This is a genomic window from Rheinheimera soli (assembly GCF_021290985.1).
Lineage (GTDB): Bacteria > Pseudomonadota > Gammaproteobacteria > Enterobacterales > Alteromonadaceae > Pararheinheimera > Pararheinheimera soli.
In genome coordinates, this window is record NZ_JAJOYU010000011.1 from 1 (window position 1) to 115343 (window position 115343).

The 115343-nt window shown below is 46.2% G+C and carries 109 protein-coding genes, 3 tRNA genes and 1 riboswitch (1 of these 113 running past the window's edge); of the genes, 63 read left to right on the forward strand and 49 right to left on the reverse strand.

Annotated elements, in window-relative coordinates; all coding sequences use genetic code 11:
- Positions 1 to 290: 290 nt before the first annotated feature.
- From LSG37_RS09335 to LSG37_RS09355, 5 genes are all read right to left on the reverse strand, one after another.
- Positions 291 to 467: a hypothetical protein gene (locus LSG37_RS09335; RefSeq protein WP_233079621.1), complete on the reverse strand. Its 177-nt coding sequence runs from the start codon at positions 465 to 467 to the stop codon at positions 291 to 293.
- Between the two features lie 111 nt (positions 468 to 578).
- Positions 579 to 1160: a hypothetical protein gene (locus tag LSG37_RS09340; protein ID WP_233079622.1), complete on the reverse strand. Its 582-nt coding sequence runs from the start codon at positions 1158 to 1160 to the stop codon at positions 579 to 581.
- Positions 1161 to 1252: 92 nt separating this feature from the next.
- Positions 1253 to 1732: a GNAT family N-acetyltransferase gene (locus LSG37_RS09345; RefSeq protein ID WP_233079623.1), complete on the reverse strand. Its 480-nt coding sequence runs from the start codon at positions 1730 to 1732 to the stop codon at positions 1253 to 1255.
- A gap of 389 nt (positions 1733 to 2121) precedes the next feature.
- Complete coding sequence (locus tag LSG37_RS09350; RefSeq protein WP_233079624.1) at positions 2122 to 3270, reverse strand: E22 family MetX-like putative esterase; 1149 nt, start codon at positions 3268 to 3270, stop codon at positions 2122 to 2124.
- A 27-nt stretch (positions 3271 to 3297) separates the two neighbouring features.
- A complete protein-coding gene (locus LSG37_RS09355; RefSeq protein ID WP_008899874.1) occupies positions 3298 to 4599 on the reverse strand; it encodes a GntP family permease in 1302 nt (433 codons plus the stop codon).
- 211 nt (positions 4600 to 4810) lie between these two features.
- Here LSG37_RS09355 and LSG37_RS09360 point away from each other — a divergent pair, with 211 nt between their 5' ends.
- Together LSG37_RS09360 and LSG37_RS09365 are read left to right on the forward strand one after the other, a co-directional pair.
- Positions 4811 to 7114, forward strand: a complete 2304-nt coding sequence (locus LSG37_RS09360) for a TonB-dependent receptor (RefSeq protein ID WP_233079625.1) — start codon at positions 4811 to 4813, stop codon at positions 7112 to 7114.
- A gap of 84 nt (positions 7115 to 7198) precedes the next feature.
- Complete coding sequence (locus LSG37_RS09365) at positions 7199 to 7846, forward strand: response regulator (RefSeq protein ID WP_008899872.1); 648 nt, start codon at positions 7199 to 7201, stop codon at positions 7844 to 7846.
- A 125-nt stretch (positions 7847 to 7971) separates the two neighbouring features.
- Here LSG37_RS09365 and LSG37_RS09370 read toward each other — a convergent pair whose 3' ends face one another.
- Positions 7972 to 8778: a glycoside hydrolase family 19 protein gene (locus LSG37_RS09370; protein WP_233079626.1), complete on the reverse strand. Its 807-nt coding sequence runs from the start codon at positions 8776 to 8778 to the stop codon at positions 7972 to 7974.
- A gap of 140 nt (positions 8779 to 8918) precedes the next feature.
- Entirely contained in the window at positions 8919 to 9110 is a 192-nt protein-coding gene (locus LSG37_RS09375) for a hypothetical protein (RefSeq protein WP_233079627.1), read from the reverse strand.
- Positions 9111 to 9285: 175 nt separating this feature from the next.
- On the opposite strand from LSG37_RS09375, the gene LSG37_RS09380 reads away from it, so the two are divergent.
- Positions 9286 to 10179 carry a LysR family transcriptional regulator gene (locus LSG37_RS09380; RefSeq protein WP_233079628.1) on the forward strand — a complete coding sequence of 298 codons (894 nt, stop codon included), beginning with the start codon at positions 9286 to 9288 and terminating at the stop codon, positions 10177 to 10179.
- A 4-nt stretch (positions 10180 to 10183) separates the two neighbouring features.
- Here the strand turns inward: LSG37_RS09380 and LSG37_RS09385 are convergent, their stop codons facing one another.
- The 3 genes from LSG37_RS09385 to LSG37_RS09395 form a co-directional block, all read right to left on the reverse strand.
- A complete protein-coding gene (locus LSG37_RS09385; protein WP_233079629.1) occupies positions 10184 to 11896 on the reverse strand; it encodes a hybrid sensor histidine kinase/response regulator in 1713 nt (570 codons plus the stop codon).
- 15 nt (positions 11897 to 11911) lie between these two features.
- Positions 11912 to 13672 carry a sodium:solute symporter family protein gene (locus LSG37_RS09390; protein ID WP_233079630.1) on the reverse strand — a complete coding sequence of 587 codons (1761 nt, stop codon included), beginning with the start codon at positions 13670 to 13672 and terminating at the stop codon, positions 11912 to 11914.
- Positions 13673 to 13765: 93 nt separating this feature from the next.
- On the reverse strand, positions 13766 to 14515 hold the full coding sequence (locus tag LSG37_RS09395; RefSeq protein WP_233079631.1) for a 3-hydroxybutyrate dehydrogenase: 750 nt from the start codon (positions 14513 to 14515) through the stop codon (positions 13766 to 13768).
- Between the two features lie 403 nt (positions 14516 to 14918).
- Here LSG37_RS09395 and LSG37_RS09400 point away from each other — a divergent pair, with 403 nt between their 5' ends.
- On the forward strand, positions 14919 to 16169 hold the full coding sequence (locus LSG37_RS09400; RefSeq protein ID WP_233079632.1) for a DUF819 family protein: 1251 nt from the start codon (positions 14919 to 14921) through the stop codon (positions 16167 to 16169).
- 206 nt (positions 16170 to 16375) lie between these two features.
- On the opposite strand, the gene LSG37_RS09405 is transcribed toward LSG37_RS09400, so the two are convergent.
- On the reverse strand, positions 16376 to 17404 hold the full coding sequence (locus LSG37_RS09405; protein WP_233079633.1) for a LacI family DNA-binding transcriptional regulator: 1029 nt from the start codon (positions 17402 to 17404) through the stop codon (positions 16376 to 16378).
- A gap of 484 nt (positions 17405 to 17888) precedes the next feature.
- On the opposite strand from LSG37_RS09405, the gene LSG37_RS09410 reads away from it, so the two are divergent.
- The 3 genes from LSG37_RS09410 to LSG37_RS09420 all read left to right on the forward strand — a co-directional run bounded on the left by LSG37_RS09410 (position 17889) and on the right by LSG37_RS09420 (position 23105).
- Positions 17889 to 20600, forward strand: a complete 2712-nt coding sequence (locus LSG37_RS09410) for a TonB-dependent receptor (RefSeq protein ID WP_233079634.1) — start codon at positions 17889 to 17891, stop codon at positions 20598 to 20600.
- 249 nt (positions 20601 to 20849) lie between these two features.
- Positions 20850 to 21569, forward strand: a complete 720-nt coding sequence (locus LSG37_RS09415) for a SapC family protein (protein ID WP_233079635.1) — start codon at positions 20850 to 20852, stop codon at positions 21567 to 21569.
- Between the two features lie 567 nt (positions 21570 to 22136).
- Complete coding sequence (locus LSG37_RS09420; RefSeq protein WP_233079636.1) at positions 22137 to 23105, forward strand: Gfo/Idh/MocA family protein; 969 nt, start codon at positions 22137 to 22139, stop codon at positions 23103 to 23105.
- Between the two features lie 74 nt (positions 23106 to 23179).
- On the opposite strand, the gene LSG37_RS09425 is transcribed toward LSG37_RS09420, so the two are convergent.
- Complete coding sequence (locus tag LSG37_RS09425) at positions 23180 to 25747, reverse strand: beta-N-acetylhexosaminidase (RefSeq protein ID WP_233079637.1); 2568 nt, start codon at positions 25745 to 25747, stop codon at positions 23180 to 23182.
- A gap of 359 nt (positions 25748 to 26106) precedes the next feature.
- On the opposite strand from LSG37_RS09425, the gene nagK reads away from it, so the two are divergent.
- From nagK to LSG37_RS09450, 5 genes are read left to right on the forward strand one after another with little or no spacing between them, the layout of a single operon-like run.
- Entirely contained in the window at positions 26107 to 27015 is a 909-nt protein-coding gene (gene nagK / locus LSG37_RS09430; RefSeq protein ID WP_233079638.1) for an N-acetylglucosamine kinase, read from the forward strand.
- A 33-nt stretch (positions 27016 to 27048) separates the two neighbouring features.
- Entirely contained in the window at positions 27049 to 28050 is a 1002-nt protein-coding gene (nagB-II, locus tag LSG37_RS09435; RefSeq protein WP_233079639.1) for a glucosamine-6-phosphate deaminase NagB-II, read from the forward strand.
- Between the two features lie 10 nt (positions 28051 to 28060).
- The gene (nagA, locus tag LSG37_RS09440; protein WP_233079640.1) at positions 28061 to 29182 is read left to right on the forward strand and encodes an N-acetylglucosamine-6-phosphate deacetylase; all 1122 of its coding nucleotides are present in this window, start codon (positions 28061 to 28063) and stop codon (positions 29180 to 29182) included.
- 58 nt (positions 29183 to 29240) lie between these two features.
- Positions 29241 to 30545, forward strand: a complete 1305-nt coding sequence (nagP, locus tag LSG37_RS09445) for an N-acetylglucosamine MFS transporter NagP (protein ID WP_233079641.1) — start codon at positions 29241 to 29243, stop codon at positions 30543 to 30545.
- Between the two features lie 18 nt (positions 30546 to 30563).
- A complete protein-coding gene (locus LSG37_RS09450; protein ID WP_233079642.1) occupies positions 30564 to 31655 on the forward strand; it encodes an acyltransferase family protein in 1092 nt (363 codons plus the stop codon).
- 122 nt (positions 31656 to 31777) lie between these two features.
- On the opposite strand, the gene LSG37_RS09455 is transcribed toward LSG37_RS09450, so the two are convergent.
- Positions 31778 to 33193, reverse strand: coding sequence for a capsule assembly Wzi family protein (locus tag LSG37_RS09455; RefSeq protein WP_233079643.1), 1416 nt, complete (start codon positions 33191 to 33193; stop codon positions 31778 to 31780).
- A gap of 24 nt (positions 33194 to 33217) precedes the next feature.
- The gene (gene coaD, locus LSG37_RS09460) at positions 33218 to 33703 is read right to left on the reverse strand and encodes a pantetheine-phosphate adenylyltransferase (RefSeq protein ID WP_233079644.1); all 486 of its coding nucleotides are present in this window, start codon (positions 33701 to 33703) and stop codon (positions 33218 to 33220) included.
- A 105-nt stretch (positions 33704 to 33808) separates the two neighbouring features.
- Here coaD and LSG37_RS09465 point away from each other — a divergent pair, with 105 nt between their 5' ends.
- The 4 genes from LSG37_RS09465 to LSG37_RS09480 all read left to right on the forward strand — a co-directional run bounded on the left by LSG37_RS09465 (position 33809) and on the right by LSG37_RS09480 (position 38099).
- Positions 33809 to 34468 (forward strand): TetR/AcrR family transcriptional regulator, encoded by a 660-nt coding sequence (locus LSG37_RS09465; RefSeq protein ID WP_233079645.1) that lies wholly within the window; start codon positions 33809 to 33811, stop codon positions 34466 to 34468.
- A gap of 136 nt (positions 34469 to 34604) precedes the next feature.
- On the forward strand, positions 34605 to 35801 hold the full coding sequence (locus tag LSG37_RS09470) for a glycine C-acetyltransferase (protein WP_233007589.1): 1197 nt from the start codon (positions 34605 to 34607) through the stop codon (positions 35799 to 35801).
- Between the two features lie 7 nt (positions 35802 to 35808).
- The gene (gene tdh, locus LSG37_RS09475; RefSeq protein ID WP_233079646.1) at positions 35809 to 36834 is read left to right on the forward strand and encodes an L-threonine 3-dehydrogenase; all 1026 of its coding nucleotides are present in this window, start codon (positions 35809 to 35811) and stop codon (positions 36832 to 36834) included.
- 164 nt (positions 36835 to 36998) lie between these two features.
- Positions 36999 to 38099 carry a 2Fe-2S iron-sulfur cluster-binding protein gene (locus LSG37_RS09480; protein WP_233079647.1) on the forward strand — a complete coding sequence of 367 codons (1101 nt, stop codon included), beginning with the start codon at positions 36999 to 37001 and terminating at the stop codon, positions 38097 to 38099.
- Between the two features lie 20 nt (positions 38100 to 38119).
- Here the strand turns inward: LSG37_RS09480 and LSG37_RS09485 are convergent, their stop codons facing one another.
- From LSG37_RS09485 to LSG37_RS21230, 4 genes are all read right to left on the reverse strand, one after another.
- Complete coding sequence (locus LSG37_RS09485; RefSeq protein WP_233079648.1) at positions 38120 to 39079, reverse strand: tRNA-dihydrouridine synthase; 960 nt, start codon at positions 39077 to 39079, stop codon at positions 38120 to 38122.
- Positions 39080 to 39145: 66 nt separating this feature from the next.
- Positions 39146 to 40018 carry an HDOD domain-containing protein gene (locus tag LSG37_RS09490; RefSeq protein WP_233079649.1) on the reverse strand — a complete coding sequence of 291 codons (873 nt, stop codon included), beginning with the start codon at positions 40016 to 40018 and terminating at the stop codon, positions 39146 to 39148.
- 105 nt (positions 40019 to 40123) lie between these two features.
- Positions 40124 to 41098, reverse strand: coding sequence for a tetratricopeptide repeat protein (locus tag LSG37_RS09495; RefSeq protein WP_233079650.1), 975 nt, complete (start codon positions 41096 to 41098; stop codon positions 40124 to 40126).
- Positions 41099 to 41168: 70 nt separating this feature from the next.
- On the reverse strand, positions 41169 to 41303 hold the full coding sequence (locus tag LSG37_RS21230) for a DUF2256 domain-containing protein (protein WP_082335703.1): 135 nt from the start codon (positions 41301 to 41303) through the stop codon (positions 41169 to 41171).
- 302 nt (positions 41304 to 41605) lie between these two features.
- On the opposite strand from LSG37_RS21230, the gene LSG37_RS09500 reads away from it, so the two are divergent.
- Positions 41606 to 43585: a pectate lyase family protein gene (locus tag LSG37_RS09500; RefSeq protein WP_233079651.1), complete on the forward strand. Its 1980-nt coding sequence runs from the start codon at positions 41606 to 41608 to the stop codon at positions 43583 to 43585.
- An 89-nt stretch (positions 43586 to 43674) separates the two neighbouring features.
- Here the strand turns inward: LSG37_RS09500 and LSG37_RS09505 are convergent, their stop codons facing one another.
- Complete coding sequence (locus tag LSG37_RS09505) at positions 43675 to 44139, reverse strand: hypothetical protein (protein WP_008899842.1); 465 nt, start codon at positions 44137 to 44139, stop codon at positions 43675 to 43677.
- A 236-nt stretch (positions 44140 to 44375) separates the two neighbouring features.
- On the opposite strand from LSG37_RS09505, the gene glpE reads away from it, so the two are divergent.
- Positions 44376 to 44702: a thiosulfate sulfurtransferase GlpE gene (gene glpE / locus LSG37_RS09510; protein WP_008899841.1), complete on the forward strand. Its 327-nt coding sequence runs from the start codon at positions 44376 to 44378 to the stop codon at positions 44700 to 44702.
- The gene (locus tag LSG37_RS09515) at positions 44695 to 45543 is read left to right on the forward strand and encodes a rhomboid family intramembrane serine protease (protein ID WP_233079652.1); all 849 of its coding nucleotides are present in this window, start codon (positions 44695 to 44697) and stop codon (positions 45541 to 45543) included. The genes glpE and LSG37_RS09515 overlap by 8 nt, the downstream gene beginning before the upstream one ends.
- A gap of 26 nt (positions 45544 to 45569) precedes the next feature.
- Here the strand turns inward: LSG37_RS09515 and LSG37_RS09520 are convergent, their stop codons facing one another.
- Positions 45570 to 45980 (reverse strand): flagellar basal body-associated FliL family protein, encoded by a 411-nt coding sequence (locus LSG37_RS09520; protein ID WP_233079653.1) that lies wholly within the window; start codon positions 45978 to 45980, stop codon positions 45570 to 45572.
- Between the two features lie 61 nt (positions 45981 to 46041).
- Complete coding sequence (locus LSG37_RS09525; RefSeq protein WP_233079654.1) at positions 46042 to 47193, reverse strand: FAD-dependent oxidoreductase; 1152 nt, start codon at positions 47191 to 47193, stop codon at positions 46042 to 46044.
- Between the two features lie 252 nt (positions 47194 to 47445).
- Here LSG37_RS09525 and LSG37_RS09530 point away from each other — a divergent pair, with 252 nt between their 5' ends.
- Positions 47446 to 47970, forward strand: coding sequence for a chorismate--pyruvate lyase family protein (locus LSG37_RS09530; RefSeq protein WP_233079655.1), 525 nt, complete (start codon positions 47446 to 47448; stop codon positions 47968 to 47970).
- Complete coding sequence (ubiA, locus tag LSG37_RS09535; protein ID WP_233079656.1) at positions 47967 to 48833, forward strand: 4-hydroxybenzoate octaprenyltransferase; 867 nt, start codon at positions 47967 to 47969, stop codon at positions 48831 to 48833. Before LSG37_RS09530 ends, ubiA begins: the two co-directional genes overlap by 4 nt.
- 17 nt (positions 48834 to 48850) lie before the next feature.
- On the opposite strand, the gene LSG37_RS09540 is transcribed toward ubiA, so the two are convergent.
- The 5 genes from LSG37_RS09540 to LSG37_RS09560 all read right to left on the reverse strand — a co-directional run bounded on the left by LSG37_RS09540 (position 48851) and on the right by LSG37_RS09560 (position 52610).
- The gene (locus LSG37_RS09540; protein WP_233079657.1) at positions 48851 to 49477 is read right to left on the reverse strand and encodes a 2OG-Fe(II) oxygenase; all 627 of its coding nucleotides are present in this window, start codon (positions 49475 to 49477) and stop codon (positions 48851 to 48853) included.
- A 113-nt stretch (positions 49478 to 49590) separates the two neighbouring features.
- Positions 49591 to 50520: a hypothetical protein gene (locus LSG37_RS09545; RefSeq protein ID WP_233079658.1), complete on the reverse strand. Its 930-nt coding sequence runs from the start codon at positions 50518 to 50520 to the stop codon at positions 49591 to 49593.
- A gap of 20 nt (positions 50521 to 50540) precedes the next feature.
- A complete protein-coding gene (locus tag LSG37_RS09550; RefSeq protein WP_233079659.1) occupies positions 50541 to 51167 on the reverse strand; it encodes a hypothetical protein in 627 nt (208 codons plus the stop codon).
- Complete coding sequence (locus LSG37_RS09555; protein WP_233079660.1) at positions 51142 to 51705, reverse strand: RNA polymerase sigma factor; 564 nt, start codon at positions 51703 to 51705, stop codon at positions 51142 to 51144. Before LSG37_RS09555 ends, LSG37_RS09550 begins: the two co-directional genes overlap by 26 nt.
- A 158-nt stretch (positions 51706 to 51863) precedes the next feature.
- Positions 51864 to 52610 (reverse strand): DUF2306 domain-containing protein, encoded by a 747-nt coding sequence (locus tag LSG37_RS09560; RefSeq protein WP_233079661.1) that lies wholly within the window; start codon positions 52608 to 52610, stop codon positions 51864 to 51866.
- Positions 52611 to 52766: 156 nt separating this feature from the next.
- Here LSG37_RS09560 and LSG37_RS09565 point away from each other — a divergent pair, with 156 nt between their 5' ends.
- The 4 genes from LSG37_RS09565 (at position 52767) to LSG37_RS09580 (ending at position 58525) form a co-directional block, all read left to right on the forward strand.
- Positions 52767 to 53900 carry a sensor histidine kinase gene (locus LSG37_RS09565; protein ID WP_233079662.1) on the forward strand — a complete coding sequence of 378 codons (1134 nt, stop codon included), beginning with the start codon at positions 52767 to 52769 and terminating at the stop codon, positions 53898 to 53900.
- Positions 53897 to 54541 (forward strand): response regulator transcription factor, encoded by a 645-nt coding sequence (locus tag LSG37_RS09570; RefSeq protein WP_233079663.1) that lies wholly within the window; start codon positions 53897 to 53899, stop codon positions 54539 to 54541. Before LSG37_RS09565 ends, LSG37_RS09570 begins: the two co-directional genes overlap by 4 nt.
- 94 nt (positions 54542 to 54635) lie before the next feature.
- Entirely contained in the window at positions 54636 to 57896 is a 3261-nt protein-coding gene (locus LSG37_RS09575; protein ID WP_233079664.1) for a PAS domain S-box protein, read from the forward strand.
- A gap of 56 nt (positions 57897 to 57952) precedes the next feature.
- Entirely contained in the window at positions 57953 to 58525 is a 573-nt protein-coding gene (locus tag LSG37_RS09580) for a DUF3833 domain-containing protein (protein WP_233079665.1), read from the forward strand.
- On the opposite strand, the gene LSG37_RS09585 is transcribed toward LSG37_RS09580, so the two are convergent.
- A complete protein-coding gene (locus tag LSG37_RS09585) occupies positions 58522 to 58920 on the reverse strand; it encodes a DUF2721 domain-containing protein (RefSeq protein WP_233079666.1) in 399 nt (132 codons plus the stop codon). The genes LSG37_RS09580 and LSG37_RS09585 overlap by 4 nt on opposite strands.
- Before the next feature lie 162 nt (positions 58921 to 59082).
- On the opposite strand from LSG37_RS09585, the gene LSG37_RS09590 reads away from it, so the two are divergent.
- The 4 genes from LSG37_RS09590 to LSG37_RS09605 all read left to right on the forward strand — a co-directional run bounded on the left by LSG37_RS09590 (position 59083) and on the right by LSG37_RS09605 (position 63151).
- Positions 59083 to 59715: a YjaG family protein gene (locus tag LSG37_RS09590; RefSeq protein WP_233079667.1), complete on the forward strand. Its 633-nt coding sequence runs from the start codon at positions 59083 to 59085 to the stop codon at positions 59713 to 59715.
- Positions 59716 to 59822: 107 nt separating this feature from the next.
- A riboswitch (cyclic di-GMP riboswitch) is annotated at positions 59823 to 59906 on the forward strand.
- A 169-nt stretch (positions 59907 to 60075) separates the two neighbouring features.
- Entirely contained in the window at positions 60076 to 60444 is a 369-nt protein-coding gene (locus LSG37_RS09595) for a DUF3718 domain-containing protein (protein WP_233079668.1), read from the forward strand.
- Between the two features lie 410 nt (positions 60445 to 60854).
- Entirely contained in the window at positions 60855 to 61826 is a 972-nt protein-coding gene (locus LSG37_RS09600; RefSeq protein WP_233079669.1) for a reverse transcriptase domain-containing protein, read from the forward strand.
- On the forward strand, positions 61823 to 63151 hold the full coding sequence (locus LSG37_RS09605) for an AAA family ATPase (RefSeq protein WP_233079670.1): 1329 nt from the start codon (positions 61823 to 61825) through the stop codon (positions 63149 to 63151). The genes LSG37_RS09600 and LSG37_RS09605 overlap by 4 nt, the downstream gene beginning before the upstream one ends.
- A gap of 181 nt (positions 63152 to 63332) precedes the next feature.
- Here the strand turns inward: LSG37_RS09605 and rsmD are convergent, their stop codons facing one another.
- Positions 63333 to 63926 (reverse strand): 16S rRNA (guanine(966)-N(2))-methyltransferase RsmD, encoded by a 594-nt coding sequence (gene rsmD / locus LSG37_RS09610; RefSeq protein WP_233079671.1) that lies wholly within the window; start codon positions 63924 to 63926, stop codon positions 63333 to 63335.
- Between the two features lie 84 nt (positions 63927 to 64010).
- On the opposite strand from rsmD, the gene ftsY reads away from it, so the two are divergent.
- Genes ftsY through ftsX form a run of 3 tightly spaced genes read left to right on the forward strand, consistent with a single transcriptional unit; the run spans position 64011 to position 66879 of the window.
- Positions 64011 to 65216, forward strand: a complete 1206-nt coding sequence (ftsY, locus tag LSG37_RS09615) for a signal recognition particle-docking protein FtsY (RefSeq protein WP_233079672.1) — start codon at positions 64011 to 64013, stop codon at positions 65214 to 65216.
- Between the two features lie 2 nt (positions 65217 to 65218).
- Positions 65219 to 65902, forward strand: coding sequence for a cell division ATP-binding protein FtsE (gene ftsE / locus LSG37_RS09620; protein WP_008899810.1), 684 nt, complete (start codon positions 65219 to 65221; stop codon positions 65900 to 65902).
- Positions 65899 to 66879 (forward strand): permease-like cell division protein FtsX, encoded by a 981-nt coding sequence (gene ftsX, locus LSG37_RS09625; protein WP_233079673.1) that lies wholly within the window; start codon positions 65899 to 65901, stop codon positions 66877 to 66879. The genes ftsE and ftsX overlap by 4 nt, the downstream gene beginning before the upstream one ends.
- A gap of 12 nt (positions 66880 to 66891) precedes the next feature.
- Here ftsX and LSG37_RS09630 read toward each other — a convergent pair whose 3' ends face one another.
- The gene (locus tag LSG37_RS09630; protein ID WP_233079674.1) at positions 66892 to 68112 is read right to left on the reverse strand and encodes an EAL and HDOD domain-containing protein; all 1221 of its coding nucleotides are present in this window, start codon (positions 68110 to 68112) and stop codon (positions 66892 to 66894) included.
- Positions 68113 to 68325: 213 nt separating this feature from the next.
- On the opposite strand from LSG37_RS09630, the gene rpoH reads away from it, so the two are divergent.
- Positions 68326 to 69180, forward strand: coding sequence for an RNA polymerase sigma factor RpoH (gene rpoH, locus LSG37_RS09635; RefSeq protein WP_233079675.1), 855 nt, complete (start codon positions 68326 to 68328; stop codon positions 69178 to 69180).
- Positions 69181 to 69240: 60 nt separating this feature from the next.
- Here rpoH and LSG37_RS09640 read toward each other — a convergent pair whose 3' ends face one another.
- Genes LSG37_RS09640 through gpmM form a run of 3 tightly spaced genes read right to left on the reverse strand, consistent with a single transcriptional unit; the run spans position 69241 to position 72982 of the window.
- The gene (locus LSG37_RS09640; RefSeq protein ID WP_233079676.1) at positions 69241 to 70275 is read right to left on the reverse strand and encodes a divergent polysaccharide deacetylase family protein; all 1035 of its coding nucleotides are present in this window, start codon (positions 70273 to 70275) and stop codon (positions 69241 to 69243) included.
- Positions 70276 to 70277: 2 nt separating this feature from the next.
- A complete protein-coding gene (locus tag LSG37_RS09645) occupies positions 70278 to 71441 on the reverse strand; it encodes a murein hydrolase activator EnvC family protein (RefSeq protein WP_233079677.1) in 1164 nt (387 codons plus the stop codon).
- Complete coding sequence (gene gpmM, locus LSG37_RS09650; RefSeq protein ID WP_233079678.1) at positions 71441 to 72982, reverse strand: 2,3-bisphosphoglycerate-independent phosphoglycerate mutase; 1542 nt, start codon at positions 72980 to 72982, stop codon at positions 71441 to 71443. Before gpmM ends, LSG37_RS09645 begins: the two co-directional genes overlap by 1 nt.
- A gap of 177 nt (positions 72983 to 73159) precedes the next feature.
- On the opposite strand from gpmM, the gene LSG37_RS09655 reads away from it, so the two are divergent.
- Genes LSG37_RS09655 through gpsA form a run of 4 tightly spaced genes read left to right on the forward strand, consistent with a single transcriptional unit; the run spans position 73160 to position 75387 of the window.
- Positions 73160 to 73588: a rhodanese-like domain-containing protein gene (locus LSG37_RS09655; protein WP_233079679.1), complete on the forward strand. Its 429-nt coding sequence runs from the start codon at positions 73160 to 73162 to the stop codon at positions 73586 to 73588.
- An 18-nt stretch (positions 73589 to 73606) separates the two neighbouring features.
- The gene (gene grxC / locus LSG37_RS09660; protein WP_008899802.1) at positions 73607 to 73864 is read left to right on the forward strand and encodes a glutaredoxin 3; all 258 of its coding nucleotides are present in this window, start codon (positions 73607 to 73609) and stop codon (positions 73862 to 73864) included.
- A gap of 49 nt (positions 73865 to 73913) precedes the next feature.
- Positions 73914 to 74387 carry a protein-export chaperone SecB gene (gene secB / locus LSG37_RS09665; RefSeq protein WP_008899801.1) on the forward strand — a complete coding sequence of 158 codons (474 nt, stop codon included), beginning with the start codon at positions 73914 to 73916 and terminating at the stop codon, positions 74385 to 74387.
- Position 74388: 1 nt separating this feature from the next.
- Positions 74389 to 75387, forward strand: coding sequence for an NAD(P)H-dependent glycerol-3-phosphate dehydrogenase (gene gpsA, locus LSG37_RS09670; protein WP_233079680.1), 999 nt, complete (start codon positions 74389 to 74391; stop codon positions 75385 to 75387).
- 421 nt (positions 75388 to 75808) lie between these two features.
- On the opposite strand, the gene LSG37_RS09675 is transcribed toward gpsA, so the two are convergent.
- Complete coding sequence (locus LSG37_RS09675) at positions 75809 to 79606, reverse strand: EAL domain-containing protein (RefSeq protein WP_233079681.1); 3798 nt, start codon at positions 79604 to 79606, stop codon at positions 75809 to 75811.
- A gap of 179 nt (positions 79607 to 79785) precedes the next feature.
- Positions 79786 to 80253 carry a tRNA (uridine(34)/cytosine(34)/5-carboxymethylaminomethyluridine(34)-2'-O)-methyltransferase TrmL gene (gene trmL, locus LSG37_RS09680; RefSeq protein ID WP_233079682.1) on the reverse strand — a complete coding sequence of 156 codons (468 nt, stop codon included), beginning with the start codon at positions 80251 to 80253 and terminating at the stop codon, positions 79786 to 79788.
- Between the two features lie 66 nt (positions 80254 to 80319).
- Here trmL and LSG37_RS09685 point away from each other — a divergent pair, with 66 nt between their 5' ends.
- Positions 80320 to 81252, forward strand: coding sequence for a cation diffusion facilitator family transporter (locus LSG37_RS09685; protein WP_233079683.1), 933 nt, complete (start codon positions 80320 to 80322; stop codon positions 81250 to 81252).
- Positions 81253 to 81274: 22 nt separating this feature from the next.
- Here the strand turns inward: LSG37_RS09685 and LSG37_RS09690 are convergent, their stop codons facing one another.
- Genes LSG37_RS09690 through LSG37_RS09700 form a run of 3 tightly spaced genes read right to left on the reverse strand, consistent with a single transcriptional unit; the run spans position 81275 to position 84334 of the window.
- On the reverse strand, positions 81275 to 82267 hold the full coding sequence (locus LSG37_RS09690; RefSeq protein ID WP_233079684.1) for an alpha/beta fold hydrolase: 993 nt from the start codon (positions 82265 to 82267) through the stop codon (positions 81275 to 81277).
- Positions 82260 to 83639 (reverse strand): ATP-binding protein, encoded by a 1380-nt coding sequence (locus LSG37_RS09695; protein WP_233079685.1) that lies wholly within the window; start codon positions 83637 to 83639, stop codon positions 82260 to 82262. Before LSG37_RS09695 ends, LSG37_RS09690 begins: the two co-directional genes overlap by 8 nt.
- A complete protein-coding gene (locus LSG37_RS09700) occupies positions 83639 to 84334 on the reverse strand; it encodes a response regulator transcription factor (protein WP_233079686.1) in 696 nt (231 codons plus the stop codon). The genes LSG37_RS09695 and LSG37_RS09700 overlap by 1 nt, the downstream gene beginning before the upstream one ends.
- A gap of 150 nt (positions 84335 to 84484) precedes the next feature.
- Between LSG37_RS09700 and LSG37_RS09705 the strand changes: the two genes are divergently transcribed.
- On the forward strand, positions 84485 to 84952 hold the full coding sequence (locus LSG37_RS09705) for a Spy/CpxP family protein refolding chaperone (RefSeq protein WP_233079687.1): 468 nt from the start codon (positions 84485 to 84487) through the stop codon (positions 84950 to 84952).
- A gap of 154 nt (positions 84953 to 85106) precedes the next feature.
- Positions 85107 to 85622 (forward strand): hypothetical protein, encoded by a 516-nt coding sequence (locus tag LSG37_RS09710; RefSeq protein WP_233079688.1) that lies wholly within the window; start codon positions 85107 to 85109, stop codon positions 85620 to 85622.
- A 1-nt stretch (position 85623) separates the two neighbouring features.
- Here LSG37_RS09710 and LSG37_RS09715 read toward each other — a convergent pair whose 3' ends face one another.
- Together LSG37_RS09715 and LSG37_RS09720 are read right to left on the reverse strand one after the other, a co-directional pair.
- Positions 85624 to 86205, reverse strand: coding sequence for a LysR substrate-binding domain-containing protein (locus LSG37_RS09715; protein WP_233079689.1), 582 nt, complete (start codon positions 86203 to 86205; stop codon positions 85624 to 85626).
- On the reverse strand, positions 86097 to 86513 hold the full coding sequence (locus LSG37_RS09720) for a LysR family transcriptional regulator (RefSeq protein WP_233079690.1): 417 nt from the start codon (positions 86511 to 86513) through the stop codon (positions 86097 to 86099). Before LSG37_RS09720 ends, LSG37_RS09715 begins: the two co-directional genes overlap by 109 nt.
- A gap of 97 nt (positions 86514 to 86610) precedes the next feature.
- On the opposite strand from LSG37_RS09720, the gene LSG37_RS09725 reads away from it, so the two are divergent.
- Together LSG37_RS09725 and LSG37_RS09730 are read left to right on the forward strand one after the other, a co-directional pair.
- Positions 86611 to 87828, forward strand: coding sequence for a M24 family metallopeptidase (locus LSG37_RS09725; RefSeq protein WP_269836543.1), 1218 nt, complete (start codon positions 86611 to 86613; stop codon positions 87826 to 87828).
- A gap of 140 nt (positions 87829 to 87968) precedes the next feature.
- Positions 87969 to 88661: a hypothetical protein gene (locus tag LSG37_RS09730; RefSeq protein ID WP_233079692.1), complete on the forward strand. Its 693-nt coding sequence runs from the start codon at positions 87969 to 87971 to the stop codon at positions 88659 to 88661.
- An 81-nt stretch (positions 88662 to 88742) separates the two neighbouring features.
- Here LSG37_RS09730 and glnG read toward each other — a convergent pair whose 3' ends face one another.
- From glnG to glnA, 4 genes are all read right to left on the reverse strand, one after another.
- The gene (glnG, locus tag LSG37_RS09735) at positions 88743 to 90152 is read right to left on the reverse strand and encodes a nitrogen regulation protein NR(I) (RefSeq protein WP_233079693.1); all 1410 of its coding nucleotides are present in this window, start codon (positions 90150 to 90152) and stop codon (positions 88743 to 88745) included.
- Positions 90140 to 91234, reverse strand: coding sequence for a nitrogen regulation protein NR(II) (gene glnL / locus LSG37_RS09740; protein WP_233079694.1), 1095 nt, complete (start codon positions 91232 to 91234; stop codon positions 90140 to 90142). Before glnL ends, glnG begins: the two co-directional genes overlap by 13 nt.
- Before the next feature lie 70 nt (positions 91235 to 91304).
- Complete coding sequence (locus LSG37_RS09745; protein WP_233079695.1) at positions 91305 to 91832, reverse strand: DUF4124 domain-containing protein; 528 nt, start codon at positions 91830 to 91832, stop codon at positions 91305 to 91307.
- 128 nt (positions 91833 to 91960) lie between these two features.
- Positions 91961 to 93370 carry a glutamate--ammonia ligase gene (glnA, locus tag LSG37_RS09750; protein ID WP_233079696.1) on the reverse strand — a complete coding sequence of 470 codons (1410 nt, stop codon included), beginning with the start codon at positions 93368 to 93370 and terminating at the stop codon, positions 91961 to 91963.
- Between the two features lie 452 nt (positions 93371 to 93822).
- On the opposite strand from glnA, the gene typA reads away from it, so the two are divergent.
- Both typA and LSG37_RS09760 read left to right on the forward strand, forming a co-directional pair.
- Positions 93823 to 95655, forward strand: a complete 1833-nt coding sequence (gene typA / locus LSG37_RS09755) for a translational GTPase TypA (RefSeq protein WP_008899577.1) — start codon at positions 93823 to 93825, stop codon at positions 95653 to 95655.
- Between the two features lie 310 nt (positions 95656 to 95965).
- On the forward strand, positions 95966 to 96493 hold the full coding sequence (locus LSG37_RS09760; protein WP_233079697.1) for a DUF3016 domain-containing protein: 528 nt from the start codon (positions 95966 to 95968) through the stop codon (positions 96491 to 96493).
- Here the strand turns inward: LSG37_RS09760 and LSG37_RS09765 are convergent.
- Positions 96486 to 96785 (reverse strand): hypothetical protein, encoded by a 300-nt coding sequence (locus LSG37_RS09765; RefSeq protein WP_233079698.1) that lies wholly within the window; start codon positions 96783 to 96785, stop codon positions 96486 to 96488. The two genes, LSG37_RS09760 and LSG37_RS09765, sit on opposite strands and share 8 nt — an antisense overlap.
- Positions 96786 to 96868: 83 nt before the next feature.
- A complete protein-coding gene (locus LSG37_RS09770) occupies positions 96869 to 97177 on the reverse strand; it encodes a prephenate dehydrogenase (RefSeq protein WP_233079699.1) in 309 nt (102 codons plus the stop codon).
- Between the two features lie 164 nt (positions 97178 to 97341).
- On the opposite strand from LSG37_RS09770, the gene LSG37_RS09775 reads away from it, so the two are divergent.
- A complete protein-coding gene (locus LSG37_RS09775) occupies positions 97342 to 97737 on the forward strand; it encodes a MerC domain-containing protein (protein WP_233079700.1) in 396 nt (131 codons plus the stop codon).
- Positions 97738 to 97752: 15 nt separating this feature from the next.
- On the opposite strand, the gene LSG37_RS09780 is transcribed toward LSG37_RS09775, so the two are convergent.
- The 3 genes from LSG37_RS09780 to rsgA form a co-directional block, all read right to left on the reverse strand.
- The gene (locus LSG37_RS09780; RefSeq protein WP_233079701.1) at positions 97753 to 98436 is read right to left on the reverse strand and encodes a glycerophosphodiester phosphodiesterase; all 684 of its coding nucleotides are present in this window, start codon (positions 98434 to 98436) and stop codon (positions 97753 to 97755) included.
- 71 nt (positions 98437 to 98507) lie between these two features.
- Positions 98508 to 99374 carry an archaetidylserine decarboxylase gene (gene asd / locus LSG37_RS09785; RefSeq protein WP_233079702.1) on the reverse strand — a complete coding sequence of 289 codons (867 nt, stop codon included), beginning with the start codon at positions 99372 to 99374 and terminating at the stop codon, positions 98508 to 98510.
- A 14-nt stretch (positions 99375 to 99388) separates the two neighbouring features.
- A complete protein-coding gene (gene rsgA, locus LSG37_RS09790; RefSeq protein WP_233079703.1) occupies positions 99389 to 100432 on the reverse strand; it encodes a small ribosomal subunit biogenesis GTPase RsgA in 1044 nt (347 codons plus the stop codon).
- Between the two features lie 129 nt (positions 100433 to 100561).
- Here rsgA and orn point away from each other — a divergent pair, with 129 nt between their 5' ends.
- The 6 genes from orn (at position 100562) to LSG37_RS09820 (ending at position 102445) form a co-directional block, all read left to right on the forward strand.
- Positions 100562 to 101113: an oligoribonuclease gene (gene orn, locus LSG37_RS09795; protein WP_233079704.1), complete on the forward strand. Its 552-nt coding sequence runs from the start codon at positions 100562 to 100564 to the stop codon at positions 101111 to 101113.
- A gap of 128 nt (positions 101114 to 101241) precedes the next feature.
- Positions 101242 to 101317, forward strand: a tRNA-Gly gene (locus LSG37_RS09800).
- A gap of 53 nt (positions 101318 to 101370) precedes the next feature.
- Positions 101371 to 101446 (forward strand) — tRNA-Gly (locus LSG37_RS09805).
- A gap of 51 nt (positions 101447 to 101497) precedes the next feature.
- Positions 101498 to 101568 (forward strand) — tRNA-OTHER (locus tag LSG37_RS09810).
- Between the two features lie 136 nt (positions 101569 to 101704).
- Positions 101705 to 102199 (forward strand): DUF4442 domain-containing protein, encoded by a 495-nt coding sequence (locus LSG37_RS09815; RefSeq protein ID WP_233079705.1) that lies wholly within the window; start codon positions 101705 to 101707, stop codon positions 102197 to 102199.
- Positions 102200 to 102241: 42 nt separating this feature from the next.
- Complete coding sequence (locus tag LSG37_RS09820; protein ID WP_233079706.1) at positions 102242 to 102445, forward strand: DUF1289 domain-containing protein; 204 nt, start codon at positions 102242 to 102244, stop codon at positions 102443 to 102445.
- Here the strand turns inward: LSG37_RS09820 and queG are convergent.
- Entirely contained in the window at positions 102414 to 103553 is a 1140-nt protein-coding gene (queG, locus tag LSG37_RS09825; protein ID WP_233079707.1) for a tRNA epoxyqueuosine(34) reductase QueG, read from the reverse strand. The genes LSG37_RS09820 and queG overlap by 32 nt on opposite strands.
- A 203-nt stretch (positions 103554 to 103756) precedes the next feature.
- On the opposite strand from queG, the gene tsaE reads away from it, so the two are divergent.
- From tsaE to LSG37_RS09885, 12 genes are all read left to right on the forward strand, one after another.
- On the forward strand, positions 103757 to 104242 hold the full coding sequence (tsaE, locus tag LSG37_RS09830) for a tRNA (adenosine(37)-N6)-threonylcarbamoyltransferase complex ATPase subunit type 1 TsaE (RefSeq protein ID WP_233079708.1): 486 nt from the start codon (positions 103757 to 103759) through the stop codon (positions 104240 to 104242).
- Entirely contained in the window at positions 104239 to 105687 is a 1449-nt protein-coding gene (locus LSG37_RS09835; protein WP_233079709.1) for an N-acetylmuramoyl-L-alanine amidase, read from the forward strand. The genes tsaE and LSG37_RS09835 overlap by 4 nt, the downstream gene beginning before the upstream one ends.
- The gene (mutL, locus tag LSG37_RS09840; RefSeq protein WP_233079710.1) at positions 105687 to 107420 is read left to right on the forward strand and encodes a DNA mismatch repair endonuclease MutL; all 1734 of its coding nucleotides are present in this window, start codon (positions 105687 to 105689) and stop codon (positions 107418 to 107420) included. Before LSG37_RS09835 ends, mutL begins: the two co-directional genes overlap by 1 nt.
- Positions 107410 to 108330, forward strand: coding sequence for a tRNA (adenosine(37)-N6)-dimethylallyltransferase MiaA (miaA, locus tag LSG37_RS09845; RefSeq protein ID WP_233079711.1), 921 nt, complete (start codon positions 107410 to 107412; stop codon positions 108328 to 108330). Before mutL ends, miaA begins: the two co-directional genes overlap by 11 nt.
- 96 nt (positions 108331 to 108426) lie before the next feature.
- Entirely contained in the window at positions 108427 to 108684 is a 258-nt protein-coding gene (gene hfq / locus LSG37_RS09850; RefSeq protein WP_053423891.1) for an RNA chaperone Hfq, read from the forward strand.
- 16 nt (positions 108685 to 108700) lie between these two features.
- Positions 108701 to 109987 (forward strand): ribosome rescue GTPase HflX, encoded by a 1287-nt coding sequence (hflX, locus tag LSG37_RS09855; protein ID WP_233079712.1) that lies wholly within the window; start codon positions 108701 to 108703, stop codon positions 109985 to 109987.
- Between the two features lie 71 nt (positions 109988 to 110058).
- Positions 110059 to 111222 carry an FtsH protease activity modulator HflK gene (hflK, locus tag LSG37_RS09860; protein WP_233079713.1) on the forward strand — a complete coding sequence of 388 codons (1164 nt, stop codon included), beginning with the start codon at positions 110059 to 110061 and terminating at the stop codon, positions 111220 to 111222.
- 3 nt (positions 111223 to 111225) lie between these two features.
- Positions 111226 to 112110, forward strand: a complete 885-nt coding sequence (hflC, locus tag LSG37_RS09865) for a protease modulator HflC (RefSeq protein ID WP_233079714.1) — start codon at positions 111226 to 111228, stop codon at positions 112108 to 112110.
- 104 nt (positions 112111 to 112214) lie between these two features.
- The gene (locus LSG37_RS09870; protein ID WP_233079715.1) at positions 112215 to 113378 is read left to right on the forward strand and encodes an aminotransferase class V-fold PLP-dependent enzyme; all 1164 of its coding nucleotides are present in this window, start codon (positions 112215 to 112217) and stop codon (positions 113376 to 113378) included.
- On the forward strand, positions 113379 to 113567 hold the full coding sequence (locus LSG37_RS09875; protein ID WP_233079716.1) for a DUF2065 domain-containing protein: 189 nt from the start codon (positions 113379 to 113381) through the stop codon (positions 113565 to 113567).
- A gap of 133 nt (positions 113568 to 113700) precedes the next feature.
- Positions 113701 to 114999, forward strand: a complete 1299-nt coding sequence (locus tag LSG37_RS09880) for an adenylosuccinate synthase (protein ID WP_233079717.1) — start codon at positions 113701 to 113703, stop codon at positions 114997 to 114999.
- Between the two features lie 180 nt (positions 115000 to 115179).
- A protein-coding gene (locus tag LSG37_RS09885; RefSeq protein WP_233079718.1) for a tetratricopeptide repeat protein crosses the window boundary here: on the forward strand, positions 115180 to 115343 show its 5' end (the start). It continues 454 nt past the right edge of the window; 164 of the gene's 618 nt are visible here — the first part of the coding sequence; the start codon lies at positions 115180 to 115182; its stop codon lies off the right edge, out of view.

Here is a 115343-nt window from a genome sequence, read left to right on the forward strand (position 1 = left end):
ATTCGGTTTGGACATTAAAACTTCAATTAGGGGGAAGGCCAAAGTTACAACTTAAAAGCCATCCGTTTGATTGCATTGTTGGACTCTTAGTTATTACCTGAATAAACCGCTGCAGACCCGGCACTGCCAATCCCCGCCGTATGAACCGGGAATATGCAATAAGCGAATTTCCTTACTTGTGGTGTCATAGCATGTGGAGCAAAATGGCCCGTCGTGCTCGCCATTTTCGCCAACTTTGAAATATTTCCCCTCAATATATTTGAGCTCACTTTTTGTTTTTAATAATTTCTTTAATTCAGAAATTTTCTCTGCATTTTCGGCAGCTTCAATTTGGCATCCGCAAGAGCGCTTATTAGCTCTGCCATTTGAAGTTTAATATGCGCATCATCTATTGCATCGGTTGCAACTTTTAGAACTTTTGCTACATCCCATGCGGCTTTTAAACCACTTATGTATTCTGCAACCATTTCTGCGATTTCCTTTTTAGCCTAAGGCTCTTGAAAATGAGCGCGGTTCACAGCGTCTCGCAGCGAAAGCGCATTGTTGTTCTGTTTGTTATGCGCATAGATACATACAAATTATGACCAGCGTAGCCTAATGGTTTCTATGCTCTCTTCCTGATCGCCAAGTTTGTCCAGTAGCACGTATCTAAAAATGAGCTGTAACCCTTCATTTTTAGTAGAAACCAAATCCGTTATCTCCGGAAAACTAATTTCAAAATCTAGGCTATCACTAGGACTTAGATGAACAGGGAAAGTGATCGGCAACTGTGGAACATTGCTCATACTTATTTTTGGCGGTATATGTATAGAAAATATTTGTATTGAACTATGTTTGATAGCTTCTGAGCTAATTGACTCAATATAGATACCGTGAAGATATGCACTAGCTATCCTAATTCTGACGCGATGTTGCTTCTGTGCTGCGTGGTAACAACTATCTATGACTTGGCAGAACACTCTCTTTCCTTTTTTTAGTCTAACGTACAAGTCTTTTCCCACTTCATAGATCAGCTTTGCACCTCCGACCAAGGCTGCACCAGTCAACAAGCCTCCATCAGCATGGATTTGATTATGTGGTTCACCTTTTTCGTCTGTAGAAAGTTTAGCAATAACATCAACTGAAGATTTCCGAGCCTTCGTGCGATTCTTTGTGGTCATTTTCTTCGCCTCATACTAGGACGTATAACGTTTGGTTAAGGGACGGGCCTTAATCCTTCCCAGTGAACGCAGAGAACGGTTTGAACCAGTTCTTATAAGCTTGTGCAGATTTTACGCAAATATTGATAAGCCTGTTCGTCGGAGTAGGCATCTTTATCGCATTTCACAGCAGCAGAAATTAACTTAGTAGCGATTTTGTTGGAGGCTTCATTAAAGGTTGAAACAATGGCTTCAAGATAAAATTCCTTTATTGATGATCGGCTTAGACCATGGGTAAGCTCTTCTATTGCTTCTTCCAGAATTTTTTTGCCTACTCCTTTATTACGCATTTTTTCTATAACGGCATACCCAATTTGAAAGCATGGAGTCCCGCTCACTGGATCTGTTAGCACAAACAGGGCAATAGCTTGGACTTTGTTATCTTCAATTATTGCGTAGGTAAATCGTGGAGTATCATTTGGATGATCAAGCAAGACTCTGATACTTGGATGAAGCTCGCATTTCTGTAACTGGACAGTTCTGGCAATAAGTGCTTCTTGTAAGCCTATGAGCGATTCCATTGGGTCTATCATGTTTGATACTCCATCGATTGAACATAACATTTGTATATTGCACCAGCACGCTTTGCCGGGTTCTATCAGCTAACATGCCGCTGTTAATTATTTGATGCACAGAGTGTATTTCTAAAAGGCGTATCTATATTCAGGGAAAATCTTGCTGGCACGTTATTCCCATTTGGCTACCTGCTATTGACAGGCTTTGGCTTCGTAAGCCTCTAAATTAGATTGTTTTTCCTTCTTCAGCAACAAATAACTGTGCCATCCAAAGGTAAGCGTAGTTTCAGTTGATTAACGAGATTCTGGCACGCTCAGCGCGAAAAAAAACAGCCAAAGCAAAAGCTTTAGCTGAACCAGAGGAAGGCAAACCTCAACAGGGTGGATAGAAATAGTGATTGGATAATTTACTGAGCTAAAAAGGTTCTGATTTGTTCCGTTTTGCTCTGAATATTTAGTAGCCCGTCTAAATGCCCGGCCTGACCTGAAATTTCTTCATACAATGCATCAGGCATCTGAGCTTTACTTTGTTTTGCCATAGCCGGAGTCAGTAATAAATCTCCTGTGGCCGGCAACCAAAGAGTTTTGGCCTTCACGCTTTGTAGCTTTTTCTGCCAGTCGTCGCCCATACCAGCTCGCCATAATTGTGAAGCCCTGACCAGATACAACAACGAATTGGCGTCCATTTGGGCTGAACGTTGTTTAGCCGCTTTCATTAACTGATCCCATGCTGGTAATTCTGCCTGAATATCCTGATGAATGGCTTTATCCAAAGCCGGGGCAGGGTAGCTTTGGTTAAATAAATCCGGGTGCAAGGCGTCCTGAATCACGTAAGCCAAAGCCCGGGTTAAACCTTGAGGTTGCTCTGTTAAGGGGTATGCACCTTTATGCCACTTTGGGTCCTGTTTAATTGGCTGAGCCCAGCGCTCCAGCCGTATCGCACTGAAACTGTCGATATAAGCTGTGCCTATCACTGGCAATAAACGTTCTACTTTATCCGGATAACTGACGGCCCATTCAATGGCCTGAAAAGAACCCATCGAAGGGCCAATCACCGCATAGAGTTTTTTAATACCGAGTTTATCCAGTAAGGCTTTTTGCACTTCGACAAAATCACGAATGGTAACGACTGGAAAACTCAGGCCATAAGCCTTACCTGTGTCGGGGTTGATGCTGGCAGGGCCTGTGGTGATCACGTCGGGTGAAAAGGCATTCAGGTTGGCCAGACTATCAACACTCAGAACATAAAATTTATTGGTATCTATGGCTTTACCCGGGCCAATAATACTATCCCAGTAGCCAGGTGCTGCGTCTGTAGCGCGGTATTTACCTGCAGCATGGGATGTGCCGGAAAAGAAATGAGTAATTAAAATGGCATTGGATTTATCGGCATTCAGTTGGCCATAGGCTTCCCAGCCAGCTTTCACTTGTTTTAACACCACGCCACTTTGGGTGGTGAAGCGATCTAGTTCCAACTGCTGTTTTTGTACCAAAGGCAGCTCTGCTGCAGCGAAAAAACTGCTGAAGAGTAAAATAAATCCAAGCCATGACTTCATTCGTTTTGTCCTTCTAAATGCCTTTGATTAAAACCATTGGAACAGGAAAATAGCCATGATCACACCAAGCGTAGGCACCACTACTGTCACAGCAGCCACAGGCCAATAGGCATTTTGGTGGCTTTCACCACAGATAGCACGAATGGTAGTGACCACATAACCATTGTGCGGCAGTGAGTCTAAAGCGCCGGATGAGATTGCAACCACGCGGTGCAGCTGTTCGGCATCCACGCCTCGCTCTAAATACACAGGGGCTATTTCCGGCAAGGCGATGGCCTGACCACCAGAAGCTGAACCTGTTAAACCGGCAATAATACTGACGGCTACTGCAGCTCCTATCAGTTCAGAACCTGGTAAATGCGTCATGGTGTCTACCACAGCGGCAAAAGCCGGTGTTAACTTAGCGACAGAACCAAAACCCACTACTGCGGCTGTATTGCCTATGGCAATTAAAGCCCCCGTTGCGCCTTGATCTAAGGTTTGCCCCAAAGAGGTTAAGAACTTACGATTTAACAAATACAAAGTGGTGACACCACCTGTCAGCGCCACGATCAAGGCAGCTTGTTGCATGGAATCGTGCAGCAGATAAGACAATATCAACACCACCAGCAAAGGTAAAATGCCCATCATTGGATGAGGTAAAGCTTTGTCACCGACTACAGGGTCCGCTTCGCGACCTTCAAATTTTTCACCTTTGGCCATAGCGCTTTGGATCATCTTCATCAGCCAGCAGTAGCCAATAATAGCCATAAAAATAGCCACTATGATGCTGACTTCCCAGCCAGCATAAGGGCTGGTGCCCAGGTATTGAATAGGGATCCAGTTTTGAATTTCCGGTGAGCCTGCTGATGTCATAGTAAAAGTGACAGAGCCTAAACCTAAAGTAGCCGGAATAAAGCGCCGTGGCAGGTTGGCGTCTTTAAATAAACTCACCGCCATGGGGTATGCGGAAAAAGCCACTACAAAAATACTGACACCACCATAAGTCAGCACAGCACAAGCCAGCACCACAGCCAAAACAGCTCTTTGTTTGCCTATACGTTTTACAATAGCAAGTGCCACTGCGTCAGCGGCTCCTGTGTGTTCCATCAGCTTGCCAAAAAGTGCACCCAATAAAAACATTAAAAACCAGCTGGAGACAAAACCAGCAAAACCTGACATATAGCCCTGCACAAAATTGGCCGGGTTGTCGGCCAGCCAAAATGGGATGCCATTAAATAAAGCGACAAACAAAGCGCACAGCGGTGCCAGAATAAACAGATTCACGCCGCGCATTGTCAGTACTATCAATAACACCAGTCCCGCCAGTAAACCAAATAAACTCAGCATAGAAACAACCTTGTATTTTTTTTTCAGTCTGGTGGAAAGTAAAGCTGCAAACCATAGTACTAAGGTACAGTCTCTCAGATGCTGTTTTGGTTAATCCTTTTATTTTCATTGGCTTGAGTGTAGTTTGTGGCGGGTATAGTACTAAGGTACAGCTTAACATTTCAGCAGGACAGCCTAGAGTGGTACTGGACAAGTTAGCAGGAGAAGGCACATGGCCCATAACAATAAGAAGACGAAGACTGTATTCCAACCGACCTTATTAGCGCTGCTGGTAGGCTCAGCTTTATTTAATCCGGCTTTGGCAGAACAGGCCACCGACGACACGGCAGAACAAGAAGAAGCAACGCTGGAAGTCATCCAGGTAACGGCACGTAAAACCTCAGAAAATCTGCAGGATGTTCCTGTTGCTGTTACCTCATTAGGGGCAACAGATATCAGCGAACGTGGTTTATCTTCAGTGATTGAAGTTGCACAATTTTCACCTAATACCACCTTACAACAAAGCCGTGGTACCAATAGTACTCTGACAGCTTTTATCCGCGGCGTAGGTCAGGAAGACCCGCTCTGGGGTTATGAACCTGGTGTAGGTATTTATATTGATGATGTGTATGTTGCCCGGCCACAAGGCGCTGTGCTGGACATTATGAATATTGAACGTATAGAAGTATTGCGTGGTCCGCAGGGCACCTTGTATGGCAAAAACACTATAGGTGGTGCTGTTAAATACGTGACCAAAGCTATGTCTGGTGATGCGGAAATGGCAGTTGATCTTGGCATTGGCAGTTATAACCAGCGTGATGTCAAACTGACGGGGCAGTTGCCTCTGGTTGAAAACAAACTCTATTTAGGTGTGGGTTATGCCAATCTGCAGCGTGATGGTTTTGGTGAATTTTTAACTTCGGCTATTCCTGGTCAGGACACTGAAAACTACAACAAAGATTTGCAGGCCGCGCGTCTGACGTTGGAATACCGTCCTTCTGATGAGCTGTTTTTCCGTCTGAATTATGACAAAACTGATGACAAGTCGAATTCCAAAGGCGGCTATCGTTTAGTACCAAGCTTGCTGACGAATGCTCCTGTTCCTGACAGTGTTTATGACTCTTACACCAGTTTACCGACCTGGAACAAAGTGGAAACTGAAGGCCTGAGTTTAACTGCTGACTGGATGCTGAGCGACAGCTTTACCTTTAAGTCTGTTACTTCTCAGCGCGAAAGTTATTCACCCACCAACATTGATTTTGATAATACGTCCGTTGTGATTTTTGACGTGCCTGCCATTTATGATGATGAGCAGTTTACGCAGGAATTCCAGCTGAATTACACAGGAGACAAACTGACGGCTGTGTCTGGCTTGTATTACTACACAGCTGACTCCTGTGGTGTGTTTGACGCTATTTTAGGTGAGTTCGGCCGGTCTCTAGGCCTGCCCGGTTTAACCCGCGAGGTCGGCGGCTGCAGCGACAGCGATAGTTTTGCGGCTTATTCACAAGGCTCTTACCAGTTGGATGACCAATGGTCTGTTACTGCGGGCTTACGTTATACCAAAGATGATAAAGCAGCTGTGGTACGTAATGGTCTGATTACGAGTAATGTGTATCCAGAGTCGGGTTGGGTGCCTGGTTATGTACGTCCTGACGGTTTAACTACGCCTGTGGTGCTGGATGACGAAGAAAGCTGGTCGAAACTGACGCCTAAACTGGGTGTGGAATTTAAACAAACAGATGATCTGATGTGGTTTGCCAGTTTTAGCCAGGGCTTTAAATCCGGTACTTTTAACCCACGTGCCACAACAGCTGAACCAGCTGCTGACCCTGAAACTGTCAACTCTTATGAGTTGGGTATGAAAAGTGACTGGAGCCGCACCGTTCGGGTGAATGCAACTTTGTTTATGCTCGACCACAAAGACCGTCAGTATATTTCAGTGATCCCTGATCCAAGCGATGCTTCAGTACTGAACCAGCGTTTAGGTAACGTAGGTCGTTCTGAAGCGACAGGTGCAGAGCTGGAATTCACCTGGGCGGCCAGTGCAGATCTTGAAATCTACGCAAATCTGGGTTTAATTGATGCTGAGTTTGAAGAAGCTATCAGCTTTACTCCGGCTGGACAGCCTGTGGATATTTCAGATCGTTTCTCCATTACCAATACTCCTGAAACTACGGGTAATATTGGCTTCACCTACACTACGGGTATGGCGAGCGGTGATGTTATTTTGACGGGTAACTACAGCTACCGTAGTGATTATTCTCTGGTGGAACTGGATAACCTGCTAACTCAGGATAGCTATGGTTTAGTGAACTTAGGAGTAACCTGGTACAGCAATGACGGCCACTGGATTTTAGGCTTACATGGCAAAAATCTGACGGACGAAGAGTACTTAGTGGGTAACTACGCTTTTGTTACTCCTGACGAAACTCAGCCAAGTGGCTTTCAGCCGGGCTTAGGTGGAGACAATACCTTTATCGGCTACTACGGTTCACCACGGACAGTGACCTTAAACGTTGGTTATCGTTTCTAATCAATACGAAAAAACACTTGCCGGGGCGGAAGCCCCGGTTCAGTATGTTTAAAAGAGGTTTTAAAGAGTTGATACTGCGCTGTTATGATTGCAATTATTGCTGATGATCATCCGTTATTCCGTGTCGCTCTGGCACAGGCTTCCCAACAAATTCTTGGCACTGATGCTGTGCTGCTGCAAGCCAATAGCATGGCGCAGTTATGGGCTTTATTGCTGCAACACCCGGATACCGAACTGATCTTCCTGGATTTAAAATTGCCGGATGCTGAAGGTTTTGCCGGTTTAACCTCACTTCGTACTGAATACCCTGATATTGCTATTTTAATGGTGTCTGCCATTGAAGATCCTGCTGTGATTAAACAAGCGTTGCAGCTGGGGGCTTCGGCTTATATTCCAAAATCTGCGCCACTGGATTTATTATCTGAAGCAGTGGCTCAAGTGGTAGCAGGGGAAACCTGGGTGCCAGCTGAGCTGGTGAACGATGTGGAAAAAGCCAGAGATCTGATTGATCAGGATTTTGCCCGCAGGCTGGAACAACTGACACCTCAGCAATTCCGCGTGCTGAAAATGATTGCCGACGGTTTACTGAATAAACAAATTGCCTTTGAAATGCAGGTGCAGGAAACCACCATCAAACAGCATGTGTCGGCGATACTGCGAAAATTGAATGTGAACAATCGTACTTTGGCCGGCATTTTGTTTGAAAAGCTAAAGCTACCGGATGAGTTTTAATTTATCCCCCGTTATTCCTTGAGTGGTATTGAAATCGTAGGGGCGACCTTTATGGTCGCCCGCTCAACCTATCTATTAATTGCAGAGAGCTGGGCGGGTATTTCAACCTAATGGACAGGCAGTGGTTAATTTAGTCCCATCTGTTGTTTAGCTATGCCGAGCAAATGCGCTCTGTCCTCAATGCCGTTGGTGCCGCCGTTAATCAGCTTGGTTACTTTCATTAAATCATCTGCTTGCGCAGCGGCATTAATATTGCGCTTTTGCCAATACCAACAGCCCGATGCAACGGCCAGCACAGGATCTAAGGCAACCAAATCAGGTTGATTAACCACATCTGTGCCCCAGTCCTTGCTAAAAGCCTGGTAGTTCGCTTTGCCTGTCAGTTGAATAATGCCCCGGCCTCTGTATGCCCAGCCATCGCCGCTTTGTTCAGCACCATTACCCATTCGATTGGCATAAATACGGTTGGCGATTTTTTCTGGTTGCCGGGCGTACTCATTTACATCAACGCCAACAAAATATTTGGCAAACAAAGAGTTCAAGGCTGAGGCGCTGTAGTTCAGGTTCTCTCTGAGTTGAGCATAACCTGCACTTTCGTGGGCAGTTTGTGCCATAAAATGGGCGACACACAGAGGCGGAGTGATCTGGGCTTTAGGCAAATCCAGCTCCAACGCCTTGCAGAAAAGATTCAGATCGCTGGCGTTTAAAGCAGGGCACAAAGCTGACAGCAAAGCCGGACTGACTAACGTTGCTTCTGTTGAAGCCAATTCTGTTGAAGTCAACTCTGGTAATTCCAGTTGTTGACCCGGATAAATCTGATTGGCATTCGCTAAATGATTCTGGCTGGCGATCCAGTTTGCTTTACTGCTGTCACCATAATAACGGGCGGCAATGGCGCTTAATGTATCTCCGGTTTTGACCTGATAAAGCATGATGCTCTCCCTGTCGTTCAAACAGAACAGGTACAAAGTATGGTGCAGTTTTTATGGAAGAAAAGGAAAATAGTTGTCTTACTACATTTCTTTAAAAAAAAGCCCACCGCTAGGGTGGGCACAAGAGGCGGCAACGCCTTTTAGCTAGGAACTGCTGTTTGGCTGCAACTGGCAACCACTGATGACTTTGAAATTGAGGTAACAACAGCGGGTTTTATCTGACAGGCCGTTGTTGTTTTATCAGGAGAGGTTTGGGTTACAGGAGTCACTGGCACATAACCATGAAAATCAGCTAAGCCTTTAAACACCTGAATTAAGCTTTGACTGAACATACTAGCTCCCTCCTGTTGTATCAATTCCGCTGTTTGAATACTGAGCAGTGTAAACAGTACCCATGGCTTTGATTAGCTGCCCCAACAAAGACAGATAGTTTCCTAAAAGAAACAGTCAGAGTGAAAAAATCCGGTTAAAATCAAGGGCAAAACAGCATAAGAAAAAGGTGCAGGGATGTCGTTGCTACAACGTTTAAGTGACATGGCTACATTTGCCAAAGTAGTGGAAAGTCGCAGTTTTACTCAGGCTGCTGTGGCTCTGGATATGTCCAAGGGCGCTGTCAGTAAAGCCATCAGTCGCTTAGAGCAACATTTAAACGTGCGTTTATTACAGCGTTCCACCCGCCAACTGAGCTTAACTTCAGAGGGCGAGGCATTTTTTGAGTACTGTCAGCAGGTAGTTGTTCAGGCCGATCAGGCTGAACATCACTTATCCGAACTTCGTGACGAACCCTCGGGTTTAATTCGTATTAGTGTGCCCGTTACCTTTGGTACTTTGCGGATTGCCCCTTTGTTGCCAGAGTTGTTGAAACAGTACCCTAAACTCAGCGTTGAACTGGATCTAAACGACAAAGTGATAGATTTGATTGCTGACAAAATGGACTTAGGCATTCGTTTTGGCCAACTGGCGAATTCAAGTTTAATAGCCCGTTCTTTGCCGGGTTTACCTATCACACTGGCGGCTTCCCCCGGTTATTTGCAAGCCTTTGGCACACCACAAAGCCCTGCTGATTTATGTCAGCACCAATGTTTGAGTTCAGGTTCATCTATTGCCGATCGGACCTGGTATTTTCGATACCAGGATCAGCGCATTGAAGTGCTAACCACAGGCCGGGTCTTGTGTAACAGCAACAGAGCGCTGAAACACGCAGCTTTGGCCGATATGGGCTTGTTATTTGTCACCCGTTATCAGGTGGAGAAGGAGCTGCAAAACGGCAGTCTGGTGGAAGTGATGCCAGACTATATGCCGGAGCCTTTGCCGCTGCACCTGGTCTACCCCAACCGCCATCATATGAAGGCAGGGTTAAAGGTGGTGATCCAGTTTTTGCAGCAGCAGTTTGCTGCATAAGCTGTTAATTCAGCAAACGCTGCAACAGCCGCTTTAACGACACTTCTTTGAGTGGCTTGAGCATAAAATGAAAACCAGCATTCAGTGCGTGTTGACGAATGTCACCACTTTGGTCGGCTGAGTTGATCACCACTGGTGCAGTGATGCCAAAATGCTCTGCCAGTTGTATGGCAACTTCAACTCCGGTCGCACCATGATCCAGATGGTAATCAAACAACATCAAATCAGGTTTAAAGCCTTGTTGTACCGCGGCTAATGCTTCATTCGGAGCACTGACGGCCATGACATCACAGTGCCAGCTTTGCAGTAATTGCGACACGGCTTGCAGCAAGACGGCTTCGTTATCCATCAGCAGAATACGTTGTCCGGCAAAGCGGCTGGGCTGGCTGGATTTAAGCTGGGGCAATATACGCTGGCTGACTCTGGCCAGCGGAACTTTGATATAAAAACAGCTGCCTTTGCCAACAGCAGAACTAAAGCCGACTTGATGACCTAATAAGCTGCAAATACGCTGACTAATAGCCAGGCCAATACCTAAACCTTTTTGGTCGGCCTGACTGCCTTGCTGAAATTCATCAAAGATTTTTTGTTGGTCTGATTCACTGATCCCTATGCCAGTATCGCAGACACAAATTTGCAGCTGCTCTCCCTGTCGTTTTACCCCCAACAGAATTTTGCCGCTGTGGGTGTAACGTAAGGCATTGGCTAATAAATTCTGGATCACCCGTTTTAATAATTTGGCATCGCTTAAGGTGCCAAGGCGGGTCGGAATATAACTGAAACTTAAGCCTTTGTTATGGGCTAATACGGCGGCTTCACGGGCGCTTTGATCCAATAATTCAGCTAAGGCAAAAGTTTCAGGCTGAGCTTTGACCACCCCGGCATCCAGTTTGGTCAGTTCCAGAATAGCCGCCAGTAATTCTTCAGCGGAATTCAGCGAATGGCTTAAATTTTGTGCCAGTTGTTTCACTTCATCCTGTTGGCTTTGCTGGCGGATCAGGCCACAAAACAAGGCGGCGGCATTAAAAGGTTGCATCAAATCATGACTGGCGGCGGCAAAAAAACGGGTTTTGGCGGCGGTATTGGCTTCCAGTTGTTGTTTGGTCTGCTCCAGTTGGCGGTTCAGTTCTTCAAGCTCCGCAGTGCGGCTTTTAACGCGTTGTTCCAGCGTGTTATTGCTTTGTTCCAGTTCACGCTGCACTTCAATAAAGGAGCTGACATCGCTGTATGTAGTGACAAAACCACCACCGGGCAAAGGGTTGCCCTGCATTTCAAAAATACGGCCATCCTGTTGCTGGCGCTGAAATTTATAGCTGCTGCCCTGACGTAAATAATTCAGCCGTTTGTGTATTTCCTGACTGAGTTCCACTTGGGATAAAGGCTGACCCGCCAGACCACGCTGCAGGTTATAACGGATCAGTTCTTCCACTGGCCTGCCTACTTCAACTAAACCTTGAGGGTAGTCAAACAATTCGAGGTAACGCTGATTCCAGGCAATAACCCGCATATCGGCGTCCACTACACTGATGCCCATGCTGATATTGTCGATGGTGGCGTGTAACAAGGCCTGATTAAACTGAAACACCTGACTGGCTTCGTCAACAAAACGAGCCACAGATTCAATAGGCAACTGAGCATGTTTACCTGAAGCTTGCAGCAACAGTCGCATAGAAGCACCGCCTACTACAGCCGCCAGACTGCGTTCTACCGCCTGCATAAACTGCGGATTGGCTCATTGTTCAGGCTCTACCGCAGTTTTGCTGTAGCGTTGCAGCAGTTTCTTTGCTTCTTTTTCTCCGGCAAAACGCCGTACTAATAAATAACCGTCCTGCACGCTCAGAACTGGGTTTTGGCTGCTTGCGCTTGGCTGACTTGGACGACGTAAAAAACGGTAACTTTCCAGCCATTCGCCTAAGCGTGTTTGGCTGAAGTGACTGACCAGCAGCAACATCAGCGTATTAACAGTTAAGCTCAGTACTACCCCTAAACTGACTGAATCGAGATGCCCGCCAAACAGCTGAGTAGGGGCAAGCCAGCTCAGGCCTAAAGGCCCTTCAGTCAGCCAGTCGCCGCTGATAAAACCCGCTCTGGCAAGTTCGGGCAGTAATAAAATATAAGCCCAAATCGCAAGGCCGCTGCACAGGGCCGCCACTGTGCCCTGACGGTTAATGCGTTGACTGAATAAGCCTAAAATCAGCGGCGGTGCCAGCTGTGCTATTAAGGCAAAAGCCATTAAACCCAGCTGAGCTAAACCAGTACCAGTGCCTATCCAGCGATAATATAAATAGCCCAGAAACAGCACTGCCAGCATGGACCAGCGCCTTAAGGTGACTACTTTGATTTTTTGCTGGCCTGGGTTTTCGTTTTGTTGTTTGCGGTAAATCAGCGGAGTGAGTAAGTCGTTGGTGACCATAATGCCCAGCACCACAGTCGCGACTATTACCATGCTGGTCGCGGCCGAGAATCCGCCCAAATAAGCCAGCAAAGCGATGTCGGTGCGGTTGGCCGCCAGCGGCAGTTGCAGCACCACTAAATCTACATTGGCTTGTGGCCCCAGCATCATAATGCCGGCTAACGCCAAAGGCAGGGTAAAGAAGCTCATCAGCAGCAAGTAACCAGGGAAAATCCAGCGGGCCTGATGCAGGTGACTTAACTGCTGGTTTTCGACAAAACTGACATGGAACTGGCGGGGTAAACATAAAGTGGCGACAAAACCCAATAACACATGCACCCAGTACACATAAGAAGGCTGACCTTGTTGCTGTAACTCTTGCACGGCCTGATGTTCAGCCGCTTTGTTGAAAATGTCAGTGATGCCATCAAACATGCCCCAACAAACAAAAATACCTATGGCAATCAGCGCCAGTAATTTCACCAGAGATTCAAAAGCTATAGCAGCCATTAAACCCGGGTTCGGCTGATGCGCTTTGGCGCTGCGCCCGGAAAATAATAAAGCAAAAACAGCTAACCAGAGCGTGACATAAAGCCCTGTGTCCTGATACCAGGGCCTGTTGTCCTGCATCACTACCAATGCCTGAATGCTGGTGCTGATGGCCTGCAACTGCAGCGAAATGTAAGGAATAATAGCGATCAGCACTATGACTGTGGTGAGTATCGCCAATAAGCGGGAATGACCATAGCGGGTGGCAATAAAGTCGGCGACTGAGGTAATACGGTAGCGACGGCAGGCAATGGCTATCCGGCCTATTAAGCCAAAAGCAAACCAGAATAAAATTAATGAGCCGATGTAAGTGGGGGGGATCCACCAGCCATTTACCGCAGCCTGAGCGGTAACTCCATAAAAAGCCCATGAAGTGCAATAAATGGATAAAGCAAAGCTGAAAATCCAGGGCGACAGTGGATGGCGACGCTGCAGCCTGCGGCCTACAGCACCAACGCCCAATAACACCAGTAAATAGAGTAAAGACAACGCAGCAATGGTTCCCAAACCAATGGTGCTGGCAGGTAAGGTCATAATCACTTCAGCGGCCACAGCATATTTTCATTCTGCCCTGATGTTGGAATAGCTGTCTAGTATTTGCATCTTTGCGCTTTTTTACACCTTTATATTTTTGCAGAGGCGCATTTATCGTGCCGTCCAGCCACCATCCAGTACCAGGGTTTGAGCGGTAATATGTCGCGCCGCAGGTTCGCATAAAAAAGCTGCTGTGCTGGCAATTTCGTCCACACCAATAAAAGCCTTTTGTGGCATGGGTGCCAGCATGATTTGGTCGATCACCTGTTGTTCGGTCAGGTTATGTTCTTTGCTCTGAGCTGCTATTTGCTGATCAACCAAAGGCGTGCGCACATAAGCAGGGCAAATGGTATTAATAGTGAAATCAAAGTTGGCATTCTCTAACGCGACCACTTTGCTAAAGCCCAATAAGCCATGTTTGGCTGCCACATAAGCGGATTTAAAAGGCGATGCCACCAGCGCATGGATAGACCCTATATTAATCACCCGGCCAAAACCTTGCTGTTGCATACGGGGTAATACAGCTTTGGTCAGCATAGCCGGGCCTGTCAGCATCACCTGTAGCAGTTGTTGCCATTTTTCTTCAGGAAAGTCTTCCAGCCGTGCTACATGCTGCACTCCGGCATTATTGATCAGAATATCGATTTGATAAGCTTGTGCGCAGGCTTCTATGGAGCTTTGGTCTGTTAAATTCAGCAGTATGCTACTCGCTTTATAGCCTGCCGCTGTTAATTCTTGCTGGCGGATTTCTAACTGGGCTGCGTTGATATCAGCCAGAATGACATGATGGCCCATAGCACCAAAATGTTCAGCTACCGCAAACCCAATACCACCTGTGCCACCTGTGATCAGTACATTCATTGTCAACTCCGCCGCCAAAATTGTTCTGTTTGGCAGGTTAAGAGTTTTGATTTTTAACCACAACGGTACTTTAGTGCTATAGCCGGGCAATTTTGTGTGTGAGGGGATTTAGTCGTTATTTTTTGCTGAACTATGGCATAGCAAGCAACTTTGTTTTGACCGTCCCGCCTGCTGTGATAGATTTAGTCGTCACGTAAAAAATAACTACAAAGTTCTGTTGGTGGAATGGCATGGATAACTGATGTTTTTGTCTGTTATCACAAATAAATAGCGTTAAAGCTGAAAATAATAGCCATTTACTACACATCACCAGCGCTATACCCAAAGTAATTGGAATTGCAGTGCGGCAACACGCCAGCAAGACCGCAGCTTCAATTAGGACGGGGATAACCGAGGAAAAATCATGGAACAATCAACTGCATTAATTACCAATGATGCTGTGGTACTGGGATTACTGGCAGTGATCCTGGGCCTGGTATTTCATACCAGCCAAAGCAGCAATAAATATTGCCAAGGCTTTTACAAATATGTGCCTGCATTATTACTGTGTTATTTCATCCCTTCGCTGTTTAACAGTTTTGGAGTGATAGACGGTGATAAATCTGAATTATACAAAATGGCATCACGTTATTTATTGCCAGCCAGTTTAGTGTTGTTAACTTTAAGTATTGATTTTAAAGCTATTTTAGGTTTAGGGCCTAAAGCTTTGATTATGTTTTTAACAGGCACTGCCGGTATCATTATTGGCGGCCCTTTGGCTTTGGCTCTGGTCGGAAGTTTTGCTCCTGAAGCTGTAGGCGGAGAGGGCGAAAATGCGATTTGGCGTGGCATGACCACTGTTGCAGGCAGCTGGATTGGTGGTGGTGCTAATCAGGCCGCCATGAAAGAAGTATTTGAAGTGGGTGGGCCTATCTTCTCAGTAATGATCACTGTCGATGTGATAGTGGCAAATATCTGGATGGCAGTCTTATTGTGGATGGCCAGCAATTCAGCGCGTTTCGATAAAGCCAATGGCGCAGATACTTCCGGTATTGAAGCGTTAAAACTGAAAATTGAAAAGTATCAGGCTGAGAACTCCCGTAATCCAAGTTTGTCCGATTTAATGAAACTGATGGCCGTGGCTTTTGGTGTCACTGGTTTGTCACATCTGCTGGCAGACTGGATAGCTCCATGGATTGGTGCGAATGCACCAGCACTTGAAATGTACAGCTTGGACAGCGTGTTTTTCTGGCTGGTATTGCTGGCCACTACTTTTGGTTTGTTATTGTCTACCACGAAAGCCCGCAACCTGGAATCGGTAGGTGCCTCAAAATTAGGCTCTGCCTTTTTATATATTCTGGTTGCTACCATAGGCATGCATATGGATGTGACTGCTATTCTGGATTATCCGGTGATGTTTGTGGTGGGTATTATCTGGATGAGCTTCCATGCAGCTTTATTGATTTTTGTCGCCCGACTGATTAAAGCTCCGCTGTTTTATATGGCCGTCGGCAGTCAGGCGAACGTAGGTGGCGCTGCTTCAGCTCCTATAGTTGCCGCTGCTTTCCACCCGGCTTTAGCTCCTGTTGGCGTATTGCTGGCGGTATTTGGCTATGCGCTGGGTACTTATGGTGGCTACCTCACAGGTATATTACTGCAAATGGTTGCGCCTTAAACAGAAATAAAAATGGGGTCAGATTGACCCCATTTTTATTGTTTTATGTGATTATTCGCAGCCATCCATGGCGCTCTCCCTAAAAGGGCCAACGCTCCGCATTGTTAAGCATTACTCCGGGCAATGTTTTTATTCGCCGCCATCCATGGAGCTCTCCCTAAAGGGCCAACGCTCCGCATTGTTAAGCATTACTACGGGCAATGTTTTTATTCGCTGGCGACCACAGCTGTAGATTCCCGTACCAAAAGCTCGGGGATAAACACAGGCTGGTCTTCAGTCTGGCTATGGTTACCTGGTCTGGTGTGTTTAAACAATAATTCTGCTGCACTTTGCGCTATGGTGCTGTTTGGTTGGTGCGCTGTCGTCAGTGGTGGCCAGGTTTGCCGCGAGAACGGGCTATTTTCAAAACCAACTATAGAAAGCTGTTGCGGAATTTCAATATGCTGCAAACGCGCACTGAATAAAGCACCTGCTGCAATTTCATCGTTACAGGCAAAAATAGCTGTTGGCTTGTTTGGCAATGCCAGCAACTGAGTCGCACCTTTTACGCCGGATTCAAACGAATAGCTGCCAGGCACAATAAACTTCGGATTGGCGTTGATGCCTCTTTTGGTTAATGCCGCTTTAAAGCCTGCCAGACGTTCGCCACTTGAACTGTGTTCGTCATCTCCACATAAAAACGCGATCTGACTATGACCCAGCTCTAGCAGATGATTGGTGATTTTGAATGCCGCCGTGAAATCGTCGACTAATACACAGTTGGTTTGCTTGGGGGATGGCGTAGAACCGGAAATAATACGGACAAAATCAACATTGATGCTGCTTAGTGCTTCAGCTATTTCAGGCATTTCGGAAAATGGTGGCGTTAATACTAAACCTGCCAGTCTGGAATGCTGAACGAGATCAATAACTTCCTGCACTATGCCTGGTGATTTTGCATTGGTTGGATGGATCAGCAATTCATAACCGTGACGGCGGCACGCATCCAACAAGCCTCGTTGCATATCAATCACATAATAGGCATTTGGATTGTCGTAGATGTAGCCTATGCTGTACGACTTGGTACTGGCAAGATTACGGGCAGCAGCGCTTGGCTGATAATGCAGCTCTTGCATCGCCTGATTCACTTTATCGATCGTCGCTTGTTTTACCGACGGCTCGTTGTTCATCACCCGCGACACTGTCTTGATTGACACACCGGCTCTGGCGGCTACGTCATGAATGGTCACTTTCATTGCTGGATCCCAAAAAGCACAACACCAAATGGCGTTATGCTGAAAATAAATAAGCTAATTTTTGTACCGAACCAGCTAACTTTATGACAGCGCTGGTCATTTTGTAACAAATATTAAGTTAAGGGATAACTCTTTTTTGCTGAAACGGCAAACATTTATTCCAGCTTTTTTGCTCAAAAAATGTTCTTTTTTATTTGTGCTAAAATAATTTTTAAATTTATTGATATTAATCATGTAGATACGTTAGCTGTTTTCTAGGGCGCAGAGGATGGGCTGAACAGTTCGTTATAAAAAACAGTTCTAACGGGACATTTCTGACTTTTGAAATTCGTTTAAATTTTCATCTAAAGGAGTTTGCAAAGCTGATTTTTTTTGTGTATGTTAAATTTCAATGACAGCGTTGTCATGATGGAATCATGAAAACCTGTTGTTTCAGGACAATAAAATCATCGCACAAAAAAAATCAGGAATGGGAGAGAAGCTTATGCTGCACAATAAAATGAATAAGTGTGCTCAGGCCGTAAAAATGAGTTTGTTGATCGGTGTTGCAACTTGCGCACTGCCGGTTTTAGCTCAGGATCAGGCTCAGGTTGCACAAGAAGAAAAAGTAGAAGTTATTGAAATTCGCGGTATTCGTGCTTCGCAGGAAGCCAATATCAATGCCAAACGTTTTTCTGGCGCTGTAGTTGATGTTGTGACCGCCGAAGATATAGGTAAATTTCCGGATAAAAACGTTGCAGAGTCTTTGTCACGTATTACAGGTGTATCTGTGACTCGTGGCTTTGGTGAAGGCGAAAAAATTGCAGTTCGTGGCACAGATCCAGCGCAAAACCGCACTTTATTAAATGGCGCTTCAGTCGCCTCCGCTGATTGGTTTGTATTGGATAATCCATCACGTGCTTTTAACTTCACATTATTACCTTCAAACCTTGTTTCTGATTTAGAAGTTTACAAGTCACCTCAAGCTGATATCCAGGAAGGTTCTCTGGGCGGTACAGTGTACCTGAAAACCCGTAAGCCATTGGATTTAGACGCTAATACTGTTTCACTCCAAGTGCAGAATCAGTACAGCGATGTATCTGAAGAGTGGGATCCTCAGTTATCTGGTCTTTATTCCTGGAAAAATGACGATGAAAACTTCGGTATTCTGGTGTCATTAACTAAACAAGACCGTACTTTGGCCCGTGAAGGTAAAGAAGTTTTAGGTTTTGGCCGTCAGGAAGTGGATGGCGAGGACTATTGGGCTCCACGCATTATTGGCGATGCTTTTTTCCAGCAGGAGCGTGAGCGTGAAACAGGTTTAGTTTCAGTGCAATGGCGTCCGTCAGATCAAACCGACATAGTGCTGAACGTGCTGGATACCACCTTAGACGCGAACAACATCAACCACAATTTGTATACGTTTTACAATTCAGGTTTTGTGGAAGATTCAGCTGTTATCAGAGGTAGCGGTATAGTGTCAGGTACTGCAAACAATGTTGGTTCCGAGTTTGCAATCATAGACCGTATTTCTTACAGCGATGCTCAGTCTTATGATTTTGAGATCAACCATACGCTGGATAGCGGTAGCAAAATTACCGGTAAGTTAGGTACCACTGAGGCCGAAGGCGGAACTTCGCGTGACAGATATCATCAGTTTAACGGCACTTATGTGACGTCCAGTTATGATTCAGGTTTAAATCTGTCGAACTATGTGACTGCGGGTAATCTTGAAACCCAGGATGACATTCTTGGCCGTACACTGGACTGGATGCAGGAAGGCTCCCGTGTTATGACGGATAAAGAAGACTACGCTGGCCTGGATTATTCTTTTGATGTTGATCATGGTCTGTTTAACACCATCAAAACCGGTGTGTTTTATCAGGACCATACGAAAGCTCAAAAGCAGGATGGTATTCGTTTCCACTGGAGTTCAGACGCTCAACATGTTGACCCGGTCAATGGTCCATATGGAACTTTAAAACCAGGTGAAACCAACTGGGCTAATCAGGTGTTAGGTCAATACACCTTTGCAGATTTTGCCGGTGGAGACAGTTATGCCTATTACCCCCTGATGAATCGAGCCAACTCTGCCAGCATTGCTTTCCCGGCAGAGGCCTATGGTTCACCAACGGCACGTTTCCTGTTTTTACCTAACACCTGGGAAGTAAACGAGAAGATATGGGCCGGTTACATTAAGGGCGACTTCTCCGGTGATGGTGTACGTGGCGATATGGGCGTACGTTTGGTGAAAACTCAGGTTGAATCTTCTGGTTACAATTGGGATGGTGACTGGGTTGCGGCCTCTATTTCTATGCTGGATGGCTATAACTTATTAGCTGGCGCAGTTGATGCGGCTAATGAAGGCAACTGGAATGTTCGTTATGCGACAGTGGATCACGAATACACCGATATACTGCCAAACCTGAATATAGTGTTTGATGTAGCTGAAGACACGCTGTTACGTTTCTCAGCTGCCCGTGTTATGTCACGTCCTGATTATGTGAATATTGCCAACCAGCAATCCACTAACACTGTGACTTTGACAGGTAGCCGTGGTAACCCAATGCTTGACCCGGTACGCGCAAATCAGTTTGATGTCGCCTATGAGTGGTACTTCAATCCAAGCTCGCTATTAGCAGCAACCTTCTTCCATAAAGATATCAAGGGTTCGGTGCTTAATACTGTGACTATGGAAACTGTGTATGACGAGATCAATGATGTAGACGTGCAGGTTGCTATCACTGAGCCAGCTAATGGTTTAGGTGGTACAGCTCAGGGTTTAGAGTTGTCTTATCAGCAAGCCATAGGTGATTTTGGTGTTATTACCAACTATACCTACACTGATTCTGACAGTGATCAGGCTCGTGATGCAGTGAATAATCCGGGTTCTGGTTTGATTATTGGTAGCTCTAAGCACATGGCTAACTTAACTGGTTACTATGAAAATGACCTGTTCAGCGCCCGTGTTAGCTACAACTACCGTACTGAGTTCTACAACGGACTGAGCGAGTTTGGATCAGAATCCTACACCGATAGTTTTGGTCAGGTAGACGCCAGCTTAACTTACGATATGAACGAATATGTGCAGTTTGTATTTGAAGCAGTAAACCTGCTGGACGAAGAAATGTATCAGTATCATATTGATAAAGAACGTCCAACTTCTATCTACAAGAATGGCCGCAGATTTACTCTGGGTGCGAATTTAAGATTCTAATCAGTGTGTGAATGGAGAAAACGGCATAGATTGATATGCCGTTTTTTTTACCCGCTACAAAAATAAAATATCTGCTCATCACATAGTTAATCTGGCTGTAAAAGACTGGAAAAATTCTGCTTTTCCTCTGGTTTCAAAGCCCAAACTGGGGTAAGTTGAGGGCTAAATTTAGCATACATCAGTCTGCTGTAAATTAGTCGGTAACCCAGAACAGGGTTAGATTCGTTAATGATGTAAAAGGTATTATTCATGTCACTGCAAATTGCTCCGCTACAAAAAGAAAAACATGCACAAACCAAAATCAACACTGCCAAGGCGTTCACCTTTGCACAAGAGCAGCATATTCTGCCTGTAGTAGTTCAGGAATTCGTTCGTATCGGCGCGGAAATGCCGATTGTTTTTATTAAAGATCCTGCATCAGAGCGTTTCGACGTTGTGGCTATGCTTGGACTGAAAACAGGTGAGAACCTGATGGTGACAGAGGGCCGGTGGCAGGGTTTTTATGTGCCAAGAGTGCTGTGGAACCACCCGTTAATTCTGGCCGATGATCCAAGCAAAGAAGGCCAGCTGGTTGTTGCTCTGGTTGAATCCAGCCATATGGTTAACACTGAAACAGGTCATGCTCTGTTTAACGAAGACGGCACTGAATCTGACTTCCTTAAATCCCGTGTTGAGTCGATGCGTGAGTTTTTTATGCAATCTCAAAGCACCAGAGCGTTTAACAAAGTGTTAGCGGATATGGACCTGCTTATCCCTCAGACTTTAACCATCACGCGTGAAGGCCAGCCTCGGGAAATATCCGGCATCTATATTGTCGACGAGAAAAAATTAAATTCATTGTCTGACGAGCAGTTACTGGATTTAAACAAACGTGGTCTGATGCCTGCAATTTATGCGCATTTAATGTCATTGCAGCAAGTGCAGCGTTTGGGTGAACGTGCTAGCAAAGTTGCCACTACCGCAGCCTGATCCCTATAGTATTAACAAGGCAGCACAGCAAGTGCTGCCTTGTTTTAGCCTGGTATACCTCTAACTTCTGCTTTCTTTATACCCTTTGAGTATTTTCGTTTTTACCTGCACTTCAGCTTTTTTATATTCATGCTGTTTTAGTACGAAAAACACTTGATTTGGCGAAAAAAAACACTAATATGGTTATGACAGCGTTGTCATTGTGGTGGATTGTTACTTTTATGTAGCCTTTGTCTGGCGGCAACAAGTTGTAAGTAACGAAGCAATCAGAAGTTAGCTGGGGTCTGATTGTTGTTTTCTCCCTCGTCAGAGTCCTGTTGATTGGTAGTTGGTCAGCAGGGTTCACCAGCAGACATGGAGGTTGTGTTTTATTTGCCAATCCTTATCCAAGGGATCTTTGAGGATACTGCCTGCAGTATCCTCTTTTTTTTGGGCATCTGGATCGTGGCAGTTAAGCTGTAGTTCTGCGGCCTTATTTCTATTAAGTCTCGGGCCGGGCTCAGTAATACTGGAAATAGGTCAATGGCTTCTTTAAAGTGCCTTAAACGCAGTAAAGGACAGGCAAAGATGAAACAAATCCGTTGGGGTATTATTGGTTGTGGCAATGTCACTGAATTAAAAAGTGGTCCGGCTTTTAATAAAGCAGGGCATTCCAGTCTGGTTGCTGTGATGCGTCGCGATGCGGCCAAGGCTGAAGATTATGCCAAGCGTCATCAGGTAGCCCGCTGGTATAGCGATGCACAGCAGTTGATTAACGACCCAGAAGTGGATGCCGTGTATATTGCCACTCCACCAGATAGCCACAAAGACTATGCTTTGCTGGTGGCAGCTGCAGGGAAAATTTGTTGTGTTGAAAAACCTATGGCTCTAAATACTGCAGAATGTATTGAAATGACTCAGGTTTTTGAACAAAAAAAATTGCCTTTGTATGTGGCTTATTACCGTCGTTCTTTGCCTCGTTTTTTACAAATCAAAGAATGGCTGGAGCAGGGCCTGATTGGGACTCCCCGTCAGGTGCAATGGAGTTTCAGCCGCACTCCTAATACGGCTGATTTGACCGGGCAATATAACTGGCGCACCGATCCGGCAAAAGCTGGTGGTGGTTATTTTATTGATTTAGCTAGTCATGGCCTGGATTTATTACTCTATCTGCTGGGTGATGTATCCACTGTGCATGGGATCAATACCAATCAGCAAAAGCTTTATGCTGCAGAAGATGCAGTGGCTGCGGTCTGGCAATTTCAGTCGGGTTGTTTAGGTACTGGTTTTTGGAACTTTGCCGCATCTGAGCGCAACGATAAAGTAGTCATTTATGGCAGCAAAGGCCGGATTGAGTTTTCGGTATTTGAGCATGAGCCTGTGCAGTTGTTTAGCACAGAGCAGCAGTTAAGTCTGGACATACCGCATCCGGAAAATATCCAGTTTTACCATATTCAGGCTATGGTGCAGGATTTGCTGCATGGCACCGGTCACCCTTCTACAGGAAAAACGGCGCTAAAAACCAGCTGGATGATGGAGCAGGTGTTAAAAAACTAAAATTGTGGTCAGATCATACTGTTAACTGTTAACTGTTAACAATGTGATCTGACCCCCCCCCTTTTTTCAGACGGCTAATCCAGCTTCGTCACTCTGCTGGTAGCACCATTTTTGGCTTTGGTTCGCAGCAGTAAGTTAGGGCTGACTTTTACAGCTTCAGTGTAAGGTAACCAGTTTTGGCCCTGATCTTCACTGTATTCAACCACTAAGCCTGGCCATGCACTATTGGCCAGTAATAAGCCATCCTGCAGCACTGCACCTGGTGGCGGCAGATACAAAGCTACACCAGCTTCTGCTAAACGCGGCAATTCCTTTTGAGTTAAAGTCCAGCCAAAACGTTGCCAGTCTTGTTGTCTGGCTTTTGTGTCCGGCTTTTCAGCTTCCCACTCTGCTTTGTGCCAGGCTCGTTCAGCCAATGCTAGCAAGCGTGGATAGAGCATTTGTTCTAGTTGCTCTGCAGTCCTTATCGTTTCAGTCCAGATCTGGCCCTGAATACCAAGAATATTTTCTGGTTTTTCTAAGGCTGGCAGTTCCTGACCTAACAAAACTTCCAAATTCTCAATCACCTGGCCTTCACGCGTTTTATCGGCATTGGCGTATAAGTGATCCGGCATATAACCAAAGACCTTAGCCACATCAGTAAAACGGGCCGCCCAGTAGTAACCGCGTTCTTCTGGATGCGCTTCATAAGGGTGGTCAAAATACAAATGGGTACCGTGGGACAACACCACCTGATAACCAGCATTGGCTAAACGGTGGGCGCGATCACCTACACCCCATTCCCAGATATTATCCCAGACATTGGCATACACATTTTCGTTGGCAAATTGCTGACGGTTAAAGGGATTTTTAGCGTCATACATTAAACCATCTTCCCAGCCACCTAAGGTTAGCTGTCTGTTGGCTGCCAGCTGCGCTACTTTAGCCACAAAATAAGGTTTTAAATCGGCAACACCTGCTACGCCATTGTCTGGTGTGGCTATCAGTTGGGCGCAGGCGGGAGAAGCTGTCCATGAACCTGCACCAGTTTCATCCCCGCCCATATGAAAGGTGCTGAGTTTTAAACCGGCCTGACGATACATTTGCTGCAGCTCATAAATGACTTTGTCTACAAAAGCATAAGTGGAAGGCAGGCAGACATTAATAGAGTTATCTGTATAGTTTTGCACCGTCATGTATTTCGACTGATCCAGCGGATCTGACAACAAATACTGTGTCGCTTCAGCTTCTTTACCTTGCTCTTTCAGCGTCAGATAGCGGACCTGCATAGCTTTTACCGCAGCTCTGGCATGGCCTGGCATATCAATTTCCGGAATGATTTCGATATGACGCTCTGCTGCGTATTTTAAGATCTCAATAAAGTCTGCCGTGCTGTAATAACCATTACCGTTGCCTGATGTAAAAGGGCCTGTACCCAACTGAGTCAGCAGGCAGTTACGTTCGGATAAATCAAAACAGCGATTTGCTCCGATTTGAGTCAGTTCAGGCAAGCCAGGAATTTCGATGCGCCAGCCTTCATCTTCGGTTAAATGCAGGTGCAGTTTATTCAGCTTATAACGCGCTAACTGATCGATCATGCGTAAAGTCACTTCTTTACCATGGAAATTACGCGCCATATCGTAATGCAAACCACGCCAGCCAAAACGTGGCCAGTCGCTGATAGTCAGATTAGGCAAAACAGCGCGTTCACCTTCTACCGGCAGCAAGGCCAGCAAGCTTTGCACTGCATAAAAAGCTCCAGCGTTGTCATTGCCAGTTAAGCTAATTTGTTTATCGTCGATCACCAACTGATAACCTTCAGCTTTGTCTTTCGCCGCCTGAACAGTTAAGGCTATATGAGGCTGATTTTTGGCTGGCGCCTTGGTGGTTAAACTTAGTGATAAGCCAGAGATTTTCTGCAGTTGTTGCTGCAAATAAGTTGCTTCAGAAGTTAAACGGCCACTGTGATAAATCAGCCAATCGGCGTTTAGCCTGGTTTGACCGCGCTGATAGCTGATTTGTTGTGGGCTGGGGACCACAGACAGCTGTTCTGGTTTTTTAAAAGCTGATAGTTGCTGTTGATTCGCCACAAAACGACTTTGGCTGGTGGCTACAGGGTATAAATCTGGCGATGGGTTATTAAAACGCTGCAACTGTTCTGGTCTGGTATAAGGTTCAACAAAACGGCTGAAATCTTCAGTGTCTGTATTGGCAAATATTTGCGGTTTTAAGCCCTTGGCGGTAATAAATGCACGAGGCATCCAGTCGCTGTAACTGACCATAAAAGAAGATGGAGAAAACCTAAGGCGTAACTGTTCACCCGGCTTTAAACCTTTAAAGTCTTTACCAGGGCTCAGGCTATGTAAGTCACCTTGCACATGCTGCAGTATCAAACCCTGCAGCTCTGAGCCTTCCTGTTTTCGGATGGCATGAAAATACAGTACCCAGTTACCCGTTCCTGCACTCAGAGCCTGAGATGACTTATTAGTCAGAACCAGTTCGACCTGACTTTTTGGCTCAGTAGCTGAAGTAAAATTGCTTTTGACCGCAAATTTTAATTCAGTATTTTTGGCAAATTCTGCCAGCTGAGCCTGAGTATAAGCCTGAACTTGTCCGCTAAAAAGGTAACTAATACAAAGCCATAGTAGTAAAAAATACTTCATCGTGCGCTCCCCTAAACAGCGGTACACTGTACCGCGGGTTATTCCCTGATGGGTTTTATGTAAATGACTCTGGCATCCGGCGTCTTTTCGACGCGCAAAGTGACAGAACAATGACAAGATGGACCTCTTCTAATTTATTGATCTTAAAAGTAATAATATTATTTTTTCTGTTTCTTTTGAAAAATTAAGCTCGATTTTTAAACAAGGGTCTTGTTATTTGTCAAAATTATTATATGCTGAATTGAAAAAATGACAACGCTGTCAATTCGATTTTTGATGAAATAATGGGCAGCAACAGGTGAAAGCTTAATCGGACCGGATTAAAGCTGACCAGCAGACAATGCAACGAGGTTGGTAGGATGACTACAGCAGTAGGCTATGATGGCCCGTTTTATTTAGGTGTAGATGGTGGAGGCAGCAAATGTCGGGTCATCATAGTCACAGAAGACAATCAGGTAATAGGTGAGGGCTTATCAGGCCCTGCCAATCCGTTACGTGGCATGAAAGTCGCAACCGACTCTATTCTGGCCGCTACCCAACAAGCTTTGACTTGTGCTGGCATGGCTTTTAAAGATATGTCGAAACTTGTTGTGGGTGCCGGTTTGGCCGGCGTCAATATGCCTGAATACTATCGTATTTTTTCAGAATGGCAGCATCCGTTTGCGCAATTGCATTTGACCAGCGATTTGCATGTGGCTTGTATTGGTGCTCATCAGGGCGGTGATGGTGCTGTGATTATTGCCGGCACCGGCTCTTGCGGTTTGGCTGATGTTAAAGGCCAACTGATTGAAGTGGGCGGCCACGGTTTTCCTTATGGCGATAACGGCAGCGGGGCCTGGATAGGCTTACAAATGGTACACCATGTGCTGTTAGCCAAAGATTTATTAGGTCCGCAAACGCTGCTGACTGATTTGTTATGCCATGAATTAAAGCTCAGTCAGACCCTGGCTCTGGTTGATTTCTTTATGCACGCTACTCCCACTACTTATGCCAAATATGCGCCTCTGGTATTTACTGCCGCAGAACAGGGCGATGTTTTGGCGCAGCAAATAGTGCAGCAAGCTGCGGCTCATATCAGCGCTATAGCCCAACGTTTATTAGTTATTCATCCACCCCGTTTGTCGTTAATTGGTGGTTTGGCGCACAAGTTACAACCTTATCTGGCTGGCGAAGTACAACAAAAAGTCACGCCTGCGATAGAAGCGCCAGAATTTGGTGCAGTCTGGTTTGCTAAACAGCGCCAGCAAAAAGCTCAACGTATTTCGTAATAAATCTCTTAACTTTAAGCAGTGAGTAACCCAATGATGACCCGAACTATTATGGCGCAGGAAGCTGCGGAAGCACCAAGCCGGATCCGTGAACAATTAGCTGCCAATGCCAGTCGTATTGCCGACATAGTGACGTTGATCAAACAAAAACAGCCACGTTATGTCTATATGGTAGGTCGTGGTTCATCCGATCATGCCGGCGTGTTTGCCAAGTATCTGATTGAGATTGAAATAGGTTTACCTGTTGCTGCTGCTGCTCCTTCTATTGCCAGCGTCTACAACAAACAGCTGGATTTAACAGGTGCTTTGGTACTGGTGATTTCGCAATCAGGCAGAAGCCCGGATATTCTGGCTCAGGTCGCTATGGCCAAAGCTGCTGGTGCCCTGGTCATTGCATTGGTAAATGATGAGAGCTCACCTTTAGCTGCACAAGCCGATCAGGTGATCCCTCTGAATGTGGGTGCTGAAAAAGCCGTTGCAGCGACAAAAAGTTATTTAGCCACTTTAAGTGCTTTATTGCAGCTGGTTGCCGCATGGTCTGGCAACAGTCAGTTACAGGATGCCGTAATTAGCCTGCCAGAATTACTGGAACGGGCTATCGAATTACCTGCTCAACTGACAGCTCAATCCTTAGAAGGGGTGAAGCATCTGGTGGTGTTGGGTCGTGGTCCTGGTTATGCCATCAGCCGCGAAATTGCACTAAAACTCAAAGAAGTCTGTGGCATTCATGCTGAAGCTTTTTCCAGCGCCGAATTCCTGCATGGCCCTGTGACTTTAGTCAAAGATCAGTTCGCTATTGTTGATGTCAGCATAGCAGATGAAGCTAATGCGGCTCATCAGGCACAAATTGCCGAAGTACGTAGCCGTGGTGCTCGTATTGTGCATTTGCATCATGCTGATTTGTTATCTAATCCACGGGTATTACCACTGGCTTTATTGCAGCGTTTTTATCTGGATGTTGAAGCTGTAGCACGCAGTCGGGGTGTGAATCCGGACGCACCTCCAGGCCTGAACAAAGTGACTAAAACGGTCTGATGAGGTGGTGATGCAACAGATTTCAGTAGCCCGACTGTTTGATGGTCAGAACTGGCAGCAGAATGTAACTTTAACTATCGACGCTGGCCGTATTCATTCGATTCAACCTGCTGATGGCGCCGTACTGCAAGGTACGCTGGTGCCAGGTTTTATCGACGTGCAGGTGAATGGCGGCGGTGGCGCTTTATTTAATACCGATACCAGTCTTGAAGCATTGCGCACTATGGTCAAAGCCCATGCCCAGTTTGGCAGCACAGCACTCTTGCCTACAGTGATCACTGATTCAGTTGCCGTAATGCAACAAGCTGCGGATGTGATAGCTCAGGCTATTGCCAGCAAAGAGTCTGGTATTTTGGGTGTACATTTTGAAGGCCCGCATTTGTCTGTGCCGAAAAAAGGTGTTCACCCTGAACCTCATATCCGGCCTTTATCAGCAGCTGAGCTGGCGATTTATCGCCGTACTGATCTGGGCATCAAACTGGTGACAGTGGCACCTGAGAACATTAGTCCTGAACAAATTAAAGATTTAGTGAAAGCTGATGTCATTGTTTGTTTAGGCCACAGCAACGCAGATGCAGCCACAGTGCAAGCTGCTTTGGCCGCAGGCGCTACAGGATTTACACACTTATACAATGCGATGTCGCCTTTAACCTCGCGTGAACCTGGTGTGGTGGGTGCTGCGCTTGCCGATCCACACAGCTGGTGTGGCATTATTTTGGATGGCTTTCATGTGCACCCGCTGGCGGTGAAAGTGGCCTTAGCGGCTAAGCCAAAAGGCAAACTGCTGATAGTGACAGATGCAATGTCGCCTGTGGGCACCAGTCAAACCGAGTTTGATTTTTTTGACGGCAAAGTCATACGTGACGGCAATAAATTAACCAATTTAAACGGCAACTTAGCGGGTTCAGTGCTGGATATGGCCAGTGCTGTGTCTTATGCAGTCAAGGTGCTTGGCCTTGAACTGTCTGAAGCTGTGCGTATGGCATCTTTATACCCAGCCGAGTTTTTAGGCATCAGCCTCGAGCGTGGACAAATCAAAGCAGGGGCAGCAGCTGATCTGGTTCTGCTGAATGATGAAGGACTGGTACAGCAGTGCTGGCTGGAAGGCCAGACTTTTATCGAAACCAGATAACTAATAAATTTATCCAATAAATTCAACATAATAACTATTAAAGCAACAGGAAGGAATTATGGAAATGACAGTCGATACCCCCAAGGCGCGTAGTGGCGTTTTGCCTATGGTCATAGTGGCCATGCTGTTTTTTGTACTGGGTTTTGCCACCTGGCTTAATGGCTCTTTGATGCCGTATTTGAAACAAATGCTGCAACTAACTCCATTGCAGGCATCTCTGGTGCTGTTTTCCTTTTATATTTCCGTTACTTTTACTGCTTTGCCATCAGCCTGGCTGATCCGCAAGGTAGGTTATAAAAATGGCATGGCATTGGGTATGGCTGTGATGATGCTGGCAGGTCTTTTGTATATTCCTGCTGCACAAACTCAAACCTTCGCTTTGTTTTTGCTGGCTCAGCTGGTGATAGGTGCAGGTCAAACCTTATTACAAACTGCGGTGAATCCCTATGTGGTGAAAATTGGCCCTGAAGAAACTGCTGCTGTGCGTATCAGTATTATGGGTATTCTGAATAAAACTGCGGGTGTGGTTGCTCCCTTGGTGTTTACGGCCTTGATTGTCAGTGGCTTTACCGCTCCTGTAGATACTGCGCTAACCCCGGAACAAATTGACGCTATGGCTGCTAGTCTGGTGTTTCCTTATTTAGGATTGGCTGCATTTTTAGGTCTGTTGGGTTTAGCTGTTAAATACTCACCTTTGCCTGAACTGGAAAAAGAGTCTGGCACAGGTACAGGTGTTGAACAGCTAAAAGCTGTCTTGGCGAAACCAGCGCTGGTACTGGGTGTACTGTCGTTATTTGTTTATGTCGCAGTTGAAGTGATAGCAGGCGATACCATAGGTTTGTTTGCGTTGTCGCTTGGTGTTGAACGCTACACAGTGATGACGTCTTACACTATGGCTTGTATGGTGGTGGGCTATATCCTAGGTATTCTTCTCATCCCTCGTGTTTTATCCCAGCAAAAAGCTTTGGCTGTCTCTGCAGTCTTAGGTTTAGTTTTAACTCTGGCTATAGTCTTTGGCGATACCAACTCTTACCTGATAGCGAATGCGCTGCTGGTGCCTTTTGGCGGCACAGCTTTGCCAGACGCCTTGTTATTTATCGCTATTCTGGGCTTAGCCAATGCCATTGTCTGGCCTGCGGTCTGGCCTCTGGCTTTATCAGGTCTTGGCACTTTAACCAGTATTGGTTCGGCTTTACTCATTATGGGTATTGCGGGCGGCGCTTTTGGTCCTTTGTTTTGGGGTCTTGCCAGCGGCACAGCCTTAGGGCAGCAGGGCGCGTATCTGGTGATGTTGCCTTGTTATGCCTTTATCCTGTTTTATGCGTTGAAGGGGCATAAGCTCACCAGTTGGAAAAGCTCTTAATTTATTAAAGGCGCCTTTATGTTTTCACCACGTTTTTATGCGCTGGATGCGTTAAGAGGCTTAGCCATAGCTCTGATGATCCTGGTCAATACACCGGGATCCTGGCAGCATGTCTATACACCGCTTTTGCATGCTCCCTGGGATGGATTTACTTTTGCCGATATCGTCTTCCCCACCTTTTTGTTTGTGGTGGGGGCCGCGATGTTTTATTCGCTGAAAACTGCCGTCTTATCCAGACAAAGCTTGTGGCGGGTTAGCAGTAGGGCTTTAAAGTTAATTGGCATTGGTGTGTTGCTAAACTACGTGCCTTTTACTGTGGATCTGACCGAATTACGTTTGCCCGGAGTATTACAACGTATAGGTTTGGCCTACTGGCTGGCCGCCTTGTTGATTTTGACGGTAAAACGCAGTTACTTGCCTTTTGTTGCTGTGGCTTTGGTGTTGTTGTATTGGTTAGCGCTGGTGCTGGGTGGTGGCGAGCAGCCTTATAGCCTGGATCACAATCTGGTGCGGCACTTCGATTTAGCCATTTTTGGCGCTGCTCATTTGTATCAGGGTTTTGGTGTGGCTTTTGATCCTGAAGGCTTATTAAGCACTCTGCCTTGTGTGGTGGCTGTCTTAATTGGTTTTGGTACAGCTGCGTTTTTACAGGGCAAACAGCAGCACCAAGCCTTGCGTCTTTTATTACTGGCTGGTGTGGCTCTGGTGGTTCTGGCTTTGCTTTGGCAGGTGCTTTGGTCTATTAATAAAGCCTTATGGTCCGGTAGTTATCTGGCGCTGAGCAGTGGTTTAATTTTGTTGCTGTTAGCAGCTTTGGTCTGGTGTATTGATATCAAAGGCTGGACTGGTCTGGCAGAGCCTCTGAAAGTCTATGGCACTAACCCACTCTTTATTTATATTTTGTCCTGGCTTTGGGCAGTATTGATAGGGCAGCTGATTTTTATTCCAACAGACGCAGGTTCAGTCTCTTTGTATCAGTGGGGTTTTGAACAATTAGCTTTGGTGTTCCCAGCCAAGCTGGCGTCTTTTGTATTTGCGCTGCTGCATGTGGTTGGATTCTGGTATCTGTCATTGCTGCTGTATAAACGCAATATATTCATTAAGCTTTAAAAAAAACATTGTAAGGAACAATGTTTAACAATGCGAAGCATTGGCCCGTGAGGGGAGCGTCAGGGATGGTCGCGAATAAAAATGGGGTCGTATGACCCCATTTTACTCTGACCCGAATTAACTTAGAACCTGTATTCCCAGGTGGTAGCTGCGGCTACTTCGTCAGCACCTTCAGGCAATAATGGCGATTGATCCAGATAACGTAACTGCAGACTCAGCAAACCATTAAAAAATGGTCGTCTGTGTTCTGCTTTGGCTTGCCAGCTTTGTTCACTTTCACCGGTATTGTCATAATAATTAGCCAGATACAGATGGCCTGACCAACTGATACCGTCATACGTCTGGTAATGATAGCCAGCACTTAATACCCGAGCGTCTTTGCCATAACCGCTGCCAATCACACGGCCGTATCTGCTGTAGCCCTGAGGGTACAACTCGCCCTGATAAGCGCAATCGCCTTTAATCACTGAGTCAGGACAATCAATATAAGTATCTGAATACTCCATATTTACCGTATGAATGCCTGAGCTATTGCCCCAGTAACTGCGCACGCCAGCCAGTAACAAAGGGTTGTCTGGCAGTCCTTCTGCGTTATCGTCATCAGCCAGTTCAACATAAGCCGTCAGCGGCTGGTTCAGCAGATTGAAGTGATAACTTAAATCTATGGCCGCTCTTTGATCGGAATTAGCAGTGGCTTCGTCTTTATTGATAACCATATCCCACCAGTCACCAAAACCATTATTTTTACCCCGGCCACCCCATTGACTGACGCGGGATATACCCAGCTCAACGGTAGCTGTAGGTCTGAAATTGAAACGCCCGCCCCAATAACGGGTTTGGCTGACTGGACTTTGATGTTCACCTAAGCCTATAAAGGTAGTGAAACTCCATGGTCCTAACCAGTTCAGCACTGGCAAATCTATGGCATCCCACCCATGGCGACTTAAACGTACAGAAGGTAATGGCCTGGCGTTGTTACTTTGCAGCAAGGCGCTTTGTTGGCCTGGACCCCACCAGGTACTGACCTGATCGACCGACAATACCCAGTTGCCCAGCAGTGCCGCCAGATAACTATTGTCGTAGGTTAAATCCTGTTCTGTGCTGCCATCATGGCGTTTGCGGTAATGCACTTCTGAACGGCCGGCAAACATATCATTCTGAAACTCACTGAATACTGTGATGCTAGCTTGATCCTGATAGGTTTCACCAAAACTCTGAATACCCATTTGTTCTGAATTGGCCTTGAGTTTAATCCCTGAGGTTTTATCACTTTCGTTGACATTCAAAGCTTTACGCACATGAGCCAGAGCAAAAGTCACTTCCTCACTGTAACGGCGATTCGGAGCCTTAGCTAAATCTTTGGCGATGTTTTTCCACATCAATGGATAGGTATTGACAGGACCACTGATTAAACCTGCGTGAGACAAGGTTTGCAGCGACTGGCGCAGGTAATTGTCCTGCGTATCCATCCAGGGTGTTGCTTGTGCTGACAACGCCAGAAAAGCCAGAGTAAAAGTGCTGTACTTGAGTTTTTTCATTACGACCAAAATCCGTATTTCAAATTAAACCGCTGTAAACTTTTGCTTTAATGCCTGTTCTACATGAGAGGCGACAAAACGGCTGACATCGCCACCATGGCGGGCTACTTCTTTCACTAAAGTGGAAGAGATAAAGGTATTTTTTTCTGAAGGTGTCATAAACAAACTATCTAAATCCGGATTTAACTGGCGGTTCATGCTGGCCAGCTGAAATTCATATTCAAAGTCGGCTACGGCGCGTACACCACGCAACAACACTTGCGCCTGATTCTGTTTAGCAAAATCGGCCAGCAAACCAGAAAAACCTACGACGGCCACATTCGGCAAATCGGCAAAACATTGCTCTGCCAACTGCACCCGCTCTGCGAGCGTAAACAGCGGTTGTTTGCTGGGGTTAGAGGCTACTGCCACTATCACCTGATCAAACAAACGTGCAGCCCTTTGCACTAAGTCACTGTGGCCATTGGTTAAAGGGTCAAAAGTGCCGGGATAAATTGCTTTGGTTTTCATTGTTTGGTGCTGATCCCTGTGCTGTAGAACTCGAGACTAGAGTTTTTAATCGAATTGGCGTTACTATAGCAAATTAATAAAAAATAAATAAAAAGAAATACGCGGATGGATAAGAAGCTACGAACTAAGGACAAGATACTGCAGGCGAGTATCGAGTTATTTAATCAGCAGGGTGAACGTTGTATCACCACCAATCATATAGCGGCGCATTTGGGCATCAGCCCCGGTAATCTGTATTACCACTTTCGTAACAAAGAAGACATAGTGAGGAATATTTTTCGCGAGTACGCTAAGTTACTGGATAGCAGATTGCAACCTCCCAGTCAGCCATCAGAGGCTCTGGATTCGTTGGCCCAGTATCTGGATGTGGTATTTGAGCTGATGTGGCGTTTTCATTTTTTTTACGCCAACCTGCCAGATATTTTGTCGCGTGATCAAGCCTTGCAGCAGGATTACCTGACAGTGCAAAAGGCTGTATTAGCAAAAGTGATTTCTGTATTGAGTGCATTAAAAAAGGCGGATGTGATTGCCATAGATGACGCAGATATAGCGAACTTCGCTCACACCATCAAGCTCGTGGTTACTTTCTGGATCAGTTACTTAAAAACCCAGGAACCACAAACCACTATGAGTAAAGAGCAGGCCTACCTTGGGGTATTAAAAGTGCTGCTGTTATTTAAGCCTTATGCCACAGCTCAAGCTCTGCCTCGCATCGAAAAACTGCAGCAGCATTATCAGGCCTTGTCTGGTGATCAGACGATTTAAAGGTTCGCTGGCAACTATTTGCTACGCAACTAATCCGATCTGCAGCCTTTTCTGACAGAAAAGCGCTGCATCCCTTGCGCTTAGTGATTACAATACGGCGGATTTTACCAAGCCCTCAGCCTTTCTGGAGAAAGTTATGCGAACGACTCCTTTCCTTGCACACTTACAACAACAAATAGAAGACGTAAAAGTGCAAGGCCTGTACAAAGCCGAACGAGTGATCAGCTCGCAGCAACAAGCCACCGTGACCGTAGGTCATGAACAAGTATTAAATTTCTGTGCCAATAACTACTTAGGTTTAGCCAACAACCCGGAGTTGATTAAAGCAGCCCAGCAAGGCCTGGACTCTCACGGTTTTGGGGTAGCCTCTGTGCGTTTTATCTGTGGTACTCAGGATATTCACAAAGAACTGGAACAAAAAATCAGCGGCTTTTTAGGCACTGAAGACACTATTTTGTATTCCTCTTGTTTTGATGCCAACGGTGGTTTATTCGAAACTATTTTAGGCGCTGAAGATGCGGTGATTTCAGATTCGTTAAACCATGCATCGATCATCGATGGTGTGCGTTTATGCAAAGCCAAACGTTACCGCTATGCCAATAACGATATGGCCGAATTAGAAGCCCAGCTGAAACAAGCGGATGCTGATGGCGCTCGTTTTAAACTGATTGCCACAGACGGCGTATTTTCTATGGATGGCGTGATAGCCGACTTAAAATCCATTTGTGATTTAGCTGACAAATACAATGCGCTGGTGATGGTGGACGACAGTCACGCTGTAGGTTTTGTTGGTAAAAATGGCCGTGGCACTCACGAATACTGCGATGTGCTGGAGCGTGTGGATATAATCACCGGCACTTTAGGCAAAGCCTTAGGTGGCGCTTCAGGTGGTTACACTTCAGGCAAAAAAGAAGTGATTGAATGGTTACGCCAGCGTTCACGCCCTTATTTATTTTCTAACTCTTTAGCGCCTTCTATTGTGACAGCTTCTATCAAAGTGCTGGACTTACTGGCCAATGGTGATGCGCTGCGCGCTAAATTGTGGGACAACGTTAGCTATTTCCGCGAAAAAATGTCGGCCGCTGGTTTTACACTGGCAGGTAAAGATCACGCTATTATTCCTGTGATGTTAGGCGATGCCAAAGTAGCAGCCGAAATGGCGCGCCGTATGCTCGCAGAAGGTATTTATGTAGTGGGATTCTCTTTCCCTGTAGTGCCAAAAGATCAGGCGCGTATTCGCACCCAGATCTCGGCTGCACATAACAAAGAACACCTGGATAAAGCCATCAATGCCTTTATCCGTATTGGTAAAGAAATGGGCGTAATTGCCTGAGGACGCCATGATGAAAGCATTAGCAAAATTAAAAGCAGAACCGGGCATTTGGCAAACCGAAGTGGACATGCCAAAAGTAGGTCCGAATGATGTTCTGATTAAAATCAAAAAAACCGCCATCTGTGGCACAGACGTGCACATTTACAAATGGGATGAATGGGCGCAAAACACTATTCCTCATGGCATGGTGGTTGGGCACGAATATGTCGGCGAAGTAGTGGATATGGGCTCAGAAGTGCGTGGTTTTGCCAAAGGCGATCGCGTATCGGGTGAAGGCCATTTAGTCTGTGGTTTCTGCCGTAACTGCCGCGCCGGTCGTGTGCATTTATGCCGCAATACCATAGGTGTTGGCGTCAACCGTGAAGGCTCTTTTGCTGAATACCTGTCTATTCCGGCTTTTAACGTCTTTAAAATTCCGGACAATATTCCGGATAATATCGCCGCTATCTTCGATCCATTTGGCAACGCTGTTCACACTGCTTTGTCTTTTGACTTAGTGGGTGAAGACGTACTGATCACAGGCGCTGGCCCTATCGGCATTATGGCTGTGGCTGTAGCCCGTCATGTTGGTGCCCGTCATATCGTCATCACAGACGTAAACCCATACCGCTTAGAATTGGCACGTAAAATGGGCGCGACCCGAGCAGTAGACGTCAGCAAAGAAAACTTAAAAGACGTGATGAAAGAGCTGGGCATGACCGAAGGTTTTGACGTAGGTCTGGAAATGTCCGGTGTGCCTTCTGCGTTTCGTAGCATGCTGGACACCATCAACCACGGTGGAAAAATTGCCATGCTGGGTATTCCACCTTCAGATATGGCAGTGGACTGGAACAAAGTTATTTTTAAAGGCCTGGTGATCAAAGGTATTTATGGTCGCGAAATGTTTGAAACCTGGTACAAAATGGCCAGCTTAATTCAGTCAGGTCTGGACTTAACTCCTATAGTCACTCACGAAATGCCAATGGAAAACTACAAGGAAGGTTTTGAGATTATGTGCTCAGGCCAGTCCGGCAAAGTGATCCTCAACTGGTAATTTGACGGGGGCAGAGTTTCGCTCTGCCCCCGTACCTCATTCCCTGTTTTTGTCTGTTTTTGTCTGTTTTTCTCAGTGTTCTGCTATTTATTTCCTGCTTGGCAGCCTAAATGCGATCTGTTATCATTTGATAGTCATTCTTATCTGAACCAGTTGCTGTTCCAATGATCACGCTGACTTTCGCTCTGCTGTTTTTGACATTCTTCTTATTTGGCCGTGGTTACTGGCAGCATATTGTGTTGCCAAAATTACAGAACCAGCGCTTACAACTCAGACTTGCTCGGGTGAAACGTCAGGGCCAGTATCTGAAGTTATGGCTACAGCATCCGGATGGTCTGTTATTGCCCAAAGCCAAAGCGGGTCAGCATATTCTGCTGTATGGCAAAGATTTACAGGGTAAACCTGTCAGCCGGGCTTATTCATTGGCGCAGGATTGCAGTCAGCAGCGTTATTACCAACTGGTGATTAAAGCTGAAACTGATGGCCGCTTAAGCCAGGCATTATTTCAGCATTTAAAAGTAGGGGATTTAGTCGAAAGCTCTTACCCACGCGGCCATTTTTTATTAAACCGCTCGCGCCAGCCATTGGTATTGGTGGCAGGTGGTGTCGGTATTACCCCTATGCTGGCGATGGCGTATGCCGCTATCCGGCAAAAACGACAAGTGTTTCTGGTGTATCAGGCGCGTCGGCTGGAGGATATAGTGTTTTATCCGTTACTGCGGCGTTTGCCTCGTTTACAACTTCGTATTGCACTCACTCAACCACCAGCAGACTGGCAAGGCTTTAAAGGTCGTATTGATGCGGGTTATTTATATAAATTGGCAGGCCCTCAGGCTCAATATTACTTTTGTGCTTCGGCAAAAATGGTGGAGCAGCTGATTTATGATTTGGGCATTTTAGGTGCACAGCATTGTTATGCCGAGTTTTTTAGTGCTTCGGCCAGCGAACAAAGTTTCCCGATAGAAATCAATGGTGTATTTGCTGACAGCCAGGGCCATAAATCAGTGCTGGATGCCATTCTTGCTGCCCGTGTGCCATTGAATTACGACTGTAAAGGCGGCTCTTGTGGCCTTTGTAAAGTGCGGGTTGTCAAAGGTGAATACCAGCAAGTGCTGGAACCTAGTATGAGTTGTGGCGGGGATGAAGTATTGGCTTGTTGTATTCAGCCGACTTCGGCTTTGGTGTTGAGTGCGGAGATTCAGTCTGATGAGGCATCAACAGAACAGTCGGCAGGATTAATGCCTGCCACCACCAGCCATTCCTGAAAATGTGTATGGCGTCAGTCCTAATGAACTTCTGCCAAAGCCCTACGCAAAGTCGCCACTAAATCCGGTGCTTTTTGCTGTAGGCGTAGTTGCTGGAATAAGACTTCGGCTTCAACGTATTGCAACTTCAGGTAACTAAACCATTGTTTGATCCGGTTGGAATAATACAGTCCTTTATCGCCTGCTATCTCATAATCTGAATACTGCAGCAGTAGTTCCAGCACTTGAGGCCATGGCATTTTCTGATGAACACCACTGGTAAAATGCTGCTTGATATCACGGGCTAAGCCAGGGCTGGCTAAAGCGCCACGGCCGAGCATTAAATCCGTGCTGCCGGATTGTTCTAAGCATAAAGCTGCGTCTTCTGGCGTCCAGATTTCGCCGTTGGCCACCACGTTAAGAGGAATAGTCTGGCGGATTTGTTTGATCCAGGGCCAGTAAGCGGGCGGTCTGTAGCCATCACTTTTAGTGCGGGCATGGACTGTTAGCTCCGTTGCGCCTGCTTCATAAATAGCGCGGGCGTTGTCCAGAGTTAAACTGGTATCGTCAAAACCTAAGCGTATTTTTGCGGTGACCGGAAACTGGGATGGCACAGCGTCACGCACTGCTTTAATGATTTGGTACAGGGTTTCGGTTTCTTTTAAAAGTACAGCGCCGCCACGACTTTTATTGACCGCCTTAGCCGGACAGCCAAAATTTAAATCCACGCCAGGCGAGCCCAATTGCACTGCTCGTACGGCGTTTTCGGCAAGCCACTCTGGCTCCTGACCTAATAATTGCACCCGAACCGGTACACCGGCTGGAGTCACTCCACCTTGTTTTAATTCAGGACAAATACGGGTGAATACCCGGTTTGGCAAAAGCTGATCGACCACCCGGACAAATTCAGTGATGCATAAATCAAAACCACCAATACGGGTTAACATATCCCGCATTAAATGGTCCACCACGCCCTCCATTGGGGCTAAAACAATACGCATCTTGAATATAACTCTGGTTAGTGAATACAGGCGTTCTAAAAACAAAGGGAGCCGAAGCTCCCAAACTTAGGCGTGATAACGATTCGGCACACCTTGCTGCTGCAGGTAGTCGCCTAAGTCGTGCAGGGCCAGTTCGTCCAGCTCCAGAATGTCCAGAATAGTGGCTTTATGCTGATCCCATTCCGGATCCATATCTAAATCCAGCAAAACTTTGCTTTCATCCGTCATATGCTCAGCCAGTTTCAGTAAAGCAAACAAACGTTTTTCATAGATATCATCAGAGGCCAGGATCAGCGCATGGCTGTGGTGGTAGGCAATCACATTGGTCAGCTCAGGTGCTAAACCCCAGGACTGAGCAATCATATAACCCAGCAATTCGTGAGTGGTCTGAAAATTCTGATCTTCAGCGTCTGACATGCTGTAACCTGCCAAATGAGCTTGTTTCAGTACTTTGGCATAATCTTTAAACTGGCTGCTGATCAACAGCATACCGGCATTATGGAATAAACCTAAGCTGTAAGCATCGTCAGCGCAATCTGTGCCGTAACGCAACTGTTGGGCTAATAAGGTTGCTGCATTGGCAACATTGGCTGCACTTTGCCACAGGTTTTCAGTAAATCTGTCCGTCCGGCCTTCGCTTAAGGTAAAACGCAGTACCACAGAGCTGACTAATTTAATCACCCGATTTAAACCTAAAAACTTACAGGCATGTTCTACCGAGCTGATTTTACGACGCAGACCAAAATACACTGAGTTCACTACTTTTAAAGTAAAACCAGCGATCCCCAGATCCTGATTGATCAATTCAGCAATACGTTTGATATTGGGATCATCACTTTCAATTTCTGCTTTGATACTTAATAAAACAGTCGGCTGAGGAGGAATAGTAAAGCCACTTAACGCTTTTTCTACCTCGGCCATATTAATTGCTTTTGCCATGCTGCGATTCCGGCGAACTGGGTGATGAAATAAAGTGCATATAGTAAAAGGCCTGTGCGTAAAAAGCAAAACGGGATCCGCAGATCCCGTTCAGATAAGCAGGCTTCAGGCCTTTTTCAGTTGTTTTTCCAGTTTTTTTAGCTCGCTTTGCAGCCGATCATCGTCCTGCTGCTGGTTTTTGATCTGTTGTAGCACCTCTTTTGCTTTATCCTGCTGTTTTTGTACCAGATAAATCTGGGCTAATCGTAATTGTGCCCAGCTGAATCTGGCGTTGTCGCTGTCCTGATAAAAAGCTAAATAGTCCAACAGTGCCTGCTGACCTAGTTGTGGATCTTGTTGGGCTGTCGCAGCTAAGCGACCCAGCTGATAGTAGTAACCTTGCTGCTCTGACAAATCTGTCGCTGCAGCGGCTGCTTTTTGATACTGAATAAAAGCATTGGTCGGGTCGTTATTTATGCTGAGTAAATTTGCATAAGCGCCTAATAAAGCGGGGTGTTTTGGATGCTGTTGCAGTTGTTGTTCTGCGAGCTGAATCGCCTGCGGTAGTTTGTCATCGTCCATTAATACGTTGATACTCACTAAGGTGCCTTCTGGCTGATGTTTTTCCGCCATAGCTCTCGCTAGTCTTTTCGCTTCTTCCGTGTCGCCACCCGCAATAGCAGGAGCCTGCAGGTAAAAACCAATGAGAGTCTGTTGAGTTTCCAAATCTGCTGGATCTGCAGCCATTGCCTGTTTCAGTAAAGCTAGACCCGCTTTGGCATAAGAGCCTGCAGAAAAAATGCTGCTCTCTTGCGCCAGATTAAATTGATTTAATGCCGCCAGACGCAGCAGCTCTGCATCTTGTGGATAGGCTTTAAGCGCCTGATTAGCCAATTGCTCTGCCTGTTCAGATTGGCGCAAGCCCAGCATGGTTTTCAGTTGCAGTGCCCACAGATCTTTATCGGGTAAATTGGTTGTCTTATCTAGCTGCTGTTGTAACTGACGGAATTTATCTTGCTCGAGCAATAAATCGTATGAGCTTAAATCACTGGCTAGTAAGGGGAAACTACTTAAAGCGGCAAAAAGATACAGAGTTTTCATAACGGATCCTGCGTTATAGGTTAACCCTTATTTAACAGGTTTTTTGCAGGGTTTTACAATAGGCTGAAAGTCATTTTTTCCGCCGACAGCGCTCTGAGCAGTATTTCACTTCAGGCCAGTTTTTTTGCCATTTTTTCCGCCAACTGAAAGCTAAACCACAGCAAGCGCAGATTTTCTGGGGCAGATGTAATTTGTGGTGAGTCATGAAACCTCCTAATCGAGCAATTACGGCGGTTTATTGTCAGCGGATCTGCCTGCATAACCTCGGTTTTGTATCACATGCGAAACTTCCATGCAAAAGCTACCTGTTATTCGGCTGAATCATTGCCAGTTGTACATATTTTCTTCATAACCAATAACGGAGGAAAGGCAAAGGTTGAGTCGGCTGTCTTATCGTGAAGAAACCTGAATTTTGACTTCCCCTAAATTAACTATAATAAAATCAACAGGGTACCCAGTTGTTGTCGCTGTATTTAACAAGCTGAGCCCGGGACAAAGGGTAACATAATGACTTTAAATAAAACCTTGCTTGCCATACTGATCAGCACCAGCCTGATGGCAGGTTGTAACAACTCGGACGACGACGTAACGCCGGTACCGGACAACAACGCTGTGACTCCTCCGCCGGACACCAGTGTCGTGGCATTAACTAATCTGGACACTGTTTATGGTTATGCTTCGGAAAATGGCGGTACAACAGGGGGCAGCGGCGAAAATAAAGTAGAAGTCACAGTCTGCACAGGCGAAGAGATGATCAACGCCATTCAAAACAAAGATCCGGCCAGACCGCTGACCATTTGGGTAAACGGTGCCATAACCTTACAAAATGCCAAAAATAGCCGTATTGATATTAAAGATGTGTCGGATCTTTCTATCCTGGGTTTAGGTACTCAGGGTGAAATGGCCGGTATAGGTTTTAATATTGTCCGTGCCAATAACATCATTATCCGTAACTTACGTATTCACCATGTACGGGCCAACCTGGGGGCTCCGGGTGATGGGATCAGTATGGAAGGGCCGGTTCGTAATATCTGGATTGATCATAATGAAATTTACAACAGCCTGACGGTTAATGATCCTGCTTTGACTGAAGATCAGGTGAAAGATTATTACGACGGTCTGGTGGATGCGAAAGGGGATGCACAGTTTATTACGATCTCATTTAATAAGTTCCATAACAGTTGGAAAACCTCACTGTCAGGCTCGTCTGACAGTGACAACTTTGAGCGCACTTTAACTTACCATCACAACCACTGGCATAACGTAAATTCACGTTTACCTTTGTTCCGATACGGTAAAGGCCATATTTACAACAACTATTATGAAGGTGCGCTGGAAAGTGGCATTAATTCGAGAATGGGGGCTGTGATCCGTATTGAACACAATCATTTTGCCAATATGAGAAACCCGGTGATGTCTATGTACAGTCAAGAGCCCGGATATTGGCAACTGATTGATAATCTGTTTGAAAATATCAGTTGGGTTGAAAGCCCTGCAGACGGCATAGTGGCTGGCGCTAATCCACAATCAACGGGTGAGCTTAATGTCCCTTATAACTATCAGGCCAACCTGATCCCTGTACACAATGTGAAAGCCACAGTGCTGGCTTATGCAGGTGTTGGCAAAATAGACACGCCACCCAGTCCAGGACTCTGTGCTGTGCCAGAGCCTGAACCTGTGGAGCCAACTCCTGATCCGGATCCGGTTCCAATTGACCCTATAGACCCTCCGGCTCAGGTAGATTGGGCAAGTTATGATGGCAGTCAGGATCCTTTTGCTGCTAATGCTGTGGTATTAGCTGATGGCACTTTAAGTCAGTTTGCCCGGCAACAAAGCGGTGGAGCAGACGAACCTAATTTGTTTAGCCTCAATGGTGATGGCACTGTGCGTTTTGACAGTACAGCAAGCGGCGCGGATCGGAGCCGGGCCAAGCTGACTAATGTGCTGCCGGACGATGGAATTTATCCGAAGTTTTTTACTTTATTGATGGGGATAAAAGGCAATGCAGGTGGCAACCGTATCCTTGAAACTGAAATTGCTTTAGGGGATCTGGCAGCGAGCAGCGATACCAGTCGTCTGAAAATAGTGTTCCGTAATGACGGCAACAACTCGGGTGTGCAGCTGGAAAATGCCAATAATGGCTCTTCGGTGACAGCGGGTAAAGGCAATGAACCTGATGCTATTGATATGAGTGTCTACCGAGTGTATCACTTTACCATCAGCATGACTTCACCGACTACGGGCAATGTTGCGGTTTATGTAGAAGGAAATAACACGCCGCTGCTTGCTCTTGAAGGAGTGACTATGCGTCCTGCCAGCACCAATACCGATAATTACCTGCAGATTGGTGATGCCGGAAGCAGCAGTTATCTGGGCGATATAGACTGGGTATTATGGAGCAATACGGGGGCTTATACTCCAGAGATGCTGAAGGGCTTATTACCAGCTGATATTGGCGATATCACGGGTTATGAAGCTCAGCCTTAGGCTTTGCTGCTTTACTAACTGTTGCTTTACTAACTAAAAAGGAGACAGCACTGTCTCCTTTTTATTTTATGTTTCAAGCCATCTGTTCACTAAGAATCTAAATAAGGCCGGCCTGACATCATTTGTTGTGCCAGCTGTGATTCTGCTTCGGCATCATTCAGTTCAAGTGTGGCAAACTGCACATCAAACTGAATTAAATCATCATCTGGCAATAACTGAGCTATCAGTTTATCTGGCACCTGACCCACCTGACGGTAAGCGTTGATAGCGACCTGAGCGGCTTGTTCCATCAACTGAAAGAACTGACCCAGAGGGAATTGCTGAAAAATTTCTGCATCCAGTTGTGCCCAACCCAATAAATCGCCACTGATACTGCCATCGGCATGATCGGTAAATAACATAGAGACAGCCGGAAAAGGCGGGTTTTCACCCGATTGGTAGTTGTCCAGATCCTGCTCGTCAAACACCAGTATAAAACCAAATCCCGGGCAGCCTTCGGCGTCCATATCATCAAAAGCAGGATCGTAAATTAAATACAAGGGACTATCTGACATGGGTATTCTGTTTCCAAACCAACAAGGCGCGCTATTTTACCTAAGCTTCTGCTTTAGCTAAAGCTGTAATTGTTAACTTGGTGTTTTAATGCGGTATTTAGCTGCTTAAGGCTGATTATTTCTTCGTCAATTACCTGCAGTTCGGCGGATCCAGCATAAGCTATGGTACTCAAGGCGTTTCAGCTGGGCTACTATAGCGCTATTAATCTGAGTGTTGAGTAGTAACGGAGTGAGCCATGAGTGAATTCAGTCGTATTTCAGTAGCCACAGCGCTGGAGCAAATAGAGCAGCATAAAGCCGTGGTCGTCGATATTCGTGACGAGCAAAGTTATGCATCAGGTCATATTGCTGATTCTTTTCATTTAACCAACGGCAGTCTGAATCAGTTTATCCAACAAACTGAATTTGAAACTCCTGTGGTGGTGGTCTGTTATCACGGCAATTCCAGCCAGGGCGCTGCTCAGTATTTAGCACAACAAGGTTTTGAAACTGTATTCAGTATGGATGGTGGTTTTGAAGCCTGGCGTCAGCAATTGCCTTTTGTTACGGACTCCCATGATTAAAATTGGTGATTTTGCCTCTTCCGCTGCGGCTTTAAGCCTGGCTGATTATTGTAAAAGTCAGCAATTAGATGTCAGTGTGGTGGTGCATTCTGCAGAGCAAGCTGAGCTTTGGTGTGCACCTGAACATGCAGAGCTGGTGGTTGCCGAGTTAGAACGCTTTTTGTTAAATCCTTATGCCGACCGCTATCAGGCTGCGGCATGGGACAGGGCTGAAGTGGTGGACTCAGGAACAGGCTCAGCTGGTTTATCCGGTTATTGGCAACAGTTATGGACGAATGGTGGCTGGTTTTGTCATCTGGTCTGGTTGTCGACATTGCTGGTGTACGGCTGGCAACAAGTGGATCCCTGGTCCGCTTTGGCCGCTTTGCAACTCAAACCTGAATTGGGGCTTAGTCTGGAACAAGGCTGGCGCTGGTTTACTCCGGGCTGGTTGCATTTTTCCGGCTCTCATCTGGTGTTTAATCTGATCTGGGTCTGGTATCTGTTGGGGCCACTGGAGCTGAAGTCAGGCCGTGTGGTCGCTGTGAGTCTGACGCTGTTGGTGTTGTTGTTTTCCAACCTTGCACAGTTTGTGATGGTTGGTGCTAATTTTGGCGGTATGTCAGGCCTGGTGTATGGCTTATTTGGTTTTTATTGGATCTGTGGTTGGTTAAAACCGCAGTGGGGTTTGCAGATCAGCACTGGCTTAATAGGTTTTATGCTGATTTGGCTGGTGATTGGCTTTTTTGATCTGCTGTGGATTTCGATGGCAAACTGGGCGCATTTAGCAGGTTTACTGGCTGGCATGCTCTGTGCCATTTTACTTATTGCGCTAAACAAGGCACTCACCGTACAGCGCTGACGGTACGGTGAGTCAGGTTTTGGTGGTTAGTGGTACAGATACTTAGTAAACAATACGTCTTTTAAAATATCCTGACCTGTCTCTTTTTTCAGGGTATCGCGCAGCTGATTCAGAATTTTTAAGCGAATTTCTTCACGCCCTGTTAAAGAACGGATGGTATCGCCGTTTTCACGACCAAAGGCAAACACAATCTTATCTAGGATCAGCGGTTCGTGATGCTCGATAACATCCAGATATTTTTTGTCCATAATCATCAACTCCATAGTCACCCGAACATAACCCAGTTCTTCAGTGGTTGGAGTCACATAGTTAGTGACTATATCCGGATCAAAACCAAAATAAGCATAATTGACTTTTATTGGGGCATTGGCTGCGTTCTGAGCCCAAAGGTTTTGACTTAACAATAAAAAAACAAAACAAGCCAGCGCTTTTTTCATCCGAATTACTCTTTCATTTTTATCAAACATTCAAAAAAGGATATTACCCGAAGGCCCGGCGTTAAGCTATCAAAGCTGGCATTTCTTTTGCCAGTCGCAAACGTTGCGCTACCATTTTTCCGGTCAGGGCGAAACCAAGTAACTGACCTGATGGGCTTTGAAACTTCGCTACCCAATCCATTCCTTGCCCTTCATAGAACCACTCGCCTTGCTGCTGAGGTGCAACAGGCCAACTGACAACAGCCAAAGCTGGCGATTTCACTATCACCGGCATAACAGGAAATTGTACCGCTGTGTTTTCGCCTGTCAGCGTCGAAGCCAAAGCTCTGGCAGATAAACTAATAGGCTGAATATACATCAGGTTATAGCCACAGATTTCTGCACAGTCGCCCAAAGCATAGATATCAGCGGCTGAAGTTGCCAGAGTCTGGTCCACTTTTATACCTTTGTTGCAGTCTATGCCTGCGTGCAGCGCAAGCTGCAGGTTTGGCTTTAAACCCACTGCAGATAGGATCAATTCTGTCTCCAGACTGCGGCCATCGGCAAGCTGAAGGCTTAATTGCTGTTGGGTCAGTTGAGCATCTTTTATCGACGAGCCCCAATAAAACTCAACGCCTGAGGCGTTTAACTGTTGCTGCAACAGCTCACCCAGTGCAGGCGGCAGAAGTTGAGCTAAAGGTTGTTGCTCCAGCGCTATCACGGACACCTGAAAACCTGCGGCAGCTAAGTCATTCGCATATTCAATGCCAACTAAACCTGCGCCTAACACAGTGATCTTTTGTTTGCCCTGACTGAGTTGCAGAAAATTTTGGTAGTCAGTTAAGTCATTCACTGAACAGATGAAGCCTTGTGTCGCTGCGGGTAATGACAGTTTCACCGGACTGGCTCCTGTCGCCAGCACCAGTTGCTGATACTGGATCAGCCCTTTATCTGTAAGCAACTGATGTGATTCTGTAAGGAGCTGTAAGGCCTGGCAGTATGGCCATATATCAATAGTCAACTCAGTGGCCATTTGCGCTGCAGTTTTCTGGATCAAATCGGTCGCGCTTTTTTGTTTGCTAAAGCCGTTGGACAGCAAAGGTTTGGAGTAATAATCAGCGCTGTCGCTGCTGATCAGGCAGATGCTGCGCTCTGGGTCTAGTTTACGCAGTTCTTTGGCAAGGCTATAACCAGCGTAACCTGCTCCGACAATTAAGGTGTGGTAATGGGTCATAAGGCAAAGGGGGGCAGCGACTAAATAATGCCGCTATGGTAATCAATTTTTCCCTCAAAGGCATTACATACCAATACGATGGCAAAATTGTTATGATGCGCGGCACCTTAGCTGCAGTTTGATTTTATACCCAAAGTAATTGGATTTGCGGCGAGGCGACAAGTGCTTGAGACCCCAGGAGCATAGTAGTCCTATGTGACTGGGGCAAGAGCACGCAGGTAACAAAGCTGCAGCTTCAAGTACGAAGGGTATATGCACAGCACAGATAGTCTTTTCCAACTTAATGCGGTGTGGCAAAGCGCCGGACAACTGCAATTTCCTGATGCTCTTGAACCCTGGTTGTTATGTCAGGGTTCACTAACAGCATTGCTGAAAAGTTATTGCCAGACTTTCAGGCTGGAATTGGTGGCAGAGCACTGGCAAAGGCTGCCGGATTTTTTACAGCAGCAATGGCAACAACCGCAGGGCTTAAAACGCGATGTGATCCTTTGGTGTGATAACAAGCCTTGTGTCTATGCGCAAAGCTGGTTGCCAGAATCCACCTTGGAAAAAATGGAGCCGTTAGCCCGTTTGGGAGCGCAGCCCTTAGGTGAATATATTTTCCAGCACGCCAGTTTAGAGCGTGGTGGCATTGAAGTGGCTTTACTTGAAGCTGGATTACAGTTGCCTGTAGTGGGGATGCAAAACGAACTCTGGGCCAGACGATCTGTTTTTTCATTACAAAACCAAGAGTTATTGGTGCAGGAAATCTTTTTACCTGGAGTGCTTGAGCTATGAGATGGCAGTTGCAATGGCAACAGTGGCCTTATTACCGCCAGTTAATGCGCCTGGACAGGCCTATTGGTATTTATTTGCTGCTATGGCCGACCTGGTGGGCTTTGTGGCTGGTGTCATCCGGCCTGCCTGATTTAACTTTGCTTGCAGTATTCAGTGCCGGTGTTGTACTGATGCGCTCTGCTGGTTGTGTGATTAATGATTACGCCGACCGTCATTATGACGGTCATGTGGAACGCACTAAAGCCCGGCCACTGGCTGCCGGACTGGTCAGCAGCGGCGAAGCTTTACAGCTTTTTATTGTGCTGTTGCTGTGCAGTGCCAGCCTGCTGTTGTTTTTGGATTTCGCTACTGTATTACTGGCTTTGGTGGCCGCGGTTCTGGCTGTGCTTTATCCTTTTATGAAACGTTTCACCTACCTGCCACAGTTTGTATTGGGTGCAGCTTATAGTTGGGGCATTCCTATGGCCGCAATGGCCATAACAGGCTCTGTTCCTTTGTGGGTCTGGGCTTTGTATCTGGCGAATTTACTCTGGACTGTTGCTTACGACACTTTTTACGCCATGGTGGATATGAATGATGATCAGAGGATAGGCGTGAAATCCACCGCCTTGTTATTTGGTCGTTATTGCCATCCTGTTATAGCCAGCTTGCAGCTGATGTTTTTAGTACTGATGGCCTGGGTAGGGCAGCAAAATGGTCTTGGCCTGTTTTTTTATACCGCTTTAGTTTTGGTATTGCTGAGTTTTATCCACCAACACTGGCAGGCGAAAACTCAGGGCAGGGCAGGTTGTTTTCAGGCTTTTTTAAATAATCACTACAGCGGCTTATTGTTGTTTGCAGGCATAGGTCTGGACTTGTTATAGGCTGATACTATTTCTGCCTAAAGCGCTGGATCGATCCTGCCCTGAATACTGCTGTTATGCCGAAACCAACCCGCAATGCTGTAGCGGGGTTCCGCTGCGGGCAATACTTCATGCGGGAAGCGGCAACTTTCAAACACCACCAGAGTACCGGCTTTAGGTTGAACCTTGGTTAACAGTTGATCCTGTTCGTCATACAACACCAGCTCACCTCCTTGTTCTGCTGTATTCAGATAACAGACAGTGGAGAGCACTCTGTTAGAACGCCCCACAAAAGCATCCAGATGTTTCTGATAAAAGTCACCTTGCTGGTAGCGGGCGTAATGCGCTTCAAAATCTATTAAACCTAAAAAACAGCGCTGGTTCATATCTTGTTGCAGTTTTGCCATCATCTGCAAATACTGCTGTTGCACCGGGTTATCAGCATTCAGCCAGGCCGTTTGATCCCGTCGCACCTGCAAGTCCAACAGATGCTGGCCCTGACGGCCAACGCCTGCTGCTTTTAGCTCTTGTTGTTGTACGTCCTGATACAAAGCCTGACATAAATCCGCCGGAATGGCCTGTTCCAGCACCACATAACCTTGCTGATAAAAAGGGCTGGCTAGTTGTTCAAGCCAATTTGTTATGCAGGGCCACTGATAGGACATAAAGACGGTTCCGCTGTATTTCGCTGTGAAATTGCGGCTTTGTACGTCAGAAGATGAACTGCTGTCAAGACAACACAGAAGCGAGCCTCTGTGTTGTCTGAGGGGAAATGCTGTTAGTACTGGTAATAACTGGCTTTTTTCAATAAAGCCGGTGCATCAATTTTGCCTGTGACACACTGATTAATATCGGATTTCTTCACCACCCAATAGTGATCTTTGGCATTATCACGGCCTGATAAGCTCAGCTGAAAAGACACAAACTCCTGCTCTTTTAAATCACGTAAGCTGGCACCATAATCACATAAAGTACTGCTGAATACCTGCCCCACTTTTGCCACCAGCTCAGTCTGGCGCTGTGCCGCCAGCTTTTGTTGCTCAGCGCGCTTTTTATTGTATTCCTGCTCCTGCTCAGTCAGGCTCTTTTGCAATTGGGCCAGCTGAGTTTTCAGTTGTTCTGACTTTTGGTTAATCTCTTTCAGCTCCTTTTGCTGCTCCGCAGTGAGCTTACTGACTTTGGACGAAAACTCGATATCACGTTTTTCCCGTTCGTAATCCCGTAAATCCCGTTCTATATCCCGGCGTTCTTCCCGCAAATCACGTAGTTTTTCACTTTGATCCTGTTGCTGCTCAGCCAAAGCTTCGGCTGCTTCAGCCATTTCTTCAATAGCTTCTTCGTCAAAGCTAAAACTAAAGCTACTGCCATTGCCGGATACACTGATGGAGTTAGCGACATTGGTAGCAACAGCCATCGCGTTGCTATGAGTACCTGGTGCTGAAGGTGGCATAGGTGGCATCGGAGGCATCACAAAATGGCGTAACCAGCCACTGTTGCTGTCGACTCTGAATGCAACACCTTGTCCCATCAGGTAACTGTGTTGGATCCGGCCTATGCTGGAATGCTCCTGACCGCCCAGCGAGGTTTGCAGTATGTCCTGCATTATTTTCAGGTTTTGTCCAAGGCGGCCATTGACTTCGGCTGCTGTTAAACCCGTACTTGCGATAATAAGGCCTGCCAACAAGGAGACTTTGCTGAATAGCTTCATGAGTTTGTTACTCCACTAGGTTATCTGTTCTGAGTGTTCGGTGATGCACCAAGATCCAGTCTGGCTTGGCTTGGCTGGTAATTTTCCTGCCAGTAATGCCAGTCAGACTGACGTTGCTGGTTCAGGTATTCAACCAGTTCCAGCATGTCGGTGCGTCTTTCTTTGGTTTGTTGTTCGGTTAAATAATCCTTCAGCAAAATCAGCTGCGACGCCTGTTGCTGTTGCGTACCCTGCAACTGAGTCTGGATATAATCCTGCTGCTCTTTGCGATAGCTTGCCAGCAATGTTTCCAGTTGTTGCTGTTGCATTTGTTGTTCGCCACGCCAGCTTAACGTCAGGCCGCTGTCTTGCATTTGCATTTCCAGTGGCGACAGGCTGATCACTAAAGCCAGGGCGGAAAAAGCCACACTCAACTTTGGCCACCAGCTATGACTTTTTGTTGGTCTCTGCCACTGCTGGGCAAACATCGACATGCTGTCAATTTCAGGCACAGGGGCAAAAAAGGGCGCTTTGGCTTGACGCTGAATCATCTGCGCTGTCTGGAAACGGCTGTACCATTCACTGTTTTGGTCCAGTTGCTGTTCGCATTCACTGGCCGTAATTTTTCCGGCCAGCCATGCTTCAAAAATTTGCTGACTGTTCGACATCTGTTAACTCCAACTGCGTACGCAGTTTATCTAAGGCCGCATAAAATCTGGATTTGATGGTATTGCTCGACAGCGCCAGCTGATCGGCAATTTCATCAAAAGTAAACTGCTGGTAAAACCGCAATTCCACTACCAGTCGTTGCTCTGGCGGTAAAGTTCGCAACTGCTGTTGCACCATCCGCTGCGTGTGCTGGCCATAAAGTTGTTGTTCAAAACTTGGTGCTTCATCATCATAAAAATCATGGTCGTCGGTAAACTCTGTGGTTGCTTTACGCTTCCTGAGCATATCCATAGCTCTGTAGTTGGCTATGCCAAACAACCAGCTTTTAAACGAACTGTCACCACGGTACTGCGCCAGGTTACGGCAAAGCACCATCAATACATCCTGCAATAAATCGCGGGCGTCATCGGGCGAACCCAGTAAACGCAGGCCAAAATAATACAGGGGCGCCTGATATCTCGACACCAATTGCTGCCAGGCTTTGGCATCGCCGCCTATGGCTTTTTCTATTAAGCTCTCGTCGCTGCGTTTAAACACTTTTGATCTGTGATGAAGTTGTATTGATGATAAGTCGTATCAGGTCTGAAAATAGTTTGCCTGATTTAACAAAAAAGCAGGAATATTTTTGAAGTGTTTTTAAGTTATTAAATTAAAAGGGAAATCTGTTAAAGGATTTCCCTTGGTTTTGCAGGTTTTTAAGCCCTGTTTGTTTGGGGTTGGGATAAGCGGCGTTTAAACCAGATTGTCGCTGGGATACCAATCAGGCTCGGTATTAGCCATGGCACCATCATCCAGTGGCCTGTTAATAACTCTTCAAATAAAGCTCTGCCGCCAAAGGCAAAAAATGCGGTGTAGGCTGCAATACCAGAACCAATCATGGCGGAAGCATGTTCTATTAACCAGCGGTTGGCTGTGACAGTGTTTGTATGCAGGTAAGCCAGAATACTAAAGCTGGTGATCAATGAGATACCGGCAAATACCATCACCAGCGGCATACCAAATTTAAAACCTTGCCAGGCTGCATAGGGCGCCACGATCACAAGTAGCCAGACCGGTGCCTGATAACTCCAGTGCTTTAGTGGGGCACGGTTTTGTTTGCAGAAGAGACTACCGGTGGCATGACGAATAGTGACCCAGGTCAGCAGGCTAAGTAAAAACAGGAACAGGTTAAGCATGTTAAAAAAAGCTAACCTGCGCTCTGACACCTGGCCATCCACCAACAGCGCAGCACCTTTAATCCCTACAGGATCAAACCAGACCAGACTGGTCATCACCAGACCACTTAAGGCCACTGCCTTCATAATATGACCATAATAACGGCCTGATGTGCGGTGCAACTGGCTGCCTTTGCGGCTCAGCATGGGTAACCAGAACAGCAGTAGTGCAATGACACCTAAGGCAATATGTAGTTTTAATAACAGGCTATGGAACATCATCATCATCATTCTCCCTTTAGCAGATGATGTCAGACTAAAACTTCAGCTGTGCTTTTACAGGTGCCATAAGTCAGGACTTTTCACTGTGACTTTTGGCCTATTGAGCTGAAAGCAAAATCGGGCATACTGCAAAGTCAGAAGTTAAAGGTCAGTGAAGTGGTTATGAAACTAAAGTTTTCAATCGCATGGGATGTGTTGGCCGGGATGCTCACCTGGTTTTTAGTTTTTGCGCTGACTTTATACCTGAGCTGGCCCCATGATCGGCTCTGGTCGTTATGGCCATGGATCGTGACTTTGTTTCTGCTGAATGGCGCTTGTTTTTATGGCGTGACCCGCAGTGATGAGCGTTCTGGTGTTTTACCCCGCTTTGAATTGATCTGCTATATCCTGCAACTGATGTTCGCTTTGGCCTTGAACTGGATCTTGCCCTTTGACTATCTGGCGATCCTGAGCATTATCTGGGTGTCGGTTTTGCCTTATCTGGTTCCGATGCGAACTGCTGTGTTTATTACTGTTGCTGTGTTGGGGCTTTGGTATGGCGTGGATTCCTATATAGAACAACGCTCTATGTGGATCACGGCTTTGCTGTTTAGTAGTTTTCACTTTTTTGCCTTGCTGATGAAAAACCAGGCTCGCTCTGAGCAGCAGGCCAGACAAGAATTGCAGCAAACCCATCAGCAATTACTGGCGACTCAGGATCTGTTGATGATGGCATCCCAGCAGCAGGAGCGTTCCCGTATAGCCCGGGATTTACATGATGTGTTGGGTCATCATTTAACTGCTTTAACTATTAACTTACAGGTCGCAGGACATTTAACCCAAGGCGAAGCCAAAGCCAAAGTGGATCAATGCCATCAGATCGCCAAGTTATTGCTGTCGGATGTGCGTGAAGCGGTCAGTGCCTTGCGTGAACAGCAGCAGTTTTCTATTTACCAGGCACTGGAGAAGCTTCTGACTGAAGTACCGGGACTGAAGGTGAACTGGGATTGCCCCCGGGATGCAGAAGTTGCCGATGTGAAAGTGGCACAGCAACTGCTGCTGATTGTGAAGGAAGCTTTAACTAATACTTTAAGACATAGTCAGGCTACAGAGTTTAATCTGTCAGTAAAGCTTGTTGATGGATTTTTGCACCTGATGATTGATGACAACGGTAAAGTTTCGCCTGACTGGAAAGCGGGCAATGGCTTAACAGGTATGCAGGAGAGAGTGGCTTCATGTGCCGGTACTTTGGTGTGGCAAGTGAAAGACAACCACTTTAATTTACAGGTCACTTTGCCTGCAGGACTACAGCTATGACTTTGCGTGTGCTGTTGGTGGACGATCAAATGCTGATCCGTCAGGGTATTAAAAGCCTATTGCAGCTGTCTGGCCAGGTGGATGTGGTTGCCGAAGCGCAGGATGGCTCGACTGTGGTGGAGCTGGTGCAGCTGCATCAACCAGACGTGATTTTATTGGATTTATCTATGCCCAAAGTGGATGGCATAGCCACGCTGGAGCTGCTGAAGCAACAGCAACTGAAAACGCCAGTGTTGATTTTGACCACCTTTGAAGAGCATGATCTGGTGTTAAAAAGCATCCAGCTTGGTGCCAAAGGCTATTTACTCAAAGACGTGTCGCTGGACACTTTAGTCTCTGCCATTCAAACCCTGCAGCAAGGCGGCACCTGTTTTCAAAGTACCATCACAGAACGTTTGTTGTCAGGATTGAACCCGGTCAGTAATTTCCCGCGCCCTGTCGCTATTGAAGAGTTATCCGAGAAAGAACTGCAAATTTTGCAGCTGATGGCATCGGGTTATGCCAATAAAGAGATTGCCAGTGCTTTGTATAAATCCGAAGGCACTATTAAGAATCAGATTTCCAGCATTCTGGCTAAATTAGGGGTGCGTGACAGAACCAGGGCTGTGCTGTTGGCTTTAGAGTTAGGTTTGATCCATTAAATTAGCTAAGTGGCTGATTTAAGGTGCCGTAATACTTTATATTACCGCTATACTGGAACTGTCGACAAAGTCAGAACCGGAGTTTTTTGTCTTTATGCGGTCTAAGCGCCCTTTACACAACGGAATGTCCCTGCGGCTCTTTTTTACAGTGCCTGTCTTATTGCTGTTTATTCTGACCGCAGGACTGGTCAGTCTGATTTCTTATGTCAACGGACAACATGCGGCCTTGCATTATGGCGAGAAACTGGCCGACCAGATCAGCCTGCGCGTGAATTCTCATTTGCACTATTTATTGGCAGTGCCAAAAACTGTGTTGGATTCCACCCTGCAATCTATAGACAGCGGTATTCTGGATCTGCAGTCAGAGCAAGATCTGGCGCGCTTTATGACGGTGCAAATTCGCAGTGCTCCTTATTTAACTTATGTCTCTGCTGGTTTTGCCAATGGTCGTTACCTTGGCGTAAACAGAGATGTTGGTGATGGTCAACTGACCCTGATCAGCTCTATGAATCAGCAAGATTTAGTCCGGGTACGTTACACCTTGCAGGAAGTGGGTTTACCAGGTGCAGCTTTGGAGCAAGGCATCCCCTATGATGTCAGAACCCGCAGTTGGTTTCAGCACGCTGTGCAACAAGGTAAACCCAGCTGGTATCCGATCTACAAATATCAATCCTATGACGGACTTGGCGTAGGATTGGCGGCTCCTACTTACAACCGAAGCGGTCAGTTACAGGCCGTCATTGCTGCAGATATGAGCTTGCGTCATCTGGAGCTGTATCTGCAGGCTCAGCCCGTCGCAGGCAATGGCATGATTTTTATCACGGATCTGCAAGGTTACCTGATTGCCTCATCCACTCAGACGCCTTTGGTTAGTGAGCGTGGAGCTGTAATTACTCAACTGATGGCCAATCAAAGCGAACATCCTTTACTTCAAAAAGCTGCTGTAGTGCTGAGTGGGCAAAAACACAACAAAGGTCAGCAGAAACTGGAACTGGATGGCGAACATTATTTGCTGAACTATACCGAGTTCAGTGATCCACAAGGTTTAAAGCTGCGCATCGCAGTGGTTTTGCCACAGCAGCCACTGATGAGTTTTGTCGATGAAAATTCTTTGCAGGCCTTATGGTTAATTTTGTTAGCCGTGATAGTGGGGGCGCTGCTGATTTTTGTGTTAAGCCGTAAGCTGGTGCAACCTATAGAAGCTTTGCATCGTCGGGCGGATATGCTGGCCAGTGGCGACAGAACAGATTTTGAACTGTATCAGACCCCGGTTTTTGAACTTAATGGCCTGATCCACTCTTTTGGCATGATGGCGACTAAACTCAGCGATGCTTTTGCCCAACTGGAGCATAAAGTAGAGCAAGGCACTGCGTCGCTGGAACGCTTGTCTCTGGTAGTCAGCCGAACCAGTAATGGCGTAATTGTGACCAATACTGCGGGCTATATTGAATGGGTCAACCCGGCTTATGAACGTTTATCCGGTTACAGGGCCAGTTCTTTACAGGCTAAAGCTATCACCCAGGTATTAGCCAATCAAAAAGCTGATGCTTTAGCGCTGCAACGTATCCATCAGGCTATTAGCGGGGGCTCAGGTTTTTCTGAAGAGCTGTTGTGTTACAGCACGTCAGGTCAGGCTTGCTGGTTGAGTCTGGAGTGTGATGCCGTATTCAGTGAGCAAGGCCAACTGACAGGATTTGTGCTGATTTGCCTGGATATCAGCAGCAGGAAAAAGTCTGAGTCTGCGGAAAAAGACAGTCAGGATCGGACAGTACGTCAACGTAGTACTTTGGCTCAACTGGTGGTGGATGAAGCTGTTGCCATCGGAGACAGTCTGGCTTTTGCTAAAAATCTGGTGCAGGCAACATCTTTGGCCTTGCTTTGTAACAGAGTCAGTGTCTGGATGTTGTCTGAGCAAGGTGACGAAATGTTTTGTCTGGCCTTACACCAACACGAAGGTGAACAGCATTTAGGTCAGTTGCTGTTAAGAAGAGCGGATTACCCGCAGTATTTTGCTGCTGTCGCTTCTCGTGGCTGGATCTGTGCTAATGATGCGATTCACGACCCTGCCACCAGTGAGTTTGCTGAACTTTATCTGAAACCTTTAGGCATCAGTTCTATGCTCGATGCAGGTATTATTATTGCCGGTAAAGTGGTGGGGGTGTTGTGTCTTGAACATATAGGCCCGCAACGGCAATGGTATTCCGACGAAGAAGCTTTTGTCAGCGCTGTTGCAGCCATCATGGCGCAAACTTTATCAGTAGCGCAGCGCAAAGACGCAGAGCAAATCAGTAAAGAATATGCTCAGCACACTCAAACCATTTTAAACAACGTGGTGGATGGCATTATCACTATTGATGAAAATGGCCGTATTGCCAGTATGAACCCGGCCGCCCAGGACTTATTCCGCTGCAAAGCTGAGGACTTTTTAGGCCACTATGCCACTAATTTGCTGCCGCCTGTGTTGAGGCAACACCAGGAACCCCAGCAGGCTTATTTACCCACCCCAGGGGTAAAACCTTTATTAGGTTGTAACCGCGAGCTGGATGGATTACGTGCGGATGGCAGTATCTTTGCGATGGAAATGGCCTTGTCTGTGATCCGCAGGCAAGGACGACTGATTTACATCTGTACTGTGCGGGATATCAGTGACCGTAAACGTATAGAGCGGTTAAAAAATGAATTTGTCTCCACAGTCAGCCATGAACTGCGTACCCCTTTAACTTCTATCACCGGAGCTTTGGGTTTGTTGCATGCGGGGGTGATGGGTGATATGCAGGAAAAAGTCAGCAGCCTGATCAGCATCGCCTATAAAAATTGCCAGCGTTTAACTTTATTGATTAATGACTTACTGGATATTGAAAAAATAGCAGCAGGAAAAATGCAGTTTGATTTAAAGGTTGAGCTGGTGCTGCCCTTAATCCAGCAGGCTTTGGATGCCAATAAAATGATGGCTCAGGAGCGGCACATTCAGCTGCATGTGCAGACCATCATGACGGATGTCAGTATCAGAGTGGACGCCAAGCGTTTTATTCAGGTGTTATCAAACTTTTTAAGTAATGCCATTAAATTTTCACCTGCTGCCGCCACAGTGGTGGTGGAGTTGAGTCTGAATGAGCAAATGGTGCGTATCGCCGTGGTGGATCAGGGGCCTGGTATCCCGGAGAAATTCCGCGACCGTATTTTTCAGCGTTTTTCACAGGCCGACGCCTCTGATACCAGGCAAACTGGTGGCACAGGTCTTGGTTTGGCCATTTCAAAAGAGCTGGTGCATGGCATGAATGGGCTTATTGGTTTTGAATCTGTGGAAGGCCTGGGGGCTACTTTTTATTGCTGCTTTGCTTTAGCCCAAGACTGAGCCAGATTGGCTGTCACTCCGTATAGCTTCTTTATATTGCTAAAGGAGTTTTTACTATGAGGTTTATCGCTTTGCTTGCCCCTTTGCTACTTTGGGGTTGCAGTCATCAGGTTCAGGATTATCAACAGCAAACTCCAACCTTTCATTTGCCTGACTACTTTAATGGGTCGCTGAATGCCTATGGTGTAGTTAAAAACTGGCAAGGCAAACAAAGTGTGCGTTTTGAAGCAAAGCTTTGCGGGCAGTGGCAAGGCAATGAGGGCACTTTATTTGAATTGTTTCACTTCAGCGATGGCCGGGTAGAACAGCGGATTTGGCAATTAGCAGTAGATCAAGACGGAAAAGTCACAGGTTCAGCTGCTGATGTCACAGGTCAGGCGTCAGGGCAACAAGCTGGCAATACGCTGTATTGGGAATATGTGTTGCAGATTCCGGACGGTGATGGCGTGATCGAAGTGAAAGTGGAAGACTGGTTGTATCTGGTGACACCTCAGCAGCTCATGAACCAGTCTACTTTGTATAAATTTGGCCTGCCGGTTGGTGAGATTATTTTATCTATCCAGCAACAGGACCCAACCGCAGATTGCAGCGCGTTAGAGCAACAGTTGGCAGAACTTAGAGCAGGTTAAGCCTGCTCTTGCTCCATACTTTCCAGTTCTATTTTAATGGCATTACAGGAAATCTGAATTTCGTAGAGTGATACCAGCAAACTCAGCATTAAGCTGGCGAGGCTGGCACCAAAAGCAAGCTGACCTGCTAATGCCCACTGCATAAACAGAAAAAACATGGATAAGGTACAAAGTACAAAACTAATCACGCCCCAGCGTTGCATCGACCGTATTAAAAACATGCGTTGCCTTAAGTTTTCGATCTGACGTTTCGCCATATCCCGCACTTGTCCACCTTCACGGGTATTCAGTTGGCGAATAAGCTGAGCCAGTACTAAAAACCTGTTGGTATACGCCAGTAATAACAGCGAGATGGCAGGAAATAACAAAGCTGGGGTGGTCATGGTCATCAACATAAAGTCACCTGTGTTCAGAGTGGGAAAGACTGACTCGAATTCTGATCATATTCGCATTAGTGCCATGCTGATAGTACACTGGACAAAAATAACAGAGTTTTCTGAGCGTAGCCTCTTGTGTATGATGCGCAGCCAGAGCGGCCAGACCAGAACGGATAAAACATGAAACAAAAAGCAAACAACTTCCAGAATATGCGGGAACTGGGGTTTTATCAGCAAGCGGCTATAGCCGCAACTTTGCTGGAACGTATGTTGCCTAATTATCAACTGTTTAGTGAAGTGACAGGTTTTGGTGATGCCAAGTTGTGCCGGGATATTTTGAATCTGGTGTGGGAATGGCTTTTTGTGAAAAAGGTTAAAATTAACTTTGAGCGTTTGTGCGAAGAGTTAGAGCTGGCGACACCGGACCAAAGTCAGTTTGATATGTTTGGTGTGTATCCTGCTATTGATACAGCGACGGCGCTGGACTCTATGCTCAACGGCATTTTGTCACAGGATGCAACAGAGTTTGTTAACGTGGCTAAAATTTCCCAGGCCTCAGTGGCCCGTTTAATTGAATACCAGGCCGAAGAGATTGATATCACCACTGAAGCTGAATTAAAAAAGTGGGTGCGGGATCACGAGCTGATGGAATACGAAATGGACTGTCTGTCGGAGCTGATTGAACTGGTGACACCATTAAATGATGGTTTTCAACGTGAACAGGTGCAAATGTTAAAGGCCTGGGTACGTGAGCAAGGATTAAGCAATCTGGGGATGGAGCTTGTTCCTGATACACAAAATTCAGACGGCTAAAAGTCTTGCTGTCTGGAAGAATAGTTCTTTTAGAGTCAATGCTTTAACTTTTTTAAAAAGCCTTAAAATTCTTCTTGCATAATAAACAGTCACTGCTTAAAATGCGCGCGCTCGAAAGGCAAGTCTCCCGAAAGGGAGTACACGCAAAGCTGCAGGTCTAAGGGGAAACCTATGATGGCTGGGCTGCCGTAATCTGATGATTACGTAGGACGCATCTACACCAGTTTCTGGTATCAAAGCTCCTCCTTTCGTGTTCGCTGATAAACAACAGCAAAGATGCTGTTGTTGAAGTTTCAGCCTGTTTATACAGACCAATCAGCCTGATCCCATGATCAGTGTTAGCCAACACCGGAGCTTATTATGAAATTTAAATTTGTTGCTTTAATCGCCATCGCTGCTGCTCAATTTGTTGCACCAACTGCATCAGCTAACGATCAAATGGTTCAGTCTATCTGTGCTTACGTGGCCGATGACAACAAGAATAACCTGCGTAAAACTTTATCTGATAACCGTATGCGTTTAAAGAACGTGTATGACGGTATTACGTGCGATGGTTTACCTTTAGTTCGCCATGCGATTAAACACAATGCTGCAGACACCGCTGAGTTTATCATCAAGCAGTTACCAGGCAGCCAGGTTGCAGCATCAGGTGACTTAGAGTGGGCAGCAAGCAATGGTTTTGCAGCTTCTCCAATACTGGAAGCCATCAAGGCTCGTAGCGCAAGCTAATCGAATTTTTTATAAAAAGAAGGCGCCTGATGGCGCCTTTTTTGTCACTTCCAAATCCGCGCGCTAAGTACTAAGTGTCATATGTACTGGCTTCTAGATGATCTGGCAGTGTTAGCAGTGTGCCAAAAACGGACATTGTATCTATCTAAGCCTATTTATCGACGGGAAGTTCTGCCACGTGGCTCAACAGGCTTGATAAAGGACACGAAAGTGCCCATAATAATTTCATGCTTCTGACCTTGGAGCATCTCCGGTCAATCAGGAAGCCTCTATAGGCAGTATAGTCTCGTAAATTACTAAGGCTCCCGTTAAGCAATTATCGGGGGCCTTAATAATTTACAAGACACGTAAAGGTGCTTCAGTCAACTCTTTCTGATTACTACATCAGATCATACATAGGTAAAAGATGAATGAAGGATAACAGTCTGGAGAGCGTTTTTAATGCCTACTTCAATAACAAAAAAAACTTCTCTGATTTCTATACTCTCAGGACTGAAGAGGAAGCCAGTCTTATTCCTCTGAGTAAAAGTAAGGTTGAGCTTTACAGGTGTTCCGAAAAGCTTAAAGTTATTCATACTTTTCTTTCCTTGTTTATTTTCAACGAAATGCCTTTGAGAAAAGATATCGTTTTTTCTTACCGGAAAGATGTAAATATTACGGACGCCGTCCGGCCGCACTGCAACAGTGAATTTATCTTTAAAACAGACATATCGAAATTTTTCAACTCAATCAGCGCTGAATGCGTGTATCACTCGCTTTCAAAATACTGTGAAAATATACGAACGGTGAACTCTGGAGAGATCAGAGAGAATATCGAGAGAATTGTTTACCTGTGCACTATCAATAACCATCTACCTGTTGGATTCTCATGCTCGCCATCAATCAGTAACTTCTGTTTTTATGATTATGACAATATCATTGATGCCTACTGCAACGAGAACGGATATATATACAGTCGTTACGCGGATGATCTTATTATTTCATCGCAAGATGAAATGAATAAAGACAAGATCACAGACGACCTCACGGCCATACTCTCATCAGACGCATTCCTGAGACTATCCATCAATCATAAAAAAACAAAACTGATCACGAAAAAGTTTGAAAGACAAATTCTGGGAATAAGTATACTGAACGACGGAAAAATGACAGTCAGTAAAGCAACCAAGACCGATATTGAAGTGAAGCTGCACCTGCTTAAAACTAACAGAGAAAAATTGGTGGATTATACCGGCATGGAAGAGAAATCGTCGATTCTGTCAATCGCAGGCGTGCTGAGCCAGATTAACAATATCGACAGTGATTACCTTTTTCATCTACGTAAAAAATACGGGAACGCCATCATCAGCAAGCTGCTCAAAGGCAAGGAACTGCTGAAATGATCGTCAGTGTAGATATCAGGGCTTTGCAACATCTGGCCGAAATTAGCGTGACCTTCGACTTTTCACGCGACCCACTTATCTGTATGACAAGCAAGAATGGCGTGGGTAAAACGTCGATCATTAAAGCGCTTGCCCTACTCAAGGACGCTGCCATTATTAGTAAAACGTCGTCGGCGTTTAGTATCAATGAAGATACGCAGATAGACGTTAAAATTAACAAAGACGTCTACACGTTTAGGTTCAATGATGGTGATCTTGATACGAACAATATTCTCCGGGATGAAACATTTCTGAACGTCGAACTGCCTATTCCTTACGGCAAACGTTTCTCTGATTTCCCCTCCTTGGGCAGCATCGATATGACGCTGAGGGAGAAGTACTTAAAAGGTGAGTATGAAGATGCACACGAACTTATAGCTTTCCTCCATTCCGTTTACAGGGATGAAAGAAAATTTCAGAATCTGAAACTCGTGAACATAAAGGGCGTGAACTACTATTTTCTGCCGCTTGATAATAACCGATATATACGCGAGGACTATTTCAGCTCAGGAGAGTTTTTTGTAATCAGTATTTTCAAGATGATAACCTCCTCAAGTCGGCTTATCATCATAGATGAAATAGACGTATCCCTTGATTCCTCAGCGCAGGTTTCACTGATGAGTGCGATCAGGGATATATGCATGGAAAGAGAAATAAAAATACTCTTTACCACGCACTCTCTCGCTATCATGAAAACTATCTATGAATACGGCACGCCAATTATCTATCTGAAGAACGAAAATGGTGCGGTCAGCCATAATCAGGTTTCATACAGCTTTATTCAACTGGAAATGTTCGGGTTCCAAGGGTACGACAAGTTTATCTTCACCGAAGATGTGACACTTGAGCACTATATCAAACATAAACTCTCCACTATAGAAACGAAGAACCGTGTCAAGGTCATTTATATTGGCGGCTGCGGCAACGTTGTTGATTTGATGAAGCGTAATTCAGCAACCGGTTTCATCTGCTCCTCCAAAGATGCGATAGCTGTTTTGGATGCTGATGCGAAAGCCCAATACGGCCAACGTGCGGACGTTATTATCAGCCCTTACGATGATATTGAGGATGAAATATTCAGGAAGTACAATGAAGAAAATGCGGTGCATAATCTTCCGGATGTCGCGCCAGAAAATGCCAAATCTAAAGCCTACTGGAAAAAACTACAGGAAAATCGTAAAGAGCATAATCTGACCCGAGAGGACATTTTTACGATTCTGGAATGTGGTTTTGAAGCGAAAGTATCGGCTTTTTATCAGGAGCTCCATTCATTTATCAATCGTTAAGTGCGTAAAGTAGCTCTGGCTCACCGCTGCATTTTCTGAAGCTTGGTGTTAGGGTAATCATTGCGTGTTTTACGAGAGTCGGCTTATTGCTCATAGCAGCCTGTCACAGAAGTGATAGAGTCCTGCCAATACCCTAGCGTCAGATGAAATACCTATTCATCCTGTTCAAGCATGTCCCATATCAGGCTTGCCAGAGGCGGTAAGCGAGTTGCCCAGCCACTTTTTCCTTTAACAATACCCAATCTGCCGGCAGTTGATCCAGCGCCAGTTCTTTTTCCGTTTCCAGATAAATCAAGGCGCCGGGCTTAAGCCAACCTTGTTCGACTAAAGACTGACAACAGGGCACTGCCATATTCTGGCGAAAAGGCGGGTCAATAAAAACGAGATCAAACTGACGCACAGCTGGCTTTTGCAGCCATGCCAAGGTATCTGTCTGTACCACCTCGGCTTCTGTACTGCCCAGGCTGGTTAGATGTTGTTTCAGTAAGCTGGCCGCTTTGGCTTCTTTTTCCAGTAACAGCACAAAATCAGCGTACCGCGATAAAGCCTCTAAACCCAAGCTGCCGCTGCCAGCGAAACAATCCAGCACAGTGCTTCCTGCTACATCTTGCATGAGCCAGTTGAACAATGTTTCTTTGACTCTGTCAGAAGTGGGTCTTAAACCTGCAGCATCCAGTACGGGTAAACGTCTGCCTTTCCAACGGCCACTGATCAGCCTGACGAAACCCGGTCCCTGATGTGTCGCAGTTGTGCTGCGGCCCTTTGCTGTTTTCATTGAGTATTTTTGTCCTGCATCTTAAAGATGGTACTATATGGGTCAATTTTACCTTAGTTTTCGGATCTTCTGGCAGCGACCTTTATGACAAAGCAAAATAAACTCTTCTCCTGGCTAGGTTTTGGTAAAAAAACAGAGGCTGCGGCTGCGGAAACTGCAACAGAGCAGCAGATCCAGCCAACAGAGCCACAGGTTACTCCTGTAGTTGAAGTCGTTCAGAAAACGGAAGCGACTGAAGCCACAGCAATTAGTGCGCCTGTTGAAGCTGCAGAAGTGGCACAAGTGCAAGCTGAAGCTGCTCAGGTTGAGGTTACTGCCTTAACTGCTATAGCTCCTGTGACTGAATTACAGCCACAACCTGCTGAACGTCCTGGCTTTTTTGCCCGTTTAAAACAAGGCTTAACGAAAACCAGCCAAAATTTAGGCAATGGTTTAGCCAGCCTGTTTTTAGGTAAAAAAATTGATGATGATTTATACGAAGAATTAGAAACTCAGCTGTTAATGGCCGATGTGGGTGTAGATACCAGCCAGAAACTGATTAAACAACTGGTACAGCATGCCAATCGTAAGCAGTTAAAAGATGCCGATGCTTTATACGACAAGTTACAGCAAGAGATGGCGTTGTTACTGGATGATGTTGAACAACCACTGCAACTGAAAGGCGCTGATGGTCCTTTTGTCATTCTGATGGTAGGTGTCAATGGCGTAGGTAAAACCACCACTATTGGCAAAATGGCACAACAGTTTAAGCAACAAGGCAAGTCAGTGATGTTAGCCGCTGGTGATACCTTCAGAGCTGCTGCTGTCGAACAGTTACAGGTATGGGGTGAGCGTAATGCTATTCCTGTGATAGCCCAGCATAGTGGTGCCGACAGTGCATCGGTGATTTTTGATGCCTATCAGGCGGCTAAAGCCCGGGGTGTGGATGTATTAATTGCTGATACTGCGGGTCGTCTGCAAAACAAAGCTCACTTAATGGAAGAGCTGAAAAAAATTGTTCGTGTGATGAAAAAGATTGATGCCAATGCACCGCATGAAGTGATGCTGACGCTGGATGCTGGTACAGGCCAGAACGCCTTAAGTCAGGCGCGGTTATTTAAAGAAGCTGTGGATATTAGTGGTATCAGCTTAACCAAGCTTGATGGTACTGCCAAAGGTGGCGTTATTTTTGCTATTGCCGATCAGTTTAAATTACCTATTCGCTACATTGGTGTGGGTGAAGGAATAGATGACTTGCGGGTATTTGATAGTAAAGATTTTATTAAGGCATTGTTTGCCAGGGATCTCTGATTATGTTGCGTTTTGAGCAAGTCACAAAAAGTTATAGCGGTGGTTTTGTAGCGCTTGACAGGGTTAGTTTTCATCTGGAAAAAGGTGAGATGGCTTTTTTAACAGGGCACTCTGGCGCTGGTAAAAGTACCTTATTAAAACTGATCAGCCTGATTGAACGCCCAACCACAGGCAAAGTCTTTATTAATGGTGTGGACTTAAGCCGGGTGAACAGAGGTCAGGTGCCTTATGTTCGCCGTGATATAGGCATGATTTTCCAGAACCATAAACTGCTGATGAACCACAGTGTGTTTGATAATGTGGCTTTGCCTTTAGTGATCGAAGGCTTTAGTGGCAAAGACATGACCAAACGAGTGCATGCGGCTTTAGATAAAGTGGGGCTGTTGGATAAAGTGCGTTGCTTGCCTCACACCTTATCTGGTGGTGAACAGCAACGGGTTGGTATAGCCCGTGCTGTGGTGAACCGCCCACCTTTATTGTTAGCCGATGAACCCACAGGCAACCTGGACCCTGATTTATCCAAAGACATTATGAATGTGTTTGAAGCCTTTAATCAGGTGGGTGTGTCTGTGCTGATTGCCAGTCATGATTTAAGTTTATTGGCCCGGATGCGTTACCGTACCCTGACGCTTAAAAATGGCCGCATGATCAACGATGGCTTAACGTCCTATGGAGCCGATGAATGAGTATTTTGTTTCAGGGCCGTGCCACAGGTGCCACTGCAGTAAAACAAAGTTTGTGGAACAGATTTGTGATGTTTTGGGTGCATCATATTCGTCAGGCCATGACCAGCTTAGGTGAAATCTGGCTGACCCCTGCTTCTTCTCTATTAACAGTGGCCGTATTAGGGGTGAGTTTAACCTTACCTGTCACTTTGCATTTAATGGTGAAAAATCTGCAGCAGGTTAGCAGCAGTATTGATCAGGCGGCGCAAATCAGTTTGTTTTTAAAAGCGGATACTAACGAAACCCAGATCGCTGAACTGATAGCATTATTGCAGGCTAATCCTGAAGTGGCAGATGTGCAGTTTATTGATAAAGGCCAGGCTCTGGCTGAATTTACTGCGGAGTCTGGTTTTGGTGATGCGTTCAGTTATATCGAAGATAACCCTTTACCTCATGTCATGCTGGTCAGCCCAAAAAATACCTCAAGCGTCGCTGCTTCCGCTTTGCTTGAGACGTTAAAGCAAGAACGTTATGTCGAGCTGGCTAAACTGGATATTGGCTGGTTAGAACGGCTGGATGCTATTGTCAGTTTAGTGCGTCAGGTGGCTATGGCCGTGGCGTTATTGCTGATGGTGGCTGTGCTTCTGGTGGTGGGGAATACCATTCGACTGATGATCCTGACGAAAAAAGATGAAATAGAAGTCATGAAACTGGTCGGGGCTACCAATAGTTATATTCAACGTCCTTTTTTATATACCGGCATCTGGCTTGGTTTTTTTGGCGGCATCCTGACCTTTTTAATTGAAGAGGTGCTGCTGTGGTGGTTAAAACACGCTATTGCTGGCGTGACTCAGCTCTATGATAGTACTTTTAGTTTACAGCCGCTCAGTCTGGCTGAGTTAGGCTATTTATTGTTGGTTGCCGTAGGGCTGGGTTTTATTGGCTCACTTTTGGCGGTGCGTCGCAATATTAGTCAGATTGAAGCGACAGGGCTTTAATAGAAACTGGGGTTAATGCTGCTGCACTGTCAGCAAGCGTTGACCCCATTCTACTGCTTCAAAGTACACCAGATTTAAATCGACCGTCTCCGGCACCATACGGGAGGACAGATCAGTTTGTTGTTGCCACAAACCTTGCTCAAAAGTGCGTTCAACCTTCAGGTAATCTGCCAGTATTCCTTTATGTTCCAGCAAAGCCACTTTAATTTCTGGCAGCAGAGGCAACTGAGCTAACAGCTCTTCCAACGGCTGTTCCAGCAAAGCATCCACCAGAGAAAACAAACCTGTTAAAAACGCCGCGGGCGGATTCTCCTGATCTCCGCGGATATTGGCCAGCCGATCACAAAAGCGCGCCCTGATCAGCGACATCACTAATAGCTCATCCGATTGCCCTTCAGCCAGATTTGCCAGTGCCAGCAGGGAAATAAATTTTTTCAGTTCAGCTTCGCCCATATACACCATGGCATGTTTCAGCGAGCCAATAGATTGTTTGCGGGCATACTGGACGCTATTAATAAAGCGCAGCAGCTTGTAGGACATATCCAAATCACGTTCAACTATGGCTGCCAGCCCATCAAAATCCAGCCGTACCTTACTTGATTCACTGATGAGTGCCAGCAGATTCAGTTTATTGCTGCCAAGTTGTTTATGTTTTAACATTTCCGGGCGGGCAAAAAAGTAGCCCTGATACAAATCAAAGCCAAGTTGTTTTAGTTGTTCGTATTCATCTGCAGTTTCCACTTTCTCTGCCAGTAAGGTCACAGGGTACTTAGCAATACGGCGCAGATATTTACTGATCTGCAGTATGTTAAACATCCTCACGTCTACCTTAATAATGCTGACATAAGGTAAAAACACGTCCCACTTTGCATCAAAGTCATGATCGTCCAGCGCAAGGCGATAGCCCATTTTATGCAGCTCTTTGCACGCCGTCAGTAGCTCGTCGCTGATAGGCACGGTTTCCAGAATTTCAATCACCATACTGTTAGGATCAATAGAGGTGGGAAAGTGATGGATTAAGGTGTCAGCTGAAAAGTTAATAAAAGCTTGCTTGCCGCCAGTGATCTTTTCAACTCCCAACAACAAATGGTGCTGGGTGATGAGTTTAGAGGTGGCTTCGTCTGCATCAATATTTGGAAAGCAGTTGTCTACGCCATCCCGGAACAACAGTTCGTATCCTGTTACGGCTTTTTGGCGGTCAAAAATAGGCTGGCGCGCGACATAGCAATACATATGGGTAGCCTTGAATTGTTATATTTTTATCATTAGAGCTGATCGCAAGTTCTAAATTTATCATATAAGAAAACCAAGCTGTTATATATGAATTGATATTATTAAAAAACAGGGCTTATACAATTCCGATCTTAAAAGATGGAAATTTCTTTTAGCACTCTCAGCTAAAGAGTGCTAAGATTTGACCCAATCAAGCAAGTAAGGGGAAATTACATGACTCAGGCTTCACAAATGATGACTCTGACAGTGGCTGGAAGTGGCAGCCTTGAAGCTTACACTCATGCGGTAAGTACCATCCCTATGCTCACAGCAGAAGAAGAGCGTTCTTTAGCTGAAAAATTACAGCAAGACGGTGATTTAGAATCGGCTCGCGTGTTGATTATGTCTCACCTGCGCTTTGTAGTGCACATTGCCCGCAGCTACTCAGGTTACGGTTTACCAATAAGCGATCTGATCCAAGAAGGCAATATTGGTCTGATGAAAGCCGTAAAACGTTTTGACCCTTCTGTTGGTGTGCGTTTAGTGTCTTTTGCAGTGCACTGGATCAAAGCTGAAATTCATGAGTTTGTGCTGAAAAATTGGCGTATTGTCAAAGTGGCAACGACCAAGGCGCAACGCAAGTTGTTCTTTAATCTGCGTAAAGCCAAAAAGCATTTAGGCTGGTTCAGTAAAGAAGAAGTGCAAAACGTAGCTGACTCTTTAGGAGTTCCTGTACACGAAGTGGTGGAAATGGAATCCCGTATGAGCAACTATGATATGCCTTTTGATGCATCTGATGATGAAGAAGAAAGCAATTACACTGCTCCGGTATTTTATTTGCAGGACAAAGAGTCTGATTTAGCCAACCGTATTGAAGAAGACCAGTGGGACAATGCCGCTGTGGATCGACTGCAGGCTGCAGTAAGCACATTGGATGACCGCAGTCAGGACATTATCCGTGCCCGTTGGTTAGATGATCAGAAGCTGACGTTGCAGGAATTAGCCGACCGTTATCAGGTGTCTGCTGAGCGTGTGCGTCAGCTGGAGAAAAACGCGATGAAAAAACTGCAGGCTGCTATGGCTGCTTAATGTTTTTTCTTAGAGTAAAAAGCCCTGACTTGTCAGGGCTTTTGCGTTTCTGATGGTCCGTTATAAACTGCCACCTAACTGATAAAACGGCAGAGACCGGGCTGGTTTTTTAGCAGGCTCTGGTAATTCCCAAGGTTTTTGCATCAGCGGCTGAGTAGGTTTAATCCGGGGCAGAGTCATAGGGTTCAGCAGGGCAGGGATCTCCCATTGCACCTGGTACATGGTGATAATAGCTGCAGGATCATCAATGGCTGGGGTAAATACTGTTGTGGTTTCAGCACTCATTGGTTTTTTCTCTGCTTTTGCAAGCTGTACAGCTTGAATTGGATCCTGTTCTGGCAAGGATAAAGGCACATCTGCAGTTTGCGCTGCGGTGATAATGGCATAGTCGGCGGGTAACAAGCTGGAGAGTTTTACCACTTCAATACCTTGGGCTGCCAAGTCAGGTAAATGTTTTTTCAAATACGCATAAGTTTCAGGATAAGGATGGCCTATAGCTATGGCGTATTGCTGCTGTTTTGCCAGCTTGATCATCAAGTTAAATTGTTTATCCAAAGCCTGATAAGAGCGGTCGTTATCCAGAAAAACCTGACGGGTTAACAGCGGGATTTGGTGTTTCTTAGCGTAAACACCAGCCTGGCTGCGGGCTGTGGTTTTACTGTCGAGGAAAAACAGCTGGCGTTTGGCAATATAAGCTAAAGTCCAGTCCATCACCTCAGTTTGCTCAGTAAAATAACCTCCCATATGGTTATTCATACCAATAGCATAAGGCACATCGGCAAAAGCGGCCTGAAGCTTGCTCTCTATTTGAGATCGGCTCATTGTCACTTTAAGCGCATTTTTACTTAAATCAGCTCGGCGTGCAGATTCCATCGGCATATGCAAAATCACATCACGGCGCTGCTGATAGGCCGCTTTTGCTACCGCATTACTGTGGGTAGTATGAGGAATGACGGCAAAGGTTAAGTCATAAGGTAATTCCAGCAGCTTGTAGTCAAGCTTGTGGTAACCAATGTCGTCAATCACTATAGCCACTTTAGCGGCGATAGAGGGTAAGCTGCAAAGCGCAAAAGCTAAGCTGATCCAATACTTCATTACTAAGATCCTGCGCGTTTCTGTAACCAGGTAATAGGGTTAATGGCTGAGCCTTTTTGCCGGATCTCAAAATACAATCCAGCCTGAGCCTGACCACCACTGGCACCCACTAAAGCCACAGCGTCACTGGCATTGACCGACTCGCCTGGCTTTTTCAATAAGGTTTGATTGTGACCATACAAACTCATGACTCCGTTGCCGTGGTCCAGTACTATCACCCAGCCATAACCTTTGAGCCAGTCCGCATAAATCACTTGCCCGTCTGCCACAGCTTTGACTTTAGAACCTTCAGCCGCCGCTATTAATATGCCACGCGAGCTAACACCAGCCAGACGTTTTTCACCATAACCCTGCAAAATATCACCTTGTACTGGCCATGGCAGTTTGCCTTTGGTTTTTGGCAAATTGATGCGTTTTTTCGCCGCAATAGCAGCAGCTTTCAGTTTGCCCAAGGTGTTTTGCAGGCTTTGTTCGTTTTGTTTCAGGTAGTTCAGCTGTTGCTCTTGATCAGTCAAAAAGCTCTTCATCTTTTTGACTGAAGCTAACTGGCTACTTTTTGCTTCTGTCAGCTCTTGCTGTTGTTGTTCCAGCTGGGCCTGCAGTTGTTGTTGTTGCAGTGCTTTAGTTTGCAAATCCAGCTCAACCTGTTTCAGTTCCGCTGCTGTTTGCTCTATCTGTTTTAGCTGCTGCATCCGCGCCTGATTCAAATATTGATAATAAGTCAGTACCCGCTCCAGTTTGTTGCTGTCTTGCTGGTTCAGCAGCATCTTGGTGTAATCATGCTCACCTGTGACAAAAGCGCCTTTGAGCTGCTGCGCAAGCAACGACTTTTGTAACTCGAAACTTTGTTGCAGTTGTTGCTGTTGCAGTTGCAACTGCTGTTGCTGCTGATGCAGTTCCGCCAGTTCTGTAGTGCTTTGACGTAGTTGTCGTGCCAGCCGGGCTAAGGACTGATCAGCAGTTTTCAGCAAATCCTGGGCTTTAGTAAAAGCCTTTTGCTGTTGCTTCAACTCTTTTTCAGTTTGCTGAATTTGGCCTTTGAGTTGCGACAGTTCCTGTTGCACCTCTTTTTGATCCTGAGCCAATAAAGGGGCCGAGGCTAAACAGAGCAGCAGAGCTAAGCTCTGCTGCATCTTCAGCCTGTAGTTGACGAGTCTTACTGGCATTAATTTGTCTTCATCAGAATTTTGCCTGTCATTTCAGCAGGAATTGGCATACCCATCAAATGCAGCATAGTTGGAGCTATATCACTCAAAATACCACCTGGGGTTACTGCTGCGTTACGGCCGACATAAATCAACGGCACCGGATCGCTGGTGTGTGCTGTGTGAGCCTGACCAGATTCTGGATCCTGCATTTGTTCAGCATTGCCATGGTCGGCTGTAATTAAACATTCTCCGCCCACTTGCTGTAATGCTTCTACCACACGGCCAATGCAGTGATCCACTGCTTCTACCGCTTTAATAGCCGCAGATAAAATACCGGTATGACCGACCATATCACCATTTGGATAGTTACAGATGATCACATCAAACTCGCCGCTGTGAATAGCGCCCACCAGTTTGTTGGTCAGTTCGGTGGAGTTCATTTCTGGCTGCAAATCGTAAGTGGCTACGTTAGGCGATGGCACCAGAATACGTTGTTCACCATCGAATACATCTTCACGGCCGCCGCTGAAAAAGAAGGTCACGTGGGCATATTTTTCAGTTTCGGAAATACGTAACTGAGTTTTCTGGTGTTTGGCCAGCCATTCACCCAAAACGTTATTCAGACTTTCAGGCGGATAAGCACAAGGGGCTTTAATATCAGCAGCGTATTCAGTCAGCATCACAAAGCTTGCCAGTTGCGGCTGATATTCGCGGCCAAAACCTGTGAAATCGGCATCAATAAAAGCACGGCTGAACTGACGGGCGCGGTCGGCACGGAAGTTCATAAAAATCAGGCTGTCGCCTTGCTGCATCTTAATTAGATCACCAGCTGGATTTTTAATGGCGGTCGCTTTAACAAATTCGTCGTTTTCATCACGGCTGTAGGCCGCTTTTAATGCGTCCACTGCGGTAGTTGCAGTAAATAAAGCTTTGCCCTGGGTCAGTAAATCGTAGGCTGCCTGCACGCGGTCCCAGCGTTTATCACGGTCCATCGCAAAATAACGGCCAATCACAGAAGCAACCTGACCGACACCTATGGCTTTAAAGTGATCTTCTACCCGTTGCAATGAAGCTTCAGCACTGCGTGGTGGCGTATCACGACCATCTAAAAAGGCGTGCAAATAGATTTCAGTTGCACCTTGTTGTTTGGCTAAATCAATCATCGCAATGATGTGATCTTCATGGCTGTGCACGCCACCTGGCGATAACAAACCCATCAGATGCACGGCTTTGCCATGGCGCACAGCAGCTTGCGTCGCTTCAACCAGCACAGGGTTGGTAAAGAAGTCCCCATCCTGAATAGCTTTGGTGATGCGGGTAAAATCCTGATAGACCACACGACCTGAGCCTAAATTGACATGACCTACTTCAGAGTTGCCCATCTGACCATCTGGCAAGCCGACATCCAGACCAGAGCCTGAGATCAGCGTATGAGGATACTCTGCCCATAACTTGTCCATTACCGGGGTATTGGCTTGTAAAATGGCATTGGATTCACGTTCTTCTCTGTATCCCCATCCATCCAATATCAGTAAGACTAACGGCTTTTTCGGCTGCATACTCATGGCTCCGTATCTTGTTGCTTGATCATCGTTTTGATGGCCTATCTTACCTTGTTTTTCCTGTGAAAACAGTGACGAAATAGTACGGATAGGGCTTCAATGCTGCATTCTTTTATCAAACTAGGTATACTCGGCCGCAAAGTTTTGCTCCTGAAATGAAACAGAATGGTGTTTATGCAGCAATATATTGATTTTTTAAGTAATCATCCGTACCTGACCGCCGCTTGGGTGGCGTTATTTTTAGCCTTAGTGGTCAGCTGGATTAAGTCTTTAACTTCTTCAGTCAAACAAATTACTCCCACTCAGTTGACCTTGATGGTAAACAGAGAAGATGCAACAGTGATCGATATTCGCGCTGAAGCCGACTTCAAAAAGGGCCATATTACCGGTGCCCGCCATCTGACAACCGAACAAATTAACACTCAAGCTGTGGGCGGCCTTGAAAACAAAAAAGACGCACCCATCATAGTAGTCTGTCAGGCAGGTATGTCTGCACAAGGCGCAGCCGCTACGTTGACCAAACAAGGCTTTACAAAAGTTTTTGTTTTACAGGGCGGCATGAGTACCTGGACAGGTGCAAACCTGCCCCTGGTTAAAAAGTAAAAGTAAGTCGGAGCTCTGATGGCACAAGTCACTATTTACACTAAGGCCTATTGTCCTTATTGTGTTCGCGCTAAGGCGTTATTAGGCCAAAAAGGCGTGCAGTTTGACGAGATTAAAATCGACGAACAGCCCGAATTGCGTCCAGCCATGATTGAGCGGGCCAATGGCCGCACCACAGTACCGCAAATTTTTATCGGCGATACTCATGTAGGTGGCTGTGACGATCTTTTTGCACTGGAAAATGCCGGTACTTTAAATTCGATGCTCGCTGCATAACTGCAGCTGGTTTTCTGTCGATCACTAAATAAAATAACTAGGATTTATCATGGCCGAACAACAAGTCGCTGAACAATTTGCCATCCAGCGTATTTATGTCAAAGACATTTCTTATGAGTCACCTAACGCTCCGGCAATATTCCGTAAAGAGTGGCAACCAGCGATTCAGTTAGATTTAGATACCCGCAGCGAGAAGTTAGATGACAATACCTTTGAAGTAGTGTTATCTCTGACTGTAACGGCACGTATCGAAGAAGAAGTGGCGTTTTTATGTGAAGTGCAACAAGCTGGTATTTTTAGTGTTCCAGTGCTGGAAGATGCACAAATGGCGCATATGTTGGCTTCATTCTGCCCAAACATTCTGTTTCCTTATGCCCGTGAAGCTGTGTCTAATCTGGTAAACCGCGGTACTTTCCCACAATTGAATCTGGCACCTGTAAATTTTGATGCCTTGTTTGCTCAATATGTACAAAAACGTCAGGCTGAAGCTCAGGCCCAGCAAGGCGTAGAACTACAGTCTTAAGATGAACGCTGCAATTGCTGTGTTAGGGGCGGGCTCGTACGGGACCGCCCTTGCTATTTCATTGGCCCGCAATGGCAATCCAACTTTGTTGTGGGGCCGAAATGCGGATGATATCCGTGTGATGGCAGAACAACGAATGAATCAGCGCTATTTGCCGGATATTCGTTTGCCGGACTCTTTAGCTGTGACTGATGATCTGGCTTATGCTGTGGCTTCATGCCGTGACCTTTTATTGTCTGTGCCAAGCCATGCTTTTGCTGACACCTTAAGACAAATCAAACCTTTTTTGCAGCACAATGCCCGTGTGGCCTGGGCTACTAAAGGTTTGGAACCGGAAACCGGCCGCTTACTGCAAGATGTCGCCAAAGAAATACTGGGTGAGCAGGTGTCCTTAGCTGTACTGTCAGGGCCGACTTTTGCTAAAGAACTGGCCAAAGGTTTACCTACTGCCATTTCGTTGTCTTCAACCGATCCAGAATTTATTTCGGCACTCTCTGACTTATTGCATTGCACTAAAACCTTCAGAGTTTATACCAATCCTGATTTTATTGGGGTGCAACTGGGTGGTGCTGTGAAAAACGTCATCGCTATTGGTGCTGGTATGGCCGACGGTATCGGCTTTGGTGCCAATGCACGTACAGCGCTTATCACTCGTGGTTTAACAGAAATGTGCCGTTTAGGTTGTGCTTTAGGTGCAAAAAAAGAAACCTTTATGGGCATGGCTGGTTTAGGTGATTTAGTTTTAACCTGTACAGACAACCAATCCCGTAACAGACGTTTTGGTTTATTGCTGGGTGAAGGCAAAGGTGTAGACGAAGCCATGACGGCCATAGGCCAGGTCGTGGAAGGGTATCGCAATGCCAAAGAAGTCTTTAATCTGGCGCAACGTGTTGGCGTAGAAATGCCTATTACAGAGCAAATTTACCAGGTGCTGTATCAGGGCAAAGATGCCCGTTTAGCGGCGATGGATCTACTAGGCCGCGAAAAGCGCGACGAATAGTTTACCCGTCGTATTTGGCGCCGCAGCGTTGTTGCCTGCACCTGCTTTTAAGGTAAGAGTATCGCCCCAGTCACATAGGACAACTATGCTCCTGGGGTCTCGCTCGTTTGTCGCCTAGCTGCAACACCAACTACTTAGGGTAAACGGCAGTGGCTGCGTGCTTTCGCCCCAGTCACATAGGACAACTATGCTCCTGGGGTCTCTGCCGCCGCGCTGCAACTTCAATTACTTAGGGGATTACCCGTCGTATTTGGCGCCACAGCGTTCGGGCGGGGCAAGCCCAGCCCCTACAATTTATTGATTTTAATTAGAGTTATTGTAGGGGCGACCTTTATGGTCGCCCGTAGTTTTTAATCAATTTTATTACCCGTCGTATTTGGCGCCGCAGCGTTCGGGCGAGGGATAAACCCCGCCCCTACAATTAGCTTTCTTTCTTCGGTTCTTTATCCAGCAGCAACGCAATCTGTTCAGGTTGTACTGGTGGGCTGAATAAGTAACCTTGTACCACCTGACATCCCATGACGTGCAGCAAATAGGCCTGCATTTCAGTTTCCACACCTTCGGCCACTACTGCAATTTTCAGATAACTGGCCAGCCGGATTATAGTGGAAGTGATATTGCGATCCTGCTCTGAGCTATCCATGTCTTTGATAAAAGCCCGGTCAATTTTTAAGGTATCGATAGGGAAACGTTTCAGGTAACCCAAAGAGGAATAACCAGTACCAAAATCATCCAGCGCCAGTGTAAAACCAAGAGCCTTCAACTGATGCATCACTTCAAGGCAATGCTCTGCGTCGCGCATCATAGCGGTTTCGGTGATTTCCAGCTCCAATACACTGGCGTCCAGTTGGTAATGCTGTAGTTCCTGCTGTAAAAAGTCCAGTAAATCAGGTTGTTGCAGTTGTTGTACTGACAGGTTCACTGCGACACGCCCCCGCATCCGGCCTTGTTGTTGCCATTGACGGATCTGAGCACAAACCTGACTGAATACCAGCCTGTCCAGCTGAATAATGACGCCATTTTCTTCTGCGATTGGGATAAACATCACAGGAGAGACCATGCCTCTGGCTGGATTATGCCAGCGACATAAAGCTTCATAGCCCACTATGGTATTGGTGCTGACATTGTATTTAGGCTGGTATAACACTTTAAATTCGCCCTGGCTGATGCCACGCCATAAATCGCTTTCCAACGCCAGATATTCAGGAGTGCGTTGCAGCATTTTGTCGTTAAAAAACTGGGCATTGTTGCGGCCCATTTGTTTGGCATGGTGCAAGGCTGTATCAGCACTGCGCAACAAAATATCTGACGAGCGGCCATCGTCAGGGTAGACAGCAATACCAATACTGGCGGTCAGCGTGATTTCCAAATCTCCCAGCAATAGTGGCTGTCTGATGTGCTGCAGCAGCTGTAAACTCAGCCGGTTCAGCAACAAATCAAACTGTTCAAGACTGAAATGAGAGGGCACCAGAACCGCAAACTCATCTACGCCCAATTTCGCCAGAATATAGCCGGCAGGCAACTGTTTTTGCAGGCGTTCAGAAACCATTTTCAGCAGCATATTACCGCTGTCGTGGCCTAAGGAATCATTAATTTTGGCAAAACGATCCAGGTCGATCAGCAGCACAGCAAAGTGTGGAAAACGGCTGTTGCAACTAAAGAAAGCTCTGTCCAGATGTTCCAGAAACAAAGCACGGTTAGGCAGTTGGGTGAGTGGATCTCTGGTGCTGAGTTTTCGCAGCTCACGTTCATTCAGCTTGCGATTGGTGACATCAGAAAATATTGCCAGATAAAGTTTGGCTTCCGAAGCCCCTTTGCCGGATAACAAGGTAATGGCCAATGATAAGGCAAAGCTGTCACCATTAGCTTTTTTACTCCAGACCTCACCTCGCCAGAAGCTGAATTGCTGTAGCTGCTGCACTATGGTTTTCAGTAGTTCAGTCTGATGTCCTTGAGCTGTATACAGCTGCAAGGTTTTACCTTCCATCTGTTTGGCATCAAAACCGGTGATCTGACAAAAGGCCTGGTTTACTTTTTCAATACGCAGCTGCTCATCGCCTAACCAGACTGCATCCTGGGTGTTGTCGAATAGGGAGCTTATCATCAGTTGTTGTTCCAGCGCCTGATGCAAACGATTCTGATGCTTTTTATAGCGCCATAACAACAGAGCCAGCATCAATACTGAGGCAAACAACATAAGCCAGAGCCAGCTTTGTTGGATCCACCAGTAGCGGTTAAACTGCAGTTGATAGTCCCCCACCTGTTGCCAGTTCAACCCATCCTGACTTGCTTCAATGGAGAGCAGATACATAGCGCTGTTGTCCAGGCGCAAGGTAAACTGGCGCTGAGGGTAAGTCAGCATCACAGCCGGTGCATTATCCAGACGATAACGGAAGTAATTCCATTGCTTACCAGCCGTTGGGTAATGGCTAACCCGAAACTGTAGTTGTGGGCCCCAGCTGTCCAGTTGCAACAGATGATCCTGTTGTTTCAGTCGCTGGCCATTTTCGGCAACGAGTTCAAGACGCAAAGGGTTCGCTATGGTGCTGCTTTTGTGTTGAGCCAGTGGCAACCGGTAATGACCTATGGAGCTGTTGATGTGCAATTGCTGATCCACTAACTGAACCTGAAAGGGGTTCAGCTGTTCAGCCTGGTTCAGTTGCCATTTCAGCAAAGACTGATCGGTCAGATCCAGTAAGCTCAGCTGTTGTCTGGACCAAAGCCATACCTGCTGATCCTGCTTCAGCATACGTTGCTGTTGCCAGGGCACCTGCCACTGGTTTTGCAGGATCAGAGTTAATTTAGAGTGATTTTGCTGAGCTTCATAGTGATACAGCTGATCCGGAGTCAGTAGCCACAGCTGTTGCTGTTCCGGCACTATATCCAGAATTTGTCGCGCATCCAGACAAGGTGATGTAGTGCAGGGGCTAAGGTCGTAGGTCGCCAACTGTTGCGAAGCCAGTTGATAGGAATACAGTCTGTCACTGCCAGAGAGCCACAATTGCCCTGACTGATAGCGCACTAAAAGCCAGTTAGCATGGTCACTTAATAAGTTGGACGTTGCAGAGGATTGCTCCCATTGCCATAACCCCTGATGCGTCAGATACCAGAATTGATCGTCTGCCAACGCCAGATCCAATACAGCTTGTTGCTCCACTGACACCCAGTTTGCTGTGCTCTGGTTATAACGCCAGATTTGTTGACCAACCCAAACAAAATACTGTTCCTGATACCAGAATTTTTTTACCTGCTGAAAAGCAAAAGGAAATACCAGGGGCGGGGTGGGGGTTTGAGCTGGTGTCACCTGAGTTAATTGCTGCTGCTCCAGTTGCCAGTGTTGGCCTTTATTATCCACTATGACCGACTTCCCTCTGGCTTGAACTTCTAAAGCCGAAGATTGCGCCAGAGCTAAGGTGCCTACCGGATCAGCCAGCCAGATATTCTGATGCCGATCGGCAAAAAGCTGAGCCCAGGGTTGAGCCAGGTGTTGAGTTTGCCAGCTTTGGTTATCTTTTTGGTATAGGTAAAGTGTTTGGGCAGATAACAGCCAAACCTGACCTAAAGGATCGACTTCTAAAGCTGTGGCATAAAAATGTTCTGGAGTCTTTACCTGCTGGAGCTGCTGTTGCTTTAACTGATAGAGTGTTTGATTTTGTGCAAGCAGCCAGAGTTGTTGATCCGGACCTAAAGCTAAGTCGGTTTGCTGGGGTAAATTCATCGGATAATACTGCCAGCTTTGATTCAGCAAATCATAACGGGCTAATTTTGCATCTTTGGACCATAACCATAAATAGGCGCCATCACTGACCCCCTGAGCCCAACCTGCTGCTGTACTGCTGCCTCGCCATAACAACTGCGCATCAGTGGATTCGGCTGACCACTGCCAGATTTCCTGTTCGGTTAAGATCAATGGCGTGGAATTGCCAGATAAAAACAAGGCTTTAATAGGAGTTTTGCTTTGCCAAATCTGGCGGAATTCACCACTGTGCTGTTCAAACAGCCAGAGTTGGTCAACACTGGCCAACCAGAGTTTATGTTGATCCAGTGTCAGTAGCTGCACCAGTGCCTGAGTCTGTAATTCGGCGGGTAAAGTGTAAGAGCGGTGATCGTGCCCGTCAAAACGGTGTAGCTGGGTGCTGGTGCTCCACCACAATAAACCTGATTTATCCTGAGTGAACAGCTCAATAGCTAAATGTTGTGACTGACGTGAGTGCACCATAGGTTGCACTTGCAAATAAGCGTGCAGACCAAAGCTGCTGCAAACAAGCCAAAGCGCCAGACAAAATTTTAGGCAACGCAGCAGCATCTGAATCTAATCCCTGGATAATTTCATTAAAAATACTGATAAATCAGCAGGCTGAGTATCACTATAGCTCTATGATTCAGAGCTTGGCAAACTTAGGCTCGGGCTCCTGCGTAACCCAACTGACGCCATGATTCATAAACAAATACCGACACTGCATTGGACAGATTCATCGAACGGCTATCTGGTGTCATGGGGATGCGTAACCACTGCTCTTTTGGCAAGGTTGCCAGCAAATCAGCAGGTAAGCCACGGCTCTCAGGGCCAAATACCAAGGCATCTCCTAACTGGTACTGCGCGTCACTATGATGATTACTACCCTTGGTGGTACAGGCAAATACCCTTGTTGGCTGCACTTCTGCTAAAAAAGCTGCAAAGTTGGCATGACGTTTCACGTCAGCAAATTCGTGGTAGTCCAAGCCAGCTCTCTTGATGCGTTTATCGTCCCAGGCAAAACCCAGTGGTTCAATTAAATGCAGGCGAAAACCTGTATTGGCACAAAGGCGGATAATGTTGCCAGTATTTGGCGGGATTTCAGGTTCGTATAACACTATGTCTAGCATGATGATTTCCAGTATCTGAAGCGCGGTGAGTGTATCAAAATTGGCGTACAATGCCTATGGATGCAGATGATGAAAGAGGCTGACGTGAGCAGTTTGAATAAGCAAACAAATCAAAGCACAGATTATCAACTTTGGGTGAAGCGCTCTGGTTATCTGACTCTGACCTTCGCATTGACTATTTTAGTGCTGAAGTTATGGGCCGTACTAGCCACGAACTCGAGCTCTGTGCTGGCTTCATTTACGGATGCATCGCTGGATTTATTGGTCTCGGTATTAAACTTTGCGGTACTGAGTTACGCACTGCGTCCTGCGGATAGCAACCATAGTTTTGGTCATGGCAAAGCCGAAGCTGTAATGGCTTTGTTGCAGGCAGCTTTTTTAACCGGAGCCGCTTTGCTGTTATTCACCCAAACGGTGAGCCGCTTTCATCAAACCGGAGTTGTGCAGCAACTGGTTTTTGGTATGTGGATCACTGTGCTTTGCGCTGTCTTAACTTTGAGTTTGGTGTTGATCCAGCGCTGGATTATCCGGCGCACAGGCTCTTTGGCTGTGAAAGCTGATTTATTACATTACCGCAGTGATTTGCTGATGAACCTGTTGGTGTTGGTGGCGCTATTTCTGACCAGCCAGAATTTTTTATGGGTAGATAATCTGGTAGCGGCACTGATCTGTGGTTATTTACTGTACAGCGCTGTAGTGCTGGCTAAAGAAGCCTTGCAGCATTTGTTAGACGAGCAACTGCCAGTTGAACAATTGCAGCGTATCAAAGACACAGTACTAACCCAAACCGAAGTGCTGGCGGTCGAACAACTAAAAACCCGCCAGGCGGGGCCTGCAGTATTTATTCAGCTACGGCTGGTGTTACAGGATGATTTATCTTTACTGGCGGCTCATGCCATAGTGGATCGCGCTGAGCAGCAACTGATGGCCTTGTATAAACAGGCGGAAGTGATTATTCACGCTGAGCCTTATTCAGAATCTGAGTTAAAGCAGAAGTGATGATTCGGGCTGAGTTTGATATTCATAGTCCAACTTGAAGAAAAAACCTATTTAGCGCTCTGAACAACTGGTCACGCAGTGCATCGCTTTCAAAAATAATTTCGTGCAAGGCGCCTTCAATCTTTACTAACTCAGCGGACGGATGTTTTTGTTGATAGCGCTGTTGTTGTTCATTATCCACTACCGGGTCTGCAGTCGCCTGAATAATCAGTTGAGGTAAAGACAAAGCCGGTGCTTGTTGTAACTCTTCAATAGCAAGCAAAGCCTGGGTCAACCAACGGCAGGACACTCCGCCTAATTGCAGTTCAGGCTGCTCAAGATACATCTGCCGAAACTGCTGATAACGCACCTGGCTGTGTGTCAGATGATTGCCGGTAAATGGCCTGTCTTTATAGCGGCTTTGGCCCGGGAAATACCAATTTTGGCTGCTACATAGCCTGTTTAGTCTAGCCATCAGCTGGGCAAAAGGCTCAGCTATTGCTTTTGGTAAAGGATGACTTCTTATACCAAACATAGGGGAGCAATACACAGCCCCAATCAGCCCATGCTGTGCATATTGCTGCAGATAACGGCATAAAATGGCGCTGCCCATTGAATGAGCCAGCCCCAGCAAAGGTGCCTGCTGCTGCGGCAGAATATGACACTGTAACCAGAGCGCAAAATCCTGCACATAATGCTGAAAATCAACCACGTCGCCTAAATGCCGATCCGGGTTTATTCTATCTGACAAACCCTGACCTCTGTGATCAATCAGATGCACAGTAAAACCGGCCTGATATAAATCAAAACAGAATTCCTGATACTTCTGGCTGGCTTCAATCCGTCCGGGTGACAGCACTATTTCAGCTCTGGGCGCTGGATGGCGAAAACTGCTGTAACAAAGCCGGGTTTGATCAAAACTCAAAAAAGACTGATGCTGGCCTTGTCGCCAGAATTGCTGTAGCAAAGGCAATGCAGATGCCAGTTGTTCTTCAGTAAAACTGGCAGACAGAGGTTGAATCTTTGTATCAGGCAAAGGGCCGTCCTTCGTTGTGCAGGGGTAACAGAATACGGATCACTAAACCACCGGTTTCAGGCACTGTAGCACTAATGCTGCCCTGATGTTGCCGTATGGCTGAAGCTGCAATAGCCAAACCAAGGCCTGTGCCATTCTGGTGTTCACGCACTGCGGATACCCGGTAAAAAGGTGCAAAAATTTGCGATAAGCTCTCTGCTGGCACGCCTGGTCCCTGATCCTGGATCAGTAACTCCAGCTGCTGTTCGTGCTGCTTGAGTGTGCATAAAATCAGGCTTTGCTCCGGGCTGTATTTAATGGCATTACGCAGTACGTTTTCAATAGCACGGCCTAATAAACGTTGATCGGCATCCAGCCAGCACTCTTCAGGCGCATTCAGATGGACCTGCTGTTGTTTAGCGTCGGCTTCGAGCTGATTCAGTTCAATAATGGCATTGAGCAACTCAGTTAAATCCAGTTGCTGTTTTTCCAGAGGGTATTGACCTGCGTCCAGTCGGCTGAAGGTTAAGAGTTCGTCCAGCAGTTGATCGAGCAACTTCAATTCCATTTCAATACGTTGTAACTGAGGATGATCACCTTGTCGTTGCTGCAACGCCAGCGCCAGTTGTGAGCGGGTGAGCGGAGATCGGAGCTCATGCGACACATCCCGCAATAAACGCTGCTGGTTATGGATCAGGTTTTCTATCTGAGCGGCCATGGTATTAAAGCCCCGGCCTAAATCGCCCAGTTCATCTTTACGCGCAGCCAGCGCTGTTACCCTGTTGTCCAGCTCACCTTGAGCAAATTTTAAATGGCTGCTACTTAGTTCACGCAAAGGTCGGGTAATGGACAAGGCCAGAATTAAGCTGGCGACGGCAGATACGGCCAGCAACAATATCAGCAAAAAGCCTTCCGGTAATGCATGCAGTTGCCACCAGGCTTGTTCTGGCCGTTGTTTTAGCTGAAATAAGGCGACATTTTTATCCGAAGCCACGATCACTAATGGCCCCATCACAAAAGTATTTTTATACACCAGCATACGGGGCCTGTTGAGTTGCGATAGCTCAGTCAACCAGTTCGGGTCGAAGTTTTTCGGTAGAGCCTCCGGATTCAGCAACTGATTATTGTCTACATCGACCATCAGCCAGCGGCCTTTGTATTTGCGTTCCAAATCCTGTTGTAATCGGGTGAGATTGGCAATTGGTTGAAAATGTTCTTTCAGATGCCTGAATTGTTCAGCCACAGGGTGGGGTAAACGCCGTATTTCCGTTTGTTCAGGCCAACCTCTGGCCAGTAAAATAGCGCCAGCTACAGCCACAGACAATACCAGCCAGAACCATAAAAATATGCGGCCCGCCAGATAATTCACCGGGTTACAGCGCGACCAGTTCATCAGTTCTCACCCTGAAGTAACAGATAACCTAAGCCTCTTAAGGTCTGAATTTTTTCACCTTCATCATACTGAGCAATTTTTTTGCGGATATTACTGATATGCATATCCAGGCTGCGATCGTACAGCTGCAATCTTTTCCCTAAAGCCAATTGGCTTAAATCTTCTTTACTGACCACATCACCCGCATGGCGCATCAATAGCTCAAGAATTTGATATTCGGTGGCTGTTAATACCAAAGGGTTATCCAGCACACAGATTTGGCGTTTGGCGCTATCGAGTTTCAACTGATTCACCTGCAAAGAACTGGCTTGAGGTTGCTGCTGTTGTTGCACCAACTCGACCCGGCGCAAAATAGCTTTAATGCGCGCCACCAGCTCTCTTGGGCTAAAAGGTTTCGCCAGATAATCATCAGCGCCCAGCTCCAGGCCAACCACCCGGTCAATTTCATCCCCCCGGGCTGTGAGCATCAACACAGGGCAGTAGCTATGCTGGCGTAACTGCTTCAGCACTGTTAAACCGTCCATGCCGGGCAACATAATATCTAACAATACCAATTGAAAGGCGTTGGATTTGGCAAGTTCAAGACCTTCAGGCCCCTGATGCACAGCAGTAAACTGATAACCATCCAGCTGCAGGTATTCCGCCACCAGTTGGGTCAGAGCTACATCATCATCAATCATCAATATAGAAGTCATTTCAGCTCCGGGCTGTTTTTTTGCCAGTGTAAAAGACAAGGCCATCTTGTTGCAGTCCTTTACACAACCTTTACGTTGGCTTTGCGCTGCTTTGCATTCAGTGTCGTAAGCTATCACTGTCGCAATACAGCCCAAACGAGGAAAGACACTATGAAACATTCTACAGTGATTGCATTATTATTCAGTGGTTTAGTTGCCGCAACCAGCATCAGCAGCTTTGCAGGTCCTGAACGTGGTCATCAAGGCCATGGCCCGGCAGCCGGCTTCCATATGAAAGCCTTAAAAGGCCTGGATTTAACCGAAGCGCAAAAAGCTCAGATTAAAACTCTGATGGAACAACACCGCGCCACTATGCCAAAACGTGGTGAAGCGAAACCAGAAATGGATCAGTTAAAAGCCTTGGTACAAGCGGATAGTTTTGATGAAGCAGCGGTACGGGCTTTATTAGAGTCCAAACAAAAAGACAGACTGGATCACGAAGTGGCCCGCGCCAAATTACAGTTTGAGATCAACCAGGTACTGACGGTTGAGCAAAAAGCTAAACAGGCAGAGCGCCAACAGAAATGGCAGGAAAAAGCCAAAGCAAAGGCAGAAGCCAGAGCTGAAGCCAAGTCTTAAGTTGTAGTCTTAGAAAACGGCAGTCTGTTTAACAGGCTGCCGTTTTTTTATGGGAAGGAGAGCAGTTTGCAGATCAGACACAGGATAGTTTTCCGCTTTCCTAAAACCCACGACACTGCTACCTTAGCGGTTTTTACATTGTGGGGGTAAACCGATGAAAAAGAGCCTGTCGTATCTGAACTGGAGTTTGCGGCGTTTAAAGTGGAGCGGTGTGTTCAGTTTTTTGCTTGCAGCTATCGCGGTGGCCGTTTTTGTCTGGTTTCCTAAATACACGGTGCAAAGTGATGGCTCCGATTTGTTGCAGGTTCCTGCCGTACTAAGTGGTATGAATTGCGATGCCGATTTAGGCGGTAAAGGTACTATTTATTTAAAAAGCAGCTTGTCGACCGAATGGTTACCTCTGCAAGGCAGACAGGACTGCGACAATACCCAGCAGTTGTACGGCTTTTTAAACAGAGAAAACCAGCTGATATTTTTTATTGAAAATAAAGTAGGTGACTTTTTAATCCATGGCATCCGCTCTTCGGCGACCAATAAAAAGTTGTTGTGGCCAGAAGACAACATCATTGTGATGCAAAAATGGAACAGTCTGCCGCTGGTGCTGGCTTTTATGTTTTTGGTTTGTGGTGTGATGTTCTGGCGCGCCTACGCGCAGCGCACTGAATACTAAATCAAGCTGGATTCGGAACAACTTGTGGCTGAAGTTGTTCCGTCAGCCATTGAATAAACTGCTCTACAGCAGTAGCTTGCACACTGTCGGCTTTGTAATGCAACTGATACTGGCCCCAGGGCAACTGATAACTAAACTGACGCAAGGCAATCAGCTGGCCTGCGGCTACTGCAGGTCCGGCAATAAAATCATTCGACAAAGCAAAGCCGCTGCCACAACTGACGGCTTTTGTTGCCAATAACGCCAGATTGACATAACGCAATTGCAAAGCCGCAGGGCTGCGCAGCTGTTGATGCTGACACCATAACTGCCAGTCTTCGCCTGTTTCCGAGCTATACAGCGGGTAATCCAGTAGCTCTGCTGCTTCTGCGCCAGTTAATAACTGAAACTGTGCCGGCGCACAAACCGGGTACCAAAACTCTGTGCGTAATTGCTGACTGACAAAGCCAGCAGGGGCGGGCCAGGTGCCCAGGATCATATCGTACTGCTCTGCATCGGCATGGTGCGCCATAGACGCCATATCCAATAAGGTGTCCAGGTTAGGATAACGCTGTTTAAATAATTCCAGTCGGGGGCCAGCCATTCCACTGCAATAGAAGTTTGTGCCAGAATTTTTAACTGCACAGGAGGCTGATTTAATAAATGCTGAGTGACAGAGTTCAGCCGGACAAAACAATCCCGCACTACGGAATACAGCATATCGCCAGACTGGGTCAGCTCTACGCTTTTGTTTTGCCGCAGCAACAAAGGCTGGCCGATAAAGTCTTCCAACAGTTTCACCTGATGACTGATGGCGCTTTGTGTGACAAACAGCTGTTCTGCGGCTTTGCTGAAGCTTTTTAGTCGTGCAGTGGCTTCAAAGGCCTGCAGTGCTTTCAGTGGAGGTAACATAGATGAACTCAATTCATGGGTTGTTGAGTTTATATCATTTTAATTCATGTAATCACAGTCGCATACTCAGCACATCAGTTGAAAACCGGAGTAGATGATGAGTCAGATAGGTGGTCAAACCAAACAACAGGCGCTGGACAGCTTAAGCCCAATGACGGCGGGTGTGCAGCCTATAGGGCTGGCGGAATACCAGGCTCGGATCAAAATGGCTCAGCAGTTGATGCGTCAGCACGGCATCGATGTGTTGTATCTGAATGCCGGCACTAATTTAAGTTACTTCACAGGCACGGTTTGGTATGCCAGCGAAAGGTTAGTGGGGGCCCTGCTATTTGCAGAAGGACCGGCTGAAGGTGAACTGCTGTATATCAGCCCTGTGTTTGAAATTCCTACGCTCAGCGGTTTTCAGGTGGTACAGGGCGAAGTGCTGGGCTGGCAAGAGCACGAAAACCCCTATCAATTGCTGCTTGATAGCGTCAAACGCATTTGTCATAAAGCAGATCCTGTGCTGGCTTTGGATGACAGCAGCGCATTTTTCATTTTTGAAGGCTTACGTCAGGCCAATCCACAGCAGCAGATAGTCAGTGGTAAAGTCATTACTCAGGGCTGCAGGGCGCAAAAGTCAGAGGCAGAACTCGCTATTATGCAACGGGCTATGGATATGACACTGGCAGTGCATCAAGCCGTCGCCAGTATCTTGTATGAAGGCATCAGTACCACTGAAGTAGAAGCTTTTATCAACGAAGCACATCGTAAAGTAGGAGCCAGTGGATCCTATTTTTGTATCGTATTGTTTGGTCCTGATTCAGCTTACCCACATGGCGTGAAAACACCTAAAAGCCTTGAAGCTGGCGATATGGTATTGATTGATACTGGCTGTCGTTTGTTGGGTTATGTCTCTGATATTACTCGTAGTTATGTCTTTGGCACGCCCTCTGATCGTCAGCGTGAAATCTGGGCTGTAGAAAAAGCGGCTCAGGCTGCTGCTTTTAGCGCAGCAAAGTTGGGTATGGCTTGTGGTCTGGTGGATGCAGCTGCGCGCCAAGTATTGGAAGCTCATGGCTTAGGGCCGGATTATGCACTGCCGGGTTTACCGCACAGAACTGGCCATGGCATTGGCATGGATATTCATGAAGGCCCCTATTTGGTGCGTAATGAACATACTTTATTGGCGCCAGGTATGTGTTTCAGTAACGAACCTATGATCTGTGTGCCGGGTGAGTTTGGTGTACGGCTGGAAGATCATTTTTATATGACAGCTGCTGGTCCTCGCTGGTTTACACAACCCTCCGTCAGTATTGATCAACCTTTCGCTTAAGCCCAAACAAACCAGCCGTATCTGACGGCTGGTTTTACCTTTGGTTGTATCCGGTAACTTTTGCCAACCTAACCATTACAAATGGTCACAGGGTTTTTTCCAGTTGTTCTTAGACTAAGCACAACTTAAGGAGATCTCTGATGAAGCGTTTAGCCTTTGTAGCTGGTTGTAGCTGGTTGTTCCTTTCAGGCTGTGATGTGGAGCTGATATCCGGTAAGGACAAAGCCTACAATTTTAATTTCAACTCCGGAGCTCAGGGCTGGAGTGCAGGCTTTTCTGATTATCCTGCCGACAACGCTGTTATTTACCAGTTGGAGTCCGGTATCCGCACTTTGCCGGGTGAGGCATCGACTAAAGGCTTCTACCTGTCTGGTATGAATCGCAGTGATGATTTGTTTATGTTCCTGAAAAACCAGTTTTCCGGGCTTGAACCTTCAACTAAATATTACGCCAGAGTACGACTGACCTTTTTATCCAATGCGGGTGTCAATTGTGTCGGAGTAGGGGGCGCACCAGGTGAAAGTGTTTATCTGAAGTTTGGTTACGGTGACAAAGAACCAAAACAAGAAGGTTACTATTTAAATCTGGACAAAGGTCAGCAGTCACAATCAGGCAGTCATGCCAAAGTGATAGGTGATGTTGCCGCCCAAGGCGCTGCCTGCGATGGCTCTGTATTTGCCGAAAAAACAGTTCAAACCACAACCAGTCAGCGCATTCCTTTGTACAGTGATGGACAGGGCAGGGTCTGGGTCTTTGTTGGTACAGATTCTGGCTACGAAGGCTTAACTTCGCTGTATTACAAAAGCATAGAAGTTGCGCTCGAACCTTTTTGAACGCAATTCAGTTTCCTGCCGGCCAGATGGAATGATGTGCCATCTGGCTGGTTTTTTTATGGCAGGGAAGTAGAAGCTCTCCTACTCCATATTCAGCTCTTTCAATTTACGGGTTAAGGTATTACGACCCCAGCCTAAACGTTTAGCCGCATCTTGTTTGTGGCCATGGGTATAATGCAACGCCTGTTGCAGCACAATTTTTTCAAATTCAGGTCCTGCTTCAGCCAGAATGTTTTCCTCACCGGCATTGAGTTTCTGACTGACCCAGGCGGCTAAAGCGTCTTGCCAGCTTTGTTGGCCGCCAGCTGTGGAACTTATCATCACTTTTGGCGCACTGGTAAGTTCTGGCGGTAAGTCGGATAACAGTACTTGTTTGCCACTGGCCATGACTGTTAACCAGCGACAGCTGTTTTCCAATTGGCGTACGTTACCTGGCCAGTCGAGCTGAGCTAAAAACTTCTCAGTTTCACTAGCCAAGCTTTTCGCTTCAACATTCAGCTCACGGGCTGCCTGTTGCAGGAAATGCTGGGCCAGTTTGGGAATATCCTGTTTGCGATCTTTTAATGCCGGAATTTGAATACGGATCACGTTCAGACGGTGAAACAAGTCTTCGCGGAATTTACCTTCAGCTACCAGCACCTCCAGATTCTGGTGAGTAGCTGCAATAATACGTACATCCACGCTAATGCCCTGATGACCACCGACCCGATAAAACTGACCGTCAGCCAATACCCTTAATAAACGGGTTTGCACATCCAGTGGCATATCGCCAATTTCATCCAGGAATAAAGTGCCGCCATCGGCTTGCTCAAAGCGGCCTTTACGCAAATTGGCCGCACCGGTAAAAGCGCCTTTTTCATGGCCAAACAGCTCAGACTCAATCAAATCTTTTGGAATAGCCGCCATATTCAGCGCGATAAAAGGTTGCTCTGAGCGCGGGCTGTGTTTATGCAGCGCATGAGCCACCAATTCTTTACCAGTGCCTGACTGGCCATTAATCAGCACGCTGATACTGGAACGCGATAAGCGACCAATGGCGCGAAACACTTCCTGCATAGCAGGAGCTTCGCCAATAATTTCCGGCACTTCAGTTTGCACTACAGCCTGTTGTTTTGGCTGTTTGGCCTGACTATGAGCCAAAGCACGCTGAATAAGCGACACAGCTTCATTAATATCAAAAGGCTTGGGCAGGTATTCAAAAGCGCCTTTTTTAAAGGCGTTGACTGCACTGTCCAGGTCGGAGTGTGCAGTCATAATAATTACAGGCAACTCGGGGGATAATTCCTGCAACTTGGTCAACAGCGCCATACCATCAGTGCCTGGCATCCGGATGTCGGATACCACTACTGTAGGTTGTTCATACTGCAGACGTTGCAACATTAAATCGGCCGAAGCATAGCTTTCGCAGGCAATATCAGCCCTGGCTAACGCCTTTTCCAATACCCAGCGGATCGAGTTGTCATCATCAATAATCCAGACTACTTGCTGCATTCTTCTTCTCCAGAGTTATTGAGCGGTAAATACAAAGTAAAAGCGGTTTGCCCGGGCCAGCTTTCGCAGTCAATCCAGCCACCATGTTGATGGATCAGGGTTTGAGCTATCGACAAACCAAGGCCTGTACCACCAGGTTTGCCTGTGACCATAGGGAAAAATAAGGTGTCTTTAATTTCAGGTGGAATACCAGGACCATTGTCTATGACTTTAATGGCAGCCACTAAACGATGGCGACGGCCATGAATGGTGTGCTGATTTAAGATCCGGGTTTGTAAGGTGATTTGGCCACCTTCAGTCAGCACCTGCTGGGCGTTGCCAACAATATTTAATAAGGCCTGTTCAATCAGTTCAGGATCAAAGGAAAAGTCCGGAATACTCGGATCGTAATCGCGCACAAACTGCACATGAGTAGGGTTATCCATTTGTGCCAACTGACTAACGCGCTCCAGTACCTGATGCACGTTAGATATTTTTTTACTCGGCGCTTTGTAGGGACCTAACAAACGGTCGACCAGATTACGTAACCGGTCCGCCTGGGCAATAATTAGCTGAGTGTATTCTTTTTGATCCTCATTCAACGATTCTTCCAGCAACTGAGCTGCACCACGCAAACCACCTAAAGGGTTTTTAATTTCGTGAGCTAAACCGCGGATCAATTCACGAGCTGCTAAATGCTGATGCTGTTGCAAACTTTCCAGACTGATTTTGCGTTGCTGATCCACTTGACGTAGTTCTAGCATCAAAGCTAAATGGGGTTGTTCAATTAGATTGACTGTGACATCCAGCAGAATATGCCGTCCATCCAGCAACACGGCCTGCACATCGCTGATACCAAAACCCTGCCGGTTTTGCAGTGCTGTTAAAAAGAAACTGGAGGTTAAATCTGTGTATTGAAACAAGGTAAAAAAATACTGCTGCGCCAGTCGTTTTTCGCCCACACCAAACATCGCTGAACTGGCGGTATTAAAATACTGCACCTGCAACTGGCTATCCAGCACCAATATGGCGGTGCTGAGCTGATCGGTAAAGTCGGTGGTGGAAAAATCCATCGTCTTTTGTTGTTGGGTCACTGCGCTCACCTATTGCACCAAAATGGTGCTTTAATTTCACAGTGTACTGTAAAATCGGACGGATCACCGTCAAAACGCACTATTTTGGTGTAGCTATTGTAGTTTTACGTAAATAAAAGGTTGTGACAGGACTTTCTGCAATTAGCTTGCCGTTTTGATCGAGTGCTTGTAACCGGAGTTGATGTTCGCCCCGTTCCACTCCCAGCAAGCGGAAGTTGCTGCTTTGCTGCAAGGGGCTGTAGTGACTATTATCCAGTACTAAACGTAGCTTGTGATGGTCGGCAAGTTCAGGGCTGACATCGCTTTGCACCACCACTTCGCCCTGGTTGGAAATCACGCTGTCTTCTTGAGCAGGCGCCAATATCGTCAACTGGTAAAGCGGAACTTCCTCAGTTAAAGAGGCCAGTGGGTCGATTTGAGTGGCTTGTTGTGGCTGTTGGCTTTGCAGAGATACTTTTAATTCCAGTTTTTTAGAACCGGCAACAGCTTTGTCTGAATACAGTGGCACGCCATTTTTATCGACGCTGACATAAACCTGCTGCGCAAATGCGTTGGTGCAAAATGCAGTGGTGCAGAGTAAAACAAAAAACAGCATCAGCTTGTTCATGTAAATCCGGATTATGGTCGCAGCTGTATTTACTCTAATCCGTCTGGGCATGGATCTCAAATTCCAGCCAAAGAAAAACCCGCGACAGGCGCGGGTTTCGATGTATAAAACAGCGAGTTAACTATGAATTAAACGCTGTAGTACAGTTCATATTCCAGTGGGTGCACTGCAACAGATACACGTTTGGCTTCAGCACGTTTCAGTTCGATGTAGGCATCGATCATCGCGTCAGACATTACGCCGCCTTTAGTGTAGATAGCGCGGTTTGCATCTAAAGCATCCAGAGCTTCGTCTAAAGAACCACACACCTGAGGGATCAGTGCTTCTTCTTCTGGTGGCAGGTCATACAAGTCTTTGTCCATGGCATCGCCTGGGTGGATCTTGTTCTGAATACCATCTAAACCAGCCATTAACTGAGCTACGAAAGCTAAGTAAGGGTTAGCTGCCGGATCCGGGAAACGCACTTCAATACGACGTGCTTTAGCACTTGGTACCAGTGGGATACGGATAGAAGCTGAACGGTTACGGGCTGAGTAAGCCAGCATAACAGGAGCTTCAAAGTGTGGCACTAAACGCTTATACGAGTTAGTAGAAGGGTTAGTGAAGGCATTGATTGATTTAGCATGTTTGATGATACCGCCGATGTAGTACAGGGCAGTTTCTGACAAACCAGCATATTTATCACCAGCAAACAGGTTTACACCATCTTTTGCTAATGACTGGTGACAGTGCATACCTGAACCGTTATCGCCAACCAGTGGTTTTGGCATAAAGGTTACAGTTTTGCCGTACAGGTTAGCTACGTTTTGAATCACGTATTTTAAAACCTGAGTTTCGTCAGCTTTTTTAGTTAATGTATTAAAACGGGTAGCTATTTCGTTTTGACCTGCAGTTGCAACTTCATGGTGGTGAGCTTCAACCACCTGACCCATTTCTTCCAGCACTACACACATAGCGCTACGGATATCGTGGTGTTGATCTACTGGTGGTAACGGGAAGTAACCGCCTTTGATACCAGGACGGTGAGCTTTATTACCGCCTTCGTATACTTTGTCTGAGTTCCATGCTGCTTCAGCTGAGTCGATAGCGAAGAAAGCTGTAGACATAGTATTTTTGAAACGCACGTCATCAAACATGAACCATTCTGGCTCAGGTCCAAACAATACAGTGTCAGCAATACCGGTTGACTTCAGGTACTCTTCAGCACGTTTAGCGATTGAACGCGGGCAACGCTCGTAACCTTGCATAGTACTTGGTTCGATCACGTCACAAGTAATATTTACTGTAGTTTCTTCAGAGAAAGGGTCCAGTAACATGGTGTCTGCCTGAGGCATCAGGATCATGTCTGAATCATTTATACCTTTCCAGCCGGCAATAGAAGAACCGTCAAACATTTTGCCGTCTTCGAAGAAATCTTCGTTGATCTGGCTGACTGGAATAGTCACGTGTTGTTCTTTACCTTTGGTATCTGTAAAGCGTAAATCAACGAATCTTACGTCGTTCTCTTTGATAAAACTCAGTACTGTAGATGCAGACATGCATTCCTCCGGTTTGTGCTGTTGACGGGTGCCATAAAGCACCTGTTTTTATAATGCTGGCTTAGGCCAAAGCTTTGCGCTTTGTAATGCCATTCTTATGCCAAAGATTTATGATGTTGATTTGTAACGACTTTCAGTTGTGCTTCCCCGCAATGATTCATGCCTGTGCATTATATTGGTGCAATGTTGCTTCATTGTGATGCAAAAGCCCCAGCCTGGTGCTTTTTCAAATAAACACGCCTTAAAATAGCAAGTTTCATCCCGTTGTCATTGAAAAGCGTTGAAATTCATCGTTTAGTTACAGTGGAGTAAAAATAAGCCACAGCAGATCACAGTTATTTTTTCTTTCTGCGTAAAAACAGAGTAGAATACGCGCCCTTGAATTCGAACAACTTTTAGTCAATGCCTAGTAGTCAAGATTATGGTCAGCTAGTGCCACAGAGGAAATATAAATGAGCGGAACCGCTTCAGCGATCGAAAAACTGCGTAATGTCGCCATTATCGCGCACGTTGACCATGGTAAAACAACTTTGGTAGACAAATTGCTGCAACAGTCAGGCACTTTTGATGCCCGCGCCAAGTTGCAGGAACGTGTCATGGACTCCAATGCCCAGGAATCCGAACGCGGTATAACCATTTTGGCAAAAAATACTTCAGTACGCTGGAACGGTTACCACATCAACATTCTGGACACTCCAGGTCACGCCGATTTCGGTGGTGAAGTTGAACGTGTATTGTCTATGGCTGACTCTGTATTGTTATTAGTTGACGCTGTTGAAGGCCCAATGCCACAAACGCGTTTCGTCACTCAAAAAGCTTTTGCCCACGGTTTAAAGCCTATTGTTGTTGTGAATAAAATTGACCGTCCGGGCGCACGTCCTGATTGGGTTATTGACCAGGTATTCGATCTGTTTGACAACTTAGGCGCAACTGACGAGCAGTTAGATTTCCCTATCGTTTACGCATCAGCCATCAATGGTTGGGCGACTCTGGATTACAACGAGCCAAAAACAGATATCAACGATTTGTTCGCAGCTATTGTTGAGCACGTAGCTCCGCCAAAAGTTGAACTGAACGGTGATACTCAAATTCAGGTATCTCAGCTGGATTACTCCAGCTACTTAGGCATTATCGGTATCGGTCGTATCAAACGCGGTACATTAAAGCCTAACCAGCAAGTGACAGTGATTGGTGCCGATGGCAATAAACGTAACGCTAAAGTCGGCCAGGTTTTTGGTTACTTAGGTCTGGAGCGTATTGAAGCCACTGAAGCTAACGCAGGTGACATTGTTGCGTTCACAGGTTTAGGCGAGCTGAAAATCTCTGATACCATTTGTGCTCCAAACAACCTGGATCCATTGCCAGCTCTGCAAGTAGACGAACCAACAGTGACTATGACCTTCCAGGTCAACACCTCTCCGTTTGCTGGTAAAGAAGGTAAATTTGTTACTTCACGTCAGATTTTAGATCGCTTAAATGCTGAACTGAAACACAACGTAGCTTTACGTGTTGAAGAAACTGAAGACGGTGACAAGTTCAAAGTTTCAGGCCGTGGTGAATTACACTTAGGCGTGTTAATCGAAAACATGCGTCGTGAAGGTTTTGAACTGGCCGTATCTCGTCCTGAAGTAATCATGCGTGTCGAAGATGGCGTGAAAACTGAACCAATGGAAAACGTGACCATTGACGTGGAAGAACAGCACCAGGGTTCTATCATGGAAAAAATGGGTGAGCGTAAAGCTGACCTGACCAACATGCAACCAGATGGTAAAGGCCGTATCCGTATGGATTTCAACATGCCAAGCCGTGGTTTGATTGGTTTCCGTACTGAGTTTATGACGCTAACTTCAGGTACTGGTCTGATGTACCACAGCTTCGACTGCTACGGTCCATACAAAGGCGGTACTATCGGTCAGCGTATGAACGGTGTATTAATTTCTAACGCTACGGGTAAAGCTGCTGGTTACGCTATTTTCTCTTTGCAGGAACGTGGTCGTATGTTCATCAGCCATGCTGAAGAAGTGTATGAAGGTCAGGTGATCGGTATTCACAGCCGTAGCAACGACTTAACTGTAAACTGCTTAAAAGGCAAACAGTTAACTAACGTACGTGCTTCTGGTACTGACGAAGCAATCAACCTGGTTCCGCCAATCCGTTACGCTTTAGAACAGGCTCTGGAATTTATTGATGACGACGAACTGGTTGAAGTAACACCTGCGTCTATTCGTATCCGTAAACGCCACTTAACTGAAAACGACCGTAAACGCGCTGGCCGTGCCGGTTAATTAAGTTAGTTTAGTTTGAAATAAAAACCGCCTCAGGGCGGTTTTTTTCATTTAGCAGGCAACAAAAGTTCATTGTATTGCGCACCAATCAGAAACCAGCACAAGGACTGATGGGTTCACTGTCAGGCTTTGTCAGCAAGGTATTACATCTGAACACGTCTTGGCACAATTAATCACTTCAGACAAAGGAACAGACTGGGCTATAGTGATGTCTGTGGAATAAGAGATTGTGGATCATTGATTCAGCGTTATCTGCCATCTGTTTTGTTGAAGTATTCGTGTGTCAGGTGCAAAAAAGAAGAGGTGTATTATGCGTTTTATAAAATCAGCTGTAGTGATGCTTTCCCTACTTGCCATGAGTGCTGCAATGGCAGGTGAAGTAAAAGTGGAATACAAAGACTATAAAAAGTTTACTGATATGAAACCAGCTAACGAAGTCCGTGGCGCCTATGAAAAAAGAACTATGGCCAGCTTCGATAAAATGTTTGCAGACTTAGCAAAAGAATTACCAGAAGGTTACAGCTGGGATATCGTAGTCACAGATATAGATTTAGCAGGTGATGTGAACCATATGTTCACTCAGACAGGTCAGCAAATCCGTGTGATCAAAGAGGTCTTTATTCCACGCATCAATTTCAGTTATACCCTGCTTGATCAAAACAAGACGGTTGTAATGGAAGAGAAAGATCTGAAATTAAAAGATATGAGTTTCATGAGCAGAATTGGTACGAGCAGAGCGGATCAGGCTCTTGAGTTTGAACGTGTCATGTTAGAGCGTTGGTTTAAAGACAATATCAAACCTGTAGTGGCTTCACATCAGCAAAAAACGGCTAAATGAGATTAGCAATTTCTCTGTAAATGGCAACGGCCTCCTCCCGGCTTAACTGGCCACTGGAGGCTGCTTTTCCTATAGTGCTTGTTACCCGAATAGAATCCTGTCGGGTTTCTTCCTTCTGCGGTTGCTCTTGTGGCAAGCTGGAGATTGTTTGCTGCAATTTGTTTTGCTGTAATGTGGGTTTCAGCTCCCTTGAGAGCAAAGATCCAGGATTAGGGCGCGACGGAGTGCCGGACAAGGCTGATTGCCGAGCTTCCTGTTTGATGCTGTCTAATGACGTTGTTAAAGTGGCCATGGCGTACTCCTTCTCCTCTGTTAGAGTAGTGCAACGGCCTTTTTGCGTTAGAATAGTTTTTTATAAGAAGGTTAAAAAATAACCTATTTTGTAATGACCTGGCGGAACTCAGCTAAGGTTTTGTGTAATAGCTGAATTTGTTTGACTACTCGCTGCAAGGTGGCGGTATTAAACTGCTGAGTTTGACGCATAGCTGCAACCTGTTCAGCTGCTTCGCTTAAATAAGGCATGAATCTGTTGCTGCTGACCTGAAAACTCTTATCGTTCACAAAAATAGTCTGATAGTTGCCATGACCTTGTTGCTGGATATCGTCTAAAACTGCGTCGGCATCCAAAGCTTTGCGATACAGATCTTTTAAGTTTTGATCCAGTTGTTCCAGTAATTGATCCATGATTTTGTCTCCAAAAAATTTTCAGCATTATGCCACAGCCTGCACCAGATGCCGATTGAGCCGGGCAGCTTTTCTCTGTGAATTGGGAAAGATTGAGGCAGGCGGTTTGTTTTTGTTTTGATTTGTTATATTATCTCACTCCTTAAAAATCGGAGTGTCAATTCGTGCTAAGTCAGGTTCGCAATACGTTGGATAAAGTAGGTATAGCCATCACATCTTTGTGCGCTATCCATTGCATTATGCTGCCTGTATTATTGCCTTTATTACCGCTGTTAGGCTTAAGCGCCTGGCATAACCATGCCTTTGAGCAGGTTATTTTACTGATCACTATGGCGCTGGGTTTTATTACCTTGTTTGCTGGTTTCCACCGTTATCACAAAAAGATTTATCCTTTTTATTCGTTATTTTTAGGTGGTTTTATCTACTGGCAAAAAGATATTTTTGGCCATGACTACGAACATTACATTCTGATTGTCGGCGCATCTTTTGTGGTGCTGGCGCATATCTTAAATATACGTTTGTGTAATCAGTGCCATAGCTGCGATAGCCATAAACACTGATCTTCTTTGACGCTGTTACCAGCTTCTGGCTTGCTGCGGATAATTACAAAAAATTCCATCCACACCCAACTGCTGCATCTTTTTTGCTGTATCAGCATCATTGACTGTATACACCAAAACTTTTAAGCCACGTTGATGCGCGTCCTGTACCATCTCCTGGTTAATAAAACCTTTATCACAGTTCACTGACCATGCCCCCAGCTCTGATGCAAAGGCGGCGTAATCCAGCGGTAATGAGGCTGTTAAAGCGCCGAGTTTTAAATCAGCTCTTTGGCTTTTAACCTGTTTAAGCAAATGGTGATTAAAAGAAGATATCACTAATTTTTGCGGATCTGTATTCAGCTGTGTTTCAGCTTTTTTAAGCAGCTCCAGTAATGGTTTCGCTGTGTCTGCGCCTTTCAGTTCAATATTCAGCAGCGTCTGATTGTTCACCAGTTGCAGTACTTGCCATAAAGTCGGCACCTGTTGACCAGAGCCTGCGTCCAATTGCTGTAATTGCTTGAGCGTAAAATCCTGCAACAAGCCTGTGCCATTAGTAGTGCGATTGACATTTTCGTCATGGATCACCACTAACTCGTTTTCGACACAAAACACATCAATTTCAATACCATCAGCATTCGCCAACAGAGCTTGTTCTATCGCCAGTAAAGTGTTTTCCGGGTAAAACCCGCTGGCACCACGGTGTGCAATAATCTGCATGTGTATTCTCCGTCGCCTTGTACAAAAACTAATAGCAATAAAAAAGCAGAGCCAGGCTCTGCTTGATTCTATCAATCTTTGGAGACTATCTCGGCAAAAGGCTCGCCCATACGGGTCACCGCTGTTGGATATTGCTTGTCAGTAAATTCAATCTGACCGGCCTGGAACGCCAGGATCACTGTGGATCCTAGTTTAAAGCGGCCCATTTCTGCACCTTTTTCCAAAGTAACAGCTTGTGGCCCTGTAGCAGGGTAAGTCCAGCGGAACACATCTTTACCAGCAGGTGGCGTCACAGTACCAGCCCAGACAGTTTCTATGCTGGCCACTATAGTTGCGCCTACTAATACCAGTGCCATTGGGCCCAACTCAGTATCAAAAATTGCCACTACACGCTCATTACGGGCAAATAAATCCGGCACGTTTTCGGCGGTTAGTGGGTTTACAGAAAACAAGTCGCCTGGTACATAAATCATTTCACGTAAGGTGCCTGTTACAGGCATATGAATACGGTGATAGTCTTTTGGTGCTAAATAAATAGTCGCGAACTTACCACCGGCGTAAGGGGCTGCTGTGGCCGCATCGCCGCCTAATAAAGCCTGCAGAGAGTAGTTGTGGTTCTTCGCCTGAATAAGCTTGCCGTCCACAATGTCACCCAACTGACTGATAGCGCCATCGACTGGCTGACACACAATGTCAGCGTCAGTAGTGATCGGGCGTAAACCTTCTTTTAACGGACGGGTAAAAAACTCGTTAAAGCTGGCGTAGTCAGACGCTTTTTCAAATTGGGCCTCGGCCATATTAATTTTATAGGCCTTGATAAACAGGCTGATCAGCGCATGGCTGATAAAGCCAAGACGTGCCGCTGCCAGATAGCCAACAAGACGGGATAATAAATGCTTTGGCATTGCGTACTGCAATGCAATTTTGACTTGATCCATGGTGGATTTAAACCTCAGGGTTGAAAATAATTCGGTTTGTCCTGCGCCATACTGAGCAGGATTTTATGATAACTGGCAAAACGTTCCGGGTGAATTTCACCAATACTGACTGCATGTTGCAGCGCGCAGCCCGGATCGTTTAAATGTTTACAGTCACGGAATTTGCAGCGGCCCAGCCAGTCTTTAAATTCCGGAAAACCTAAAACAATTTGTTCTGGTTCCAAATGCCACAAGGCAAATTCGCGAATACCGGGTGAATCTATTAAATCGCCGCCATCCGGCAAGTGATACAAACGTGCTGTGGTTGTCGTGTGTTGGCCTAAACCTGAGTTTTCTGACACAGCGCGGGTTTCTACACCCAGCTCAGGCAGCAGGTTATTGACTAATGATGATTTACCTACACCAGACTGACCGACAAAAATACTGACGCCTTGTTTCAGGTAAGAATCCAGCTGAGCTGTGCCTTCACCTGTTTTGGCACTCAGTAATAAAAACTCGTAACCAATGTTTTGATAAATAGCCAACTGCTGATCGACTTCAGCGCGTTGTTCTTCCGTTAACAAATCAATTTTATTCAGCAGCAACAAAGGTTTGATATGCATAGCTTCGGCCGCTATTAAATAGCGGTCGACAATATTCAGCGAAAATGCAGGTAAAACGGCGGAGACAATAATCATTAAATCTATATTGGCCGCTACAGGTTTTAAACCATCATAAAAATCCGGGCGCAGTAATACAGACTCACGTTCAGCGACAGCTTCTACTACACCTTCAGGGCCACCACCAGGTACTTTGGTGCGGCAGAATACGACTTTGTCACCTGTGACTAAGGAGTTGATGGTGCGGCGGATATTGCAACGGAAAATCTGGCCTGAGCTATCTTCAATATCGGCATGTTGACCAAAACGACTGATCACTAAGCCATGTTCGGCTTCAGCCAATAAGTCAGAGTCCAACTCTTTTTTGTTGGTTTTATTCTGAGCCCGGGCTAAACGACGATCCTGATTGGCGGCTATACGTTGATGCTGGCGTTGATTGAGATGCTTTTTTTTGGTCACTGTGGCCTTGTGCCTTTACTGTCGCCTGACTGCGGCGGTTTTTACTTTGCTTAAGGCATAGTATGATACCGCTATTCGGGCAAGTTACAAAGCAGCAAAACTGGCTGCAAATAATCAAAGGTATTAAGCATGGCGAGCAACGACAATAATCTGGTGTGGATCGATCTGGAAATGACAGGTCTGGATCCGGAAAAAGATGTGATTCTGGAAATGGCCACTATAGTGACCGACAGCCAGTTAAATATCCTTGCTGAAGGCCCGGTGTTCGCCATTAAAACACCAAAAGAAGTGTTAGACGGCATGGATGCATGGTGCACTGAAACCCATGGCAAAAGCGGTTTAACCAAACGTTGCCTGGAAAGTGAAGTTGAATTAGCCGACGCTATGGCGCAGACCATCAGCTTCCTGTCTGATTATGTGCCTGCAGGCAAATCTCCTATGTGTGGCAACAGCATTGGCCAGGACAGACGCTTTCTAGTTAAGTATGCGCCGGAATTTGAAGCCTTTTTCCACTACCGCAATCTGGATGTCAGCACTGTGAAAGAGTTGGCCAGAAGATGGTGCCCTGAAGTGACTAAGCTGGTTAAAAAGTCATCAAGTCATTTAGCTCTCGATGATATTCGGGAATCTATTGCTGAATTAGCAGTTTATAAAACACATTTTTTCAAAATTCCTGAATAAAATCTCTTGCAAAGGGCAGAGAATTTTGTAAAATGCGCGCCGCTTCGAACGAAAATTCAATTGAAGCGGTGTTTTTAGTAATCTTCTTTATAACCAACATAAAGAACAATGTTTACTAAGAGCAGGATGCGGGCATAGCTCAGTTGGTAGAGCGCGACCTTGCCAAGGTCGAGGTCACGAGTTCGAGCCTCGTTGCCCGCTCCAAATCAAATTGGTCCACCAATAACCAGTTTGAAGAAAATCAGTAATACCCCTAAGCGGGCATAGCTCAGTTGGTAGAGCGCGACCTTGCCAAGGTCGAGGTCACGAGTTCGAGCCTCGTTGCCCGCTCCAAATTCAAAATATCCATGTAAAAACTCCTTATAGCCAAAACAGTTCACCCGTGCGGGTATATTTGTGGGAGCGCGACCTTGCCAAGGTCGAGGTCACGAGTTCGAGCCTCGTTGCCCGCTCCAAATTTCCATTTCATGTATAAAATTCCTTTTCACTTCTATTCTACATTCCAACTTAATTTTTCGCCTTGAACCTAACTTGCTGCCTGATTTTATTACTGCTATCTTTGCCAGACTAAAACTCACAGGTAAGACCAGTATGAAAGCCATCAATAAACTTGGACGTTATGTTGCCAAAATCAATAACTACTCGCCCTGGTTACGCTCGCCTTTATTGACCTTGTTATTTGGTAAAGCTGTGAAGTTTGCCGGTACCGCTTCGGTCAAAGTCGATGTACTCAATTTTCAGCAGGCGCAGTTAAGTCTGGCCAATAAAACCAAGGTACAAAATCATATAGGTTCTGTGCATGCGGCTGCCATGGCCTTGTTGGGCGAATCAGCCAGTGGTTTTTTAGTGGGTTTGCATGTGGCCGATGATCGTATTCCGCTGTTAAAGTCTATGCAGCTGAATTATGTCAAACGAGCAACGGGTAAGTTGATCGCGACTACGTCTTTAACTGATGAGCAAATTCAGTTTATTCGTGACACCGAAAAAGGCGATATCACTATTGTGGTGAAAATAACCGACGAGGTGAATGTGGAACCTGTGATTGCGGAGTTTGTCTGGGCCTGGGTACCAAAACAGAGACGATAAGCTCAATTGCAGGCTATGATTAACCCAGTAACGGAGACTTCTATGCCTGCATCACCTTGTAACCGCATTTGTTGTTTAAACCATTCTGACGTCTGTTTAGGCTGTGGTCGTACTTTGCAGGAAATCAAAGACTGGCATGTGGCTGATCGCACACAGAAGTTGGACATCTTACTGCAGGCGCAGCAGCGGCTTAAGGCTCAGCCTCAGTTTGACCTCAGGCGTCCCGCGATAACCCCTTCTGAATAACCCGCACTAAGCGGTCGGTTTGCCGACTTAATAAATTCTGCTGCAGCAGGCTTTTTTTCTGCTGTTGTAGCAAAGCCCACAGAATATGCTCTGACACCAACTCATCACTTTGTGGCAGTTGTTGCTGTAAGGCTTCAATAATGGCCAAATCAAAAGGTGCATTACCCAATGCCACAGCTATATTACGTTGCCAGCGTTGATAGCCTATTCGGCGAATGGCTGAACCTTCGGTGTATTTTAAAAATTCAGTTTCAGTCCAGTGCCATAAATCCAGCAAGGATTTATTCAGCCACTGTGGCCTGCGCTGAAAGTCCTGTTCTTGTGTCGTATCAGCGGCTCTGTTGACAGGGCACACCAGTTGGCAATCGTCGCAGCCATAAATACGGTTGCCCAATAAAGGCCGGAACTCTTCAGGAATAGCGCCTTGCAGCTCTATGGTCAGATAAGAAATACAGCGTCTGGCGTCCACTGTGTAAGGCGCAACTATGGCCTGAGTGGGACAAATTGTAATACAGGCGACACAAGTGCCGCAGTCACCTGTGTGGACAGCGTCTACAGGCAAAGGAATATCGACCAACAACTCGCCGAGGAAAAACCAGGAGCCTGCTTCCTGATTTAATACCAGACTGTGTTTTCCCTGCCAACCTAAACCTGCTTTAACCGCAAGTGGCCTCTCCAGAATAGGGGCTGAGTCCACAAAAGGCCGAAAACCTAAAGCCCCTAACTCTTTTTCAATACGTTCGCCCAGTTGTTTTAAGCGGTTGCGAATGAGCTTATGGTAATCCCGCCCCAGCGCATAACGGCTAATATAAGCCATCGAAGGATCGGCCAGATTTGCTGCAAACTGCGCATGCTCCGGTAAGTAATCCATTCGGGCACTGATGACCCGGATAGTGCCGGGATGCAATTCGGCAGGACGCGCTCTTTTCATGCCATGAGCGGCCATATACTCCATTTCACCATGAAAACCGGCATCCAGCCATTGCTGCAATTTTGCTTCTTCCGATGTTAAATCTGTATCGGTAATGCCTATCTGCTGGAAGCCAAGTTGCTGGCCCCAGGCTTTTATTTGCTCTGCAAGATGCTGCCAATTGATGCTGCTGGTCATAATAGGATCCGCTGATTTTCGCCGCGCACTTTAGCATAAAAGCCAATCAGGTTTTTGCTTTGTCCACCCGGTATGCTTTTATAGAAAGAAACTGGCTGCACTGCGCTGTTTTTGTTAGCATAGCGGCCAATTCATCTGCTGTACTTGAACAGCACGTGCGCTTACAAAATAGTTATGACTGAGATCACTCAGCTTAGGTACAGATGACAGCTAAAAGCTACATTTTTCATTTAGCGGATGAAGCCGCTACTTTGGCATTGGCCGCCTTATTTGCACCCCATTTGCGGCAAGGTGCTGTGCTTTATTTGCAAGGTGATTTAGGTGCGGGAAAAACGACCTTCAGCCGTGGTCTATTGCAGGCTATGGGGCATCCTGGCAATGTAAAAAGCCCAACTTACACTTTGGTTGAACCTTACACTATTGCCGATCAACACATATTCCATTTTGATTTATACCGGCTGCGCGACCCTGAAGAGCTGGAGTTTATGGGCATTCGGGATTATTTCTCCAAAGGCAATTTGTGTCTGATTGAATGGCCAGAACGTGGTTATGGTTTATTGGCTGATGCCGATTTGGAATTGCAACTGCAGATTGATCAAAATCAACGCCAGCTTCGAGTGACAGCCAATCAGCCGCAAGCTGTGGTATGGATGGACGCTATCGATCTTCAATGGAGTCAGGCTCAATGAGTCTGATAGTGCGGGTGCTTAGCCTGATGCTGTTGCTGCTCTGCAGTCACAGCTGGGCAGTGAACAGTGTCAAAGGCGTACGGATTTGGCATGCACCTGATAACACCCGACTGGTGCTGGATTTAGCCAATGCACCTTCACATAAAGTAAAACGCTTAAGTAATCCAAGCCGGTTGGAAATCGAACTGGCCGGCGTAAACAGCTTAAACATCGGCGCTGTCACTGGTGACTCGCCCTTAGTTAAACGTGTGTATGCCAGCCGCACTCCAAGTGCTGCTACCGCAGTAGTTATTGAATTGTCTTTTCCTGTCAGCGACAGCATTTTCTCTTTGCCACCTTCACCTCCTTATGGCCATCGTTTAGTTGTTGATTTAAAAGCTCAAGGGGCTGGTTCGTCCGGCAGTCAGGGCGCGCCAGTGACTTCAGTCACGCCATCCACCCCTGCACCTGTTGTGTCTCAATCGGTTCCGTCAGCGTCACAGGGGACAACAAGCAGCAGAGCCACAGGTCGCGATATTATTATTGCAATTGATGCTGGTCATGGTGGTCAGGACCCTGGTGCTGTGGGGCCTAAAGGTACCCACGAAAAAATTATTACTCAGTCGGTATCACGGCAGTTAGCCGCGATGATTAATCAACAGCCCGGTTTAAAAGCTGTATTAACCCGTACCGGTGACTATTACATCCACCCGAATAAAAGACCTGAGATCGCAAGGCAGAAACAAGCCGATTTGTTAATTTCCATTCATGCAGATGCAGTGCAAAACCGCAAAGCTCATGGCGCTTCGGTCTGGGTATTGTCCATGCGCCGTGCTACTACTGAAGTGGGCCGGATGCTGGAGCAAACTGAACAACACTCAGAGTTATTAGGTGGAGTAGGCGAGATTATCAAAGACTCGGCCAACGAACGTTACCTGGCACAAACCGTATTGGATCTGTCGATGAACCATTCGATGGTGACTGGTTTTGAAGTGGCTAAAGAAGTTTTACGTGAAATGTCGACCGTGGCACATTTGCATAAAAAGGAGCCACAAGCGGCCAGTCTTGCTGTGTTAAAAGCGCCTGATATTCCGTCTATTTTGGTAGAAACCGGTTTTATCTCTAACTACAACGAAGAGCGTTTACTGAAAGACCCAAATCATCAGCATAAGCTGGCGCAGGCGATTTTCAGGGCGGTGAAACGTTATTTTGAGAAATCACCACCAGCAGATTCATTATTTGCCGCACATAAAAATAATGGCCGTTCTGTGCCTACTGTGATGCCCACTTCGCAGAATAGATCGGCGACTGTGGCCAGCAGTGGTAACCGCACTCATAAAGTAAAACGCGGTGAGTCTTTGTCCAGAGTGGCGAGACAGTATGGCGTCAGCATGGCGGAACTGCGTCGGCACAACAATCTGAAAAGCGACAATATTCTGATTGGTCAGGTGCTTAGGATCCCCTGATGCCTATTCAGATTTTACCTCCTCAACTGGCGAACCAGATTGCCGCAGGCGAAGTGGTAGAGCGGCCAGCTTCTGTTGTTAAAGAACTGGTTGAAAACAGCCTGGATGCAGGTGCTGATCAAATTTTGATTGAGATTGAGCGCGGCGGCAGTAAAAAAATCCTCATTCGCGACAATGGCTCCGGTATAGCTGAAGCTGAATTAGGCTTGGCGTTAAGCCGGCATGCCACCAGTAAAATCAGTTCTTTGGATGATTTGGAGCAAATTGTCAGCCTTGGATTTAGGGGCGAAGCTTTAGCCTCTATCAGTTCTGTTTCCCGTCTGACTTTAACCTCAAAGCCTGCAACTCAGGATAAAGCCTGGCAAGCCTACGCCGAAGGCCGTGATATGCAGGTGCAAATTAGACCAGCAGCTCATCCGGATGGCAGCAGTATTGAAGTGCTGGATCTGTTTTTTAATACGCCGGCGCGGCGTAAGTTTTTGCGCAGCGACAAAACCGAGTTCGCTCATATTGATGAATTGGTTAAGCGTTTAGCATTAAGCCGCTTTGATGTCAGCTGGACTTTAATTCATAACGGTCAGACAGTACGGCAACTGAAAAAAGCCGATAGTCGCGAAGCCCAGCAAAAACGTGTAGCTGCTTTGTGTGGCAAAAACTTTCTGGAACAGGCTGCTTTTGTTGAGGTGGCATACGATGACTTAAAGCTTTGGGGCTGGGTGTTGCAACCTTCAGCCTGTAAAGAGCAATTGCAATGCCAATACAGCTATGTCAATGGCCGTATGATGAAGGATAAATTGCTCAATCATGCGATACGTCAGGCTTATGGCTCTCTGCTAAGCGCTGAACAGCAACCCGCTTTTGTGCTCTATCTGGACATCAATCCACGTCAGGTGGATGTCAATGTGCATCCGGCTAAACATGAAGTACGGTTTCATCAGGCCCGTTTAGTGCATGACTTTGTCGCGTCGGCTTTGACCAATGCGCTGTTGCAGTTAGAACCACAACAACACAGTGCTGAGGTGACAGCTCCGCCAGAATCTGCGGCCTTTGTTATGCCGGAATTGCCTGCGCAGAGACAAGTGCAGCCATCAGCTACAACTCCTTCTTATGCAGCCCGACCTTCGGCTTATGCAGGTCAACCCTACAGACCTGCTGTGGCGCAACCTGCAGCACAAAGCTGGCCGGTTTTTGCTGAAAAAACTCAGCGAGTGGAGCAATCAGATTCTGTTGTACAACAGGAAGCTTTGATAAGCCAGAATCGTTATCTGCTGTGCTCTGTTTCAGATCAACTATGGGTCATCGATATAGCTGCCAGCGCTGCCCCATTGTGGCTTGAACAAGGTGCAGATCCTTTGCCTCTGTTAATGCCGGTGCGCTTAACGTTACAACAGACAGAACAGCAGTTTTTGCTAAGCAAAGCGGATTTATTAAGCCACCTGGGCTTTGATTTTTTGGTCAATAACCAGACACTGATTGTAAGAGCTGTACCTGCATGGCTGCGACAAAGTGCGGTAGCACAGTGGTTACCTCTGTGGTGGCAAGACTGGTTGCAACAGCAGGACACACAACTGCTAAGCTTATTGCTGCAACAGTTATTAAACGGTGGAGTACTGCAGGCTGCTTCTTTAGTAAAACATTTTCCGATGTTAAATCAGCAGGGACCACATTGGCATGCTGTGCCTTTGGATTTAACCACCTCTATCAAGTTATTACAGGACTCAGATGGATCCTAAAGTTATTTTTCTAATGGGGCCTACAGCCAGCGGTAAAACTGCATTGGCTATTGAGCTGTATAAAAGCATCCCGTCTGAATTGATTAGTGTCGACAGTGCCTTAATTTATAAAGGTATGGATATAGGCACTGCCAAACCTACTGCGGCAGAACTTCTGGATGCACCTCATCATTTAATTGATATTCTTGATCCGGCTTCTGCTTATTCGGCTGCAGATTTTCGCACTGATGCGTTACGACTTATTGCTGATATCCACAGCAGGGGGAAAACCGCTATTCTGGTAGGCGGCACTATGTTGTATTTCCGCACTTTGTTGCAGGGCATATCGCCTTTGCCTGAAGCAGATCCAGAAATACGACAACAGATAGAAGCTGAAGCAGCAGAGCACGGTTGGGGTTATTTGCATCAGCAACTGGCAGAGTTTGATCCTGTATCGGCGGCTCGTATTCATCCGAACGACCCACAAAGGGTAAACAGAGCTGTAGAGGTGTACCGACTTACGGGCAAGAGTCTGACTGAACTGACGGAGCACAAAGGTGAGCCTTTTCCATACCCAGTGCAACAATTTGCTATCAATCCAACAGATCGGTCTGAACTTCACCACCGTATAGCTGTCAGATTCCGGCAAATGCTGGATTGTGGTTTTGCTGATGAAGTAAAAACTTTGATGCAACGACCTGATCTGCATTTAGATTTACCTTCAATGCGTTGTGTGGGTTATCGTCAGATGTGGTTACACCTGCAAGGACAGCTGTCTGAGCAGGAAATGCTGGAACAAGGCATTGCCGCTACTCGTCAATTGGCGAAACGGCAATTGACCTGGTTACGCAGTTGGCCTGAATTAAATTGGTTAAAAACCGAAGACAAACAGGCGGAAAACTTGCAAGCCATTTTAACTTCGCTAAGCTAGTTGAAGATAATTGAAAAAAAGTTGTTATTTAACGACTTGAAAATAATATAATAATCCATATATAGAGAAACATAATTAGAAATAAGGAAAGCGAAAATGGCAAAGGGCCAATCGTTACAAGACCCGTTTTTAAATACTTTAAGACGCGAGCGTATCCCAGTCTCTATTTATCTGGTGAACGGTATTAAATTGCAGGGACAAATCGAGTCTTTTGATCAATTTGTGATCCTTCTGAAAAACACAGTCAGTCAAATGGTGTATAAACATGCCATTTCTACTGTAGTCCCAGCTCGTGCTGTCAATACTATGGCTAGCCATGGTACTGGTACAGGCGAAATGGACGAGATGGAATAATCGGGAATTCTTAAGCTTGTTTGACAGCGAAATTGTGGCCGAGCAAGCAATCCTTGTGCATATCTATCTTTCACAAGACAGTGCCAGTGAAGATTTGCAGGAACTGGAGATGCTTGTGTCGTCGGCTGGAGTTGAATCACGTGCTGTGATGACTGCCAACCGTAGTACGATCGATGCTAAGTTTTTTCTTGGCAGTGGCAAAGCGGCAGAACTAGCGCAAGCTGTCGCTGAGCTACAAGTTGATCTGATTATTTTTAATCACTCTTTAACCCCGGCTCAAACCCGTAACCTGGAACTGCTTTGTCAGTGCCGGGTTATTGATCGTACCACTCTGATCCTGGATATTTTCGCCCAGCGTGCCCGCAGCTACGAAGGTAAATTGCAGGTCGAACTGGCACAGCTGAAGCATTTGTCGTCACGTTTAGTGCGTGGCTGGGACAACGCTGAGCGGCAAAAAGGCGGCATTGGTATGAGAGGTCCGGGTGAAACCCGTCTCGAAACCGACAGGCGTTTACTGCGGGATAAAATCACGGCTTTGTTAGTGAAGCTGGATAAAGTCAGTAAGCAGCGTGAGCAAGGCCGTAAAGCCAGACAACGTGCTGAAATTCCTGTGGTGTCCTTAGTGGGTTATACCAACGCCGGTAAATCTACCTTATTTAATCGCCTGACCAGTGCGGATGTGTATGCAGCCGATCAGCTGTTTGCAACCTTAGACCCAACACTGAGGCAAGTGAAACTGCCTGAGTTTGGTTCTATTATCTTTGCTGATACCGTTGGTTTTATCCGGCATTTGCCTCATGACTTAGTCGCAGCTTTTAAATCTACTTTGCAGGAAAGCCGTGATGCGGACTTGCAACTGCATGTGATTGATGTGGCCGATCAGCGTATGGCGGACAATATCAAGCAAGTGCAACTGGTGTTGCATGAAATTGACGCTGATCAAGTGCCGCAGTTACTGGTGTTTAATAAAATTGACCAGACTGAGCAGCAGGCCCGTATAGAATACAATGAGCAGGCTGAACCTATTGCTGTGTATATTTCAGCGAAGCAAGGTGTGGGTATCGAATTACTGTTGCAAGTGATCCGCGAACGTCTGGCGGATGACTATATGCAACTGGAATTAAAATTGCCTGCTGATGCAGCCGTGTGGCGGGCACGTTTACATGAATTATCAGCGGTTCAGACCGAATCTTTTAGCGATCTGGGTGAAACGCAAGTGAGAATAGCCTTATCAAAAGCAGAGTGGGCGCGGTTACTGAAACAAAGTGACGGACTGTTACAAAACTATATAGTCAGTCTTTAGTTTTTTATCGTCAGCACAGAGCTTTTTTTGATACATTAGTTTCAATATCACAATTAGAGATGGAGTGAAGCATGGCTTGGAACGAGCCGGGCAATAACGGCAAAGATAATGACCCTTGGAAACAAGGTGGTCGTGATCAGGGCCCGCCCGATTTAGATGAAGTCTTCCGCAACTTAAGCAAAAAGTTCGGTGGTATCTTTGGTGGCAATAAAAACACTGGCAACAACAGCAGTAATAACAGTGGTGGTTCTGCCGCTCTGATACTGATACTTGTGGTTGCATTACTGGTTTGGGCTTTCAGTGGCTTCTATACCATTAAAGAATCAGAACGGGGTTTGATCTTACGTTTTGGTCAGTATCACTCTGAAGTGATGCCTGGTATTCACTGGAAACCAACGTTTATCGATACAGTGACGCCAGTTGATATCACCAGCGTTCGTTCATTACGTACTGATGGTTTTATGCTGACTCAGGATCAAAACCTGGTTCGTGTTACCTTTGAAATTCAGTACCGTGTGTTTGACGCCCGTGCTTATAAGTTTTCTGTGGTTGATGCCGACAGCAGCTTACGTGAAGCGACAGACGCAGCCTTACGTTATGTCGTAGGTCACTCAGTCATGGATGACGTACTGACCAAAGGTCGTGAAGTGATCCGTCAAAACACCAGAACCGAGCTTGAGCAGATTATTTCCCTGTACACTATGGGCCTGCAACTGGTCGATGTGAACTTCCGTGACGCCCGTCCGCCAGAAGAAGTGAAAGCAGCTTTTGATGATGCGATTTCAGCGCAGGAAGATGAACAACGTTATATCCGTGAAGCCGAAGCCTATGCCCGTGAAATTGAACCGCGTGCCCGTGGCCAGGTCAACCGGATGATGCAGGAAGCTGAAGCTTATAAACAACAAACCTTGTTAAAAGCTCAGGGTGAAGTGGCTCGTTTTGAGAAACTGCTGCCTGAATATCTGGCTGCACCACAAGTGACCCGTGACCGTATGTACTTAGAGACTATGGAACAGGTGTATGGCAATAGCTCCAAGGTACTGGTTGATGTGAAAAATGGTAATAACATTATGTATTTACCTTTGGACAAAATGATCAACAACAGCGGCGATACCAAAGCCCCTGCGGTGAATCCATTAGCGCCAAGCAGCAGAACCAATGATAACGACAGCAGAACTCCGGATCTGCGTCCTGAAGCAAGCCGTGTTGACAGCACCAGAACTGGCAGAGGTTAAGTGATGAAAAATTTAGTATTAGCCTTAATCGCTATCCTGGGTATTGGAGTGGTGTCTTCAGTCTTTGTTATCCCTGAAGGCGAACGCGGTATAGTCATTCGTTTTGGTAAAATCCAGCGTGATGACGCCGAACTGGTGCGCGTATTTGAGCCTGGTCTGCATTTTAAAGTGCCGCTGATTGAAAACGTTCGTAAACTTGACGCCCGTATCCAGACATTGGCCGATCCGTCGTCTGACCGTTTTGTCACAGCTGAGAAAAAAGACTTATTGGTCGACAGCTATGTAAAATGGCGTATTGCCGACTTTGGTAAGTATTTCTTATCCACAGGCGGTAATTTATCTCAGGCTGAAGTGCTGTTAAAGCAGTACATCAACAACGGTTTACGTACTGAGTTTGGTAGCCGTACCATTCAGGAAATTGTGTCAGGCGAGCGTACTCAACTGATGCAACGTGCGATGGAACAGGCCGGCGCTGCTGCAAAAGAATTAGGTATTGATATCCTTGACGTTCGTGTGAAGAAAATCAATTTACCTGACGAAATCAGTAACTCCATTTTCCAACGTATGCGTGCTGAGCGTACTGCAGTGGCAAAAGAACACCGCAGCCGTGGTATGGAACAGTCTGAAATTATCAAAGCTGACGTAGATGCCCGCGTAACTATTATGGTGGCCGACGCTGAGCGTAACTCTCGTACTGTGCGTGGTGAAGGTGATGCTTCTGCTGCAAAAGTTTATGCAGATGTGTACAGCAAAAACAGCGAGTTCTACAGTTTCGTTCGTAGTTTAGAAGCCTATAAAAACAGCTTCCAGAACAAAAACGACGTGATGGTGATCCAGCCAGACAACGACTTCTTCAAATATATGAAGTCAGACAAAGTGCAAAACTAAGCTGACAACAGCTGGTTTTCACTAAATAGAAAAGGCCCTGCGGGGCCTTTTCTATTTAAACTACTTTCGGTTACTCTGCCTGTGTCTTTCGTAAGGATTTTGATATGTATCAGCAGTTTTATCAGCACTTCTTAAAAGCCAACCCGGGTAAACAACATTTTGCCTGTCACTCCCATCATTATTGGCCTGACGTGACCCGTGACGCTACCTTGGCGTACTGGGATGACACCGCTTGCTTAGTGGATGATAAATGGGATTTGGTGTTTGGTGAAAAAGTGCCAGCGGTACAACAACATATAGCCCGAATTTTAAAGCTGCCAGAGCCTGAGCAAATTGTGTTTGCGCCTAATACCCATGAATTTGTTATGCGTTTATTAAGCTGCTTTGACTGGTCCAAACCTTTGACAGTGGTCACCACGGACAGCGAGTTCCATAGCTTTCATCGTCAGATCAACCGCCTCTCTGAGTTAACCACAGTCAATGTGATTCGAGTGCCGACTGAACCTTTTGCCAGCTTTTCAGAGCGATTAGCGGCCGCAGTTGTAGCTCAGCCTGTTGATCTGGTGTTCTTCAGTCAGGTGTTTTTTAACTCTGGTGTTGGTATTAAAGACTTAACTGCATTGGTACAGGCGCTGGATAAAATCACAGACGCTATGATAGTGGTCGATGGTTATCATGGTTTTATGGCGGTGCCGACTGATTTATCTGCTATAGCAGAGCGCGTTTTTTATCTGGCTGGTAGTTATAAATATGCACAGGGGGGTGAAGGTTGCTGTTTTATGGCTGTGCCAAAAAGCAGTGAACACAGACCCATCTACACAGGCTGGTTTGCTGAATTTGGTGAACTGGCAAAGGCCAAACAAGGCCAGGTGCAATACGCCAACAACGGCTATCGGTTTGCCGGAGCTACTATGGATTGTTCGGCCTTGTACCGTGTGCTGGCGGTATTTGACTTGTATCAGCAGCAAGGCCTTAGCGTAGAAAAAGTGCAAGCCTATATCCAAAACCTGCAACAGGCTTTTCTTCGCTTACTGGATGAAATACAGCATCCACTGTTAAATCGTCAGCATTTACTGGATAAACAAGATCAGCAACAAGGTCAGTTTTTAACTTTTCGTTTTGCCGCTGGCGACGTTGCCCGTATTGCTGCTGCATTAAAGCAGCAGGGCATCATGACGGATTATAGGGGTGACAGACTGCGTTTTGGATTTGCTTTGTATCACAATGCAGCAGATTACAATTTGTCTTGTTTAAAGGATATTGGCTAAATGGCTGACTATTGGTGGGCCGCTCTAGGGCTGGTTCTGATCATTGAAGGTTTGGGCCCTATGTTTTTTCCGAACAGATGGCGTTCATACCTACGAAAAATTGCAGATCAACCTACAATACAGATGCAACAGCTGGGCGGGTTTTTGGTGATTGCCGGAGTTTTACTGCTGATTTTCTTTGCGCCATAAGCATTTTTTGCCCCTTTAGTTGTTGAAAAAGAACCAGAAAGAAAATATCTGGTTTTTTTTTCTCAATCGCGCTGAACTTTGGTTGTTAATTTGGTAGAATCCCCGCCTAATTTTTCTCCATGATGTAGGAACCATGGCCAAAAACGTTGTCGTACTCGGAACCCAATGGGGTGACGAAGGAAAAGGAAAAATCGTTGACTTGTTAACTGACAAGGCAAGCTATGTGGTGCGCTATCAAGGCGGCCATAATGCCGGTCATACGTTAGTAATAGACGGTGAAAAAACGGTATTACATTTGATCCCATCAGGTGTTTTACGTGCAAACGTAAAATGTGTGATTGGTAACGGTGTAGTGTTATCCCCTGAAGCTTTATTGAAAGAGATGGCCATGCTGGAACAAAAAGGTGTTCCGGTGAAAGAGCGTCTGTTGTTGAGCGAAGCTTGTCCGTTAATCCTGCCTTTCCATGTGGCTTTGGATAAAGCGCGCGAAGTAGCCCGTGGCGATAAGCCAATTGGTACTACAGGTCGTGGCATTGGTCCAGCCTATGAAGACAAAGTAGCGCGTCGTGGTCTGCGTGTAGGTGATTTGTTTAATCCTGAATTATTTGCTGAAAAGCTGAAAGTTCTGATGGATTTGCACAACTTCACTTTAACTCAGTACTACAAAGTGGATGCGATTGATTTCCAAACTACTTTAGACAACGCTTTAGCTATAGCTGATGTGTTAAAGCCTATGGTAGTAGACGTGACCGATTTACTGGATAAAGCTCGTAAGGCCGGTAAAGAAATCATGTTTGAAGGTGCCCAGGGTACTTTATTAGACATTGACCACGGTACTTACCCCTATGTGACCTCGTCTAACACTACTGCTGGTGGCGTAGCTACTGGTGCTGGTTTTGGCCCACGTTATTTAGACTATGTGTTAGGTATTGTGAAAGCTTATACCACCCGCGTGGGTTCAGGCCCGTTCCCAACAGAACTGGACTGTGAAGTCGGTGAACACTTAGGTGTGAAAGGCCATGAATTTGGCGCAACTACTGGCCGTAAACGCCGCTGTGGTTGGTTTGATGCAGTTGCAGTGAAACGTGCTGTGCAGTTAAACAGTATCTCAGGATTCTGCTTAACTAAGCTCGACGTTTTAGATGGCTTAAGTGTTGTCAAAATTTGTATTGGCTATAAAGCAGCTGACGGTTCTATCACTGATGTGCCGCCAATGGCAGCTGAAGGCTATGAAGTCGTTACTCCGGTGTTTGAAGAAATGCCGGGCTGGACCCAAAGTACTTTTGGTGTACAGAAGCTGGAAGAGTTGCCAGTTGAAGCTCGCAACTACATTACGCGTCTGGAAGAGATCACTGGTGTACCTATTGATATTATTTCAACAGGCCCGGATCGTATTCAGACCATCACGCTGCGTCATCCATTTGCCGTTTAATCCACGGTAAATAGAAAAAACGCTGCCATGTGCAGCGTTTTTGCTTTTAGAGCAGGCTATTTTGCTCTGCGAACTAAACAGGATATGCTGGTGTCAGAACACTGTCTTTTGCGATGGCCTGATTTTTGTATGTTTTTTATCTAAGTGTATAAATATCAGTGGCTATGGCCCGGGGTAACTATGAAGTTTTGTTGTTTAGTCTTAAGTTCAGTTCTTGCGCTGCTTAGCTTGCCTGCCAAAACACAGGAAGTAACAGTAGTACAGCTTTATACTCAGGATGAACTGCTGGATTTAATTAAACAAAATGTGCATTTACAGCGGGTGCAAAAAGATGACTGCCAGCT

Coding starts and splice junctions, on each gene's coding strand:
- LSG37_RS09530 (WP_233079655.1), top strand. CDS start 47,446: ATGCACAGCACAGATAGTCTTTTCCAACTTAATGCGGTGTGGCAAAGC.
- LSG37_RS09655 (WP_233079679.1), top strand. CDS start 73,160: ATGCAGCAATATATTGATTTTTTAAGTAATCATCCGTACCTGACCGCC.
- LSG37_RS09585 (WP_233079666.1), bottom strand. CDS start 58,920: ATGTTGATGACCATGACCACCCCAGCTTTGTTATTTCCTGCCATCTCG.
- LSG37_RS09545 (WP_233079658.1), bottom strand. CDS start 50,520: ATGAAGCTATTCAGCAAAGTCTCCTTGTTGGCAGGCCTTATTATCGCA.
- LSG37_RS09600 (WP_233079669.1), top strand. CDS start 60,855: ATGAAGGATAACAGTCTGGAGAGCGTTTTTAATGCCTACTTCAATAAC.
- LSG37_RS09590 (WP_233079667.1), top strand. CDS start 59,083: ATGAAACAAAAAGCAAACAACTTCCAGAATATGCGGGAACTGGGGTTT.
- LSG37_RS09595 (WP_233079668.1), top strand. CDS start 60,076: ATGAAATTTAAATTTGTTGCTTTAATCGCCATCGCTGCTGCTCAATTT.
- LSG37_RS09520 (WP_233079653.1), bottom strand. CDS start 45,980: ATGAAAAAAGCGCTGGCTTGTTTTGTTTTTTTATTGTTAAGTCAAAAC.
- LSG37_RS21230 (WP_082335703.1), bottom strand. CDS start 41,303: ATGACTCACCACAAATTACATCTGCCCCAGAAAATCTGCGCTTGCTGT.
- LSG37_RS09645 (WP_233079677.1), bottom strand. CDS start 71,441: ATGCCAGTAAGACTCGTCAACTACAGGCTGAAGATGCAGCAGAGCTTA.
- LSG37_RS09820 (WP_233079706.1), top strand. CDS start 102,242: ATGCCTGCATCACCTTGTAACCGCATTTGTTGTTTAAACCATTCTGAC.
- LSG37_RS09630 (WP_233079674.1), bottom strand. CDS start 68,112: ATGTATTGCTATGTCGCGCGCCAGCCTATTTTTGACCGCCAAAAAGCC.
- LSG37_RS09880 (WP_233079717.1), top strand. CDS start 113,701: ATGGCCAAAAACGTTGTCGTACTCGGAACCCAATGGGGTGACGAAGGA.
- LSG37_RS09715 (WP_233079689.1), bottom strand. CDS start 86,205: ATGGCTGGCCCCCGACTGGAATTATTTAAACAGCGTTATCCTAACCTG.
- LSG37_RS09540 (WP_233079657.1), bottom strand. CDS start 49,477: ATGTCCTATCAGTGGCCCTGCATAACAAATTGGCTTGAACAACTAGCC.
- rsmD (WP_233079671.1), bottom strand. CDS start 63,926: ATGAAAACAGCAAAGGGCCGCAGCACAACTGCGACACATCAGGGACCG.
- LSG37_RS09400 (WP_233079632.1), top strand. CDS start 14,919: ATGGAACAATCAACTGCATTAATTACCAATGATGCTGTGGTACTGGGA.
- LSG37_RS09385 (WP_233079629.1), bottom strand. CDS start 11,896: ATGCAGGCGGTAGAACGCAGTCTGGCGGCTGTAGTAGGCGGTGCTTCT.
- LSG37_RS09375 (WP_233079627.1), bottom strand. CDS start 9,110: ATGTTCAGTCAAAGCTTAATTCAGGTGTTTAAAGGCTTAGCTGATTTT.
- gpmM (WP_233079678.1), bottom strand. CDS start 72,982: ATGCAGCCGAAAAAGCCGTTAGTCTTACTGATATTGGATGGATGGGGA.
- secB (WP_008899801.1), top strand. CDS start 73,914: ATGGCCGAACAACAAGTCGCTGAACAATTTGCCATCCAGCGTATTTAT.
- LSG37_RS09490 (WP_233079649.1), bottom strand. CDS start 40,018: ATGGCAAAAGCAATTAATATGGCCGAGGTAGAAAAAGCGTTAAGTGGC.
- LSG37_RS09415 (WP_233079635.1), top strand. CDS start 20,850: ATGTCACTGCAAATTGCTCCGCTACAAAAAGAAAAACATGCACAAACC.
- LSG37_RS09780 (WP_233079701.1), bottom strand. CDS start 98,436: ATGCAGATTATTGCACACCGTGGTGCCAGCGGGTTTTACCCGGAAAAC.
- LSG37_RS09480 (WP_233079647.1), top strand. CDS start 36,999: ATGATCACGCTGACTTTCGCTCTGCTGTTTTTGACATTCTTCTTATTT.
- LSG37_RS09560 (WP_233079661.1), bottom strand. CDS start 52,610: ATGATGATGATGTTCCATAGCCTGTTATTAAAACTACATATTGCCTTA.
- LSG37_RS09485 (WP_233079648.1), bottom strand. CDS start 39,079: ATGCGTATTGTTTTAGCCCCAATGGAGGGCGTGGTGGACCATTTAATG.
- LSG37_RS09550 (WP_233079659.1), bottom strand. CDS start 51,167: ATGTCGAACAGTCAGCAAATTTTTGAAGCATGGCTGGCCGGAAAAATT.
- tsaE (WP_233079708.1), top strand. CDS start 103,757: ATGACAGCTAAAAGCTACATTTTTCATTTAGCGGATGAAGCCGCTACT.
- LSG37_RS09395 (WP_233079631.1), bottom strand. CDS start 14,515: ATGAATGTACTGATCACAGGTGGCACAGGTGGTATTGGGTTTGCGGTA.
- LSG37_RS09580 (WP_233079665.1), top strand. CDS start 57,953: ATGAGGTTTATCGCTTTGCTTGCCCCTTTGCTACTTTGGGGTTGCAGT.
- LSG37_RS09425 (WP_233079637.1), bottom strand. CDS start 25,747: ATGAAGTATTTTTTACTACTATGGCTTTGTATTAGTTACCTTTTTAGC.
- asd (WP_233079702.1), bottom strand. CDS start 99,374: ATGGATCAAGTCAAAATTGCATTGCAGTACGCAATGCCAAAGCATTTA.
- glnA (WP_233079696.1), bottom strand. CDS start 93,370: ATGTCTGCATCTACAGTACTGAGTTTTATCAAAGAGAACGACGTAAGA.
- LSG37_RS09470 (WP_233007589.1), top strand. CDS start 34,605: ATGCGAACGACTCCTTTCCTTGCACACTTACAACAACAAATAGAAGAC.
- LSG37_RS09815 (WP_233079705.1), top strand. CDS start 101,705: ATGAAAGCCATCAATAAACTTGGACGTTATGTTGCCAAAATCAATAAC.
- LSG37_RS09450 (WP_233079642.1), top strand. CDS start 30,564: ATGTTTTCACCACGTTTTTATGCGCTGGATGCGTTAAGAGGCTTAGCC.
- orn (WP_233079704.1), top strand. CDS start 100,562: ATGGCGAGCAACGACAATAATCTGGTGTGGATCGATCTGGAAATGACA.
- LSG37_RS09340 (WP_233079622.1), bottom strand. CDS start 1,160: ATGACCACAAAGAATCGCACGAAGGCTCGGAAATCTTCAGTTGATGTT.
- LSG37_RS09705 (WP_233079687.1), top strand. CDS start 84,485: ATGAAACATTCTACAGTGATTGCATTATTATTCAGTGGTTTAGTTGCC.
- nagA (WP_233079640.1), top strand. CDS start 28,061: ATGCAACAGATTTCAGTAGCCCGACTGTTTGATGGTCAGAACTGGCAG.
- LSG37_RS09335 (WP_233079621.1), bottom strand. CDS start 467: ATGGTTGCAGAATACATAAGTGGTTTAAAAGCCGCATGGGATGTAGCA.
- LSG37_RS09410 (WP_233079634.1), top strand. CDS start 17,889: ATGCTGCACAATAAAATGAATAAGTGTGCTCAGGCCGTAAAAATGAGT.
- LSG37_RS09760 (WP_233079697.1), top strand. CDS start 95,966: ATGCGTTTTATAAAATCAGCTGTAGTGATGCTTTCCCTACTTGCCATG.
- LSG37_RS09835 (WP_233079709.1), top strand. CDS start 104,239: ATGAGTCTGATAGTGCGGGTGCTTAGCCTGATGCTGTTGCTGCTCTGC.
- LSG37_RS09455 (WP_233079643.1), bottom strand. CDS start 33,193: ATGAAAAAACTCAAGTACAGCACTTTTACTCTGGCTTTTCTGGCGTTG.
- hfq (WP_053423891.1), top strand. CDS start 108,427: ATGGCAAAGGGCCAATCGTTACAAGACCCGTTTTTAAATACTTTAAGA.
- nagK (WP_233079638.1), top strand. CDS start 26,107: ATGACTACAGCAGTAGGCTATGATGGCCCGTTTTATTTAGGTGTAGAT.
- coaD (WP_233079644.1), bottom strand. CDS start 33,703: ATGAAAACCAAAGCAATTTATCCCGGCACTTTTGACCCTTTAACCAAT.
- LSG37_RS09345 (WP_233079623.1), bottom strand. CDS start 1,732: ATGATAGACCCAATGGAATCGCTCATAGGCTTACAAGAAGCACTTATT.
- tdh (WP_233079646.1), top strand. CDS start 35,809: ATGATGAAAGCATTAGCAAAATTAAAAGCAGAACCGGGCATTTGGCAA.
- mutL (WP_233079710.1), top strand. CDS start 105,687: ATGCCTATTCAGATTTTACCTCCTCAACTGGCGAACCAGATTGCCGCA.
- LSG37_RS09370 (WP_233079626.1), bottom strand. CDS start 8,778: ATGCTTTATCAGGTCAAAACCGGAGATACATTAAGCGCCATTGCCGCC.
- LSG37_RS09365 (WP_008899872.1), top strand. CDS start 7,199: ATGATTGCAATTATTGCTGATGATCATCCGTTATTCCGTGTCGCTCTG.
- LSG37_RS09360 (WP_233079625.1), top strand. CDS start 4,811: ATGGCCCATAACAATAAGAAGACGAAGACTGTATTCCAACCGACCTTA.
- LSG37_RS09720 (WP_233079690.1), bottom strand. CDS start 86,513: ATGTTACCTCCACTGAAAGCACTGCAGGCCTTTGAAGCCACTGCACGA.
- LSG37_RS09380 (WP_233079628.1), top strand. CDS start 9,286: ATGTCGTTGCTACAACGTTTAAGTGACATGGCTACATTTGCCAAAGTA.
- LSG37_RS09525 (WP_233079654.1), bottom strand. CDS start 47,193: ATGACCCATTACCACACCTTAATTGTCGGAGCAGGTTACGCTGGTTAT.
- LSG37_RS09695 (WP_233079685.1), bottom strand. CDS start 83,639: ATGAACTGGTCGCGCTGTAACCCGGTGAATTATCTGGCGGGCCGCATA.
- typA (WP_008899577.1), top strand. CDS start 93,823: ATGAGCGGAACCGCTTCAGCGATCGAAAAACTGCGTAATGTCGCCATT.
- grxC (WP_008899802.1), top strand. CDS start 73,607: ATGGCACAAGTCACTATTTACACTAAGGCCTATTGTCCTTATTGTGTT.
- LSG37_RS09745 (WP_233079695.1), bottom strand. CDS start 91,832: ATGAACAAGCTGATGCTGTTTTTTGTTTTACTCTGCACCACTGCATTT.
- ftsX (WP_233079673.1), top strand. CDS start 65,899: ATGAGTATTTTGTTTCAGGGCCGTGCCACAGGTGCCACTGCAGTAAAA.
- LSG37_RS09570 (WP_233079663.1), top strand. CDS start 53,897: ATGACTTTGCGTGTGCTGTTGGTGGACGATCAAATGCTGATCCGTCAG.
- LSG37_RS09350 (WP_233079624.1), bottom strand. CDS start 3,270: ATGAAGTCATGGCTTGGATTTATTTTACTCTTCAGCAGTTTTTTCGCT.
- hflC (WP_233079714.1), top strand. CDS start 111,226: ATGAAAAATTTAGTATTAGCCTTAATCGCTATCCTGGGTATTGGAGTG.
- ubiA (WP_233079656.1), top strand. CDS start 47,967: ATGAGATGGCAGTTGCAATGGCAACAGTGGCCTTATTACCGCCAGTTA.
- LSG37_RS09505 (WP_008899842.1), bottom strand. CDS start 44,139: ATGTCAGATAGTCCCTTGTATTTAATTTACGATCCTGCTTTTGATGAT.
- miaA (WP_233079711.1), top strand. CDS start 107,410: ATGGATCCTAAAGTTATTTTTCTAATGGGGCCTACAGCCAGCGGTAAA.
- LSG37_RS09685 (WP_233079683.1), top strand. CDS start 80,320: ATGATGAAAGAGGCTGACGTGAGCAGTTTGAATAAGCAAACAAATCAA.
- LSG37_RS09765 (WP_233079698.1), bottom strand. CDS start 96,785: ATGGCCACTTTAACAACGTCATTAGACAGCATCAAACAGGAAGCTCGG.
- LSG37_RS09700 (WP_233079686.1), bottom strand. CDS start 84,334: ATGACTTCTATATTGATGATTGATGATGATGTAGCTCTGACCCAACTG.
- glpE (WP_008899841.1), top strand. CDS start 44,376: ATGAGTGAATTCAGTCGTATTTCAGTAGCCACAGCGCTGGAGCAAATA.
- LSG37_RS09500 (WP_233079651.1), top strand. CDS start 41,606: ATGACTTTAAATAAAACCTTGCTTGCCATACTGATCAGCACCAGCCTG.
- LSG37_RS09675 (WP_233079681.1), bottom strand. CDS start 79,606: ATGGTGCACTCACGTCAGTCACAACATTTAGCTATTGAGCTGTTCACT.
- LSG37_RS09465 (WP_233079645.1), top strand. CDS start 33,809: ATGGATAAGAAGCTACGAACTAAGGACAAGATACTGCAGGCGAGTATC.
- LSG37_RS09495 (WP_233079650.1), bottom strand. CDS start 41,098: ATGAAAACTCTGTATCTTTTTGCCGCTTTAAGTAGTTTCCCCTTACTA.
- hflK (WP_233079713.1), top strand. CDS start 110,059: ATGGCTTGGAACGAGCCGGGCAATAACGGCAAAGATAATGACCCTTGG.
- queG (WP_233079707.1), bottom strand. CDS start 103,553: ATGACCAGCAGCATCAATTGGCAGCATCTTGCAGAGCAAATAAAAGCC.
- LSG37_RS09870 (WP_233079715.1), top strand. CDS start 112,215: ATGTATCAGCAGTTTTATCAGCACTTCTTAAAAGCCAACCCGGGTAAA.
- gpsA (WP_233079680.1), top strand. CDS start 74,389: ATGAACGCTGCAATTGCTGTGTTAGGGGCGGGCTCGTACGGGACCGCC.
- nagP (WP_233079641.1), top strand. CDS start 29,241: ATGGAAATGACAGTCGATACCCCCAAGGCGCGTAGTGGCGTTTTGCCT.
- rpoH (WP_233079675.1), top strand. CDS start 68,326: ATGACTCAGGCTTCACAAATGATGACTCTGACAGTGGCTGGAAGTGGC.
- LSG37_RS09640 (WP_233079676.1), bottom strand. CDS start 70,275: ATGAAGTATTGGATCAGCTTAGCTTTTGCGCTTTGCAGCTTACCCTCT.
- LSG37_RS09420 (WP_233079636.1), top strand. CDS start 22,137: ATGAAACAAATCCGTTGGGGTATTATTGGTTGTGGCAATGTCACTGAA.
- LSG37_RS09725 (WP_269836543.1), top strand. CDS start 86,611: ATGAGTCAGATAGGTGGTCAAACCAAACAACAGGCGCTGGACAGCTTA.
- LSG37_RS09575 (WP_233079664.1), top strand. CDS start 54,636: ATGCGGTCTAAGCGCCCTTTACACAACGGAATGTCCCTGCGGCTCTTT.
- ftsE (WP_008899810.1), top strand. CDS start 65,219: ATGTTGCGTTTTGAGCAAGTCACAAAAAGTTATAGCGGTGGTTTTGTA.
- LSG37_RS09875 (WP_233079716.1), top strand. CDS start 113,379: ATGGCTGACTATTGGTGGGCCGCTCTAGGGCTGGTTCTGATCATTGAA.
- LSG37_RS09515 (WP_233079652.1), top strand. CDS start 44,695: ATGATTAAAATTGGTGATTTTGCCTCTTCCGCTGCGGCTTTAAGCCTG.
- ftsY (WP_233079672.1), top strand. CDS start 64,011: ATGACAAAGCAAAATAAACTCTTCTCCTGGCTAGGTTTTGGTAAAAAA.
- LSG37_RS09710 (WP_233079688.1), top strand. CDS start 85,107: ATGAAAAAGAGCCTGTCGTATCTGAACTGGAGTTTGCGGCGTTTAAAG.
- LSG37_RS09605 (WP_233079670.1), top strand. CDS start 61,823: ATGATCGTCAGTGTAGATATCAGGGCTTTGCAACATCTGGCCGAAATT.
- LSG37_RS09770 (WP_233079699.1), bottom strand. CDS start 97,177: ATGGATCAATTACTGGAACAACTGGATCAAAACTTAAAAGATCTGTAT.
- glnG (WP_233079693.1), bottom strand. CDS start 90,152: ATGCAGCAAGTAGTCTGGATTATTGATGATGACAACTCGATCCGCTGG.
- LSG37_RS09405 (WP_233079633.1), bottom strand. CDS start 17,404: ATGAAAGTGACCATTCATGACGTAGCCGCCAGAGCCGGTGTGTCAATC.
- nagB-II (WP_233079639.1), top strand. CDS start 27,049: ATGATGACCCGAACTATTATGGCGCAGGAAGCTGCGGAAGCACCAAGC.
- LSG37_RS09355 (WP_008899874.1), bottom strand. CDS start 4,599: ATGCTGAGTTTATTTGGTTTACTGGCGGGACTGGTGTTATTGATAGTA.
- LSG37_RS09565 (WP_233079662.1), top strand. CDS start 52,767: ATGAAACTAAAGTTTTCAATCGCATGGGATGTGTTGGCCGGGATGCTC.
- trmL (WP_233079682.1), bottom strand. CDS start 80,253: ATGCTAGACATAGTGTTATACGAACCTGAAATCCCGCCAAATACTGGC.
- LSG37_RS09730 (WP_233079692.1), top strand. CDS start 87,969: ATGAAGCGTTTAGCCTTTGTAGCTGGTTGTAGCTGGTTGTTCCTTTCA.